This window comes from Streptomyces sp. NPDC046977 (genome assembly GCF_040644455.1).
Classification (GTDB): domain Bacteria; phylum Actinomycetota; class Actinomycetes; order Streptomycetales; family Streptomycetaceae; genus Actinacidiphila.
Genome location: NZ_JBEYWO010000012.1, coordinates 1 through 114,610 on the forward strand (window position 1 = coordinate 1; position 114,610 = coordinate 114,610).

At 72.2% G+C, this 114,610-nt stretch carries 96 protein-coding genes and 1 riboswitch (1 of these 97 cut by a window edge); of the genes, 50 read left to right on the plus strand and 46 right to left on the minus strand.

Annotated elements, in window-relative coordinates; all coding sequences use genetic code 11:
- Positions 1–116: 116 nt before the first annotated feature.
- From ABZ883_RS19420 to ABZ883_RS19480, 13 genes are all read left to right on the plus strand, one after another.
- Positions 117–1,286: an inositol-3-phosphate synthase gene (locus tag ABZ883_RS19420; protein ID WP_360907454.1), complete on the plus strand. Its 1,170-nt coding sequence runs from the start codon at positions 117–119 to the stop codon at positions 1,284–1,286.
- A 188-nt stretch (positions 1,287–1,474) separates the two neighbouring features.
- The gene (locus ABZ883_RS19425; RefSeq protein ID WP_360907847.1) at positions 1,475–2,446 is read left to right on the plus strand and encodes an SCO3242 family prenyltransferase; all 972 of its coding nucleotides are present in this window, start codon (positions 1,475–1,477) and stop codon (positions 2,444–2,446) included.
- Positions 2,443–3,300 carry a sugar phosphate isomerase/epimerase family protein gene (locus ABZ883_RS19430; RefSeq protein WP_360907456.1) on the plus strand — a complete coding sequence of 286 codons (858 nt, stop codon included), beginning with the start codon at positions 2,443–2,445 and terminating at the stop codon, positions 3,298–3,300. Before ABZ883_RS19425 ends, ABZ883_RS19430 begins: the two co-directional genes overlap by 4 nt.
- Entirely contained in the window at positions 3,297–3,926 is a 630-nt protein-coding gene (locus tag ABZ883_RS19435) for an EboA domain-containing protein (protein ID WP_360907458.1), read from the plus strand. The genes ABZ883_RS19430 and ABZ883_RS19435 overlap by 4 nt, the downstream gene beginning before the upstream one ends.
- Complete coding sequence (locus ABZ883_RS19440; RefSeq protein WP_360907460.1) at positions 3,926–4,774, plus strand: TatD family hydrolase; 849 nt, start codon at positions 3,926–3,928, stop codon at positions 4,772–4,774. The genes ABZ883_RS19435 and ABZ883_RS19440 overlap by 1 nt, the downstream gene beginning before the upstream one ends.
- A 13-nt stretch (positions 4,775–4,787) precedes the next feature.
- Positions 4,788–5,957, plus strand: a complete 1,170-nt coding sequence (gene eboE, locus ABZ883_RS19445) for a metabolite traffic protein EboE (RefSeq protein WP_360907463.1) — start codon at positions 4,788–4,790, stop codon at positions 5,955–5,957.
- Entirely contained in the window at positions 5,954–7,342 is a 1,389-nt protein-coding gene (locus ABZ883_RS19450; RefSeq protein ID WP_360907465.1) for a nucleotide pyrophosphatase/phosphodiesterase family protein, read from the plus strand. The genes eboE and ABZ883_RS19450 overlap by 4 nt, the downstream gene beginning before the upstream one ends.
- 34 nt (positions 7,343–7,376) lie before the next feature.
- On the plus strand, positions 7,377–8,471 hold the full coding sequence (locus tag ABZ883_RS19455) for a sugar phosphate isomerase/epimerase (RefSeq protein ID WP_360907467.1): 1,095 nt from the start codon (positions 7,377–7,379) through the stop codon (positions 8,469–8,471).
- A 300-nt stretch (positions 8,472–8,771) separates the two neighbouring features.
- The gene (locus tag ABZ883_RS19460; RefSeq protein ID WP_360907469.1) at positions 8,772–9,350 is read left to right on the plus strand and encodes an RNA polymerase sigma factor; all 579 of its coding nucleotides are present in this window, start codon (positions 8,772–8,774) and stop codon (positions 9,348–9,350) included.
- A complete protein-coding gene (locus ABZ883_RS19465) occupies positions 9,347–10,300 on the plus strand; it encodes a zf-HC2 domain-containing protein (protein WP_360907471.1) in 954 nt (317 codons plus the stop codon). The genes ABZ883_RS19460 and ABZ883_RS19465 overlap by 4 nt, the downstream gene beginning before the upstream one ends.
- A 29-nt stretch (positions 10,301–10,329) precedes the next feature.
- Positions 10,330–11,121: an ABC transporter ATP-binding protein gene (locus tag ABZ883_RS19470; RefSeq protein WP_360907473.1), complete on the plus strand. Its 792-nt coding sequence runs from the start codon at positions 10,330–10,332 to the stop codon at positions 11,119–11,121.
- Entirely contained in the window at positions 11,118–12,467 is a 1,350-nt protein-coding gene (locus tag ABZ883_RS19475; RefSeq protein ID WP_360907475.1) for a hypothetical protein, read from the plus strand. Before ABZ883_RS19470 ends, ABZ883_RS19475 begins: the two co-directional genes overlap by 4 nt.
- Complete coding sequence (locus ABZ883_RS19480; protein WP_360907477.1) at positions 12,464–13,105, plus strand: hypothetical protein; 642 nt, start codon at positions 12,464–12,466, stop codon at positions 13,103–13,105. Before ABZ883_RS19475 ends, ABZ883_RS19480 begins: the two co-directional genes overlap by 4 nt.
- Positions 13,106–13,195: 90 nt before the next feature.
- Here the strand turns inward: ABZ883_RS19480 and ABZ883_RS19485 are convergent, their stop codons facing one another.
- Positions 13,196–13,633, minus strand: coding sequence for a universal stress protein (locus tag ABZ883_RS19485; protein WP_360907479.1), 438 nt, complete (start codon positions 13,631–13,633; stop codon positions 13,196–13,198).
- Positions 13,634–13,983: 350 nt separating this feature from the next.
- Between ABZ883_RS19485 and ABZ883_RS19490 the strand changes: the two genes are divergently transcribed.
- A complete protein-coding gene (locus tag ABZ883_RS19490; protein WP_360907481.1) occupies positions 13,984–14,562 on the plus strand; it encodes an MEKHLA domain-containing protein in 579 nt (192 codons plus the stop codon).
- 64 nt (positions 14,563–14,626) lie between these two features.
- On the plus strand, positions 14,627–14,977 hold the full coding sequence (locus ABZ883_RS19495; protein ID WP_360907484.1) for a helix-turn-helix domain-containing protein: 351 nt from the start codon (positions 14,627–14,629) through the stop codon (positions 14,975–14,977).
- 11 nt (positions 14,978–14,988) lie between these two features.
- On the opposite strand, the gene ABZ883_RS19500 is transcribed toward ABZ883_RS19495, so the two are convergent.
- Complete coding sequence (locus tag ABZ883_RS19500; RefSeq protein WP_360907486.1) at positions 14,989–15,708, minus strand: hypothetical protein; 720 nt, start codon at positions 15,706–15,708, stop codon at positions 14,989–14,991.
- Positions 15,709–15,937: 229 nt separating this feature from the next.
- Here ABZ883_RS19500 and ABZ883_RS19505 point away from each other — a divergent pair, with 229 nt between their 5' ends.
- Positions 15,938–16,837 carry an LLM class flavin-dependent oxidoreductase gene (locus tag ABZ883_RS19505; RefSeq protein ID WP_360907488.1) on the plus strand — a complete coding sequence of 300 codons (900 nt, stop codon included), beginning with the start codon at positions 15,938–15,940 and terminating at the stop codon, positions 16,835–16,837.
- The gene (locus tag ABZ883_RS19510; RefSeq protein ID WP_360907490.1) at positions 16,834–18,141 is read left to right on the plus strand and encodes an FAD-binding protein; all 1,308 of its coding nucleotides are present in this window, start codon (positions 16,834–16,836) and stop codon (positions 18,139–18,141) included. The genes ABZ883_RS19505 and ABZ883_RS19510 overlap by 4 nt, the downstream gene beginning before the upstream one ends.
- 72 nt (positions 18,142–18,213) lie before the next feature.
- Here ABZ883_RS19510 and ABZ883_RS19515 read toward each other — a convergent pair whose 3' ends face one another.
- Positions 18,214–18,867, minus strand: coding sequence for an NAD(P)H-dependent oxidoreductase (locus ABZ883_RS19515; RefSeq protein ID WP_360907492.1), 654 nt, complete (start codon positions 18,865–18,867; stop codon positions 18,214–18,216).
- Positions 18,868–19,072: 205 nt separating this feature from the next.
- On the opposite strand from ABZ883_RS19515, the gene ABZ883_RS19520 reads away from it, so the two are divergent.
- Positions 19,073–19,519 carry a helix-turn-helix domain-containing protein gene (locus tag ABZ883_RS19520; protein WP_360907494.1) on the plus strand — a complete coding sequence of 149 codons (447 nt, stop codon included), beginning with the start codon at positions 19,073–19,075 and terminating at the stop codon, positions 19,517–19,519.
- Between the two features lie 211 nt (positions 19,520–19,730).
- Entirely contained in the window at positions 19,731–20,687 is a 957-nt protein-coding gene (locus ABZ883_RS19525; RefSeq protein WP_360907497.1) for a hypothetical protein, read from the plus strand.
- A gap of 58 nt (positions 20,688–20,745) precedes the next feature.
- On the opposite strand, the gene ABZ883_RS19530 is transcribed toward ABZ883_RS19525, so the two are convergent.
- The 5 genes from ABZ883_RS19530 to ABZ883_RS19550 all read right to left on the minus strand — a co-directional run bounded on the left by ABZ883_RS19530 (position 20,746) and on the right by ABZ883_RS19550 (position 26,835).
- On the minus strand, positions 20,746–21,087 hold the full coding sequence (locus ABZ883_RS19530; RefSeq protein ID WP_360907499.1) for a nitrile hydratase accessory protein: 342 nt from the start codon (positions 21,085–21,087) through the stop codon (positions 20,746–20,748).
- Entirely contained in the window at positions 21,084–21,680 is a 597-nt protein-coding gene (nthA, locus tag ABZ883_RS19535) for a nitrile hydratase subunit alpha (protein WP_360907501.1), read from the minus strand. The genes ABZ883_RS19530 and nthA overlap by 4 nt, the downstream gene beginning before the upstream one ends.
- Positions 21,677–22,348, minus strand: coding sequence for a nitrile hydratase subunit beta (nthB, locus tag ABZ883_RS19540; protein ID WP_360907503.1), 672 nt, complete (start codon positions 22,346–22,348; stop codon positions 21,677–21,679). Before nthB ends, nthA begins: the two co-directional genes overlap by 4 nt.
- A 71-nt stretch (positions 22,349–22,419) precedes the next feature.
- Positions 22,420–25,296, minus strand: coding sequence for a SpoIIE family protein phosphatase (locus tag ABZ883_RS19545; RefSeq protein ID WP_360907505.1), 2,877 nt, complete (start codon positions 25,294–25,296; stop codon positions 22,420–22,422).
- 93 nt (positions 25,297–25,389) lie between these two features.
- Positions 25,390–26,835: a WGR domain-containing protein gene (locus tag ABZ883_RS19550; protein ID WP_360907507.1), complete on the minus strand. Its 1,446-nt coding sequence runs from the start codon at positions 26,833–26,835 to the stop codon at positions 25,390–25,392.
- A 305-nt stretch (positions 26,836–27,140) separates the two neighbouring features.
- On the opposite strand from ABZ883_RS19550, the gene ABZ883_RS19555 reads away from it, so the two are divergent.
- From ABZ883_RS19555 to ABZ883_RS19580, 6 genes are all read left to right on the plus strand, one after another.
- A complete protein-coding gene (locus tag ABZ883_RS19555; RefSeq protein ID WP_360907509.1) occupies positions 27,141–28,496 on the plus strand; it encodes an APC family permease in 1,356 nt (451 codons plus the stop codon).
- Positions 28,493–29,512: an acetamidase/formamidase family protein gene (locus ABZ883_RS19560; protein WP_360907511.1), complete on the plus strand. Its 1,020-nt coding sequence runs from the start codon at positions 28,493–28,495 to the stop codon at positions 29,510–29,512. Before ABZ883_RS19555 ends, ABZ883_RS19560 begins: the two co-directional genes overlap by 4 nt.
- 109 nt (positions 29,513–29,621) lie before the next feature.
- Entirely contained in the window at positions 29,622–30,716 is a 1,095-nt protein-coding gene (locus ABZ883_RS19565; protein WP_360907513.1) for a PP2C family protein-serine/threonine phosphatase, read from the plus strand.
- Positions 30,717–30,866: 150 nt separating this feature from the next.
- Positions 30,867–31,691, plus strand: coding sequence for an LLM class F420-dependent oxidoreductase (locus ABZ883_RS19570; protein WP_360907515.1), 825 nt, complete (start codon positions 30,867–30,869; stop codon positions 31,689–31,691).
- Between the two features lie 7 nt (positions 31,692–31,698).
- Complete coding sequence (locus ABZ883_RS19575) at positions 31,699–32,127, plus strand: TIGR03668 family PPOX class F420-dependent oxidoreductase (protein WP_360907516.1); 429 nt, start codon at positions 31,699–31,701, stop codon at positions 32,125–32,127.
- A gap of 95 nt (positions 32,128–32,222) precedes the next feature.
- Entirely contained in the window at positions 32,223–32,681 is a 459-nt protein-coding gene (locus ABZ883_RS19580; RefSeq protein ID WP_360907518.1) for a GNAT family N-acetyltransferase, read from the plus strand.
- A 31-nt stretch (positions 32,682–32,712) separates the two neighbouring features.
- On the opposite strand, the gene ABZ883_RS19585 is transcribed toward ABZ883_RS19580, so the two are convergent.
- Positions 32,713–33,222 carry a helix-turn-helix domain-containing protein gene (locus ABZ883_RS19585; RefSeq protein ID WP_360907520.1) on the minus strand — a complete coding sequence of 170 codons (510 nt, stop codon included), beginning with the start codon at positions 33,220–33,222 and terminating at the stop codon, positions 32,713–32,715.
- Between the two features lie 123 nt (positions 33,223–33,345).
- On the opposite strand from ABZ883_RS19585, the gene ABZ883_RS19590 reads away from it, so the two are divergent.
- Positions 33,346–34,188: an SDR family NAD(P)-dependent oxidoreductase gene (locus tag ABZ883_RS19590; protein ID WP_360907522.1), complete on the plus strand. Its 843-nt coding sequence runs from the start codon at positions 33,346–33,348 to the stop codon at positions 34,186–34,188.
- 7 nt (positions 34,189–34,195) lie between these two features.
- On the opposite strand, the gene ABZ883_RS19595 is transcribed toward ABZ883_RS19590, so the two are convergent.
- The 8 genes from ABZ883_RS19595 to ABZ883_RS19630 all read right to left on the minus strand — a co-directional run bounded on the left by ABZ883_RS19595 (position 34,196) and on the right by ABZ883_RS19630 (position 47,510).
- Positions 34,196–35,209: a LacI family DNA-binding transcriptional regulator gene (locus tag ABZ883_RS19595; protein WP_360907524.1), complete on the minus strand. Its 1,014-nt coding sequence runs from the start codon at positions 35,207–35,209 to the stop codon at positions 34,196–34,198.
- A 63-nt stretch (positions 35,210–35,272) separates the two neighbouring features.
- The gene (locus ABZ883_RS19600; RefSeq protein ID WP_360907526.1) at positions 35,273–36,301 is read right to left on the minus strand and encodes an ABC transporter permease; all 1,029 of its coding nucleotides are present in this window, start codon (positions 36,299–36,301) and stop codon (positions 35,273–35,275) included.
- Entirely contained in the window at positions 36,298–37,266 is a 969-nt protein-coding gene (locus ABZ883_RS19605) for an ABC transporter permease (RefSeq protein ID WP_360907528.1), read from the minus strand. The genes ABZ883_RS19600 and ABZ883_RS19605 overlap by 4 nt, the downstream gene beginning before the upstream one ends.
- Positions 37,259–38,875: a sugar ABC transporter ATP-binding protein gene (locus tag ABZ883_RS19610; RefSeq protein ID WP_360907529.1), complete on the minus strand. Its 1,617-nt coding sequence runs from the start codon at positions 38,873–38,875 to the stop codon at positions 37,259–37,261. The genes ABZ883_RS19605 and ABZ883_RS19610 overlap by 8 nt, the downstream gene beginning before the upstream one ends.
- 103 nt (positions 38,876–38,978) lie before the next feature.
- Positions 38,979–40,067 (minus strand): ABC transporter substrate-binding protein, encoded by a 1,089-nt coding sequence (locus ABZ883_RS19615; protein ID WP_360907531.1) that lies wholly within the window; start codon positions 40,065–40,067, stop codon positions 38,979–38,981.
- A 116-nt stretch (positions 40,068–40,183) separates the two neighbouring features.
- Positions 40,184–43,483, minus strand: a complete 3,300-nt coding sequence (locus tag ABZ883_RS19620; protein WP_360907533.1) for a LamG-like jellyroll fold domain-containing protein — start codon at positions 43,481–43,483, stop codon at positions 40,184–40,186.
- A 399-nt stretch (positions 43,484–43,882) separates the two neighbouring features.
- Positions 43,883–46,351, minus strand: coding sequence for a glycoside hydrolase family 32 protein (locus ABZ883_RS19625; protein ID WP_360907535.1), 2,469 nt, complete (start codon positions 46,349–46,351; stop codon positions 43,883–43,885).
- A gap of 100 nt (positions 46,352–46,451) precedes the next feature.
- Positions 46,452–47,510 carry a carbohydrate kinase gene (locus ABZ883_RS19630; protein ID WP_360907537.1) on the minus strand — a complete coding sequence of 353 codons (1,059 nt, stop codon included), beginning with the start codon at positions 47,508–47,510 and terminating at the stop codon, positions 46,452–46,454.
- Between the two features lie 263 nt (positions 47,511–47,773).
- On the opposite strand from ABZ883_RS19630, the gene ABZ883_RS19635 reads away from it, so the two are divergent.
- From ABZ883_RS19635 to ABZ883_RS19650, 4 genes are read left to right on the plus strand one after another with little or no spacing between them, the layout of a single operon-like run.
- Positions 47,774–48,775, plus strand: coding sequence for a sugar ABC transporter substrate-binding protein (locus tag ABZ883_RS19635; protein ID WP_360907539.1), 1,002 nt, complete (start codon positions 47,774–47,776; stop codon positions 48,773–48,775).
- Positions 48,776–48,780: 5 nt separating this feature from the next.
- A complete protein-coding gene (locus ABZ883_RS19640) occupies positions 48,781–49,776 on the plus strand; it encodes an ABC transporter permease (protein WP_360907541.1) in 996 nt (331 codons plus the stop codon).
- A complete protein-coding gene (locus tag ABZ883_RS19645; protein WP_360907543.1) occupies positions 49,773–50,681 on the plus strand; it encodes an ATP-binding cassette domain-containing protein in 909 nt (302 codons plus the stop codon). The genes ABZ883_RS19640 and ABZ883_RS19645 overlap by 4 nt, the downstream gene beginning before the upstream one ends.
- A 48-nt stretch (positions 50,682–50,729) precedes the next feature.
- Positions 50,730–51,758, plus strand: a complete 1,029-nt coding sequence (locus ABZ883_RS19650) for a LacI family DNA-binding transcriptional regulator (RefSeq protein WP_360907545.1) — start codon at positions 50,730–50,732, stop codon at positions 51,756–51,758.
- 105 nt (positions 51,759–51,863) lie between these two features.
- Here ABZ883_RS19650 and ABZ883_RS19655 read toward each other — a convergent pair whose 3' ends face one another.
- Complete coding sequence (locus ABZ883_RS19655) at positions 51,864–52,337, minus strand: carboxymuconolactone decarboxylase family protein (protein ID WP_360907547.1); 474 nt, start codon at positions 52,335–52,337, stop codon at positions 51,864–51,866.
- A 170-nt stretch (positions 52,338–52,507) separates the two neighbouring features.
- On the opposite strand from ABZ883_RS19655, the gene ABZ883_RS19660 reads away from it, so the two are divergent.
- The 4 genes from ABZ883_RS19660 (at position 52,508) to ABZ883_RS19675 (ending at position 56,239) form a co-directional block, all read left to right on the plus strand.
- A complete protein-coding gene (locus ABZ883_RS19660) occupies positions 52,508–52,960 on the plus strand; it encodes a MarR family winged helix-turn-helix transcriptional regulator (RefSeq protein ID WP_360907549.1) in 453 nt (150 codons plus the stop codon).
- A gap of 317 nt (positions 52,961–53,277) precedes the next feature.
- A complete protein-coding gene (locus tag ABZ883_RS19665; RefSeq protein ID WP_360907551.1) occupies positions 53,278–54,060 on the plus strand; it encodes a hypothetical protein in 783 nt (260 codons plus the stop codon).
- A gap of 204 nt (positions 54,061–54,264) precedes the next feature.
- Positions 54,265–55,059 carry an SDR family oxidoreductase gene (locus tag ABZ883_RS19670; RefSeq protein WP_360907553.1) on the plus strand — a complete coding sequence of 265 codons (795 nt, stop codon included), beginning with the start codon at positions 54,265–54,267 and terminating at the stop codon, positions 55,057–55,059.
- A 124-nt stretch (positions 55,060–55,183) separates the two neighbouring features.
- A complete protein-coding gene (locus ABZ883_RS19675; protein WP_360907555.1) occupies positions 55,184–56,239 on the plus strand; it encodes an alpha/beta hydrolase in 1,056 nt (351 codons plus the stop codon).
- A 19-nt stretch (positions 56,240–56,258) separates the two neighbouring features.
- On the opposite strand, the gene ABZ883_RS19680 is transcribed toward ABZ883_RS19675, so the two are convergent.
- Positions 56,259–57,233: an alpha/beta hydrolase gene (locus ABZ883_RS19680; protein WP_360907557.1), complete on the minus strand. Its 975-nt coding sequence runs from the start codon at positions 57,231–57,233 to the stop codon at positions 56,259–56,261.
- Between the two features lie 34 nt (positions 57,234–57,267).
- A complete protein-coding gene (locus ABZ883_RS19685; protein WP_360907559.1) occupies positions 57,268–57,585 on the minus strand; it encodes an antibiotic biosynthesis monooxygenase in 318 nt (105 codons plus the stop codon).
- 218 nt (positions 57,586–57,803) lie between these two features.
- Here ABZ883_RS19685 and ABZ883_RS19690 point away from each other — a divergent pair, with 218 nt between their 5' ends.
- The gene (locus ABZ883_RS19690; RefSeq protein ID WP_360907561.1) at positions 57,804–58,709 is read left to right on the plus strand and encodes an AraC family transcriptional regulator; all 906 of its coding nucleotides are present in this window, start codon (positions 57,804–57,806) and stop codon (positions 58,707–58,709) included.
- 90 nt (positions 58,710–58,799) lie between these two features.
- Here ABZ883_RS19690 and ABZ883_RS19695 read toward each other — a convergent pair whose 3' ends face one another.
- The gene (locus tag ABZ883_RS19695; protein ID WP_360907563.1) at positions 58,800–62,204 is read right to left on the minus strand and encodes a S8 family serine peptidase; all 3,405 of its coding nucleotides are present in this window, start codon (positions 62,202–62,204) and stop codon (positions 58,800–58,802) included.
- A gap of 556 nt (positions 62,205–62,760) precedes the next feature.
- The gene (locus ABZ883_RS19700; protein WP_360907565.1) at positions 62,761–64,071 is read right to left on the minus strand and encodes an epoxide hydrolase family protein; all 1,311 of its coding nucleotides are present in this window, start codon (positions 64,069–64,071) and stop codon (positions 62,761–62,763) included.
- Between the two features lie 319 nt (positions 64,072–64,390).
- Between ABZ883_RS19700 and ABZ883_RS19705 the strand changes: the two genes are divergently transcribed.
- The 3 genes from ABZ883_RS19705 to ABZ883_RS19715 all read left to right on the plus strand — a co-directional run bounded on the left by ABZ883_RS19705 (position 64,391) and on the right by ABZ883_RS19715 (position 70,276).
- On the plus strand, positions 64,391–65,527 hold the full coding sequence (locus tag ABZ883_RS19705; RefSeq protein ID WP_360907567.1) for an FAD-dependent monooxygenase: 1,137 nt from the start codon (positions 64,391–64,393) through the stop codon (positions 65,525–65,527).
- A gap of 229 nt (positions 65,528–65,756) precedes the next feature.
- Complete coding sequence (locus tag ABZ883_RS19710; RefSeq protein WP_360907569.1) at positions 65,757–66,608, plus strand: formate/nitrite transporter family protein; 852 nt, start codon at positions 65,757–65,759, stop codon at positions 66,606–66,608.
- A gap of 221 nt (positions 66,609–66,829) precedes the next feature.
- Complete coding sequence (locus tag ABZ883_RS19715; RefSeq protein ID WP_360907571.1) at positions 66,830–70,276, plus strand: phosphocholine-specific phospholipase C; 3,447 nt, start codon at positions 66,830–66,832, stop codon at positions 70,274–70,276.
- Between the two features lie 66 nt (positions 70,277–70,342).
- Here ABZ883_RS19715 and ABZ883_RS19720 read toward each other — a convergent pair whose 3' ends face one another.
- From ABZ883_RS19720 to ABZ883_RS19735, 4 genes are all read right to left on the minus strand, one after another.
- The gene (locus tag ABZ883_RS19720; protein ID WP_360907573.1) at positions 70,343–70,699 is read right to left on the minus strand and encodes a VOC family protein; all 357 of its coding nucleotides are present in this window, start codon (positions 70,697–70,699) and stop codon (positions 70,343–70,345) included.
- 72 nt (positions 70,700–70,771) lie between these two features.
- Positions 70,772–71,260 (minus strand): hypothetical protein, encoded by a 489-nt coding sequence (locus ABZ883_RS19725; RefSeq protein ID WP_360907575.1) that lies wholly within the window; start codon positions 71,258–71,260, stop codon positions 70,772–70,774.
- Positions 71,261–71,262: 2 nt separating this feature from the next.
- A complete protein-coding gene (locus tag ABZ883_RS19730) occupies positions 71,263–72,678 on the minus strand; it encodes a molybdopterin-dependent oxidoreductase (RefSeq protein WP_360907577.1) in 1,416 nt (471 codons plus the stop codon).
- 207 nt (positions 72,679–72,885) lie between these two features.
- Positions 72,886–73,377, minus strand: a complete 492-nt coding sequence (locus tag ABZ883_RS19735) for a MarR family transcriptional regulator (RefSeq protein WP_360907579.1) — start codon at positions 73,375–73,377, stop codon at positions 72,886–72,888.
- Between the two features lie 239 nt (positions 73,378–73,616).
- Here ABZ883_RS19735 and ABZ883_RS19740 point away from each other — a divergent pair, with 239 nt between their 5' ends.
- Positions 73,617–74,351, plus strand: coding sequence for a DUF4142 domain-containing protein (locus tag ABZ883_RS19740; protein WP_360907581.1), 735 nt, complete (start codon positions 73,617–73,619; stop codon positions 74,349–74,351).
- Positions 74,352–74,412: 61 nt separating this feature from the next.
- Here ABZ883_RS19740 and gap read toward each other — a convergent pair whose 3' ends face one another.
- Together gap and ABZ883_RS19750 are read right to left on the minus strand one after the other, a co-directional pair.
- On the minus strand, positions 74,413–75,411 hold the full coding sequence (gene gap / locus ABZ883_RS19745; RefSeq protein ID WP_360907583.1) for a type I glyceraldehyde-3-phosphate dehydrogenase: 999 nt from the start codon (positions 75,409–75,411) through the stop codon (positions 74,413–74,415).
- A 130-nt stretch (positions 75,412–75,541) separates the two neighbouring features.
- The gene (locus ABZ883_RS19750) at positions 75,542–76,489 is read right to left on the minus strand and encodes a DJ-1/PfpI family protein (RefSeq protein WP_360907585.1); all 948 of its coding nucleotides are present in this window, start codon (positions 76,487–76,489) and stop codon (positions 75,542–75,544) included.
- Positions 76,490–76,818: 329 nt separating this feature from the next.
- On the opposite strand from ABZ883_RS19750, the gene ABZ883_RS19755 reads away from it, so the two are divergent.
- Entirely contained in the window at positions 76,819–77,715 is an 897-nt protein-coding gene (locus ABZ883_RS19755; RefSeq protein ID WP_360907849.1) for an RNA polymerase sigma-70 factor, read from the plus strand.
- A 120-nt stretch (positions 77,716–77,835) separates the two neighbouring features.
- Here the strand turns inward: ABZ883_RS19755 and ABZ883_RS19760 are convergent, their stop codons facing one another.
- Positions 77,836–79,191 carry a lamin tail domain-containing protein gene (locus ABZ883_RS19760; protein WP_360907851.1) on the minus strand — a complete coding sequence of 452 codons (1,356 nt, stop codon included), beginning with the start codon at positions 79,189–79,191 and terminating at the stop codon, positions 77,836–77,838.
- Positions 79,192–79,622: 431 nt separating this feature from the next.
- Here ABZ883_RS19760 and ABZ883_RS19765 point away from each other — a divergent pair, with 431 nt between their 5' ends.
- A complete protein-coding gene (locus tag ABZ883_RS19765; RefSeq protein WP_360907587.1) occupies positions 79,623–80,642 on the plus strand; it encodes a hypothetical protein in 1,020 nt (339 codons plus the stop codon).
- A 128-nt stretch (positions 80,643–80,770) separates the two neighbouring features.
- Here the strand turns inward: ABZ883_RS19765 and ABZ883_RS19770 are convergent, their stop codons facing one another.
- From ABZ883_RS19770 to ABZ883_RS19795, 6 genes are all read right to left on the minus strand, one after another.
- The gene (locus tag ABZ883_RS19770) at positions 80,771–81,586 is read right to left on the minus strand and encodes a siderophore-interacting protein (protein ID WP_360907589.1); all 816 of its coding nucleotides are present in this window, start codon (positions 81,584–81,586) and stop codon (positions 80,771–80,773) included.
- A 113-nt stretch (positions 81,587–81,699) separates the two neighbouring features.
- Entirely contained in the window at positions 81,700–83,133 is a 1,434-nt protein-coding gene (locus ABZ883_RS19775; RefSeq protein ID WP_360907591.1) for an aldehyde dehydrogenase family protein, read from the minus strand.
- An 87-nt stretch (positions 83,134–83,220) separates the two neighbouring features.
- A complete protein-coding gene (locus tag ABZ883_RS19780; protein WP_360907594.1) occupies positions 83,221–83,793 on the minus strand; it encodes a dihydrofolate reductase family protein in 573 nt (190 codons plus the stop codon).
- A 213-nt stretch (positions 83,794–84,006) separates the two neighbouring features.
- A complete protein-coding gene (locus ABZ883_RS19785) occupies positions 84,007–84,384 on the minus strand; it encodes a hypothetical protein (protein WP_360907596.1) in 378 nt (125 codons plus the stop codon).
- A gap of 228 nt (positions 84,385–84,612) precedes the next feature.
- Positions 84,613–84,831, minus strand: a complete 219-nt coding sequence (locus ABZ883_RS19790; RefSeq protein ID WP_360907598.1) for a hypothetical protein — start codon at positions 84,829–84,831, stop codon at positions 84,613–84,615.
- 158 nt (positions 84,832–84,989) lie between these two features.
- Positions 84,990–85,685: an ABC transporter ATP-binding protein gene (locus tag ABZ883_RS19795; RefSeq protein ID WP_360907853.1), complete on the minus strand. Its 696-nt coding sequence runs from the start codon at positions 85,683–85,685 to the stop codon at positions 84,990–84,992.
- Between the two features lie 342 nt (positions 85,686–86,027).
- Between ABZ883_RS19795 and ABZ883_RS19800 the strand changes: the two genes are divergently transcribed.
- From ABZ883_RS19800 to ABZ883_RS19815, 4 genes are all read left to right on the plus strand, one after another.
- The gene (locus ABZ883_RS19800) at positions 86,028–89,360 is read left to right on the plus strand and encodes an FtsX-like permease family protein (RefSeq protein WP_360907599.1); all 3,333 of its coding nucleotides are present in this window, start codon (positions 86,028–86,030) and stop codon (positions 89,358–89,360) included.
- A gap of 1 nt (position 89,361) precedes the next feature.
- The gene (locus tag ABZ883_RS19805) at positions 89,362–92,145 is read left to right on the plus strand and encodes an FtsX-like permease family protein (RefSeq protein ID WP_360907600.1); all 2,784 of its coding nucleotides are present in this window, start codon (positions 89,362–89,364) and stop codon (positions 92,143–92,145) included.
- Positions 92,142–93,143, plus strand: a complete 1,002-nt coding sequence (locus ABZ883_RS19810; RefSeq protein WP_360907601.1) for an ABC transporter ATP-binding protein — start codon at positions 92,142–92,144, stop codon at positions 93,141–93,143. Before ABZ883_RS19805 ends, ABZ883_RS19810 begins: the two co-directional genes overlap by 4 nt.
- Before the next feature lie 72 nt (positions 93,144–93,215).
- On the plus strand, positions 93,216–94,571 hold the full coding sequence (locus ABZ883_RS19815; protein WP_360907602.1) for an NAD(P)/FAD-dependent oxidoreductase: 1,356 nt from the start codon (positions 93,216–93,218) through the stop codon (positions 94,569–94,571).
- Positions 94,572–94,658: 87 nt separating this feature from the next.
- Here the strand turns inward: ABZ883_RS19815 and ABZ883_RS19820 are convergent, their stop codons facing one another.
- Positions 94,659–95,441 (minus strand): RNA polymerase subunit sigma, encoded by a 783-nt coding sequence (locus ABZ883_RS19820; protein WP_360907604.1) that lies wholly within the window; start codon positions 95,439–95,441, stop codon positions 94,659–94,661.
- Positions 95,442–95,685: 244 nt separating this feature from the next.
- Between ABZ883_RS19820 and ABZ883_RS19825 the strand changes: the two genes are divergently transcribed.
- Positions 95,686–97,287 (plus strand): ubiquinol-cytochrome c reductase cytochrome b subunit, encoded by a 1,602-nt coding sequence (locus ABZ883_RS19825; protein ID WP_360907606.1) that lies wholly within the window; start codon positions 95,686–95,688, stop codon positions 97,285–97,287.
- On the opposite strand, the gene thiE is transcribed toward ABZ883_RS19825, so the two are convergent.
- The 7 genes from thiE to ABZ883_RS19860 all read right to left on the minus strand — a co-directional run bounded on the left by thiE (position 97,284) and on the right by ABZ883_RS19860 (position 105,151).
- Positions 97,284–97,949 carry a thiamine phosphate synthase gene (thiE, locus tag ABZ883_RS19830; RefSeq protein WP_360907608.1) on the minus strand — a complete coding sequence of 222 codons (666 nt, stop codon included), beginning with the start codon at positions 97,947–97,949 and terminating at the stop codon, positions 97,284–97,286. The two genes, ABZ883_RS19825 and thiE, sit on opposite strands and share 4 nt — an antisense overlap.
- Positions 97,946–98,755 (minus strand): hydroxyethylthiazole kinase, encoded by an 810-nt coding sequence (thiM, locus tag ABZ883_RS19835; protein ID WP_360907610.1) that lies wholly within the window; start codon positions 98,753–98,755, stop codon positions 97,946–97,948. The genes thiE and thiM overlap by 4 nt, the downstream gene beginning before the upstream one ends.
- A gap of 38 nt (positions 98,756–98,793) precedes the next feature.
- Complete coding sequence (locus tag ABZ883_RS19840) at positions 98,794–100,200, minus strand: cytosine permease (protein WP_360907612.1); 1,407 nt, start codon at positions 100,198–100,200, stop codon at positions 98,794–98,796.
- Positions 100,192–100,285: riboswitch (TPP riboswitch) on the minus strand. Its footprint overlaps the gene before it by 9 nt.
- A 247-nt stretch (positions 100,286–100,532) precedes the next feature.
- Complete coding sequence (locus tag ABZ883_RS19845; RefSeq protein ID WP_360907614.1) at positions 100,533–101,279, minus strand: SDR family oxidoreductase; 747 nt, start codon at positions 101,277–101,279, stop codon at positions 100,533–100,535.
- 110 nt (positions 101,280–101,389) lie between these two features.
- A complete protein-coding gene (locus ABZ883_RS19850; protein WP_360907855.1) occupies positions 101,390–103,090 on the minus strand; it encodes an FAD-binding protein in 1,701 nt (566 codons plus the stop codon).
- Positions 103,091–103,238: 148 nt separating this feature from the next.
- The gene (locus tag ABZ883_RS19855; protein WP_360907616.1) at positions 103,239–104,471 is read right to left on the minus strand and encodes an FAD-dependent oxidoreductase; all 1,233 of its coding nucleotides are present in this window, start codon (positions 104,469–104,471) and stop codon (positions 103,239–103,241) included.
- 197 nt (positions 104,472–104,668) lie between these two features.
- Entirely contained in the window at positions 104,669–105,151 is a 483-nt protein-coding gene (locus tag ABZ883_RS19860) for a cupin domain-containing protein (RefSeq protein WP_360907618.1), read from the minus strand.
- Between the two features lie 373 nt (positions 105,152–105,524).
- Between ABZ883_RS19860 and ABZ883_RS19865 the strand changes: the two genes are divergently transcribed.
- The 3 genes from ABZ883_RS19865 (at position 105,525) to ABZ883_RS19875 (ending at position 107,826) form a co-directional block, all read left to right on the plus strand.
- Positions 105,525–105,899, plus strand: coding sequence for a cupin domain-containing protein (locus ABZ883_RS19865; protein ID WP_360907857.1), 375 nt, complete (start codon positions 105,525–105,527; stop codon positions 105,897–105,899).
- 195 nt (positions 105,900–106,094) lie between these two features.
- Entirely contained in the window at positions 106,095–106,832 is a 738-nt protein-coding gene (locus ABZ883_RS19870; RefSeq protein ID WP_360907859.1) for an NAD(P)H-binding protein, read from the plus strand.
- 97 nt (positions 106,833–106,929) lie between these two features.
- Entirely contained in the window at positions 106,930–107,826 is an 897-nt protein-coding gene (locus tag ABZ883_RS19875; RefSeq protein ID WP_360907620.1) for an RNA polymerase sigma-70 factor, read from the plus strand.
- An 88-nt stretch (positions 107,827–107,914) separates the two neighbouring features.
- Here ABZ883_RS19875 and ABZ883_RS19880 read toward each other — a convergent pair whose 3' ends face one another.
- Complete coding sequence (locus ABZ883_RS19880; protein ID WP_360907622.1) at positions 107,915–112,012, minus strand: carboxypeptidase regulatory-like domain-containing protein; 4,098 nt, start codon at positions 112,010–112,012, stop codon at positions 107,915–107,917.
- Positions 112,013–112,584: 572 nt separating this feature from the next.
- On the opposite strand from ABZ883_RS19880, the gene ABZ883_RS19885 reads away from it, so the two are divergent.
- Positions 112,585–113,262 carry a hypothetical protein gene (locus ABZ883_RS19885; RefSeq protein WP_360907624.1) on the plus strand — a complete coding sequence of 226 codons (678 nt, stop codon included), beginning with the start codon at positions 112,585–112,587 and terminating at the stop codon, positions 113,260–113,262.
- Between the two features lie 41 nt (positions 113,263–113,303).
- On the opposite strand, the gene ABZ883_RS19890 is transcribed toward ABZ883_RS19885, so the two are convergent.
- Positions 113,304–114,011 carry a class I SAM-dependent methyltransferase gene (locus ABZ883_RS19890; RefSeq protein ID WP_360907626.1) on the minus strand — a complete coding sequence of 236 codons (708 nt, stop codon included), beginning with the start codon at positions 114,009–114,011 and terminating at the stop codon, positions 113,304–113,306.
- Between the two features lie 100 nt (positions 114,012–114,111).
- Positions 114,112–114,610: the 3' end of a PP2C family protein-serine/threonine phosphatase gene (locus tag ABZ883_RS19895; RefSeq protein ID WP_360907628.1), read on the minus strand. The gene runs 548 nt beyond the window's last position; the window shows 499 of its 1,047 coding nt (coding positions 549–1,047); its start codon lies off the right edge, out of view; its stop codon occupies positions 114,112–114,114.

Here is a 114,610-nt window from a genome sequence, read left to right on the forward strand (position 1 = left end):
CCTCACCCACACAAAACTACAGTCTTCCCCAGTCGCGGGGCGCCCCCCCCGCCCCCCCCCGCGCGGGGGGGGGGGGGGGGGGCCCGGGCGCCCCCCCCCCCCCCCGCCCCCACCCCATGCAGCAGGGAGAGGCAGCCGTGAGGAATCCGCAGGCCCAGGCACCGGACCGCCCGTCGCCCGACCGCACCGGAGTGTGGCTCGTCGGAGCCCGCGGCTCCGTCGCCACCACCGCCGTCACCGGATGCGCGGCGGTCACCGCCGGGCTCCACCCGGCGACCGGCATGGTGACCGAGACCCCATCCTTCGCCGACGCCGGGCTGCCGGCGCTGTCCTCCCTGGTCTTCGGCGGACACGACACGGCTGCCTGCCCTCTGGGCAAGCGGGCCGAACTCCTCGCGGAGGCCGGCGTCCTCCCGCACGGCCTGCCGTCCGCACTCCACACCGAACTGGCCGCCGCCGACGGCGAGATCCGCACCGGCGGCCCCCTGCCCGGCGACACCCGCGGCGACGACGAACTGATCGCGGCGTTCGCGGCGGACATCACCGTCTTCACCCGCCGCCACGCCCTCGCCCGGACGGTCGTCGTCAACGTGGCCTCCACCGAGCCCGTGCCCGAACCCGGCAGCACCCGCATGCCTGCGAGCTCCCTGTACGCCGCCGCGGCGATCGAAGCGGGATGCTCCTACGTCAACTTCACCCCCTCCACCGGGATACGGACCGCCGCCCTCACCGACGCGGCCGGCGCACGCGGGCTTCCGCACGCCGGACGGGACGGGAAGACCGGGCAGACCCTGCTCCGCTCCGTCCTCGCCCCGATGTTCGTCCAGCGCGCGCTCTCGGTACGGTCCTGGTCGGGCACCAACCTGCTCGGGGGCGGCGACGGGGCCGCGCTCGCGGACCCCGCGGCCGCCGCGGCCAAGAACGCGGGGAAGGAACGCGTCCTCGCCGACATCCTCGGCGGCGCCCCCGAGGGCGAGGTGCACATCGACGACGTCCCGGCCCTCGGCGACTGGAAGACCGCCTGGGACCACGTCGCCTTCGACGGCTTCCTCGGCACCCGCATGGTGCTGCAGACCACATGGCAGGGGTGCGACTCCGCCCTCGCGGCGCCTCTCGTCCTCGACCTCGCACGGCTGGTCGCGCGCGCCCACGAGGCCGGACTGAGCGGCCCACTGCCGGAACTCGCCTTCTACTTCAAGGACCCGGACCCGGGTGCCCCCGCCGCTCTCGCCGACCAGTACGCCGCGCTCCTCACCCTCGCCGGACGGCTGGGGGAGTCACGGTGACGCCCCCACCCGGCAGGCGGGCCTTCGCCGTCGTCGACGGCGGGGCCCCGACGACGGGCGAGCCGCGCGCCCCGCAGGCGCACGCCGAAGCGCGCGACAACGGCCGGCCGGGCCCCGGCGCCGCACCGCCGGCCGCACCGGCAAGCGGTGCCCCGGCGCGAGCCGCGCGGCTCTGGGCCTGGGCAGAACTGCTGCGCATCTCGGCCCTGTTCACCGTGCCCGGCGACGCCCTCGCGGGCGCGGCCGCCGCCGGGACGCGCCCGCACCGCGGTACCTTCCTCGCCATCGGCACCTCGCTGTGCCTGTACCACGCGGGCATGGCCCTCAACGACTACGCCGACCGCGACGAGGACGCCGTCGACCGCCCCCACCGCCCCATCCCGTCCGGCCGGATCACACCTGCCGCCGCCCTGACGGCGGCCGGCGTGCTCACCGTGGCCGGGCTGGCACTCGCCCGCCGCGCGGGGCGCGCCCCGCTGGCCGCCGCCACGGCCCTGGCGGCGACGGTCTGGTCGTACGACCTGGGGCTCAAGCACACTCCGGCAGGCCCGGCCGCCATGGCGTCGGCCCGCGCCCTGGACCTGCTGCTCGGCGCGACGGCGACCCGGCCCCGCGCGTTCGCCGCCGCCCTGCCCCACGCGGGAATCCTCGGCGCCCACACCTACGCCGTCACCTCGGTGTCCCGGCACGAGGCGCACGGCGGTTCCACCGCGGCGCCGATGGCGGCGGTGGCCGTGACGGCGGGCATCGCCGGTGTGACCGCCGGCGGTGCCGGGGCGCTCCGTTCACTGCGCGCGCACCGGCGGTCCGCGCACGACGCGGTCCTCCCCGCGTCAATGGGCCGGCGCCGTCCCGATGCCGGTGCGGCGCGGGCCCTCCCGCCCGACCGACCCGTGACCGGACGACCGGAGCCCGGGCCCCGGGCCGTCGCCGCCCTGGCGGCGGCCTCGTACGCCCGCACCGCCCTCACCCCTCTCGTCCACGCCGCGCTCAATCCCTCCCCGCAGCTCACCCAGCGGGGAGTCGGCGCCGGAATCCGCGCCATGATCCCGCTGCAGGCGGCCCTAGCGGCACGGGCGGGCGCGGGAACCACCGCGCTGGCCGTCCTCGCGCTCGGTCCGCTGGCCCGGCGGCTGGCCCGGAAGGTGAGCCCCACATGACCCTGCGTTTCGGTTACGGGACCAACGGCCTCACCGACCTCCGCCTCGACGACGCCCTCACCCTCCTTGCCGACCTCGGCTATGACGGCCTCGGACTCACCCTCGACCACATGCACCTGGACCCCCTCGCGCCCGATCTCGCCGGACGCACGCGCCGTCTGGCGGGGCGTCTGGACCGGCTCGGCCTCCAGGTCACCGTCGAGACCGGGGCCCGCTACGTCCTGGACCCGCGGCGCAAGCACGGCCCCTCCCTCCTCGACCCCGACCCCGACGCCCGTGCCGCCCGCACCCGGCTGCTCGTGCGGGCCGTCCAGGTCGCGGCGGACCTCGGCGCCCACGCCGTGCACTGCTTCAGCGGCATCACCCCCGACGGCACCCCGTCCCCCGTCGCCTGGGACCGGCTCCGATCCGCCCTCACCCCCGTCCTGGACGCCGCAGCCACCGCGGACGTCCCGCTCGCCGTCGAACCCGAGCCGGGCCATCTCCTGTCGTGCCTCGACGACTTCCACCACCTGCGCGCCCTCCTCGGCGACCCCGGACCACTCGGCCTCACGCTCGACATCGGCCACTGCCAGTGCCTGGAACCGGCGACCCCGGCCGACTGCGTGACACAGGCCGCACCCTGGCTGCGGCACGTCCAGATCGAGGACATGCGCCGCGGCGTCCACGAACACCTCCCCTTCGGTGACGGCGAGATCGACTTCCCGCCCGTCCTGCAAGCCCTCGCCGCCACCGGCTACCAGGGCCTGACCGTGGTCGAACTGCCCCGCCACTCCCACGCGGGGCCCGAACTCGCGCGCACCTCCCTCGACTTCCTGCGCTCCCACGCCCCCACGATCGGAGCAACGGCATGACCGCACCCACCCGCGAGAACCTCCGCAACCGGCTCGACGACGACGCCCGGACCTGGCTCGACACGGCCCTCGCCGACGCCGCACTCAGTGCCGCCACGTCCCGGGACGCCCCCGGCCCTAGGCGCACCGCGGCCCCCTGGGAACTGCGCTTCGCCTCCGCCGGCCGCCACTGCGGCCAGGACCAGGCCGACGCCGTGCGCGTCCTCCTGCTGCGCGAGGCACGCCCCGACGCCCGGACCCTGACCCGGCTGTACCAGCAGGGCGCCGCCGCGGAACGGCGTGCGGTCCTCCTGGCGCTGCCCCACCTGGCACCCGCCCCCGCGGACGGACTGCCCCTCGTCCAGGACGCGCTGCGCACCAACGACACCCGGCTGGTCGCCGCTGCCGTCGGCCCCTACGCCGCCGAGCACCTCGACCCGCCCGCCTGGCGTCAGGCCCTCCTGAAGTGCCTGTTCACCGGGGTGCCCGTGGACGCGGCCGACCGGCTCGCGGAACGCGCCAGAGGCGACGCCGAACTGGCCCGCATGCTCGGCGACTACGCCGCCGAGCGCACCGCCGCCGGCCGGCCCGTCCCCGCCGACCTGCACCGCCTCCTCGCCCTGACGTCCCCCACGGAGGAGTCCTGATGCGCATCTTCGACCCCCACATCCACATGACCTCCCGCACCACGGACGACTACCAGGCCATGTACGACGCCGGTGTCCGCGCCCTGGTCGAACCCTCCTTCTGGCTCGGACAGCCCCGTACCTCGCCCGAGTCCTTCTTCGACTACTTCGACTCCCTCCTCGGCTGGGAACCCTTCAGGGCCGCGCAGTACGGCATCGCCCACCACTGCACCATCGCCCTGAACCCCAAGGAGGCCAACGACCCGCGCTGCACCCCCGTCCTGGACGCCCTGCCCCGCTACCTCGTCAAGGACAACGTCGTCGCCGTCGGGGAGATCGGCTACGACTCCATGACCCCGGCGGAGGACACGGCACTGGCCGCCCAGCTCCAGCTCGCCGCGGACCACGGACTGCCCGCGCTCGTGCACACCCCGCACCGCGACAAGCTCGCCGGGATGCGACGCACCATCGACGTCGTCCGCGAGTCCTCGCTCGACCCCGAGCACGTCCTCCTGGACCACCTCAACGAGACCACCGTCAAGGAGGCCGCCGACAGCGGCTGCTGGCTCGGGTTCTCCGTCTACCCCGACACCAAGATGGACGAGGACCGCATGGTCGCCGTGCTGAAGGCCCACGGCACGGAGAAGGTGCTCGTCAACTCCGCGGCCGACTGGGGAAAGAGCGACCCCCTCAAGACCCGCCGCACCGCCGACGCCATGCTCGCGGCCGGCTTCGGGGAGGACGACGTCGACCAGGTCCTGTGGCGCAATCCGGTGGCCTTCTACGGCCGCAGCGGCAGGCTCCATCTGGACGCCCCCGCCACCGGGGACCTGCACGAGGGCAACTCCCTGCTCCGCGGCGGGGAATGAGGGGACGGCCACCATGCGCTTCCGCCACCCGGACGGTTCCGTCGTCCACCTGTCCTACTGCACCAATGTGCACCCCGCCGAGACGCTCGACGGCGTCCTCGCCCAGCTCCGCGACCACTGCGAACCCGTGCGCAAGCGCCTCGGCCGCGACCGCCTCGGCATCGGCCTGTGGCTCGCCAAGGACGCCGCGCGCGCCCTGCACACCGATCCGGCGTCGCTGCGCGGACTGCGCGCCGCCCTGGAGAGCCGGGGTCTCGAGGTCGTCACCCTCAACGGCTTCCCGTACGAGGGGTTCGGCGCCCAGGAGGTGAAGTACCGGGTCTACCGGCCGGACTGGACCGAACCCGAGCGCCTCGCCTACACCAGCGTCCTGGCCGACCTGCTCGCCGCCCTGCTCCCGGACGACGTCACCGAGGGTTCCGTCTCCACCCTCCCGCTCGCCTGGCGCACCCTCTTCGACGAGCGCGCCGCCGCGACCGCCCGCGCCGCCCTCACCACCCTCGCCCAGCGTCTCGACGCGCTCGCCGAACTCACCGGGAAATCCATCAGGATCGCCCTGGAACCCGAGCCGGGCTGCACCATCGAGACCACCGCCGACGCGATCGGCCCTCTCACGGACCTCGCACAGCCCCGCATCGGCATCTGCGTCGACACCTGCCATCTCGCCACCTCCTTCGAAGAACCCGTCGCGGCACTGAACGCACTCACCGCCGCCGGCATCGCCATTCCCAAGGTCCAGCTCTCCGCCGCACTGCACGCCGAACACCCCGAACTCCCCGGCGTGCGCGACGCACTCGCCGCCTTCGCCGAACCCCGCTTCCTGCACCAGACACGCACCCGCACCGCCGACGGCCTCCTCAGCACCGACGACCTCCACGAGGCCCTCACCCCGGACGCCCTCCCCACCGGCGCACCGTGGCGCTCGCACTTCCACGTGCCCCTGCACGCACCACCGGCACCACCCCTCACCTCCACCCTCGGCGTTCTGAAGGACGCCCTCGGCCGCCTCGTCGGGGGTCCCGTACCGCTCACCCACCACCTGGAGGTCGAGACCTACACCTGGCAGGCGCTCCCCGCCGAACTGCGGCCGCGCACCCGCGCCCAGCTCGCCGACGGGATCGCCGCCGAACTCGGCCTCGCCCGCGACCTCCTGCACGACCTCGGCCTCAAGGAACTGCCATGAACGCGACCGCCGGGCCGACCCCGCTCCTCGTCCTGGACGTCGTCGGCCTCACACCGCGGCTGCTGGAGCACATGCCGCACCTGGCGCGATTCGCCGACGGCGGCTCCCGGGCCCCGCTCGGCACCGTGCTGCCGGCCGTCACCTGCGCCGCGCAGTCCACCTTCCTCACCGGCTCACCTCCCTCCGAACACGGCATCGTCGGCAACGGCTGGTACTTCCGCGAACTCGGCGACGTGCTGCTGTGGCGCCAGCACAACGGCCTGGTCGCCGGCGACAAGCTGTGGGACGCCGCCCGCCGCGCCCACCCTGGCTACACCGTCGCCAATATCTGCTGGTGGTACGCGATGGGCGCCGACACCGACATCACGGTCACCCCGCGCCCCGTCTACTACGCCGACGGCCGCAAGGAACCCGACTGCTACACCCGCCCGCCGGGCCTCCACGACGAACTCACCAGGGAGTTCGGCACCTTCCCCCTCTTCCGCTTCTGGGGCCCGGGCGCCGACATCGTCTCCAGCCGCTGGATCATCGACGCCACCCGGCACATCCTGCGCACCCGCACTCCCGACCTCGCCCTCTGCTACCTCCCGCACCTCGACTACGACCTCCAGCGCTACGGCCCGGACGACCCGCGCTCCCGCCGGGCCGCCACCGACCTGGACACGGTGTTGGCCCCGCTCCTCGACGACGCCCGGCGCGAAGGCCGGACCGTGGTCGTCCTGTCCGAGTACGGCATCACGCCGGTGAGCCGTCCGGTCGACATCAACCGGGCACTGCGCCGCGCCGGTCTGCTCGAGGTCCACACCCAGGACGGGATGGAGTACCTCGACCCGATGGCCTCCCGCGCCTTCGCGGTCGCCGACCACCAGATCGCCCATGTGTACGTGCGGCGCCCCGAGGACCTGGAAGCCACCCGCGCGGCCCTGGCCGACCTGCCCGGCATCGCCGAACTCCTCGACGACGAGGGCAAGAAGCGCCACGGCCTCGACCACCACCGCTCCGGCGAACTCGTCGCCGTCGCCGAACCCGACGCGTGGTTCACGTACTACTACTGGCTCGACGACGACCGGGCGCCCGACTTCGCGCAGCTCGTCGAGATCCACCGCAAGCCCGGCTACGACCCCGTCGAGCTGTTCATGGATCCCGCCGACCCCTATGTCCGCGTCAAGGCGGCGACGGCGCTCGCCCGCAAGAAGCTCGGCATGCGCTACCGCATGGCGGTCGTACCGCTCGATCCCTCGCCTATTCGCGGCAGCCATGGCCGCCTCCCGGCGAGCGACGACGAAGGTCCCCTCATCCTCTGCTCCGTCCCCCGTGCCCTCAGCGGTCGCGTCGCGGCCACCGATGTGAAGTCCCTGCTCCTGCGCCTCGCAGGACTTCACTGAACCACACGCCACCGACAACAGGGAGTTATCCACAATGCGCGGCAATAGTCGTACAAGCGGCACCCCCGACCCGGAGCTCAGCAGCAGGCTCAGCGGGCCCAGCAGGCGCCGCATGCTCGGTGTGGCCGCCGGCGCCACCGCGGCAGCCCTCCTCGGCGCCACCACCCCCACCGCCGCCGCCCACGGCAAGGACCACCACAAGGACCACCACAAGGACAAGGACCACGGCAAGGGCGGCCACGGACGTCCCGTACTGCCCCCCGGCCGCCTCGGCATCCAGCTCTACTCGCTGCGCGACAAGGTCTCCACCCTCGGCTTCGCCCCGGTCTTCGCCGAACTCGCGAAGTACGGCTACGACGAGGTCGAGTACGCCGGCTACACCCAGGGCTCCGCCGGTGCCATCACCCTCGCCCAGCTGCGCGGGCTCGCCCGGGACCACGGGCTCACGGCCATCGGCAGCCACGTCGGCTACTACGACGACGGCAACCCCGGCGCCTACACCTTCGCCCAGAACCTCACCAAGGTCCTCGACGAGGCCGAGGCCCTGGGCCTGAAGCACATCGGCACGGCCTCCGGCCCCTGGCGCTACGGCAGCACCGTCGACGGATGGAAGCGCTGCGCCGAGGAGTTCAACGTCTTCGGCGCCGCCGCCAAGGCCCGCGGCATGAAGTTCTACCAGCACAACCACGCCGAGGAGTTCTCCTTCGCCACCGACCGCCCCGACGTGCGGCTGTACGACGTGCTCCTCGCCGAGACCGATCCGCGCCTGGTGTACCTGGAGATGGACATCTACTGGGCGTTCGTCGGGCAGCACCGCTTCTCCCGGCGCGTCGACGGCACCCCCGCCCCCTTCGACCCGCTGCGCTACGTCCTGCGGCAGCCGGACCGCTACCCCCTCTTCCACGTCAAGGACGGGGAGCGCAACGACGCCGCGAGCGACGGCTACGACATGGTCGACGTCGGCGACGGCGACATCGACTACGAGCGTTTCATCTCGGCCGTCACGCGCACCCACGGCGGCCGGCAGTCCCACCACTGGCAGACCGAGCACGACTTCCCGGCGGACTCCCTGTCCTTCGCCCGCCGGTCGAGCGCCTACCTGCACTCGCTGCGCGAGAAGGACTGCTGACGGCGCTTCCTCCCGCGCCCGCGGGAACACCGGTGCCGCCGCCCCCGCCGACCGGGGCGCGGCGGGGGTGGCGGCACCGGTGCTCCGGCGGGCGGCGGCAGTCCTGACATCGTTGTCACCCACGCCCCGGTCCGGACCTCGCCCCCCATTCGGACATCGTTCGATTTGTGCGCTTTCCCGCCCCTTCGCCGACCGGTCCTTTGCGAGGATGGGAGCCGGCAGACCGGCCGCCGCCCCGCGCACCGCGGCCCGCCGGCCCCGCCGTGAACCGTTGGCGCGCGGCGGAGCGACAGAGGGAACGTGAGAGTTTTCCGCCCCCCAGGGGCCCATCAGGACGACGCCGCGCTGCTGCGCGCCGTGGCCGCCGGCGACGAGGGGGCACTGGCCGAGCTGTTCGAGCGGCACGCCGGATGGCTGTACGCACGGCTGCTCCGGCGGTGCCCCGACCCCGAGACCGCGCGTGATGTGCTGCAGGACACATTCGTGAGCGTGTGGCAGTCGGCGGCGACCCATCACGGCGGCCCGGCGGGCGGCTGGCTGTGGGTGATCGCGGCCCGGCGTCTGGTGGACGCCGAGCGGGCGCGGGCGCGCTCGGAGCGCGTACCGCACCAGCTGCCCGGCGTCACCCCCTCCGCCGAGGAGCACGTGCTCTCGGGCCTGGAGTTCGGCGACGTCGGCGCGGCACTCGACCGCATCTCCCCTGAGCTGCGCGCCGTCCTGCGCGCCACCGTCGTGGACGGGCTCACCACCCGGGAGACCGCACGACTGCTCGGCATCCCGGAAGGCACGGTCAAGACCCGCGCCATGCGGGCCCGCAGGGAGCTGCGGCTGCTGCTGGGCGACATCGGCCCGCTGGGCGGACTGGAGGGAACGGCATGAACGCATGGCACGTGAGCGGTGCGCTCGCCGCCCGGTACGCCTCCGGGGCCGTCCCGGACTCCGACGCCTGGTCGGTGGAGAAGCACGTCGAGGTCTGCGAGGCGTGTGCCGGCCTGGTGTCGGCCGCCGTACGGTCCGGACCGGCCGGTCCGGTGCTGACGGCCGTCCTGGCCGACGTACGGTCCGTGACGGCGGGGCGGCAGCCCGCGGAAGCCGCCGGTCCCCGCGTCGCCGCGCGGTCGGAGGCCGGAGCGCCGACGGTGGCGGCGCCGACGGTGGCGGCGGCGGGGGCGCCGCGTCCCGGCCCGGTCGCCCGCCTGGTCAGGGCCGGGGGACCGGCTCTGCGCGGGCCCTGGACCGTGGCGCTGCTGCTGGTGATCGCGGTCGCGTTCGGGCTGGCTCTCGGGGGCGCGTCCGACGTGAGCCGTCCGCTGCTGCTGGCACTGGCTCCCTTCCTGCCGGTGGCGGGGGTGGCGCTGTCGTACGGGCGGCACGCGGACCCGATGCACGAGATCAACGCCTCCACTCCCGGCGGCGGGCTGCGTCTGCTGCTGACCAGGACCGCGGTCGTGCTGGCCGTCAGCATGCCCGCGCTGACCCTGGCCGGGGCGCTGCTGCCCTCCGGGGCGCCGGGTCCGGGAGCCGCGGCGTGGCTGCTGCCGGGTTTCGCGCTGACGCTGGCGGTCCCTGCCCTCGGCTCGTTCCTGGACGGCCGGACGGCCGCCGGGATCGTCTCGGCCGGCTGGGCGCTGGCGGTGCTCACGCCCGTACTCCGGTTGTCCCGGGGCCTCACCGTGTCGGCCGACGCGCTGGCACACCATCTGACACTGCTGTCCGCCCCTGCCGCCCAGAGCGGCTGGGCGGCCGGAGCCGCCGTGTGCGCGGGACTGCTCGTCCTGCGCCGGCGCTCCTTCGACGTCGCCCATTCAGGCCGACGGGGGCACATGTGAACGCGAACGGAACCATCGAGGGGAACGACATGAGAGCGACCGGCACGGGCGTGGAGGTGACCGGACTGACGGTCCGTCACCGCAAGAGGATCGCGCTCGACGCGGTCGACCTCAGTCTGCGGCCCGGTGTGCACGGCCTGCTGGGACCCAACGGCGCGGGCAAGACCTCGCTGATCCGCGTGCTGGCGACGGTGGCCGCCCCGGCGGCCGGCCGGGTGGAACTGCTCGGGCGTGATCTGTCCGCGCACCGGGAACGCGCGGAGATCCGGCGCAGCCTCGGCTATCTGCCGCAGGAGTTCGGCTACTACCCGGGTTTCACCGTGCGCGAGTTCGTGGCGTACGTGGCCTGGCTTAAGGAGATGCCCGCGGCGGACGTGCCGCGGGCCGTGGCGCGGGCGGTCGACCGGGTGGGGCTGTCCGACCGGATCGACGCGAAGGTGAAGACGCTGTCCGGCGGCATGGTCCGGCGGGTCGGCGTCGCTCAGGCGATCGTGAACGAGCCCCGGCTGCTGCTCCTCGACGAGCCGACGGCGGGCCTCGACCCGGAGCAGCGCGTGGAGTTCCGCTCGCTTCTGCGGGAGCTGGGTGCGACGTCGACGGTGGTCGTGTCGACCCACCTTGTCGAGGACGTCGCCGCCGCCTGCTCCGAGGTGACCCTCCTGGAGTCGGGCCGTGTCACCTATCGGGGTACCACCGCCGAACTCATCCGCCTGGGAGAGAGCGACGGCGACGGGCAGGGTGACGTCAGTCCGGTCGAACGCGGCTACGCCGCCGCACTGCGCGCCCACCGCGCGGGTCTGGCCACCGGGGGGCAGCGATGAGCGCCGTCGACATGCGGACCGGGAGTTCCGGTGCGCAGGGAACGTCCGGCGGACCGGCGCGGCCGCGCCCCCGGTCGGGACGCGTCCTGCGCACCGAGCTGATCCGCGGGATCGGGCCGGCCACCGGGGCGGTGATCGCGGCCGTCGTCTGCATCGCGATGTTCGCCAAGGCGCCCGCCTGGCAGAGCCGGTGGACGGACACCACCGACCTGCTGCGGATCGCGGGCCTGCTGCTGGGCGGCCCGCTGGCCGCGGCGGCCGGCTGCCGTCAGGGCAGCCGGGATCGCCGGCCGGCCCTGCGGGACCTGCTGGCGACCACGCCCCGCCCCGCACTGCGCAGGACGCTGCTCGCCGCCGCCCCCGCGGTCGTGTGGCCGGTCGCCGGGTACCTCCTGGCCGCGGTGGTCAGCCTGCTCGCCACCTTGCCGTTCGCCGGGTACGGGCATCCGTTCGGCACACTCCTGCTCGCCGACGCGGTCGCGCTCGGCGCGATCGGGCTGCTCGGCTTCGTCGTCGGGCGCCTGGCCTCGTGGCGTCTCCTGCCGCTGCTCGTCGCCGTCATCACCTACGTCGTGCTCGGCCTCCCGTCGTACCTGACCGGGGACGCGCGCTGGCTCGGCCCTGTCCAGGAGCACACCTTCGCGTGGGACCGGCCTCAGTGGTGGTTCGGTCCCGCGAGCGCGGTGTGGACCGCGGGACTCGCGGCGGCCGCGCTGCTCGCCCTGGCCGCACGGCGCCGCGCCACCGCGGTGATCCCCCTGGCGCTCGCGGTCGCCGCCGCGGTGCCCGTCGCGCGGACGGGCGACGGACTGTGGCGGCCCGATCCGGGCGCCGCCCGTCCGGTGTGCGACACCGAGGTCCCGAAGGTGTGCGTCAGCGCCGCCGACAGCAGGGCACTCGCCGCCGTCTCACGGGCGCTGGCCGGAGCCCGCGGCCAACTGCGCGGGGTGCCGGGTGCTCCCACCCGCTGGGTCGAAGGGCCGGCGCCGCTCGGGCCGCACGACGCCCGGCTGGCGGACCTCGGGGACGAGATGCGCCACGGCGCATTGCGGGACCCGGCCCGCTACGCCCACAACGCGGTCGCGAACCTCTTCGTCAGGGACTGCCCCGCCGACACCGGTGGCGACGACGCCGCTGCCGCGGCAGCCGCGAGCCGTGCCTACGACGTGGACGGTGCCGTGGTGCAGTGGCTCGCGCCGCAACCGGGCTTCGACGACATGAACGGGGAGGGGGCCAGGACGGTGCTGCGTCACCTGCGGGCGATGGATGCCGCCGAGGGACGCGCGTACCTCACCCGCTACCTCGGCGCCGACCGGTGCGACCTGAAGGCGGTACCGGTTCCGTGAGCACCGTGATGCCGCGGCTCGCCCACCGCGGGCCCGTCCTCTACCTGCGCTCCCGTGCGCTGCCCGCGGGTGTCGCCGCGCTGATCGGGACCGCCGCCGTGACCTACTGGTCGGCGCGCCGGCTCCTCGACCTGCCGTCCCTCGGCGCGAACGCGCTGGTGCCGGTGGTGGTACTGGCCCCGCTGCTCGCGGCGGGGGCGATCGGGACCGGTCTGCACGCGTACAGCGACGACCTCGACCGGACCGCGGTACGCGCCTGGTGGCCCCGGCGGCTGGTCCACCTGGTCACGCTCACCGCGTGCGCGGCCGCGCTGCTGGCCCTCGCCCTGCCCGGCCACTCCCCGGACTTCGGGTGGTCCGCGGCGGTGCGCAATGTGCTGGGGGCCACGGGGATCTGCGCCGCGGGCGCGGCGCTGCTCGGGGCACGGCTGAGCTGGCTGCCGACCACCGTGTACCTGAGCGCCGTCTATCTCGCCGGGGCGCCGAGGGAACCGGGCGGCACCAGGGTGGTGTGGGCCTGGCCGCTGCAGCCGGGGCCGGTCACCGGTGCGTGGACCACGGCCGCGGCGCTGTTCGTCCTCGGGTCCGCGCTGTACGCCTGGCTCGGGTCGCGCCCCGAGCACGAGCGGCCTGTGTGACCGCGGGAGGAGGAGCGGCCCGGTCCCGTGTGCGGGACCGGGCCTGCTGCCTTCACGGCTGGTTCACCGACCGGCCCGTGCGTCGCACGATCAGCCGGCGTCGGCCTCGGCGTCCTCGGGGGCGAGGAGCACGGCTATGTCGACGCGGTGCGCGATCGCGTCGCTGACACGGGGGTTGAACAGCGCCGCCAGGGAGTTGCGGTGGTGCGGGCTGAGCACCAGCAGGTCGGCCCCGAACTTCTCGGCCTCCTCGGCGATGGTGTCGGGGACCTGCTGGACCAGGCCGGTCGCGAGCGCGCCGTCGGCCTCGATGCCGTCCTCGCGGAACCCGGCGAGCGCCTCGGCCAGGATCGCCTTGGCCTCGTCGTCGTCCTCCAGCGGCAGGACCGTGTTGTACGTGACGGCGGAGGTGGCGACGTGCACGACGTGGACCTGGGCGCCGGAGAGCCGCGCGAGACCGTGGGCCATGCGCAGGGCGGAGTGGCGGGCGGGGGTGGGGTCGATGGCGACCATGATGCGCTGGAACATTGCGTCTTCATCTCCGTATCGAGCTTTGTGGAAAAGCGGCCGATCACGCGAATACCGGCCCAGTACATCTATCACCTCCGCTTTTCCCAAGAATCCCCGGTTAACGGGATGGGGGGTCCATGCCACGTCTTGGCGCTCCGTCACCTGCCACCGCTGCCCTCGTGGCGACGCGGATGACGGCCCGGATGCGACGACGTGAACGCGGAGCGGCCGGTACCCGGCAGGGGCGAGGCGAGGTCCGTCCACCCCTCGCACGCCTGCTCGCCCCCGGATCCGGCGACCTAGAATCACTGCGGGCCGCGTCACGACCACGTGCCCGTGCCGTGCCGCCGATCCAGTGGAGGATGTCCGTGACCGAGCCGAACAGCAGCGCGGGGAACGACCTGCCCGGGCGCGCACCGGCACCTTCGCCCGCGGCCGCGCCGGTGTCCACCGACGCGGTGCGGAGTTCCCGGTTCGCGTCCCTGCTCCTGGACAGCCACCGCAGCCTGGTGGGGGTGGGACTGTGCCCGCCGGTCTGGTCCTCGGAGGACGAGGCCGCGGCATGGCTGTACGAGGACGCGCCGTTCGGGCTGCTCGTGCACGACACCTCCGCCGACCCGCGGTTCGTCTACGCCAACCGCACGGCGCAGGAGTGCTTCGGCTACTCCTGGGAGGAATTCGTCGGCCTGCCCTCGCGTCTGTCGGCCGGTCCCGGCGGCCAGGAGGACCGGGAGGCACTCCTCGCGGCCGTCAACGACCGCGGTTGGGCCGACGGTTACCGGGGTCTGCGGCTGGCCAAGGACGGCAGCAGCTTCTGGATCGAGGACGTCTGCATGTGGAACCTCGTGGACGCCGACGGCCAACGGCACGGCCAGGCCGCGGTCTTCGGCTCGTGGTCGCCCGTTTCTCCCGCCCAGGTCCCAGTCCCTGGCGATCCGGTCGCATGAGGGACGTCGCCCTGCTGCCGGCCGCGGCTCGCGCACTCCCGCCCCCGGTATTCCCGGTACCGGGATGAGCGGGGGGCCGGGACCGGCCGAACCCGAGGAGCCGTACCGTGAAGTGGACGCCACCCTGGCACGCGTCTTCGGGCTGCTCGGCAAGCGCTGGACCGGCCTCGTCCTGGCCGTGCTGACCGGGTCGCCGACCTACTTCGCCCAACTGCGCCGCGCGGTCCCCGGGATCAGCGAGCGCATGCTCTCCGAGCGGCTGACCGAGCTGGTGGAGGCGGGACTCGTCGTCAGGGACGTCGACCCCGGGCCCCCGCTGCGGGTCCGCTACGAGGTGACCGATGCGGGCGCCGCGCTGCGTCCCGCCCTCACCGCGCTGAGCCGCTGGGCCGAGGAGCACTATCCGGGGACGTAGTGCCATCCGCCTCAGCTGTAGTGCAGGTCGCTGATGTCGATCGCGACCATCAACTCGTCCGGCAGGGGCCTGCCGTCGTCGCCGCAGCGGTAGGCACGGCGCTTCGAGGGCATGCGCAGTCCCTGGGCCTCGATGTAGTGGTGGACGTACTGGACCGCGGGGAACCCGCCCGCCACGTCGACGCGGTAGTCGTGGCGACGCAGCAGCAGGTCGTCCCCGAACCAGAACTCCTGCTCGCGGCTGTGACTGGCGATGTCCTCGGGGAAGGCGGCCCGCAGCCCGTGCCACTGTTCGCCGTTCTCGTGCAGGTCCGGGAGGGGGGTGACCGTCACCCCCGGCATGGCGAGCAGGAAGGGGGTCGTCAGGTAGGTCCACATCGCGTAGCCGTTGAAGTAGGCCCTCTGCAGGCCGTCCCAGGGCGTGGCGAGTTCGTGTCCCGCGAAGGACGCGCGCGGGTCCGGGCGCTCCGCGACCACGGTCCCGTCCGTACGCTCGATCGCGACGCGGCCGGGGGTGAACGCGGTCCGCTGGTCGGGCGCCCCGAAGGGCCGCACCGACGCCCATTCCTCGTGGAGCCGGACGGTCATCTCCCGAGGGTCGGGATCCTGCGGCACCCCTTTGATCGCCCACAGCCCGCCGCCGGTGACGATTGTCGCGCGGATCTGGGAGAACCGCGCGTAGCGGTCACTGCCGCCGTGCGCCTGGAGGATCTTGGCCAGTAACTGGTCCACAGCTCGGTGTCCCGTCGCCGGTCCCCGGCGACCCGGCGGGGTCGCTCCGGGTGGGGGTGGTGCCGGTCCGGGCTCCCGCCCGGAACAGGTCTTTCCGACGATTTTCCCAGCACCGCGCCCGGCCCGCGAAGCGAGCGACGCGCCTGCCTCCGCCCGCGCGGCCACTTACTTCGGATAAGTAACTCACCTTCGACTTTGTGCCGCGGGGCGCGGTGCGCAGCGTGGAGGCATGAATGACTACGGACACCCCCTCTCGTTCGGGCTCAGCCTCGACCCCGACGTCGACATGCTGCCCGGCACCAGGGCGCTCGCGCACGAAGCCGAGGCGCGCGGCCTGGACTATCTCGCCGTCCAGGACCACCCGTATCAGCCCGGCCATCTCGACGCCTGGACCCTGATCGGGCACCTCTCCGGGACGACCCGCCGGATCTCGTTCCTCACCGACGTCGCGGATCTCCAACTGCGACCACCGACCATGCTGGCGAAGGCCGCCGCGTCGCTGGGCGTGCTCACCGGCGGACGGGTCCAGCTCGGTGTCGGCGGCGGAGCCTTCCCTGAGGCCATCGCCTCCATGGGCGGCCTGCCCCGCAGCGGCGCGGCGATGGTCGACTTCACCGAGGGGGCGCTGGGCCTGCTGCGCGGCGCCCTCGACGGCGGGCCGGTGCGGCTGCGCGACGCGCACCACACCGTCGAGGGCTACCGGGCCGGACCGGTGCCCCCCGCGCCGGTCGGTGTGTGGCTCGGCGCGCAGAAGCCGAGGATGCTCGCCCTGACCGGCCGTGCCGCCGACGGCTGGATCTCCCCGCTGAACATCTACGTGCCGCCCGAGCGGGTGCCCGGCGCGCAGCGGCTCATCGACGAGGCGGCCGAGGCGGCGGGGCGCGCCCCGGCGTCGATCCGCCGCGTCTACAACGTCATCGGGACGATCGGCGACCGGCGCGGGCTGCCCGGGCTCACCGGCGATGCCGGGCACTGGGCGGACACCCTGAGCGAATGGGCCGTCGGCCTCGGGTTCGACACCTTCGTCTTCTGGCCGGCCGCCGAACCGGACAAGCAGCTCGCCGTGTTCGCCGAAGAGGTCGTCCCGGCGGTCCGCGAGCGTGTCGCACGCCTGCGGAGCGCCCGATGAACGCCGTCCCGCACCCGCTGCCCGCCGGACTCGCGGGCAAACTCGTCGCGCCGGGGGACCGCCGCTACGGCGCGCTCCGGTCGACGTACACCCGGACCGGCAGCCCGGCCCTGGTCGCGCTGCCGGAGTCCCCGCGCGACGTGGCGCGCGCCCTGGCCTTCGCCGCCGACCAGCGGCTGCACGTGGCGGTCCGCAGCGGCGGTCACGGGCTGTCGGGCGCCGCGACCAACGACGGGGGACTGGTCGTCGACCTGAGCACGATGCGCGGCGTACGGGTCCTCGACCGCGGGGCGCGCCTGGTGCGGGTGGAGGCCGGTGCCCGCTGGGCCGAGGTCGCCCGGGCACTGGCCCCGCACGGGCTCGCCATCAGCTCCGGCGACCACGGCAACGTCGGCGTGGGCGGGCTGGCCACCGGCGGGGGCATCGGCTGGCTGGTGCGCTCGTACGGGCTGACCATCGACCACGTGCGCGCCGTCGAGGTGGTGCTCGCCGACGGCTCAGTGGTCCGCGCCGACGCCGAGCACGAGCCCGATCTGCTGTGGGTCATGCGCGGGGCCGGAGCGGGCACGGCGATCGCGACCGCCTTCGAGATCGAGGCGGTCGAGCTCGGCAGGATCGGCTATGCCGAGGCGACCGTCGTGGTGGACCCCGCCGGTACGGCCTTGCGCCGCTGGGCAGCCATGATGGCCGCGGCGCCCCGGGAGCTGTCCACCGCGGTGAACCTCTCCGGCCAGGGGTCCTTCGCGGTCGCCTCCGTCACCGCGATCGTGGCCTCCGACAGCGAGTCCGTCGTCCGGCGCGCGCTGGAACCGCTTGCCGGCCTGGGCGACACCGTTCTGCAGCAGGCCTACGTCCTCCCGTACCCGCAGTTGCTCTCCACCGCCCAACTGCACGGACACAGCGGTCAGATGCCCGTGGTCACCACCAACGGCCTGCTCACGCGGATGACGCCGGAAGCCGCACGCGGTCTGGTCGCGGCGGTCACCGCCCCGGAGCCCGTGCTGATCCAGATGCGGTCGCTGGGCGGCGCGGTCAACGACATGGACCCCGCCGCGACGGCCTACCCGCACCGTCACCAGCGGACCCTTGTCACCGCCACGGCCTTTCCTCCCGGCGACCGGGCGACGCTGTCGGCGGCGTGGAAGCCGCTGCTTCCGCACACCGACGGTGCCTACGTCAACTTCGAGAGCGACCCCGACGAGGAGACCTTCGCCCGTACCTACCCCGGGGAGACGGGTGCGCGCGTGGCCGCACTGCGGCGGCGCTACGACCCCGACGGTGTGCTGCGGCCCCGTGATCGTTGAGCACGACGACGGCGCTCGCGTCCGGAATCCTGTTCCGGACGCGAGCGCCGTCGTCGCCTGCGCGCCGCGGCGTCAGCTCGCGGCGACGCGCAGCGCGATGTCCTTGCCCTTGACCGCGGCGTCCTCCAGCGCCCTGGCCCAGGACGCCTCGGCGAGAGGGACGAGCTCGCTCATGGCCGGGTTGGACGCCGCCGCGGTCAGCTCGGGGACGATGAAGTCGACGTCGAAGCCCATGTACTCGCCGAGGATGGAACGCAGGTAGTTCTGCACGTACTCGGACGAGGCCCGGGGCGTGCCCGGCGCGTAGGAGCCGCCGCGGCTGGCGACGACGGTGACCGGGAGGTCCTTGACGGTGGAGTCCTCGCCGGTGGTGCGGCCGACCAGGAGCACCTGGTCGATCCAGCTCTTGAGCGTCGAGGGGATCGTGAAGTTGTACATCGGGGCGCCGAGGAGCACCGCGTCGGCGCGCTCCAGTTCCTCGATCAGCGCCAGGCGCCCGGCGAAGGCCGCGGCCTGGTCGGGGGTGCGGGCATCGGCGTCCACCAGGGCCGCGGAGAAGGCGGGCAGAGCGAAGTGGGGCAGCGGGTCGGCGGCGAGGTCGCGGTAGAGCACGGTGCCGTCGGGATGCTGGGCCTGCCAGGCGTCGCGGAACGTCCGGGCCACGGTGCGGGAGGCGGAGTCCGTGCCGGCGTGGAGGGAGGAGTCGATGTGGAGCAGGGTTGCCATGGTCTCTTCCGGGGTGGAGGGCGGTTCTGTGCGCGCCGCCGGCATCGGCTGCCGGCAGGCGGCGTCCAGGGCCTCTGATCAGCGGATTCCGCCCCTGAGCGGTACACGCTCCGGGAAGGCGGGGGTCCGTGACCGGCCATGTGTCCACGGTCGGTCAGACAGCCGCTCCGAAACAAAGAAAGTATTAGGTGCTAATCTTGGGTAAGTGGAAGCGAGTACCCCGTCACCCCGGCCGCGCCAGGTCCGCGGCATCGACGACAGCAGTTGCCCGAACCTGCAGGGCGCCCTGGAGCTGGTCGGGCGCCGCTGGACGGGCGGGATCCTGGAGGCCGCGTCGCACGGGGCCCGCCGCTTCGGCGAGTACCGGGCCATGGTCACCGGCATCTCCGACCGCCTGCTCGCTCAGCGGCTGAAGGAGCTGGAGGCCGAGGGGCTCATCGAGCGCACGGTGGTGCCCAGCACTCCCGTGCAGATCCGCTACAGCCTCGCCCCCGACGGCCGGACGCTCGTGCAGGCCCTGCAACCGCTGGCCATGTGGAGCGCGCGGCGCCTCGGCCCGGTGGACCAGGCGCCCGTGCGGCGCCGCAGGACGGCCGCGGGCGGTGGACGCGGCCGCGGCGGCGAGGAAGCAAGCGGCACCGCGGAAGGCTGAGGCCTCCCAGGCCTCCCAGGCCTCCCGCCGACCCGGTCGGCCCGCCGTACGGGGACATCTGACGGTACGTCCCCTGCGCCGGGCCGCCGCCGCCCACATCGTCCCGCCGACGTTAACGCGCGGGCCAACAGGCAACGTACAAAGCGTCATTGGGTGCCAGGAGAGTAACGCCGCCTCGTTGCGCGTCCCTCCTCCTGACTCGGAGCCCTCCATGAAGCCCTGGCGAGCCTTCGGCGCCGCTGCGATGACGCTCTTCCTCTCCGTCGCCTCCCTCGTGGCGGCCGGCCCGGCGCGGGCCGCCGTGCCGACCGACGCGGACCTTGCCTACCGCTGGGCCCCCCTCCACTACCAGGACACGTCGTCGGCGTACTACACCGCCGACTACCTCTCGCCCGTCGACTACGACGGCGACTGGAACACCCGTAACAACTGGGAGAACCTCGACGCCGACACCCAGCGGCTGACCGGCACCGCGTACTACTCGGTGGTGGAGACCTCCACCCACTGGTTCATCACGTACGCGTTCTTCCACCCCCGCGACTGGAAGGACTACCCGCTCAACCTGACGGGCCACGAGAACGACATGGAGGGCGTGCTGGAGGTCGTCCGCAAGGACGGCAGCACCTACGGCAGCCTTCAGGCGGCCGTCACCCAGGCCCACGACAACTACTACTCCTACGTCCCGGCCGGCAGCCCCTTCACCGGCAACCGCGAGACGGTCGACGGCACCCTGTTCACGCAGGCGTACGACGGTGCGCAGCACCCGCTGGTGTTCCAGGAGGCCCGCGGCCACGGCATGTACAACTGGGACGGCGTCGACTTCGCGGGCGGCGACGGCATCGTCTACCGCCCCAGCCGCACCGGCGGCACCGTGCCCAGGAGCGGCAACGACCAGGCCGCGAGCTACCAGCTCGTCGACATCTTCGGCGCGGGCGGCCTGTGGGAGCGCCGCAACACCAACCCGCCGTACGCCTCATGGGGCACCTTCGCCGGTGACAACGGCAAGGACAACGCGGCGCACACGCCGTGGGGCTGGGACGACACCAACGACGGCAGCGACCTCCAGCGAGGTTCCATCGCGCCGGACCCGGCGTACCTGGTCTCGGCGTACTTCGGCAACACGGCCCCGCTGAGCCTGGCCTACACCCGCAACACCTACCGCTCCTGACGAGCCCCTGGAGCCCTCGGGCCGGCGGCAAGCACGGCCGCCGGCCCGGAGGCAAGGGTCAGTGCGGGTGGTCGTGGCCCGCGGGACGCCGGTCCAGGGCCCGGACGCGGGCGGTGACCTCGGCGTCGGACACCGTGCCCTGGCCGGCGAGCACGTCCTCCAGGGCGCCGAGCCAGTGCTGGTAGTAGTTCCAGGGCTCGCCGTCCTGGTCGTGTTCTGCCTCCCAGACCGCGATCCGGGTGATCAGCGCGGCCTGGAACCGCGGCCAGGTGAACGCGCCGGCCTCGTAGAGGGCGACGGCCATGCCGAAGGCGCGGCTCTCCCACGGCTCGGCGAACATCAACTCCCCGTTGGAGCGCGGCGGGGCCGCCGGCCCCTCGGTGTCGAGCGGGGCGGTCACGGGGTCCTCGCCTTGGCCACGCCGACCATGGCGTCCCGGGTGACCAGCGGCACGAGCTGCTCCTCGGTCAGGTGCTCGGTGCCGGGCGGCCGTTCGGGCAGCACCAGCCAGCGCACCTCGCTGGTGGAGTCGCGCACGACGATCCGCACGTCGTCGTCGAGGTCCAGGCCCATCTCGGACAGTACGGCGCGCGGCTCCTTGACCACGCGGGCGCGGTAGGCCGGGTCCTTGTACCAGCCCGGCGGCAGCCCGAGCACCGGCCACGGGTAGCACGAACACAGCGTGCACACGACGACGTTGTGGACGGCCGGGGTGTTCTCCACGACGACGATGTGCTCGCCCTGCGGCCCCGTGAAGCCCAGTTCCGCGATGGCGGCGGTCCCGTCGTCGAGCAGCCGGCGCCGGTACTCCGCGTCGGTCCACGCCCTCGCGACGACCTTGGCGCCGTTCAGGGGTCCGACGGTGGTCTCGTACTCGGTGATGAGCCCGTCCATCACCTTCGGGTCGATCAGGCCCCGCTCGGTGAGCAGTTGCTCCAGGGCCTCGGCGCGCAGCGCCACGGGCGGGCGCACGCCCGGTCCGGCGGTGGTCATGAAAGTGTCTCCAGGTAGCTCTCGTACAACTCGGCGGTGACCTCGAAGGGTTCCGACCCGGTGCCCCACAACTCCCGTGAGTCGAAGCGCACCGAGTAGACGTGCTGCGGATGCTCGCCCTTGAAGTGGGCATTGGTGTCCGGCAGTACGGCGGCGGGCTGGATCGCCTCGACGACGCCGGCGTGCCCCCGTACATAGCCCGGCATCCGGGTGTGACCGGGCGGCGAGATGTCCTTGGCGCGGACACGCTCGCCGACGGCGAAAGCGGGCGGGCTGTCCACGGCGCGCATCCAGCCGTCCTGGGCCGGTGCGGGCGCGGGCCTGGGGTGCTCGGGCGCCGGCGGCTCGGCCGTGTGCTCGCCGAGCAGGTTGCGGGCGCGGGCGTCGATCGCGCCCGGCGCGAGGAAGTCGGTCTCGGTGAGCATCAGCTCCGCGCCGTTGAGCCAGCGCCCGTAGTAGCCGTCGTCCAGGTAGGCCGCCCGGTCCAGCCGCTCGACCGTGTGGCGGAAGGCGTCCGCGTTGAGGCCGCCGCAGGCGAGCCGGATGGAGGCCATCCCCAGCGCGAAGGCGCGCCCCTGCCAGGGTTCCGCGAAGACCGGTTCGTCGCCGCGCGGCGGACGGACACGGCCCCAGCCGTCCGTGCCGCCCATGTCGGCGATTCCCTCCATGGCACCACCTCTCGCACCTCGCCAGTAACGGACATATGCGTACAGAGTCCATTCTGTGGGGTCCCGGGTACTCAGGCGAGGGGCGGCACGGCGTCCACGTCGAATTCCTCCAGCGGCGGGACGGGCGCGCCGTTGCCGGGCACCTGCTGTGCCGTCCAGATGCACTTGCCGTTCGAGGTGTAGCGGGTGCCCCAGCGCTGGGAGAGCGAGGCGACGAGCTGCAGCCCCCGGCCGCCCTCGTCCGTCTCGGAAGGATGCCGGATACGGGGCATCGTCAGGCTGCCGTCGGCCACCTCGCAGATCAGCTCGGTGTCCCGCAGCAGCCGCAGCCGCATCGGCCCCTTCGCGTGCCGGACGACATTGCCGATCAGCTCGCTGGCCAGCAGTTCCGTCGTCGGCGTCAGCTCGTCCAGCTCCCAGTCCGACAACTGGTCCCGGACGAGCCCGCGGGCGAGCGCGGCCGCCTGCGGGTCCTGGGGGAGCGGCCAGGAGGCCATCCGGTCCGCGGGGAGGGCGTGCATGCGGGCGATCAGGAGCGCGATGTCGTCGGTGGTGGTGCGCCCGGCGGGCAGCAGATTGGTGATGACGGTGTCGCAGAGCCGGTCCAGGTCCTCGCCGTCCGAGCTGCGCAGCAGGTGCGCGAGGTCCGACAGGCCCTGGTCGATCTCCCGCTCGGACGACTCGACCAGCCCGTCGGTGAAGAGCACCAGCAGGCTCTCCCGCGGGATCTCCATCTCGACGGTCTCGAACGGCGGCTCCGCCGCGCCCAGCGGAGGATTCGGGGCCGCCTCGGGGAAGTGGACCGTGCCGTCCGGATGGACGACGGCCGGCGGCGGATGCCCGGCGCGGGTGATGCTGCACGAACCGGTGGTGGAGTCGTACAGCGCGTACAGGCAGGTGGCGTAGGAGTCCTCGCCGAGGCCGCTGACGATGTCGTTGAGGTGGCTCATGATCTCGTCGGGGGGCAGTTCCAGGCCGGCGAGCGTGTGGACGGCGGTGCGCAGCCGGCCCATGGTCACGGCCTCGGACAGGCCGTGGCCCATCACGTCGCCGATCACGAGCGCGACCCGGCCGGCCGACAGCGGGATGACGTCGTACCAGTCGCCCCCGACGTCCGCGCCCTGTTCCGTCGGCAGGTAGCGGGCGGCGAGCGAGCACGACTGCAGGGCGGGCAGCTGCTGGGGGAGCAGGGCGCTCTGCAGCTCCCGGGACCGGGTGTGCTCGGCGTCGTACAGCCGCGCGCGTTCCAGGGCGTGGGCCACCAGGGCGCTGATGGTGCTCAGCAGGGTGCGTTCCTCGTCGGTGAGGCGGCGGGGCCCGTCGAAGGCGACCACGCAGATCCCGAAGGTGAGACCGGAGGCGATCAGCGGCAGGAAGGCCCACGACTGCTTCCCGATCATGCGCGGACGGTCGGCCATGGTGGGGTACCGCTCCGCGTACTCCTCGGCGGAGGAGACGAACAGCGGCTCACTGGTGGACAGCGACTGCCAGCCCGGGTCCTCCACGGCCCGCGGACGGCCCTCGAGGCCGTCCAGGAAGGCCTGTGGATAGCCGACGGAGCCCACGGTGTAGACGCGGTCGCCCTCGATCGCCTGCACCAGCAGACCGGAGGCGCCGAACGGCGGCAGCACCCGCTGGGCGACCGCGTCCACCACGTCGCGCGACGTGGTCGCCGCGGCGAGGGCCGCGGTGAGTTCGGCGATCCGGGCCGAGCGCTCGGTGGAGGCCCGCTCGGAGGCGACCCGTTCGGCCTCGCGCCGCCGCCGGTCGGTGACATCGGTGAAGTACAGAGTGACGCCGTCGGGGACCGGCACGAGCCGCAGATGGAAGCAGGCCCCCCGGTCCGGCAGCCCCACGTCGAAGCTCGTGGGCACCGCCTTGGCGGCGGCCTCGCGGCAGCGCGCCTCCAGGCCGGGTATCTGCCGCAACGACGGCAGCGTCCACAGCACGCGGTCGAAGAGCTCCTCCTCGGGGGAGCCCAGCATGGTCTCCGCCATGAGGTTGACGAAGGTGATGCGCCAGTCGTCGTCCACGGACAGGAAGCCGTCGCTCATGTGCCGCAGGGCGCGGCTGAGCGCGGCACGGGCAGAGCGGGAGTCGCTGCTCTCCCACGCCGTGCCGATCATCCGGTAGGGCTCGCCGGTGTCGTCGAGCACCACCTTGGCGCGGGTCTCGGTCCACGCGTAACCGCCGTCCGGACGCCGCACGCGGTACTCGGCCTCGAACACCCCCCGGTTGCGGATGGCCTTCTCGGCGGCGGCGAGTGTCCACGGCAGGTCGTCGGGGTGGACCACCTTCATCCAGCTCTCGACCCGGGGCACGAAGTCGGCGGGGTCGGTGCCGTAGACGGCCATGGCGGCGTCGTCCCAGGCCAGGTCGCCGGTGCGGATGTTCCAGTCCCAGGTGCCCACCTCGACGGCCTTGAGGGCCTGACGCAGACCGGTGCCGCTGGGGTCCTCGTGGAGGGGGCGGGCGGGGGGCGGGGACTGGCCCATGCGCTCCTGCGTCCACGCGGCCACCGCCGTCAAGAACTCCCACTGCTCCCGCGTCGGCTCTCCACCGGAACCGGTGACGACGGTGAGCGATCCGACCGGGATCTCCCCGTCCGACAGGGGCACCGCCGCCAGACCCGTGCCGGGCCACGCCCGCGTTCCGGGCGGCTGCGCGCTCCCGGCGGCCCCGTGCGGGGCCCACAGCCCGTCGTCCCGGTCCAGCACGCGCGCCGGTACGGCCGCGCTGTCCTGATCGATGATCTCCCAGTGCCGCACGAGGGCCGGGGACAGCCCCACGGTCGACACCAGGCGCAGCGCGGACATGGGCCCGCACAGGTGGACCGTTCCGCCCAGCCCGCCCAATCCGGCCACCGCCTGCTGGATCGCGAGCCGGAGCACCTCGCCTTCCGTGATGCCCTTCTCGACGGCGGAGAGCAGTGCCAATCGGTCGTTCACCATGTAAATGTACATTTGTGGAGGAAACCTGGCAGGTGACGCCGTACGACCTCGCCGGACGCGCGCGGGCGGCCGCGGGCCCGGGAGGGCCGTTCACAGGAGGCGCTTGATGTCCCCGCGGGCCCGGTAGAAGCCGCCGCGCGTGGAGGCCAGGACCTCGGAGACCACGTAGCGGGCGCCCACGACACGGATGTCCTTGGGGAACTGCACGTGCCAGGACGGGTCGTAGCCCGGCGAGACCACGCGTATACGGGTGCGGGAGCCCTCCCCCAGACACTCGACAATGATGCCGTCCGCGGGGGCGGCCGGCGCGACGTGGACCGTGGCGAGCTCCCGCGCGGGTGTGACCCGCTCCCATCCGGTGGCCTTGACGTCCGCGGTCCGCGGCAGCCGGCCGCCCTCCGCCTCGCGCACCGCGCTCTCGCTCGCGTCGATGCAGGCCAGCGAGCCGTCCGTGGTGACGATGTAGAGACGCTCGTCGCGGTACTGCATGGAGTAGGCCGAGCCGCAGCCGGTACCGAGCTTCCACAGCCGCGTGCCGTCGGCGGCGAAGCAGTAGATGGACGAGGTGTTGTCGCCGGCGAAGACGTAGCGGCCGTCGGGCGAGGTGGCGCAGGAGAAGACGGCGGAGTCGCAGCGGTACCGGGCGCGCTCGGCGCCGTCGACCTTGGCGAGCCGGTGGACCCAGCCGCGGGCGGTACCGGCGAACACCTCGTCCGCCTCCTGCCACCCGAACAGCACCGGGCCCTGGGTGGCGACCGACCAGAGCGGCACGCCGTCGCGGGCTCCGTACATCGCCACGCCGCGCGAGTCGCCGTGGAAGACGCCCCGGTCGTCGCAGCGGACCATCCAGGCGCTGTCCCCCGCACCCGAACGCCGCCACTGGAACTCGTCCTCGTGGTCGACGGTGGTGACACCGCCCTGGGCGTCGGACACCCCGAGGACCCCGTCGTGGATGTCGAGCCAGTAGATGTCGACGTCCTCGGCGATCTCGTAGGCGACGTGCGGCACCTTGCCGCTCAGGTCGTAGACGCGGCCGTCGTCGCAGCCCGCGTAGATCCAGAAGTCGTCGGCGACGATGCACTTCACGCCGTCGGGCAGGCCGAAGCGGCCGGTCACCTGCCCGTCGTGGGCGAGGGTGAAGACGTCGCCGCGCTGATTGCCGATCCAGACGTGGTCCTCGCCGACGAAGATGCCGAAAGCCGGGGCTCCGGAGGAGAAGCGCCACAGGACGGGGGCCTGACGCGCCGTCGAACGGCTGCTGGTGATCTCGCGCCGGGTGACCGCGCGTCGCTGACGGACGCCCCGCACCGCCGGCGCGTACCCCTTGCGGACCTTCTCGCCGACCTTGCGCGCCGCGGCGGCCGACGCCTTCTCCACAGTCGGGTAGCCGGCCGAACGCGTCTGGCCCTGTTCGCCGATCCGCCCGAAGGTGATGGTCACCTCGGTGCCCGAGTGCCGCACCTCGTAGTACTTGTGGGCGCCGCTGCCCTCCTCGGAGAGTTCGAGGTAGGTGGTGGATCCGGTGGTCGCGGGCATGGCTGACCCTTCTTCGTGCGGAGCGCAAGGAAGCCTTGGAAAACAGGACCTGAGTGCCTGTCAGGCAGGCACGGCCCTCTCGATACGCATGACTCTAGGGCGGGGCACTGACATCGCCCCCGACGCGGCTCGTCCCGCCGGCACCGCACGGTCGCCCGAAACCTTCTGTCGCAGGCGTTCCCCTGTCCCCGGCACGCCCCCTAAGATCACCCCGCCAGTCACGGGACCGCGGCCGCCGGGGAGGCGACGTGAGCGACAGCGCACGGGGTGGGGAAAGACTCGAGACATACGGCTACACACAGCAGTTGGCGAGGTCGCTCGGCTTCTGGGACCTGGTGGTCTACGGCCTGGTCTTCATGGTGCCGATCGCGCCGTTCGGCATCTTCGGCGGCGTCTTCCAGGGCGCGGGCGGCATGGTCGCCCTCGCGTACGCCGTCGGCATGCTGGCGATGATGTTCACCGCGCACTCGTACGCGCAGATGTCGCGGGCCTTCCCGATGGCCGGGTCGGTGTACTCCTACGCGGGACGGGGCATCGGCGCGCCCTTCGGTTTCCTGTCCGGCTGGATGATCCTGCTCGACTACATCCTGGTGCCCGCGCTGCTCTACCTGGTCGCCGCCGTCGCGATGAACTCGCTGGTCGCCTCGGTGCCGGTGTGGCTCTGGCTGATCGGCTTCGTGGTGCTCAACACCGTCGTGAACTGGTTCGGCATCGAGATGACGGCCAGGATCAACAAGATCATGCTCGCCGCCGAACTGGTCGTGCTGGCGATCTTCCTGGTGGTGGGTGTCGTCGCGGTCGCGCAGGGCAAGGGCAACGGCTTCAGCTTCCACGCCTTCTACGACGCCCACACCTTCTCGTGGTCCCTGGTCTTCGGGGCGGTGTCGATCGCGGTCCTCAGCTTCCTCGGCTTCGACGGGATCTCGACCCTGGCCGAGGAGAACCGCGACTCCGCCAAGGCGATCGGCCGGTCGATGGTCGCCGCGCTGCTGCTCGCCGGCGTGCTGTTCATCGTGCAGACCTGGGTGGCGGCCATGCTCGTGCCCCATCCGCAGACGCTCGTCAGCGACGGCGACCCGGACGGCACCGCGTTCTACGACGCCGCCCGCGTGGCCGGGGGCGCCTGGCTGGGGACGCTGAGCGCCCTGGCCACCGCCATCGCCTGGGGCTTCGCCAACTCCCTGGTCGCCCAGGCGGCCACCTCCCGGCTGCTCTTCGCGATGGCCCGCGACCGCCAACTGCCCGGATTCCTCGCCAGGATCGACGCCCGCCGCCGGGTCCCGGTCAACGCGACCTTCCTCGTCGCGGTGGTCTCGCTGGGGCTGGGCCTGTACATGAACTCCCGCTCGGACGGCATCACACTGCTCGGCTCCCTGGTCAACTTCGGTGCGATGACGGCCTTCCTGGTGCTCCATGTCTCCGTTGTCGTCCACTACGTCGTCCGCCGCGGCAGCCGGGACTGGTGGCGCCACCTGGTCGCACCGGCGATCGGCTTCGCGATCCTCACCTACGTGGTGATCAACGCCAAGGTCGCCGCCCAGCGCCTCGGCTTCCTCTGGCTGGCGATCGGCGTGGTCCTGCTGGTGGGCCTGCTGCTCGCGGGCCGCCGTCCCGAACTGCCCAACGAGAACTCCGCGGCCGAGGAGGCCGGAAACGCATGAGTGACATCGACGTCGTGACGCTCCACCCGTCCCCCGAGCAGTACGCCTACACCTTCGGCGGCCGCGAGCCGCTGCTGCGGGTGCGCCCCGGAACGATCGTGGAGCTCTTCACCGAGGACTGCTTCGGCGGCCGGGTCAAGGGGGCGGACGACCTCCCGAGCAGGGTGTGCGAGTTCCCCTACCTCAACCCCGTCACGGGTCCGGTCCACGTCGAGGGCGCGGAGCCGGGCGACACCCTCGCCGTGCACTTCGTCGACATCGCGCCGGCGCGGGACTGGGCGGTGTCCACCACCTTCCCGCACTTCGGCGCGCTGACCACGACCCACTCCACGGCGATGCTCCACGACCCGCTGCAGGAGGTGGTCTGGCGGTACGGCATCGACCGCGACCGCAACAGCTGCCGCTTCCAGGCCCGGTTCTCCGACCACACCGTCGACCTGCCGCTGGACCCGATGCACGGCACCGTCGGTGTCGCGCCGGCGGCCGGCGAGGTCATCATGAGCATCACCCCCGGCGCGCACGGCGGGAACATGGACACCCCCGAGATGCGCGCGGGCACCACCCTCTACCTGGGCGTCAACGTCCCCGGTGCCCTGCTGTCGATCGGCGACGGCCACGCCCGGCAGGGCGAGGGCGAGGTCTGCGGCACCGCCGTGGAGGCCGCGATGCACACCGTGGTCGTGATCGACCTGATCAAGGGCGGCGCGCCGGCCTGGCCGCGCCTGGAGGACGACCGCTACCTCATGTCGACCGGGTCGGTGCGCCCGCTGGAGGACGCCTACCGGATCAGTCAGCACGATCTCATCGGCTGGACGGCGTCCCTCACCGGACTGCACCAGCTCGACGCGTACCAGCTGGTCAGCCAGGCCGGGCTGGCGCCGATCGGCAACGTGGTGGACACCAACTACACCGTGGTCGCCAAGCTCGCCAAGTCCGTCCTGGACGGTGCGCCCGCCTACGACGGGCTGCACCGCGCCCTGCGCGAGAAGGGGCTGGAGTACCTCCGCCGCCGCTGAGCACCCTCCGGAGGTGGGCGATTCACCCCGGAGAGGGCCCGGGGTGGCCGGCGGTGCCGCGTTTGGGGAGTCTGGGGTGACAGTCGTGGGACGGACCCCGGGAGGACGCGTGGGGAGGGCGGACACATGGGGCCCGGACGGCCACAAGGACGTGGCCTGGTACATCCGTGCGCTCCCGATGACGCTCCTGGCCTGCGGCGCCGCGGTGGACTACCTCACCCCCGCCCAGTACACCGGTACGGCGTTCTATTCCGTCGCCCCGATGCTCGCCGCCCTGGTGCTGTCGATGAACGGGACCATGCTGGTGGGTCTCGGGGCGATCGCCGCCGACCTGGCGATCATCGCCCGCTACCGGTACCTGCCCACGCTCGCCGGAATGAGCGAGCTGCTGTCCGTCGCGGTGGTCGCGGTGGTGGCCGTGTGGATCAACCGGGTGCTCCACGCCCGCGAGGTGCGCCTGCGGTCGGCCCGGTCCATCTCCGCGACCGTCCAGCGGGCGGTGCTGCCCGAACCGCCCACACGCGCGGGCCCGTTGCGGATCGCCGCGCGTTACGAGGCGGCGGACGAGGAGGCCGGGATCGGTGGGGACCTGTACGCGGTGCAGGACACCCCCCGAGGGCTGCGGTGTGTTGTGGGGGACGTCCGCGGCAAGGGCATGGAGGCCGTCGAGGCGGCGACGCTGGTGCTCGGCATCTTCCGGATGGCCGCGGGGGAGGAGGCGACACTCGCCGCGGTGGCCGCGCAGATGCACCGTGCCCTGTGCCGGGAGATCGTGCGGCGTGGACGGCTGGACGCGCTGGAGTGGTTCGCCACGGTGGTGCTGGCCGAGTTCCCCCGCGGCGCGCGGGAGGTGCTGCTCGTCAACCTCGGCCATCCGGCGCCCCTGCTGCTCACGGAGGGCGGGGTGCGGTCCGCCGATCCCTCGCGGTTCGCCATGCCGCTCGGCGTGGGCCTGGACAAGGGGTCCGTGGTGGTCGACAGGGTGCCGTTCCCGGCGGGCTCGACGCTGCTGCTGTGCACGGACGGCGTCACCGAGGCCCGCGACACCCGCGGCAGCTTCTACGACCCGGTGACCCGCCTGTCCGGGGTCGGCTTCGGCGAGCCGGCGGAGCTGCTGGGGGCACTGGTCACCGATGTCCACCGGCACGTGGGCGGACCGCGCAACGACGACATGGCGCTGCTCGCCGTCACCTCCGACCGATGACGGCACCGGCCTCCGCGCGATGCCCGCCGTCCTGACGGCCGGCGGCCGATGCTCCTGTCGGGTGGTGCGGCGCTCGTTGGCCGCCCCCGCGGGTAGGCAGCACGTTCGGTGGCAGCCGTCACCCGTTCCCTTCCATCCGACGGAGCCGTCGTGAAATTCGGAGTGTCGACGTTCATCACCGACCAGGGCATCCGCCCCGCCCCGCTGGGGGCCGCGCTGGAGGAGCGCGCGTTCGACTCGCTGTTCATCGCGGAGCACAGCCACATCCCGGTGAAGCGGGAGTCCCCGTACCCGCGCGGCGGTGAACTGCCGGAGATGTACTACCGGACGCTCGACCCCTTCGTCGCCCTCGCCGTGATCGCGACCGTCACCGAGCGTCTGCTGCTGGGCACCGGCATCGCCCTGATCCCGCAGCGCGACCCGTTCCACACGGCGAAGGAGGTCGCCACGCTGGACCTGGTGTCCGGCGGCAGGGCGGTCCTCGGCGTCGGCGTCGGGTGGAACCGCGAGGAGATGCGGGACCACGGCGCCGATCCCCGGACGCGGGGCCGGCTCACCGACGAACGGCTCGGCGCCATCCTGCGGTTGTGGACCGCGGAGAAAGCCGAGTTCCACGGCGATTTCGTGGACTTCGACCCCGCCTTCGCCTGGCCCAAGCCGGTACAGCGCCCGCATCCGCCGATCTACGTGGGCGGTGGCGAGGGCGGCTTCCACCGGGTCGCCCGGTTCGGCGACGCCTGGCTGGCCAACGACACGACCCCGGAGAAGCTGTCCGCGTCCCTGGAGAAGCTGCACTCCGTCGCGGGGCGGCAGGTGCCGGTGACGGTCTACGGGGTGCCCCACGACGCCGCGCAGGTCGAGGGCTACATCGCGCTCGGTGTGGAACGGGTGCTGTTCAACCTGCCGACGCTGCCCGAGCGGGACGCGCTCACGCACCTGGACTGGCTGGCCGACCTCGCCGGCCGGTACCGGTGAGTGCCCCGTGCCCGAACTGACGGCAGCGCAGGTGCGGGAGCGGTTCACCGCGGCACGCGTGGCCCGTCTGGCGACGGCCGACGCGGCGGGCCGCCCGCACCTGGTGCCGGTGGTCTTCGCCCTCGACGGCGACTCGGTGACCCTGGCGGTGGACCACAAGCCCAAGCGGACGACGCGCCTGAAGCGCCTGGCCAACATCGCCGCCAACCCGGCGGTCTGCCTGCTCGTCGACCACTACGACGAGAACTGGGATCTGCTGTGGTGGGCCCGCGCCGACGGCGAGGCCCGCGTCCTCCCGCCACCCGCGGATTCGCCCGAGGTGGCTCGGCGGGTCGCCCTGCTGACCGCCCGGTACGAGCAGTACACCGACCACCCGCCCGCCGGGCCGGTCGTCGTGATCTCGGTGCACCGCTGGACGGGCTGGCGCGCGGTCTGAGGGACGGTCGTACGCCGTTCGCCCGCCATGATCACGGCTTCGCGCCCCGTGGTAGCGTGCGGCGAATCGATCCCTCTGAGCGCAGGCGGCTGTCCATGGACCACGGTTCCGAACCCGCGGTGGAACTCCGTGCCGCCCGCCCGGCCGACCTGCCGCGCGTCTTCCTGTGGGAACGGCTGTACATGCGCACCGTCGAGCCCGCCAACGAGGCACGCTGGACCGAGGCGATCGACCGCCAACTGGAACTGTGGATCTCCTGCCTCGACAGGACCCTGATCCTGGAGGCGGAAGGCGAGGCCTGCGGTTCGATGATGTGGATGCCCTCGGGCACGGGCGCGGTCCTGGTGGGCATCCACGTCGCGCCGGAACACCGGCGCCGCGGGTTCGGCGGCCTGCTGCTCGACGCCTTCGCCGGGCAGGCGCGGGAAGCCGGCTGCGACGTGCTGAGCCTCGGGGTCTTCGTCGGCAATCCCGCCGTGCACCTGTACGAGAGCCGCGGCTACCGGCCAACCGGCCGTGACGGCGACTATCTCCTGTTCGAGCGCCCGGTATGACGCGACGTCTGTCCACGCCCCGTCAGCGCGCTCAGGTGCCCGTGCCGCGCTGACGCTCCAGTTCGGTGTACCGGGCGCGCATCTGGTCGCCCGCGGCCGGGCCGGCGGTGAACACGAAGGCCTCGCTGTCGTCGAGCCTGCGGCCGGTCCGGGCGTCGACCACCACCGGGTCGGCCTCCTCGCCCGTCTCGGCGTCGACCAATATCATGCTGCGCTCCTCCGGCGCGAGGTGCTGGTTGCCCCACGCGGCCAGGGCGACGACCACGGGCCGCAGGGTCCGGCCGCGCTCGGTCAGCACGTACTCGTGGCGCACGGGATTGGTCTGGTAGGGGCGCCGCTCCAGCAGTCCGTCGGCGACGAGGGTCTTCAGCCGCGTGGTGAGCATGCTGGTGGAGATGTTCATGCTCTTCTGGAACTGGTCGAAGCGCGTGTAGCCGTCGAAGGCGTCGTGGAGGATCAGCAGCGTCCACCACTCCCCGACGTGCTGCACGGTCGTCGACAGCGGACACTCGCGGTCCTCCAGCCGGATCCGGCTCGCCATGGCGCCACACTCTCCCGAGTCACTGCTAAAGTCAAAGTTACGTGCTTCCATTTTAGCAGTGACTGGGGGCGGGCTGTGCCCTGCGCGGAATGAGGCCCGCCCCCTCGTGCGAGAGGAACGACCTTGAGGACCTGGTTCATCACCGGCGGTACCCCCGGCGGTTTCGGGATGGCCTACGCGGAGGTCGCCCTGGAGGACGGCGACAACGTCGTCCTCACCGCCCGCCGCCCCGGGCTGCTGGAGGAGTGGGCCCGCGAGCACGGCGACCGGGTGCTCGTCCTGCCGCTCGACGTCACCGACTCCCGGCAGATCCACGACGCCGTCGCGGCCGCCGAGGAACGCTTCGGGGGGATCGACGTCCTGGTCAACAACGCCGGCAGGGGCTGGTACGGATCGGTGGAGGGAATGCCGGACGCGGACGTCAGGAAGACCTTCGAGCTGAACTTCTTCGCCGTCGCCGAGGTCCTGCGCGCCGTGCTCCCCGGAATGCGCGCGCGCCGCACCGGAGCGGTCGTCAACATGTCCTCGATCGCGGGCCTGCGCGGCGCGACCGGATTCGGCTACTACAGTGCCGTCAAGTTCGCCCTCGAGGGACTCACGGAGGCACTGCGCGAGGAAGTGGCTCCGTTCGGCATCAAGGTGCTCGCGGTCGAACCCGGCGCGTTCCGCACCCGCGCCTACACCGGATTCGCCGGCGAGCCCGTCGACGAGACGGTCGACGCCTACGTCCCCCTCATCGAGTCGGTGCGCACGTTCATGATCGACCAGGACGGCCGGCAGGCCGGCGACCCCCACCGGGGAGTGCGCGCCGTCGTCGCCGCGCTCGACGAGGACGCCCCTCCGCGCCGCCTGGTCCTCGGAGCCGCCGGCTACGAGGCCGTGACCTCCCACTGGGAGGGCACGCTCGGCGAGCTCCGCGCCCGTGAAGCCGTCTCCCGCGGCGCGGACTTCCCCGCCGGACAGTGAGCGGGCCTCAGCGCCGGCCGAGGGTGGACTCGCGGACGACCAGGTCGAAGCCGGGCCGGACGCGGCGGGGCGGCGTGTCCGGAGTTCCGGTGAGGCGCTCGACGAGGCATTCGACGGCCTGGCGCGCGATGGCCTTCTTGTCGGGGGAGACCGTGGTCAGGGTGACGCCGCTGTAGCGGCCCTCCTCGATGTCGTCGAAGCCGACCAGGGCGATGTCCTCCGGCACCCGCAACCCCCGTGTGGTCAGCACCCGCAGGGCGCCGATGGCCTGGAGGTCGTTGTACGCGAAGACCGCGTCCGGACGCGAACCGCGGTCCAGCAGGTCGGCCATCGCCTGCGCGCCGTCCTCCCGTCCGTAGCCCGAGGCGGTGGCCACCAGGTCGTCGCCGTGCGGGAGCCCGGAGTCGGCCAGTTCCTCGCGCCAGCCGCGCTGCCGCAGGTGGGCGGGCTGCCGCGCGCTCTCACGGCGGGCGCCGAGGAAGGCGATCCGCTGCCGGCCCATGCCGGTCAGATGGCGCACCGCGCTGCGGGCGGCTGCCACGTTGTCGATGACGATGTGGTCGTGCGGCGCGTCGTACTCCCGCTCGCCGAGCAGCACCAGGGGAGCGGTGTCGGTGCGGGCCAGCAGGTCCGCGGCCTCCAGCTCGATCGGCGAGAGGATCAGGCCGTCGATGACATGGGCGCGGAACCCCTGGCTGACCAGGATCTCCTTCCTGCGCTCGCCGGAGGTGTGGTCCAGCAGCACGGTGTAGTCGTGGCGGGCGGCGGCGTCGATCACGGCACCGGCCAGCTCGGCGAAGTACGGGTTGCCGAGCTCCGGAAGGGCCAGGGCGATGATGCCCGTGCGGCCCTTGCGGAGATGCCGCGCGGTGAGGTTGGGCCGGTATCCGAGTTCGTCGATCGCCTGCTGGACCCGCGCCCGCATCGCGGGGGTGACATGGGCATAGCCGTTCACGACGTTGGACACGGTCTTGATGGACACGCCGGCGCGCTGCGCGACGTCCTTGAGGCTGACGCCCACGGCGTTCCCTCCGGTTGGGGCCGGTGCCGCCGGGCCGCGTCCGGCCCCGCGGCACCGGCGCGGTCATGTGGTGCGCGGTCCCCGCGCGAGGTAGCGCTGGGCCACGACGACCACGATCAGGAACCCGCCGCTGACCACCGATTGGTAGGAAGAGTTGAGGGAGCCGATCTGGTTGATCAGATTCTGGATCACCGCCAGCATGAGCACACCCCACAGGGTGCCGCTGACCGAACCGGAGCCGCCGATCAGCAGGGTGCCGCCGATGACCACCGCGGCGATCGCGTCCAGTTCCATGCCGACGCCGATGATGGTCACCCCCGAGGACAGGCGGGCGGCGTTCAGCGCCCCGGCGAAGCCCGCCAGCAGCCCGCTGACGGCGTAGACCAGCACCCGGGTCCTGGCCACCGGCAGTCCCATCAGCGTCGCCGCGTCCGGGCTGCCGCCCACGGCGAACAGCGACTGGCCGAACGACGTGCGCTGCAGGACCAGTCCGCCGGCGGCGAAGAGCACCAGCGCGATGAGCACCGGACAACCGAAGCCGCCCACGGTGCCCTGCCCGAGTTCGGCGAAGACCGAGTCGCGCGGCACCAGATAGGTGGTGGCGCCCTCGTCGGTCAGGGCCAGCAGCAGCCCGCGCGCGGCCAGCAGCCCGGCCAGCGTGACGATGAACGGCGCCATGCCGGCCCGGGCGATCAGCAGGCCGTGCACCGTGCCGAGCAGTCCGCACACGACCAGCGGCACCAGCAGCGCCGGGAGCAGCCCGTACTGCGACGCCCAGGCGGCCAGGACGCCGCCGAGCGCGAACACCGACCCGACCGACAGGTCGATGCCGCCGGTGATGATGACCAGCGTCATGCCGAGCGCCACGATCGCGAGGAAGGACGCCTGCACGGTGATGTTCTGCGCGTTGGCGAGCGTGCCGAACGACGGGAAGACGAAGGAGGAGACGATCACGACGGCCAGCAGGACGGCCAGGACGCCCTGCCGTTGGACGACCGCGGCGAGCCGCCGCCGGTCGACGGAGCGGGCCGCCGCCGGCCCGGGTGCTTCGGGGAGTGCCCCGGCGGAGCGGGGCGTGGCGAGTGACTTCATCGGGATCGGCGCTCCCGGGCGATGTAGACGGCGACGAGGATGATGACGGCCTGGGCCATCTGCGCGGTGGAGTCGGGAAGATCGTGCTTGACGAGCGTGGCCCGCAGCAGCTGCATCAGCAGCGCGCCGAAGACGGTGCCCAGGACCCGCACGGAACCGCCGGTCAGCGGCGTGCCGCCCACCACCACCGCGGTGATCGCGGACAGCTCCATCAAGGTGCCCAGGGTGGACGGGTCACTGGCCGTCAGCCGCGCGGTGGCGAGCACCCCGGCCAGTGCCGCCAGGATGCCGCAGAGGACGTAGACGCCGATCAGGACGCGCTTGACCGGCAGACCGGCCAGGCCCGCGGCGGCCCGGTTGCCGCCGACGGCGACCAACTGGCGGCCGAAGGTGGTGCGGTGGACGAGGCCGGCGACGACCAGCGCCAGCACGCCGGCGATCAGCACGACCACGGGGACTCCGAGCACGTCGTCGGTGCCCAGGCCCAGCAGGGCGGGATTGGCGATCTGCTTCAACTGCCCGTCGGCGAGGACCAGGGCGAGCCCGCGGCCGCCCACGAACAGCGCCAGGGTGGCCACGATGGGTTGCAGCCCCACCGCCGCCACCAGCGTGCCGTTGACCACGCCCACCGCGGCACCGGCCGCCAGCGCCACCAGCAGCGCCGGCAGCAGTCCGTACCCCAGGTACAGCGGCAGCAGCGCCGTGGCCAGGGCCATCACCGAGCCCACCGACAGGTCGACGCCCTCGGTCCCGATCACCAGCGCCATGCCCAGTGCCACGATCACCACCGGTGCCACCTGGACCAGTTGGGTGCGCAGGTTGCCCGCGGTCAGGAAGTGGTCGGTGAAGACGGCGTTGAACAGCACGAGCACCGCCACCGCCGCGTACACCCCGTACGTCTGGAACCAGGCCGGGGCGGGGAGCCGGAGCGCGCCCCGCCGCACGGCCGGGGAGAGCTCAGTCATCGCGCTCCTCCTCCTCGCCGGTCCCGGAGGTCTCCTTCGCGGCCGTACCGTGGGCCGCGAGCACCTCCAGCAGTTCTCCCTCGCCGACCTGCTCCCCCGTCAGTTCCCCGGCCACCGCGCCGCTGCGCAGCACCACCAGGCGGTCGGCGCCCTCCACCAGCTCCTCGATGTCGGAGGAGATCAGCAGCACCGCGAGCCCCTCCTGCGCCAGTTCGTCCACCAGCGCCTGCACCTCGGCCTTGGCGCCGACGTCGATGCCCCGGGTGGGCTCGTCCAGCAGCAGCACCTTCGGTTCCAGGCACAGCCAACGGGCCAGCAGCACCTTCTGCTGGTTGCCGCCGGAGAGTTCGCCGACCTTCTGCTCGGGGCTCGACGCCTTGATCCGCAGCCGTTTCATGAAGACGTCGACGACGCGGTCCTGCCGGGCCCGGGACACCATCCCGCCCCGCGACAGCCGCGGCATGGCGGCCAGCACGATGTTCTCCCGCACCGACAGGCCGGGGATCACGCCTTCTGCCTTGCGGTCCTCCGGCAGCAGACCGACACCCGCCCGGATCGCGGCGGCGGGGGAGGGCCGGCCCAACCGCCGGCCGGCGACCGTCACGGAGCCGGAGTCCAGGGGCAGCGCCCCGGCCAGCGCCTTGGCGGTCTCGCTGCGCCCGGAGCCGAGCAGGCCGCCCAGGCCGAGCACCTCGCCGGGGTGCAGTTCCAGGGACACGTCGTCCAGTACATGACGGCGACTCAGTCCCTCGGCCGTCAGCACCGGCTTGCGGTCGGGCCGGTGGGCCTCGCCGAAGCCGGTCCTGCCGTGCCGGCGCACCTCGGCGACCTCGCGGCCGAGCATCATCGCGACCAGCTGCATCCGCTCCAGCCCGGCGAGGTCGCCGGTGTGCACAAGCCGCCCGTCCCGCAGGACGGTGACCCGGTCGCAGATCCGGTACAGCTCCTCGATCCGGTGGCTGACATAGAGGATGGCGATGTCGCGGCTGTGCAGTTCCTCGACGACCCGGAAGAGCGTCTCCACCTCGCGCGGTTCCAGCGCGGAGGTCGGCTCGTCCATCACCACGACCTTGGCCCGCACCGACACCGCGCGCGCCAGCGCCACCATCTGCTGGGTGCCGACGCCGAGGCTGTCGAGCGACCTGTGGACGTCGGCGGTGACACCGAAGCCCGCCATGAGGGCGGCCGCCTCGCGGTGCATACGGGGGAAGTCGATCAGGCCGAAGCGGTTCTTCGGCTCACGGCCCAGGAAGATGTTGCGGGCCACGCTCATCAGCGGGACGAGGTTGACCTCCTGGTAGATCGTCGTGACGCCGGCCTGCTGGGCGTCGACGGGCCGGGCGAACGCGACGGGGCGCCCGTCGAGCCGCAGTTCGCCGCTGTCGGGGCGGTGCACGCCGGTGAGCACCTTGATCAGAGTGGACTTGCCGGCGCCGTTCTCGCCGACCAGCGCGTGGATCTCGCCGCGCCGCAGGGTGAGGGAGACGTCGTCGAGCGCCACCACGCCGGGGAAGCGCTTGCCGACACCGAGCGCCTCCAGCACCGCGGGGGCGCTGGGACTGCCCGGCTCCGGGGGCGGTGCGGCGGCTGCCGCTTCGGGGGGTGCCATAGGGGGCCTTCCAGGGATTCGTGATGCGGTGGGTCGGGCCTCGGGGGGAGTGGTGAGGGGCACGGCCGCCCTGCCGGTCCGGCCGGGCGGCCCGATGGCGGACTCAGTACGCCCCGGCCAGTGACTCCTTCGCGTTGGAGGCGTCGTAGGACCGGTCGGAGATGATCACGTCCTCCGGGATGGCCTCGCCGCCGAAGAACTTCTGCGCCGTGGCGAAGGCGAGCGGCCCGAAGCGCGGGTTGGACTCGATCACGCCGTTGTACTGCCCGTTGGCCAGCGCCTGCACCGCGTTGCGCGTGCCGTCGATGGACACGATCTTGACGTCCTTGCCGGGCTTCTTCCCGGCCGCCTTGAGCGCGGTGACCGCGCCGAGGCCCATCTCGTCGTTCTCCGCGTAGACCGCGGTGATGTCGGGGTTGGACTGGATCAGCTGCTCCATCACCTGCTGTCCCTTGTCGCGGGCGAACTCGCCGGTCTGCTGGGCCACGATCTTCAGACCGGGTGCCTTGGCGGCGAGTTGGTCGACGAAGCCCTTGGTGCGGTCCGTGGTGACGTTGTTGCCGGAGGCGCCGAGCAGGATCGCCACCTTGCCCTTGCCGCCGGTGACGTCGATCATCTGGTCGGCCGCGCGCTTGCCCTGCTCCACGAAGTCCGAGCCGAGGAAGGCCACGTAGTCCTTGCACGCGGTGGCGTTGATCTTGCGGTCGATGGTGATCACGGGGACGTGCTTGGCGGCCGCGGCCTGCAGTGCGGGCTCCAGTCCGTCCGAGTTGAGCGGGGCGACGATCAGCAGCTGCGCGCCCTGGGCGAGCATGTCCTGGATGTCGCTGATCTGCTTGGGCAGCTGGGACTGGGCGTTGGTGGTGAGGAGCTTCTTCACGCCGAGCTTGGCCGCCTCGTCCTTGATGGACTGCGTCTCCGCGATGCGGAAGGGGTTCGCCTCCTTCTCGGACTGCGAGAAGCCGACGACCGTGTTCTTCAGGTCGAGCTCGGTCGCGCCGTAGGCCTGGAGCGTGCAGCCGTCACCGGCGGCCGCGGTCGCGGTCGGGGACTGGACGACCTGGGCGCCCTCGGAGGAGCTGGGGGAGGCGGCGCCGGAGTCCTCCTGCTTGGCGCAGGACGTGGCGGTCAGGGCGGCCGCGGCGGTGAGGCACACGACGGCCATCATGCGGGTGGTACGGGAGGTGCTCATGTACGTTCAACTCCTCGTAGAGCGGTGTGCGACCTGATCAGGGGAGTGCGGGGCCCATGAGGAGCCCGGGGGAGGCGGCCCGCCCCGCCCCCGTGAGCGGGGCGGGCCGCCGGTGCTCAGCGGCTCGTCGCCGGCGCCGCGGGTTCGCCGGCCGCCAGCGTCGCGACCTCGGCCGCGCTCAGGGCGCGGTCGTAGGCGTGGACGTCGGCGATCGCGCCGCCCCAGTAGTCGACGAGGTTGCCGCCGTACTTGCCGCGGCCGATCACCAGGTGGCCCGAGGGCCCCTCGGCGTTGCAGGCCCGCGCCGAACCGGCCTGGCTGCCGTCGACGTAGACCCGCAGCTGGCCGTCACCGTGGCTGTAACTGCCCACCAGGTGGTACCAGCGGCCGGCCAGCGGCTCGCCGATGGTGTTCGCCAGCGCCCGGCTGCCCGCGAAGCTGAACGCGAACCGCCGGTCGGCCTGCGAGTACTGCAGGTAGAAGGCGCTGTTGGAGGTGCCGTCCAGGGACACCGCGGTGCTGAAGTGCCCCTTGTCGTCCAGCCGGACCCAGGCAGCGACGGAGTAGTCGGCCCCGTCGGTGTCCAGCACCGGGGCTCCGGTGTCGACGAAGCCGGTGCGCCCGTCCAGTTGCAGGGCGCCGCCGTTGGGGCCGGTCGTCCAGCTCGCGCCGCCGTTCAGGGTCCCGTCGTGGGCACCGGCGACGTCCTTCGCCACCGTGCCGGACCCCTCGTGCAGCGGCCACCAGGAGACACCTTGCTGCCCGGGCGTGCCCGGCGGGACCTGGGTCCCGCCGGCGGCGGCGCCCGCCGCGATGACCTGGCGGTTGATGTCCCGCACCTGCTCCGGGTCCACCTTCACCACCGCGCGGTCGTAGGTGACCAGGCCGTTGAGTTCGCCCTCCACGTCGGTGATCTCCGTGTAGACCGATCCGGACAGGCCGCACGCGGCCGGGCGGAGCAGTCTGCGGGTGTTCTCCACGTAGGCCGCGGTCAGCTCCTCCTTGCTGTGCGCGGCGTCGCCGTAGTCCTGGCCGCCCGCGACACCCAGGACGTGCCCGGGCACCAGGTACGAGTAGCCGCCGTGCTCGCCGTCGACCGCGGCGCGGCCTGCGTCGGGCGCGGGGGTGGCCGGGCCGTGGTAGTCGTGGAAGTCGATCAGATCGCCACGGCCTGAATCACCCTTGGAGGCGCAGCAGTTGACACCGGAGTGGGCGTCGACCAGACGTGAGGGGTCCTGCTGCTTCACCGAGTCGGCGAGTTGGCCGGTCGCCTCCTTGCTCCACTCGCCCCAGCCCTCGTTCATCAGCGTCCACATCACCACGGACGGGGCGCTGATGTGCTGGTCGACGATCTGGTGGACCTGGTCGACGAAGGCCTCGGTCTCGGGGGTCCCCGCGGCGGCCGTGCCCCGGCTGGGCATGTCCTGCCACACCATCAGGCCCAGCCGGTCCGCCCAGTAGTACCAGCGGGCGGGCTCGACCTTGATGTGCTTGCGCACCGCGTTGAAGCCGAGCTTCTTGTGCTGCACGAGGTCGTACTTGAGGGCGTCGTCGGTCGGCGCGGTGTAGAGGCCGTCCGGCCAGAACCCCTGGTCGAGGGTGGCGAGGACGAAGACGGGCTTGCCGTTGAGCTTGATGCGGTTCGTGCCGCCGGCCGGAGCGACCTCGATCGACCGCATCCCGAAGTAGGAGCCGACCCGGTCCTTGCTGCGGCCGTCGGTGAGCGTGACGTCGAGGTCGTACAGGTACGGGTCGTCCGGGCTCCACAGCCGGGCGTGCGCGATCGGCAGCCGCAGCGCGGTGCCCGCCGTGCCGGTGACCGAGCCGGCCTTGCGGCCGTCGCGGGTGTAAGCGGTGGCGGTGACCTGGGCCCCGGGCGAGGTGCCTGCTCCCGGCCGTACCGTGACGGCGAGGGAGGAGTCCGCGAGGTTCGGGGTCAGCACCAGCGAGCCGACGGCGGCCTCGGGGACGGGCTCCATCCACACCGTCTGCCAGATGCCCGAACTCGGCGTGTACCAGATGCCGCTGGGGTTGCGGGACTGCTTGCCCAGCGCGTAGCGGTCGTCGGTGGTGTCGCGGACCTTGACCGTCAGCTCCTGCGTCCCGTGCCCGGCCAGGGCGTCGGTGACGTCGACGGTGAACGCCTGGTAGCCGCCGGTGTGGTGGGCGACCTGCCGGCCGTTGACGTACACCCAGGCCTCGTAGTCCACCGCACCGAAGTTGAGGTGCAGCCGGTTGCCCGAGCGGACCCGCCAGTCGTCGGGCACGGTGAAGGTGCGCTGGTACAGCGACCAGTCGTGGTGCCGGGCGACGCCGGACAGGCCCGACTCCATCGGGTAGGGGACCACGATGGTGTCGCTGAGCGGGCCCTGGGGGAGCGCCGCGTCCTGCTCCGTCGGCTGGAACTGCCAGGTCCCGTTGAGGTTCTTCCACTGCTTGCGGGTCAACTGGGGCCGCGGGTAGTCCGGCAGCGGGTGGGACCGGGACACGTCCTTGGCCCACTTCGTGGCGAAGTACCAGGTGGAGTCGTTCCGCGCCAGGACGGAGAAGGGGCCGGTGGCGCCGTCCGCGGTGGTGATGCCGCCCTTGCCGTCGTAGCTGATCCGCACGTCGGCCTTCAGGGCGACCGGGGTGTCGGACTTCCCGGGACGCAGCAGCAGTCGCGAGGGGTGCTCGGGGTCCTTGGTGACCGTGGCCGACCAGCGGGTGCCGCCGGACAGCAGCGCCAAGTGGGAGGCGGCGTCGGCGGGCAGCGCGGTCACGCGGGAGCCGAGGTCGACGGTGGCGACGCGGCCGGTCTTGTCGACGGACGCCTCGGCGTCGGCCGGGGCGAAGCCGGTGGGCAGGTGCAGGGCCGTGTCGGGCACGGGCCGGCGGTCGAAGCCGGGGCCGGACCACTCGGTGTGCAGGTAGGCGCCGCCGTTGCCCTGGTTGTAGTCCATCGCGAGGTCGTGCAGGCCGGCGGTGAGGGTGATCGGCTGCGAGGTGGTCTGCACGTCCCAGTCGGTCGTCCAGTGGTCGATCACGCTCGTACCGTCGAGGGACAGGCGGAAGCCGTTGTCGCCCTTGATGTAGAAGGTGTACGTGCCGTCGGCGGGCACGTCCAGCCGGCCCGTCCAGTGGACCGCGACGTTGTCGGTGGTGCCCGCGTAGGCGCGCAGGGTGGGCAGCAGGTCGTCGACGTGGAGCGAACTGTCGATCCGCGTGCCCGTGTACTGCGCGAAGTCCAGCGCGGTGCCGCTGGTCATGCGGTAGTAGTCGCCGCGCAGGCCGGTGTCGGCCGCGGCGGGCGGGGCGTCCGTGACGGTGGGGCGGGCCGCGGCGGGGGGCGGCGCCATCAGCGCCGCGCCGAGGAGGAGCGGGAGCAGGGCGGCAAAGCGCCCGAGCCAAGTGGTACGTCGTCTGCCAGGACTCACGCTTGCACCTTCCGTGAGGGGCGTCGTCCACGCCTGGAGGGAAGTGCTGGTCAAGGGGGTGTGGCGCCTGGTGCGAAGAAGGGTGTACGCCGGAAACGCGCTTGTACAACGTTGGAAATCTGGACGCGGTGAGAATGAAAGCAGTGCCGTGCCGCCGTGTCCAGACCTCGCGTCGAGGTGGTGCCGGAGAGGCTCCTGAGGCCACTGGAACCGTCAACTCGCCTTGCGTGACGGCGAATCCGCAGATCGGAGCGGTGCACCCGCGTCGTCCCCCGCGCCGGGTGCCGGTTTTCCCGCGGCATTTTCCAACGTGGGAAAGTCGTGTGCCCGCGGCCGGGCATGGGAAACCCGGGGCCGGCCCGCCGGCCGGCCCCGGGTTCCGCGCGACCTGACCTGCCGTCAGCTGACGGCGAGGTTCTGCGTGACGCTGTTCGCCGCGAAGGTGTTCACCCCGAACAGACCGCTGGTGTAGGCGTCGTCCGTGGCGTCGATGACGGGATCGGCCTTGTTGCCGAACCACACGCGGATACGGTTGCCGTCCGTGCGCACCTTCAGGTGGTAGGTGCGGCCCTCGGTGATCGCCGTGGCGTACGTCGCGATGTCCCGGCCCGGGCGCCACAGTTTGACCACACCGGCACTGGTGTCGATGTTCGCCGTGTATCCGGTGCCGTCGCTCCCGGCGCGGAAGGTCAGGCCGGTCGCCGTGCCGTTGGTGACGGACAGGTCGCCCTCGTAGGTGAAGTCGCCCCCCGTGCGGTCGCTGAGGTAGAAGCCGTTCTGCGGTGCGCTGCCGTTCAGGCCGGCCGGGGTGACCGTCCAGGTGCCGCCGCGCGGGGTCCACCGGCCGGCGGGGAAGGCGGTGAAGCCGCCCGGTCCGGTGTTCAGGTTCTGCACGGTCGCGTTGCCGTTGTAGACGTTCACCCCGAACAGGCCGGAGGCGTACGTGGCGTCGGTCGCGTCGATGACCGGGTCCGCGCCGTTGTCGACCCAGACGCGGATGCGGGGGCCGTCCGTCCGCACCGTCAGGTGGTAGGTGCGGCCCGGGCTGACCGGCAGGGCCTTGACGGCGATGTCCTTGCCGGGTCGCCACAGTTTGAGCACGCCGCTGGTGTCGAGCGTCGCCGTGTAGCCGGCGCCCGCGGCGTTCGCGCGGAAGGTCAGGCCGCCGGCGCGCGCGGTGTCCAGGGTGATGTCGCCCTGGTAGACGGCGTCGCCGCCGCTGCTCGCGCTCAGGTAGAAGCCGTCGCCGCTGGTGGAGGCGCGCTTGCCGGCGCTGACGTCGGTCCAGGCGCCGCCGGCGGCGTGCCAGGGGCCCTTCAGGTTGCTCTCCAGGGTGGACTGCGCCGTCCCCCAGCTGGTGTTGAGGCGGGTGAAGGTCGCGTTGTCGAGCTTCACCTTGCCGCCGGTGGCGAAGAGCCGGATGCCCTGGCTGTCGGCCGCGGAGTCGAAGTCGACGTTGTCGGACAGCGAGTACAGCCCGCCGTCGGCGAAGATCTCCAACTGGCCGCGGTCCACCAGCAGTCGCATGGTGACCTTGCCGTCCCTGGGCTTGAGGGGCTTGCCCTGCAGCGTCTGTGCCGCGGTGTCGTAGACCACGCTGCGGTCGGCGGTCCCGTCACTGCGGCTGTGCAGGTCGAAGCCGAACCGGGTCGCGGTCGAGTTCTTCACGTCGAACTGGGCGGTGATCTCGTAGGTGTCGGCCTTGATGCCCTCGAAGGGGTTGTCGGCCGCCTTGGGCTCCTTGCCCGCCTTGGGCTCCTTGCCCGGCTTGGGCTCCTTGGCTGCCTTGACGGTGTCGTTCTTCCAGGTCTCGGTCTGCGAGGCGAGCGAGGAGAGCTCGGCCACCGGAGTGCGGGTGATCCGCGGTCCGTCCGGGGTGCTGACCAGGGCCAGGGTCACCGGGAAGGTCGCGTTGCCGGTCCAGGTGCTGCCGCGGTTGCCGCCCTGCCAGGCCATCTGCACCGTGCGGCCGTCGGGGGTGTTGGTGAACGTCTCGGCGGCGTAGAAGCTGCCGCCCGCGTACGTGGTGCCCAGGTCCATCTGCTGGGGCTGGGTCCAGTCGGTGCGGAAGGTCGTGCCGTCGAAGCTGCCGACGACGTACTGGCTGGAGGCGGAGGTCAGCACCCACTTCTGCTGGTTGCTCCTGCCGTCCAGGGGCAGCGGGTAGAAGTCGGGGCACTCGAAGAGCCAGGGCGCCTGGTAGCGGCTGGCGAGGGTCCAGTCCAGGAGGTTCGGCGAAGTGTAGAGGTTCACGCCGTTCCCGCCCTGGTTGGACCAGACGACCATGGTCCAGCGGTGGCGTGCCGCGTCCCAGATGACCTTCGGGTCGCGGCTCTCGTCGGGGATCTCGATCTGCTTGCGGCCCTTGTCGTACGCCTGGAAGGTCCGGCCGTTGTCGTTGCTGTAGAAGATGCTCACGCCGTCGGTGTTGGAGAACACCACGATGGGGTCGAGCGATCCGGTCTTCAGCCCCGAGGTGTTGTCCTTGTCGACGACGCCGCCGCCGGAGAAGAGCGTCCCGGGGTGCACGCCCGGTTCCAGGGCGATCGGCTTCTGCGTCCAGTGCACCAGGTCGGGGCTGGTGGCGTGGCCCCAGTGCATGGTGTCCCAGGCCAGGCCGTGCGGATTGTGCTGGTAGAAGAAGTGGTAGAGGCCGTTCGCGTAGACCAGGCCGTTGGGGTCGTTCATCCAGCCCGACTGCGAGCTGAAGTGGAACTGGCCGCGGAACGGCTCGCTGTACGTGGTCGCCGGATAGGGGAACTCGGGGTAGTCCGAGACGGTCCCGGCGACCGCGGGCGTGTTCGGCAGGAGGAGTGCGGCCAGGCCCGCGATCAGGGCGGCCAGCAGGGCCCCGACTCTTCGACGCATGTGAACCAGCTCTCTTGACGTCGCTGTGAGTGTCATCGTTGACACATGTCATCGCTGACATCCGATCGATGACCGATGATGGGCCCCGGCTGAGGGCCCGTCAACGCCTCGGACGCGATGCGTTGCGGTGCCCGGTGCCGTCGGCGGGTGTGCTCATCCCCCCGTGGATCGACGCCACTTGATGGGCCCACGGCGGGTTGGGGCCGGCCACGGCGCAGGTCAGCGCCGCCACGTGCACCGCGAACGCGCAGGCCGCCGCGACGTCGGACAGCCGCAGGCTCTCCAGCCGGCCGCCCAGCAGATCCCGCTCGCCGAGGAAGTGCAGCAGCCCCGCGGTGAACGAGTCCCCCGCCCCGACGGTGTCGACGACGCGTGTGGGCACCCCGGGTACGGAGACGGTCCGCCCGTCGAGCGAGGCGAAGGCCCCGTGCGCGCCGCGCGTGATCACCACCAGCCGTGCCCCCGCCGCATGCAGGCTCGCGCAGGCCTCCTCCACTCCGGTGCCGGGGGCCAGGACCCGCAGGTCGTCCTCGCTCAGCCGCAGGATGTCCGCCACCGCGCACCAGCCCGGCAGCCGGCGCCGGTAGACCGCCGGAGCGACCAGGGCGGGGCGGACGTTGGGATCGATACTCACCGTCGCCCGCGGTCTCGCGGTGGCCAGGAACTCCTCCAGCAGCGGGCCTCCCGGTTCGCGGGCCAGCGCGAGCGAACCGGAGTGCACACAGACCGCGTCGCCCAGGCCGGCCCGGTCCAGTTCGGCCCTCGTCCACTGCCAGTCCGCGGTCCCCTCGGCGTGGAAGCTGTACGTGGCCTGACCGGCGGCGTCGATGTCGGCGACCGCCAGCGTGCTGGGCTCCGCCGCGGGCGGGGCGTCCGTCAGATCGACCCCCGAAGCCAGGAGATGGGCGCGGAACAACCGGCCGAAGACATCGCCGGACAACCGCGCCAGCAACCGGGTGGGTGTGCCGAGCCGGGCCAGTCCGGCCGCGGTGTTGGCCGGCCCGCCGCCGGGCAGGGCGTGCAGGCGCAGCCCTTGGGCGGGGTCCCCGGCGACAGCGCCCGCCGGGTCCTGACCGCCGGGGTGCGGTGGCCCGGACCGGGCGTCCGCGAAGACATCGGCGACGCACTCTCCCAGCACGGTGACCTGACGCGACTGCATGCGGAATTCCTCCAGGTGGGGTGCGGAACCTGCGGCCGGAGCGCCCCCGGGTGCCGGGCGGCGACCCGGTCGCGGCGCTCCGGCCGTTGCCAACTCGTGTTCTGCAGAGGGCATTGACGTTGCCGGAGCGGGAGTCCATCATCCTCCGCAGGCAGTGTCAACGATGACATATGTCAACGATGGCATTGCCTCCGGCGTCGCGTTCCCCCGACGCCCGGCACCGCTCGGACGTCCCCGCTCACTGCTTCCCCCAGGAGTCGCACATGTCCCGTAGAGCCCGTCCGGTCCTCGTCATCGGCGCCGCCGGCCTCGCCCTGTCCCTCGCGGCGTGCGGGTCCGGTTCCGGCGGCAGCTCCCCGTCCGGGGGCAAGGTGAAGGTCGGCCTCATCACCAAGACCGACACCAACCCGTACTTCGTGAAGATGAAGCAGGGCGCCGAGGAGGCCGCCAAGAGCGAGAACATCGAACTGTCCACCGCGGCGGGCAAGTTCGACGGCGACAACGCGAGCCAGGTCACCGCGCTGGAGAACATGGTCGCCGCCGGGGTCAAGGGCGTGCTCATCACCCCCAACGACTCCAAGGCCATCGTCCCCGCGATCGCGAAGGCGCGCGCCAAGGGCGTGCTGGTCATCGCGCTCGACACCCCGCCCGAGCCGCAGGACGCCGCCGACGCGCTGTTCGCCACCGACAACGTGAAGGCCGGCGAGCTGATCGGCGCGTACGCCAAGGCCGCGATGTCCGGCAAGCCGGTGAAGATCGCCACCCTGGACCTCGCCCCCGGTGTGTCCGTCGGTGTGCAGCGCCACGACGGGTTCGTGAAGGGCTTCGGCATCGACGCCTCCGACCCCTCGATCGTCTGCTCCCAGGACACCGGCGGCGACCAGGCCAAGGGCCAGACCGCCATGGAGACCTGCCTGCAGAAGGCGCCGGACATCAACCTCGTCTACGCGATCAACGAGCCCGCCGCGCTCGGCGCGTACACGGCCATCAAGGCCAAGGGCCGCGAGAAGGACGTGATGATCGTCGCGATCGACGGCGGCTGCACCGGCGTCCAGGCCGTGAAGGACGGCAAGATCGCCGCCACGTCGCAGCAGTACCCGCTGAAGATGGCCGCCGACGGCGTCAAGGCGGTCGCCGCGTTCGCCAAGGACGGCAAGAAGAGCAGCGGTTACACCGACACCGGCGTCACCCTGATCACCGACAAGCCCCAGGCCGGCGCCGACGCCAAGGACACCGCCTTCGGCCTCGAGAACTGCTGGGGCTGAGCACGTTGACCACTTCCACCACGCTCCCCGTGGGCGCCGGCGAGCCGACCGCACTGCGCAGGTTGCTCACGGCGCCCGCGGCGGGCCCCTTCGCGGCCCTCGTCATCGCGTCCGTGTTCTTCTCGGTGTCCACCGACCAGTTCCTGTCCGGCGGGAACTTCTCGTTGATCCTCCAGCAGGTCATGGTGGTGGGCACGCTCGCCATCGGCCAGACGCTCATCATCCTCACCGCGGGCATCGACCTGTCCTGCGGCGCGGTGATGGCCTTTGGCGGCATCCTGATCGCCAAGCTCGCCGTCCAGGGGCCGCTGCCGCCGGTGCTCGCCATCGTGATCGGCATCCTGGCCTGCGGTGTCTTCGGACTCGTCAACGGAACTCTGGTGCGGGCGGTGCCGCTGCCGCCGTTCATCGTGACGCTCGGCATGCTCAACGTCGCCTTCGCCCTGACCCACATCTACTCCGCCGAGCAGACGGTCACGGGCCTGCCCGGACCGCTGACCGTGCTCGGCAGGACCTTCCCCCTCGGCCGGACCGACGTCACCTACGGGTCGCTGGTCACCGTCGCGCTGTTCCTCGGATTCGCCTACGCGCTCAGCAGCACCGCGTGGGGCCGCCACGTCTACGCCGTCGGCAACAGCGCCGAGAGCGCCCGCCTCAGCGGTATCCGCGTGTCCCGCCTCACCGTCGGCGTCTACGCGGTGGCCGGCCTGGTCTACGGCATCGCGGCCCTGCTCCTGGTGTCGCGGACCGGCGTCGGCGACCCGCAGGCGGGCCAGACCGACAACCTCGACAGCATCACCGCGGTCGTGCTCGGCGGCACCAGCCTGTTCGGCGGGCGCGGCACGGTGCTCGGCACCTTCGTCGGCGTCCTCATCGTCGGTGTCTTCCGCAACGGCCTCCAGTTGATGGGCGTCTCGTCCGTCTACCAGACGCTGGTCACCGGCGTCCTCGTCATCCTCGCGGTGACCGTCGACCAGCTCTCGCGAAAGGGGACCCGATGACCGGCCCGGCCTCCTCCCACGACCCGGCGCCGGGCGCGCCCGGCAGCGCCGCCTCCCCGGCGGCGAAGCCCGCACCGGTCGGCGCCCCCGAACCCGTCCTCAGCGCGCGCGGCCTGGTCAAGCGCTACGGGCACGTCACGGCGATCGACGAGGCCGACTTCGACCTGATGCCCGGCGAGGTGCTGGCCGTCATCGGCGACAACGGCGCCGGGAAGACCAGCCTGATCAAGGCACTCACCGGTGCCCTCGTGCCGGACGCCGGCGAGATCCGGCTGCACGGAGTGCCCATCAGGTTCGGCGGGCCGCAGGACGCGCGGGCCCACGGGATCGAGACGGTCTACCAGGACCTCGCCGTCGCGGCGTCCATGGACATCGCCTCCAACATGTTCCTCGGCCGCGAGATCCGTCGCCCCGGTGTGCTCGGCTCGGTGTTCCGCATGCTCGACAAGAAGGCCATGCGCCGGGAGGCGGCGGCCCACATGGCCGCGCTCAAGGTCGGCGTCGGTTCGCTCGCGCAGCCGGTGGAGACCCTCTCCGGCGGTCAGCGGCAGGCCGTCGCGGTGGCCCGCGCCGCCGCCTGGGCGCGCAGCGTCGTGGTGATGGACGAGCCCACCGCCGCGCTGGGCGTGAAGGAGTCGGGGCAGGTCCTCGACCTCATCCGCCGGGTCCGGGACAAGGGCATCCCGGTGATCCTCATCAGCCACAACATGCCGCACGTCTTCGAGATCGCCGACCGCGTCCACGTGCACCGGCTCGGCAGGCGCGAGGCGGTGATCAGGCCGTCGGACTACTCCATGGCTGAAGTGGTGGCCATCATGACCGGCGCGCTGAGTGTGCGGGCCGACGGGGGTACGGTCGTGACGGACAGCGACGCGGCCTCGGCAGCCGGGGTGCGGGGGAGCTGACCGCGGTTCCGGCATCCACGGGACCGACGTCCACGAAGAAGGTGGTTTATGGCAGCGACCCGCAGACCGACCCTCGCCGATGTGGCCCGCGAGGTGGGCGTGAGCGCCAAGACGGTCTCCCGGGTCCTCAACGAGGACGGCCCCAGTTCCCCGGAGACCAGGAAGCGGGTACTGGAGGCCGTCGCCAAACTCGGCTTCCAGCCCAACCTGATGGCCCGGAGCATCCGGGTCGGCGGACCGGACACCACCGTGGGCCTGGTGGTGCCGGACCTCGGCAACCCGTTCTTCGGCGCGGTGGCCGGCGGCATCGAGGACGCCGTGCACACCCGCGGGCTGACCCTGCTCATGGGGTCCTCCGACGACGACCCGGAACGCGAACTCGCCCTGATCCGGACCTTCCTGGCCCGCAGGGTGAGCGTGCTCATGGTGGCGCCCGCCGTCGGGGCCGACCACACGTACCTCAAGGCGCAGCGGTCCGGCGGCATGCCCGTCGTCTTCCTCGACCGGCCCGGCAGCGGCCTCACCGCCGACACGGTCGTCAGCTCCAACCGCTCGGGCACGCACGAGGGCGTGACCCACCTGATCACCCGCGGCCACCGCAGGATCGGCTTCATCGGCGACCTGCCGGCCCGGCTGTACACCCGTCGTGAACGCCTCGCCGGCTACCGCGCGGCGATCGCCGAGGCCGGCCTGCCGTACGACCGCGCCCTGGTCGCCGATGCCCACGACCCGTCCGGTGCGGCCGAGGCGACCGCGCGGCTGCTCGCGCTGCCCGATCCGCCCACCGCGCTGCTCTCCGGCAACAACGTCATGACGATCGGGGTCATGGCCGAACTCTCGCGCAGCCGCCGGAAGGACGTGGCCGTCGTCGCCTTCGACGACGTGCCGATGGCCGCGATCCTCGAACCCGCGCTCACCGTCGTGGCGCAGAACCCCGCGGCGATGGGGGAGGTGGCGGGCGCCACCGCGGTGGAACGCCTGGAGGGCGACCGCTCCCGCGCCCGCACGATCATGGTCGAGACCCGTTTGGTCGCCCGCGGGTCCGGCGAACTCCCCGCACCGCGCCGCCCGGAGTGACCACGGGGCGGGACCGGGGGCACGGGTGTCCGCCCGTCTCCGGGCCATGGTCGGGGACATGGCCCGGAGACGGACACCCGTCCCGTGGGGCGGGGGGCTCGTCGATCAGCCGAACATGCCGGGCTGGTAGTCGCCGGCGGGCTGCTGGTTGATCACGTTGATGCGGTTGTAGGCGTTGATGACCGCGATGAGGGAGATCAGGGCGATCAGCTGGTCCTCGTCGTAGTGCTTGGCGGCGGCGGCCCACGCCTCGTCGGAGACGCCTCCGGCCGCGTCGGCGATGCGGGTGGCCTGCTCGGTGACTTCCAGGGCCGCGCGCTCGGCGTCGGTGAAGACCGTGGCCTCGCGCCAGGCGGCGACGAGGTTGAGGCGCACCGGGGTCTCACCCGCGCGGGTGGCCTCCTTGGTGTGCATGTCGGTGCAGAAGCCGCAGCCGTTGATCTGGCTGGCGCGGATCTTCACCAGTTCCTGCGTCGCGTGCGGCAGGGTCGACTCGGCCGCGACCATGCCCGCAGAGTTGATGTGCTTGAGGAACTTGCCCGCGGTCGGGTTACCGAAGAAGTTGAGGCGCGCGTTCATCGTGCTCTCCTGTGCCGTAGGAACGGTTACGCAGCTCTGACCGCGCAGTCGAGCGGAATGTGACAGCGGCGCGAAAGTGACGCACGTCTCATCGGCTTCTCCGTACCGCCACCCGGTGCGCACACATGCGAGCACGTGCGCGTATCGTGGGATCCGGAAGGGGAGGTGCCGTGACCCCCGCATTGAAGAACCTCGACGACCCGTGCAACAACCTGGCACTGCGCAAGGCGTCCCGGTACCTCGGCGCGACGTACGACAAGGCCCTGGCGCCGGTCGGTCTCCGCGCCACCCAACTCACCATCCTGCAGAAGCTCGGCGCGCACGGGGAGACGACGATCACCCGCCTCGCCGACATGATCGCCATGGACCGCACGACGATGGCCTCCAACCTCAAGCCGCTCGCCCGGGAGGGGCTGGTGACCGTCGAGACCTCGGAGGCCGACCGCCGCGCCCGCGTCGTCGCGATCACGGCGGTGGGCCGGGCCCGCCTGAAGGCGGCGCTGCCCCTGTGGCGGGCGGTGCAGGAGCGGTTCGAGGAGTCGTTCGGCGTCGAGGAGGCCGCCCGGTTGCGTGCGTCCCTCGAAGCCGTGCTGGACACCGGTTTCCGGCCCTGGGCCGAGTAGGCGGTCGGCAGGTCGCCCGTACGCGGTGCCCCGGGCCACGAACCTCACGTCCGGAATGCGACGCCCGGCACCGCGTGCCACGGTGATCAGGTGAATTTCCCGACCGGCACATGCCAGGGGAATGCAGGGTGGCCCTGCCGGGAGTGCACTCCCGAGGGCCTACTGGGACGCATCCCGGTGAACGACAAGGACTGACCCAGGATCTGGGGACGTCGCGGAGAGCCATGCCCGAACAGCCGCCTCACCGCGGCGGCGTGCCCCACGCCGCCCGGCGGCCCGGGTGCGTCCGGCTCTCCCACCGACTGGAAGGAGCGGACGTGAAGGCTCGTTTGGGCGGAAGCCGGGGAAGGGCACGCGCGGTCATATCGGTGGCCGCCGTTCTCGTCTCGATGCTGTCGGGATCGGTGTCGGCCGTCGCGGACGGAAACGGAAACGGAGGCGGCAACGGGCCGGGCGCGTCGGATCATTGGGGACTGATCACGCGCAACACGATCGGTTCCGCCGTGGCCCAACTGCGGGACGGTCCGTTCGTCCCGGTCACCACGCCGGCGGGGTCGACTTCCATCTCCAGGCCCCCCTACGGAACCGGCAGCCTGGGCATCCAGGTGGCACCCGGCGAGAAGGTCGACTTCGGCAACGAGGTCGACTTCCGAGGTGACCCGCTGCTGGGCCTGGACAAGATCGGGTTCCATGTCTTCCAGACCAGTGAGAACGTCTCCTACGGTGGCACCCTCGTCAATATGCCGAGCATCCGGATCGAGATCGATCCGAACATGACCGGGCCCGACAACTACTCGACCCTGGTGTGGAACCCGCCCGCCTCCCCGACGGTGAACAGCTGGAGCCCGTTCATCAACGCCGCCGAGTCGGGTACGTGGTACCTCAGCGGTGGCGAGACGCACTGCACGCAGTCCGCCCAGTGCACGTTCGCCCAGCTGAAGGCATCGTTCACCGGCGGCGTCGCGCAGCCCACCATCCTCAGCATCGCGGTGGGCAAGGGCCGGGACTTCATGTGGATCGGCGCCGTCGACGGCCTCCGGATCAACCGGTACGTCTACGACTTCGAGCCGGGTGGCGTCAGGGCCCATCGCGTCGGCTGACCCCCGGAGGGCCTGCCCCTCACGTTCCGCGAGAAGCCCGGCCGGCGGCCCGCCGGCCGGGTCTCTCGCGCAAGGTGCTGCCGCTCGGTGTCCCTCTTAGGATGCCGATGTGGCGTATGAGGCTGTTATTGCCATTAGTGACGATTCTGCCGGAACACCCGCGAACTCGGCCGCGCGGCCGCAGGTCTCGACAGGGAGTCGCACATGCGTATCGATCTCACCGGACGGACCGCGCTGGTGACAGCGTCGACGCAGGGCATCGGGGCCGCCATCGCTGCCGGCCTCGCGGGGGCGGGCGCGCGGGTGGGGGTCAACGGCCGCGACGCGGGGAGGGTCGACGAGGCGGTCCTGCGGCTGCGGGCGGAGGTGCCGGACGGCGACTTCGTCTCCGTCGTCGCCGATGTCGTGTCCGAGGAGGGGGCGGCGAGCGTCCTGGCGGCGATGCCCGACGTCGATGTCCTGGTCAACAATCTGGGTGTCTACCGCTCCCAGGACCCGCTCGACATCACCGACGCGGACTGGCGCCGGTACTTCGAGGTCAATGTGCTGGCCGCCGTGCGGCTGACCCGCGGCTACCTCCCGCGGATGCTCGAACGCGACTGGGGCCGCGTCCAGTACATCGCCAGTGAATCCGCGGTGGCCATCCCCGCCGAGATGATCCACTACGGCACGACGAAGACCGCCATGCTGGCTCTCGGGCGCGGCTTCGCGAAGAAGGCGGCCGGCACCGGCGTCACGGTCAACTCGGTCCTGGCCGGCCCGACGCGCACCGCCGGCGTGGAGGACTTCGTCCGCGACCTGGTCGGCCGCGATCTGCCGTGGGAGGAAGCGGAGCGGATCTTCATGCGCGACCATCGCCCGCAGTCCCTGCTGCGACGTCTGATCGCCCCCGAGGAGATCGCCAACATGGTGGTCTACCTCGCCTCCGACCAGGCCTCCGCCACCACGGGCGGTGCGCTGCGGGTGGACGGCGGCTGCGTCGACGCCGTCATCCCCTGAGCGCCGCGCCGCCCGCGCCGTTGCGCCGACGGGCTGACAATCCGGCACTCCGCGCCGCGGGCGCCGCCGTAGCGGGCAAGAACCCCGCGTGGTTCCACCGCCCGCACCCCGGGGAGGGCCGAGGATGATCGACAGGCGCAGCTTCGGCAGGATCGTCGGCTCGGGAGCGGCCGGGGCCGTCCTGGCCGGCCTCTCCACGGCGTGCTCGACGGCGCCGTCCGCCGTGAGTGGGCCCGCGCCCGCCGTGCCGGCAGGCGGCAAGGAGAGCCCGGACGCCGCGGCCTCCTTCGGTCCGGTGAAGCAGATCACGGCGGGTGTCCTGAACGTCGGCTATGTGGAGGCAGGCCCGGCCGACGGCCCGGCCGTGGTCCTCCTGCACGGCTGGCCGTACGACATCCACAGCTTCGAAGGAGTCGCGCCCCTGCTGGCCGCCAAGGGCTACCGCGTCGTCGTGCCCTACCTGCGGGGCTACGGAACGACCCGGTTCCTGGATTCCTCGACCCCCCGGGACGGCGAGCAGTCGGTGTTCGCCCAGGACATCGTCGCGCTGATGGACGCGCTGGGTATCAGGAAGGCGATCCTCGCCGGTTTCGACTGGGGCGCCCGGGCCGCCGATATCATTGCCGCGCTGTGGCCCGACCGGGTCAAGGGCCTGGTCTCCGTGGGCGGTTACCTGATCGTGGACCGCAAGGCGAACCTGCAGCCGCTGCCGCCGAAACGCGAATGGCCCTGGTGGTACCAGTACTACTTCGCCACCGACCGGGGCCGGCTCGGACTGGAGCGCTACCGCGGCGACCTGGCCCGGCTGGTCTGGACGACCAACTCCCCGACCTGGGCCTTCGGCAACGCCACCTTCGAGCGCACCGCGGCGGCTTTCGCCAACCCGGACTACGTCGCCATCGTGATCAGCAACTACCGCTGGCGGCTCAGTCTGGTCGAGGGCGACCCGCGGTACGAGGCCCTCGAAGCGCGTCTGGCGCGCGGACCCGTGATCACGGTCCCCACCGTCACTCTGGACGGTGCGGAGGATCCCTTCACGCCCCCGGGCAACGGCGCCTCCTACCGCGCGAAGTTCACCGGGCCCTACGCGCACCGGACGCTGGACGGTATCGGCCACAACCTCCCGCAGGAGGCCCCCGCGGCCTTCGCGCGGGCGGTCATGGACGTCGCCGGCATGTGACGCCCCCGCCCGCCGGAGGCTACGACGTCTCGGGCGCCGGGGTCAGGACCCGGCGCAGCCAGTCGGTGCGGGTGCGGCGCGCGGTGGCCGAGAGGTGCGCCTCGGGGAAGAGCGCGTCGAAGCCGTGGAAGCCGCCGGCCCAGATGTGCAGTTCCGCCTGGCCGCCGGCCGCCCAGATGCGGGAGGCGTGGCCGACGGCCTCGTCGCGGAAGACCTCGGCCGAGCCCGCGTCGATGTAGGTGGTCGGCAGGGCGGACAGGTCGTCGGCCAGGGCGGGGGAGACGCAGGCGGGGACCTCGTCCTCCCCGGTGAGGTCGCCGAGGACGGACTGCCAGGCGAACGCGTTGGTCTCACGCGTCCACACGCCGGGTCCGCCGGAGTACTGGCGGCTCGAGACGGTGCTGTTGCGGTGGTCGAGCATGGGGCAGATGAGGATCTGGGCGGCGACGGCGGGGGTGCCGCGGTCGCGTGCCACGAGGGCGAGACCGGCGGTGAGCCCGCCCCCGGCGCTGGCGCCCGCGATGACGATGCGGTCGGGGTCGATGCCGAGTTCGGCGGCGTGTTCGGCCACCCACAGCAGTCCGCGGTAGCAGTCCTCGACCGCGGTGGTGCCGGTGGCCTCCGGCGCGAGCCGGTAGTCGACGGTGACCACGACGGCCCCGAACAGGCCGAGCCACTCCAGCGGGATGTCGATCTGCGAGAACCGGTCGCCCATGATCATTCCGCCGCCGTGCATCCAGTACACGCACGGTGCGGGCGTGGCGCGGTCGGCCGCGGCCGGGGTGAGGACGGACAGCGGGATCCGCGCGCCGTCCGGGCCGGGGACCAGGACGTCGCGCCGGGTGGCCGCGTGGTCGTGGAGGAGGGGTTCGACCGGAGCCGACGGCATCCGGCGCAGCTGCGCGAGGAGTTCCGGTGTCAGCCGCGTGGTGAGCGGCATCGGGGCGAGAAGGGTGCGGAGTTCGGGGTCGAGGCCGGGGCGTGCGGAGGACATGGCCGATCCTTTCCGTGGGTGGGGTGATGGGGGGTCAGAGGACGGCCTTGCCGCCCACCGGGACGTGGTCGGTGTACGGCGAACTCGCCGCCACCAGTTCCTGGACCCGCGCCACGATCGCCTGCGCGGCGGCGCCGGCGAAGACCCGGTGGTGGTCCTCCTCGCTCGTCCAGCCCTCGGCGACGTGCACGATGTCGCGGTCGGCGGCCGAACGGGAGACGAGGTAGACCAGGCAGTGTTCGCTCGCGGCGGGGTTGCCCTCGTCCAGTGCGGTCAGCAGCAGGTCGGCCAGCCGGTCGCCCATCGCGGGCCTGGCGGTGAGTGTGGCGCTGAATCCGTAGCCGGCGGTCATGGCGGTGCTCCTCTGTCGACGGGGATCCGGGGATCCGGGAATGTCCGTTCCTCCCCGAGCCGCAGGTCGTGTCCGCTGCCGCCGGGGTGTCACGGATCCCATTTCACCGTGCTGACGTGCGGCAACGGTAGAACGAAGCTCGCCGGTGCTTGCACGATCGTCCCGTCCTGGCGTCCCGAACGGGAATTCCGGCCGGGCCGCTGTGCTGCAATGGAGCCATGGGATTCGACGAGCTCCGCACCCTGCTGGCCCGGCATGTGCGCGATGACGCCACCACGGACATCGGCGGTCTGCACATCGCGCGGGTCGACCGCCCGGGCCCGCCCTCGACGTCGATGTCCGGCACGGTGCTCGCGGTCCTGGCGCAGGGGGCGAAACGCCTGGCGCTGGGGGAGCGGCTGTACGAGTACCGTCCCGGCACGTACTTCGTCGCCTCCGTCGACCTGCCCGTCACCGGCCACTTCACCGAGATCGGCCCGGACCGGCCGGCCTTGGGGCTCGCCCTCGTCCTGGAACCGTCCGCCATCGCCGAACTCCTGCTGCGCGCCGGACCGGGAGACCTCCCGCGCCCCGCCCCGGGCGCCCCGCCCGGCATCGCCGTCGGGGACATGTCGCCCGAACTGCTCGACGCCCTGGTCCGGTTGGTACGGCTGCTCGACCGGCCGCGGGACCGCGGGGTGCTGGCCCCGCTCGTCGTCCGCGAGATCCTGTGGCGGCTGATCACCGGCGACCAGGGGGCCGTGGTGCGCCAACTCGGCCTGGCGGACAGTAGCCTCAGCCACATCGCGCGCGCCGTGCGGTGGATCCGCGAGCACTACGCGGAGCCGTTCCGTGTCGAGGACCTCGCCCGGCGGACGGGGATGAGCACGTCGGCGTTCTACCGCAACTTCCAGGCGGTGGCCGCGATGAGCCCCATCCAGTTCCAGAAGCGGATCCGACTCCAGGAGGCCCGTCTCCTGCTGGCCGCCCACCCCCACGACATCACGGGGGTGGGCCACCGCGTCGGCTACGACAGCCCGTCGCAGTTCAGCCGCGAGTACCGCCGCCAGTTCGGCGTACCGCCCAGCCAGGACGCGGCCGACCTGCGCGGTCTCATCCGGAGCGCGGCCCCGGCCCTGCCCTGAACGCCCGGACGTGCGCCACGGGAAGCGGCCCCCGCCGGCGGCCGGTGAGCCGTCGGCGGGGGCCGCTGTCCTGCCTGGTGCGGAGCTGTCCTACTTCTTGGGGGTCACCCGGAAGGAGCGGATGACCGTCTGGTCGACCGCGTTGCCCGCCGCGTCCTTGGCCGTGAGCCGGACGGAGGCGTAGCCACCGGCCTTGGGGGTGGTCACGGTGACCAGGCCGAGGTCGCCCCAGCGGATGACCCGCAGGGTCTTCCAGGTCCTGCCGTCGTCGAAGGAGAGCCGCATGCCCAGCGCCGTGGTCGCCGCCTTGCCGCCGCGCTCTGCGTTGACGACGAAGGTGTACGTACGGCCGCCGGGGACAGCACTGGCGGAGTCCAGCGGGCCGCCGAGCCGGACGTTCATCAGCTGCTGCTGGGTCATCGTCGTGGTGCTCGGCCGCTGGGAGGTGAAGGTCCAGGTGGCGGAGGCCTTGCTGCCCAGCGTCGACCAGCCCACCGAGCGGGTGCCGGAGGACTTCAGGGTGTACGTGGCCTTCTCGTACGGGACGGGGGTCTGCAACTGGCCCAGGGAGTCCAGCGACGCGATCTTCACCCCGTTGCGGTACAGGGTCGAGGAGCCCGTGGTGCCCCGGGCCTGGCCCGAGTACGACGCCGTGTTCGCGGCGGCCGTGGAGAACAGGCCCGGGGTGAGGTAGAGCTGGTCCTCCAGACGCAGCGCGTCCAACGAGCGGGCGCGCAGCGGGGCCTGGTTCCACAGCCGGGTGGAGGCCGTGTTCGGCCGGAACCGCGTGGTGTCGGCGAACTGGATCTCGTCGAAGCCGGCGGTGTTCTGGGCGCGCATGCCGAGCGTGCGGTCCCAGACGATCGCCGCGTCGTCGGTGTAGTAGCGGGTCTGCCTGCCCGGGACCGGGATCTGGCTGCCGTCCACGAAGGCGACCGCGCCGTACGTCGGGACCGGGGTGTCGATCCGGACGCCGAGCGGCTTGCCGCCCTGGCCGGCGTAGGTCTCCTCAACCCGGGCGAGCGAGCGGTCGGGGAGCCTGCGGGTGAGGGTGGACGGGATGCCGCCCTTGGCGTTGACGGCCAGGTTGTAGGCGTAGCTCGACGCCGGGCTGGTGGCGGTCACGGGCTTGGTGCCGGTCCACCGCTGGGCGGTGAGGAACCAGAACGGGTGGCCGGTGACCTGGGCGGTCGGGGTGGCGTAGATGCGGTCGCCGGGGAAGCCCATCACGAACTTCTGCGTGCCGTAGTGCCCGTCGGTGCTGATGGACGTCACGCTGGCGAAGATGCCCTCGTTCGTCGCCTGGCTCTTGTCGACCGTCAGGTTGACCTCCTTGGCCGTGCGGCCGTCGAGGCTGAGCGAGGTGTCGCCGGTGAGGTGGACGCCCGGCGTGGAGAACAGGACCGAGGTGTGCCCGACGGGGTCGAACTTGTTCGCCGAGATGTCGTACTCGCTCTCGGGCAGCTGCATCGACGCCTTGCCGTCGGCGTCGGTGGTGACGCTGTACTGCAGACCGGTGCTGACGTCGAAGGCGTTGACGTACGTGCCCTCGCCCACCGGCTTGCCGTCGAGGCCGAGGACCGTGAACGACAGCGCGTGGGTGAGGGGTTCGGCGTAGACGCCGAAGGCGTCGCGGACCGTGGTGGCGCCGTCGTCCGTGGTGGCGACGATCGAACCGCCGTAGGCGCCGGTCATCGTGGCGTCGACCGTGGCGGTGAGGCCGGCCGAGGCGGTGCCGCCGGCCGGGACGGTCACGGTGTCCGCGGACAGGGTGAAGGCGCCGGCGGGTGCCTTCGTGCCGCGGGGCCCGTTGGCGTCGACGGACAGGTGCAGCGTGACGTCGGCGGCGCCGTCGTTGGCGTACGTGACGGTGCCGGTCCGGGTGACGTTCTCGTGCGGGAAGTCGGCCTTGCCGAGGCTGATGCTGCCGGAGGTGGCGCGCACGGTCTGCACGGCGGCGCGGGCCACGTCCAGGCGTCCCGTGCCCTGGTCGTAGGCGGTGAGTCCGGGCAGGCCCTTGGCGGCGCTGGTGAGGGCGGACTTGAAGTCGGCCGCCTTCCAGTCCGGGTGCTCCTGGGCGAGCAGCGCGACGGCGCCCGTGACGTGCGGGGTGGCCATCGAGGTGCCGGACGCGGTGACGTACGAGGCGCCGACCGGGTCGCCCATCGTGGTGCCGGCGGCGCGGGCCGCGGTGATGTCCGAGCCGGGCGCGACGATGTCGGGCTTCACGGCGAAGTCGCCGATGCGCGGGCCGCGGCTGGAGAAGTCGCTGAGAGTGTCCTGCTTGGTGGTGCTGCCCACGGTGAGCGCGGAGTCGGCGATGCCCGGGCTGCCCACGGTGCCGCCGAAGTAGTCGGCGGCGGGGGCGCCCTCGTTGCCCGCCGCGATCACGAACAGCGTGCCGTGCTCGGCGGTCAGCTTCTCGACCGTCTCGGTGAGCGGGTCCGTCTGTGCGTACGGGGCCGAGCCCAGGCTGAGGTTGACGGCCTTCGCGCCGGCCTCCGACGCCCAGGTCATGCCGTTGATGACCGCGTCGTCGGGGCAGAAGCCGTCGTTGTCGCAGACCTTGCCGACGAGCAGTTCGGCGTCGGGGGCGACGCCCTTGTACTTGCCCGCGGAGGCGGCGCCGGTGCCCGCGATGATGGACGCGGTGTGGGTGCCGTGGCCGTGCCCGTCCACCACGGTGCCGGACCCCGTGAAGTCCATGGTCCGGCCGGCGGCCGCCTTGTCCTTGAGGTCCGGGTGGGTGGGGTCGTAGCCGGTGTCGAGGTCGGCCACGACGACGCCCTTGCCGGTGATGTGCACACCGTTGGCGTCGACACTGTCCCAGACCTTGGGGGCGCCGATGATGCCGGTGCTCTCGGCGAGGGCGACCCGGCTGCGGCCGTTGAGCCACAGTTCGTCCAGCGGGCCGCGCAGCCCCTGTGCCCCGGTGACGAACTTCCAGAACGAGGCGGCGTCGTGCTTGGCCGGGGCGAAGCTGCCGCCGTCCAGCACGTCCAGGGTGCGGGAGATCCGCACGCCGTGCTGCTGGATCGCGGCGCGTGCCGTGGCGGACTTGCCGCTGCGGCTCGAGTAGATCAGGGGGAGCGTGGTGGTCGAGGCGTCGTCGTAGCCCGCGTCGAGCTGCTCGGTGACGTCGAACAGGCGGGCGTCGAGCCGTCCGGAGGTCAGCAGGGCCTGCGCGTCCGACGGCACCACCGAGATGTGGTGGTCGGAGCCGTGCCACTGGTGCGACACCTCGAAGGCGATGCCGGCGCGGCCGGGGCCACGCTGCACGCTCACCGCGGGTACACCGCTGGTGCCCTGGACGACCGTCACCTTGTCACCGGTGATCAACGTGACGGTCCGGACCGACGCGGACCCGGTCGGAGCGGTGCCCACGGGGGACGCCCCCGTGACGGGGCTCTGGGATGCCAGCGCGGCGCCGGGTACGGCGCCCGCCAGGAGGCCTGCCAGGGCGGGGATCAGGGCCCATCGGGCTTGTATTCGCATCTACGACTACCCTTGGCCGCCCGGGAGACCGGTAACACGGGCGGCGGACGGTGGGGCACCCGGCGGTTTCCGGGCACCCTGGAGCACGGCCGGAGCAGCCTCGTGGAAGGGACGTCGGACGCCCCGCCCACTCAGTTGGAAGTTCCGACCGAGTCCTTGGTCACGAGGGATGAGAAAACCACACCCGAACAAGGTTGCATAGGGATGTGGGTTTCCCGTCCAGGAGATTGCGGCCCCGGCCCTTCGGGGGCGTTCTGCAATACATCGGAAAAGAAGGCGGTCTTTGTCCGTATTCGGCTGCGGGTGCCGTGCCGGCGACCGCGCGCCGGGTCCGGATATCGCGCGGCGACCGCGAGTTGTGGACACCGGCGCGGGGCGGCAGCGGAATCCATTCCGCCGCTTCAGTCAACAAGGCCTATTTACAGGCGAGTTCACACATCGCCGCGGTCGTGGAAGGGCTCCGGCGCAGGCGAACTCAGGGAGTCGGAGCGGATGTTGCCGGCGGCGACGACCGACATGCGTCACGTGTGCCCCGGGGAGACCGGGTCGTCCGGTCTCACTTGCCGGCGGCTCCGGGACGACGCAGGGTCGCGAATGCGGCGCGCAGTTCCCTGGTGAAGATGTCCGGCACTTCCCAGGCCGCGAAGTGACCGCCCTTGCGGGCCTTGTTGTAGTAAATGAGGTCGTGGTACGCCTGCTTGGCCCAGCTCAGCGGCGCCTGGTAGATCTCGCCCGGGAACACCGTGATGGCCGCGGGGAGGGAGACCGACACCGCGTTGAAGTTGTTGGCGTTGTTCTCCCAGTACAGGCGGGCGGAGGAGACCGCGGTATTGGTGACCCAGTAGAGCGTGATGTCGTCGAGCATCTCGTCGTTGGTCAGCACGCGCTCGGGGTGGCCCCCGCTGTCCGTCCACGCGGCGAACTTGTCGTACATCCAGGCGGCCAGCCCGGCAGGGGAGTCCGTCAGCCCGTATCCCACGGTCTGCGGGCGGGTGACCATCATGGCGGAGTAGCCGGATCCCCTCGTGTAGAAGTCGGCGAGTTTGTCGTACGCTGCCCTCTCGTCCACGGACAGGCCGGCCGGGGCCGGGTCACCGCAGGCGAGTTTCTTCGCGATGTCCGGCGGCACCGTGGCCGGGAAGTTCACATGGATGCCGAGCAGTCCCGGGGGGCGCTGCACCGCCATCCGGTCCGAGATCACCGCTCCCCAGTCGCCGCCCTGGGACACGTAGTGCTCGTATCCCAGGCGCTCCATCAGCACGGCCCAGGCCCGGCCGATGCGGTCGGGCCCCCAGCCCGTGGTGGTCGGCCTCTCCGAGAAGCCGTATCCGGGCATGGAGGGGATGACGAGATGGAAGGCGTCCTCCGCGCTTCCCCCGTGCGCCGTCGGGTTGGTGAGCGGGTCGATCACCTTGAGGAATTCCAGGATGGATCCCGGCCAGCCGTGGGTGAGAATCATCGGCAGGGCGTTCGCGTGCCGGGAGCGGATGTGCAGGAAGTGGATGTCGAGCCCGTCGATCTCGGTCATGAACTGGGGCAGGGAATTGAGCTTCGCCTCGATCCTCCGCCAGTTGTAGGACGTCGCCCAGTAGAGCGAGAGTTCCCGCATCGTCGCCAGCTGCACGCCCTGGGACTGGTCGGGGACCGTTTCCCGGTCGGGCCACCGCGTTGCCACGATGCGCCGGTGCAGCTCGTCGAGATCCCCCTGCGGAATGTCGATGCGGAAGGGGCGGACGGCCGTGCCCGCCTTCGCCGCGACCGGTTTCCGGGAGAGCAGGCCGAAGGCCCCCGTGGTTGCCGCGGTCATGGCGGCGGCCGAGGTGAGGAGCACCTTCCGGCGGGAATGCCAATGAGGGAACTCGGGCACGGCGGATCTCCTTGGGGGTGATTCCCTGCGATTCCTGCGACGGCCCTGGGAACGCCTGACGGGAAGGCCGGCAACCGGCGGAAAAGCGCTCGGTATTCATCGCCTGAACGGTGTGACCGCACGTCACGCTAATTGGCGGGGTAGGGGCCCGCAACCTGGCTCCCGCGAACGGCTGACGCGGTGAATCCCGGTGGACACGCGCGTGTTGCGGGTGTCCGGAGGGTGTGTTTAGGCTCCCTCGCCGAGCGGGTGACGTGCGGGAGCGGCCGCGCGGCAGTGGAGGTGCGCCATTTCGGGGACGAACGGCTTCGCGGCGACGGTGATCGGCGGATCGCTCGGCGGTCTGGCGGCCGCGCACGAACTACGGGCTGCCGGGGCCGATGTCGCCGTCTACGAACGGTCGGCGCCGCGGACACCGGCACACGGCGCCGGCATCGTCGTGCGGCCGGACATCGAGGCGCTGCTGCATCGCCTGGGCGTGCCCGTCGAGGCGGTGGGCGTCGAGCTGTACGAGAGCCAGCGACTCGACGCGGACGGGAGGGCCGTGCGCGAGGAGGCCCCGCAGTCGATGACCGCCTGGGACGTCCTCCACCACGTGCTGCGGGAACCCCTCGCCGAAGTGTGCCACCGCCTGGACGGCGCGCTGCGGCGCGTGCGGGTGGAGGGCCACGAGGTCACCGCCGAGTTCTCGGACGGGTTCACCGCGCACGGCAATTTCCTCGTGGGGGCGGACGGCATCGGTTCGGCGACGCGCAGACTCCTCGACCCGTCCTTCCGTCCCACGTACGCGGGGTACGTCGGATGGCGCGGACTGGAACCCGAATCCCGGCTTCCGGGTGAGCTGCTGGGGCTTCTCTCCGGTCGTCTCACGCACTTCACCTCCGACGGGATGCAGATGCTCTGCTCCTTGGTCCCGGGAGCCGGCGGCGAGCTGGAGAAGGGCGCGCGGCGCGTCAACTGGGTCTGGTACGTCAACGTGGCCGAGCGGGATCTGCCGGGGCTCCTGACGGGCCGCTCCGCGCGGCGTTCCGCGTACTTCCTTCCGCCCGGCGACGTGCCGCCGGAGACCGCCGAGCGGGTGGTGCGCCAGGCAGAGGTGTCGCTCCCGCCGGCCCTCGCCGAGCTGGTGGGGCTTTCGGACCCCTTCGCGCAACCGGTGCTGGACGTCCCCCCGTGGCGCATGGTGGCCGACCACGCGGCGCTCATCGGCGACGCGGCGGGGACGGTCCGCCCCCACACCTCGGCGGCGGCGTCCAAGGCCTTCGGCGACGCCGCGGGCCTGGCGACGGCCCTGCTCGGGTGGACCCCGGCGCAGCCGCTGCCGGCCGTCGCCCTGGAGCACTGGGAGGTGCTGCGCCTCGACCGTCTGGTCACGCTGGCCGGAACGGGCCGGGAGCTGGCGGCGGCCTCGGGGCTGGGGGTCGGGGCGGGGAGCACGTTCTTCACCGGCGACTGACCCGACGACGGGACATATACCGCGATTTTACCGATACCGGAATGAGTCATGGCCGCGATTTGTGACGGTATTGGCATTCATGTCGCACGTCCTCGCTCCGGCTGTGTGATGTAGGACTCCTTTTCCTTCGAGCTGTCCTTTTCGGCCTAGCATCGAGAAAAGTGCGGGGTTATTCCCTGCATTACCTGTATTCCCTGTATGTCCGTCGTGCGACCTATGAGGTGACAGCATGCCCATCCCCGTTTCGCAGGCCCTCGAAGACCAGGGGCAGGTGGCCGCCGACAAGGCCGCCGACCTCCGCAGGCCGGGCCGGTTCCTGGTCAGTTCCATGCTGGCCGGGGCGTTCATCGGGGTTGCGGCGGTCCTGCTGCTCGCGGTCGCGGGGCCGCTGCTGGTCGCCTCGTCGCCGTACACGAAACTCGTCGAGGGCCTGGTCTTCGGGGTCGGGCTCACGCTGGCCGTGTTCGCCGGCGCCGAACTGTCCACCGGCAACATGATGACCGCGGTGCAAGGGGCGATCGTCCGGCGCATCACCGCGGCCGACGCGGGAGCGCTGATCGTCGGATCGTTCGTCGGCAACCTCGTCGGGTCGGTTGCCTTCGCCTGGCTCGTGCACGGCAGCGGTGTGATCACCTCCGGTGGGGCCCCCGGGCACACCGCCCCGGCGCTCGCCCTGCTGGCGAGCCTGGTGAAGGCGAAGGCGGCCGAGTCGGGGGCCGCGCTGTTCTTCCGCGGGGTGCTCTGCAACTTCCTGGTCTGCCTGGCCGTGTGGATGGCGGCGCGGACCCGGTCCGAGGGTGCCAAGCTGACCGTGATCTTCTGGTGCCTGCTGGCGTTCGTCGGCTCGGGGTTCGAGCACGTCGTGGCGAACATGACCTACTACACGCTGGGCATGTTCGAGCACATACCCGGCGCGAACGCGGCCGCCTTCGGGCGCAACCTCCTGCTGGTGGGCCTGGGCAATCTCGTCGGCGGTGGTCTGCTCGTGGGCGCGGCCTACGCCTTCGTGGGACGCGGCCCGCGGACGAAGACCGCAGGCGAGTCGGCCGACAGCGAGACGCCCGCGACGGTCTCCGCCTGAGAAGGAGAGGCCCGGGCCTCCCGACTCCGGGCAATGGCAGGGGAGTTGCGGTGAACCGGGCCATCGCCGTTGCGGGAATTGACGTCGCGTCAGGCAACACCGTGTGCCGCGCCCCCGTGTGACGCGAACAGTTGAACGCCCGGCGCTCCCTCGTGAACGGCGGACGAAGCTCTGTCGCGGAGGGTTACCGGCTGCTCGGCCCGCAACTTAGCCTCCCCACTATGTCCGACATCTCCCGCCGCAAGCTCCTCGGCGCTCTCGCCGGTGGTACCGCGCTCTCCTTCCTGCCCCCGTCGCTCCTCCAGGCCATGGCCGCGCCGATGGCGCCCGGTGGCATGGACGCGATCGAGCACGTGATCGTGCTGATGCAGGAGAACCGTTCCTTCGACAACTACTACGGCGCCCTCAAGGGTGTTCGCGGCTTCGGCGACCGTACGCCGCTGCGGCTGCCCGACGGCGCGACGGTCTTCGAGCAGCCGCGGGCCGCCGGCGGCGCCGTCCTGCCCTTCTCCGCCCGGCAGGCCGCGCGCGACGCCGGCCGCCCCGAGAGCGACATCCAGTACCTGGGCTCGCTCCCGCACGGCTTCTCCGACGCCAACCAGGCCCGGGCGAACGGCTGGTGGAACGACTGGGTGGCCGCCAAGGGCCAGAGCACCATGGCCCACTACGACCGGCGGGACATCCCCCTCCAGTACGAGCTGGCCGACCGCTTCACCATCTGCGACTCCTACTTCTGCTCCGTGTACGGCTCGACCAACCCCAACCGCAACTACCTGTGGACCGGCACCACGGGCTACGAGCCGGACGGAGTCAACAGGGCCGTCACCAACGCCGCCTACGACTACAACCACGGCGGCTACAACTGGACGACCTACCCCGAGCGCCTGGAGGCGGCCGGGATCTCCTGGCAGATCTACCAGGAGTGGGACAACTTCACTGACAACGCTGTCGAGTACTTCCGCCCCTGGAAGGAGATCGGCCGCAAGATCCTCTCCAAGGTGAGCGGTCAGTTCGCCACCACCGAGCAGTTCTACGACAGCCTCTGGGACCGGACCGAAGCGGACCGCCGGGCGGCGCTCGCCCAGTTCCAGCAGGGCGTCGACGCGCTGGACGAGGCCGAGCGCGGGCTCTTCATGCGCGGCGCGTACCGCTCCGAGCCGGACACCCTGATCACCCGGATGAAGCAGGACATCCGCAACGGCACGCTGCCCAAGGTGAGCTGGATCGTGCCCACGGCGGCGCTCTCCGAGCACCCCGGCTCCTCCACCCCGGTCGGCAGCGCCAACCTCATCTACGACCTGCTCGACGCCATCGCGAGCGACCGCGAGACCTGGTCGAAGACGGCGGTGTTCATCAACTTCGACGAGAACGACGGCTACTTCGACCACGTGCCCGCGCCGGTCGCGCCGAAGCCGGAGTCCGGCAACAGCGACGACTGGTTCGGCGGCCGACCGGTCGGCCCCGGCCCGCGCGTGCCGATGACCGTCGTCTCGCCGTGGACGCTGGGCGGCTTCGTCTGCTCCGAGGCGTTCGACCACACCTCCGTGATCCGCTTCCTGGAGCGCTGGACGGGGGTGCAGGAGCCCAACATCAGCGCCTGGCGCCGCAGCGTCTTCGGCGACCTCACCTCCGCCTTCGACTTCAGCCACGGACGCAACCAGCCCGACGTGGAGCAGCCCGGCCCGGTGCCGGCGCCGATCGGCCGCTGGAACCCCGTCCCGCCGAAGGAGCAGGCGCTCCCGGAGCAGGAGGAGGGCACCCGGCCCACCCGTCCGTCGCCGTACCGCCTGTCGCTGCGCGCCGAGGTCGCCGGGTCCCCGGCGAACGGCGTCCGGCTGACCCTGGGGAACACCGGCAGCACGGCCGCCACGATCACCGCGTACTCCGGTGACGGAACGGCCCCGCAGACCTGGACCGTGGGCAGCGGCGCGACGGCCACCGGCACGGTCGCCTACGACACCGACGGCTACGACCTCCAGGTGCGCGGCCCCGGCTGGGCGCTGTGGGAGCTGCGCGGCGCGGGCGTGGGCGCCGAGGCCTTCCTCGTCGACGAGAGCGGCACCGGCCCGGTCCGCATCCAGTGCAGCAACCCCTCCTCCACGACGCGCACACTGCTCGTGGGCGAGTCGGTCTACCCGCGCAACGCCAACGACGAGATCAGCACCGTCACCCTTGCGCCCGGCCAGACGCGGACGGTCTCGGTCCACCCCTCGCACCACGGCTGGTACGACATCGTGGTCGTCGACCTGGACGACCCGCGCTTCCTGCGCCGCATGACGGGCCGTCAGGCGGACGGCAAGGAAGGCGTCACCGACCCGGCCACCGGAACGGTCCCGGCGCTGAGCGCGGCGATCGCCCTCCCCGCCCCGCTGCCCTCCCTGGACGCCCCGCTCGCGCAGGGCAGCCCGGCCGAGGTCGTCGTCACCGTGACGAACCAGGGCACGGACACGCTGGTCGCCCTCGCGGTGTCCCTGCTCGCGCCCACCGACTGGACGCTCGAACAGGCCGGCTCCGCGCCGAAGTCGCTCGCTCCGGGAGCCTCCGCCGAGGTCCGCTTCACCGTCACCCCCGCCGCGGACGCCACAGCGGGCAGCCTCGCCGTCGCCGCGCACGCCGACGGCAAGGGACTGCTGAAGGTCGCCGACGCGCGGGTGCGGACCAAGGTCGCGCCCGCGATGAGCGTGGCCCTGACCGCTCCCGCCACGTCGCCGAAGACCGACGGCACCGTGCTGTCCCCGGACAGGCCGCTGACCGTCACCGCGACCGTCACCAACGCCGGCAGCGCCCCGCTGACCGGCCTGGCGGCCTCGCTCGCGCTGCCCGCCGGCTGGAAGGCCACCGCGGCGGCGGGCACGCCGGCCTCGGTGCCGGCCCGCTCGTCGGTCGCGCTCACCTGGGACGTCGTGGCCCCGGCCGCGGCGGCGCGGTCCTCCGCGACCCTTCAGGCGACCGTCACCGCTGTCCTGGCCGGCCGCACCAAGGAGCAGACCGCGTCGCTGCCCGCCAAGGTCGGTCCCGTCATGACCGGTCTGCTGCTGGCCGAGGACTTCGAGTCCGTCGCCCCCGCCTTGGCCCCGGCCGCCGACCTCAGCCGGCCCGGCCTGGTGGGCTGGACGCGGACCACCCCCGCGGGCTGGACGATCACCAACGCGAGCGGCATGCCCCAGGGCACGCGGGAGCTCCAGGGCTGGACGTTCCTGTCCAAGCAGTTCTGGTTCCCGGCCGCGCAGGACCGCACGAACTTCACCCGCGGTCTGGGAATCGTTGCGGTCGCCGACCCCGACGACTGGGACGACACCGGCAGCCCGTCCGGCCGCGGCCGGTTCGACTCGACGCTGACGACCCCCGCGGTCGCCGTCCCGGCGGGGACGTCGACGCTGCACCTCGGCTTCGACTCGCACTACCGCCAGGAGAGCCCGCAGGAGGCCGAGGTCACCGTCGAGTTCGACACCGGCGAGAAGTCCCGCGTGCTGTACTACTCCAGCGCCACCTCCGGGAACACCAACCGCGGCCAGGACCAGCAGAACCGCCTGGTCGACCTGCCCGTCACCGTCCCGTCGGGGGCGACGTCGGTCAAGGTGAACTTCCGGATCTTCAACGCCGGCAACAACTGGTTCTGGGCGATCGACAACGTCCGCCTGGGCACCGGCCCGATCGCCGACGCCTGATGCCGTCCGCCTGCGCGGGGACCCGTCCGTCCCCGCGCGGGCGCGACCGCGGCCGCCCCCGGCCCGTCAGCTCCTGGCCAGGCAGAAGGGATGCCCGGCCGGGTCGAGAAGGACCCGCCACTTGTCCCCGCCCGGCTGCTGTTGCGGCTTCGTCGCGCCCGACTCCAGGAGCAGGGCCTCGGCTTCGTCGAGGTCGTCGACCGCGAAGTCGAAGTGGGCCTGCTGGGGGACGGCTTGGCCGGGCCAGTCCGGCGCCCGGTAGCCGTCGACCCGCTGGAAGCCGAGGAAGAAGCCGTCCTCGCGGGTGAGTCCGGCGAAGTCGCCGTCGGAATCCGGGTGGAGCGCGAGCCCGGTGGCCCGCTGGTAGAACGCGGCCAGGGCCTCGGGATCCGCGCAGTCGAGTGTGACCGCCGTCAGTCTCATGTGCGGGGGCACGGCACCTCCGTTCGAGCCGTCATGCGCGTGTGCGCACCTGATCGGCCCATACGGTAGCGATCACCTCCCCGAACCGGCGACCCGCTTTTCGGCGCGTTCGGCCTTGCGGATGCGACGCAGCCTGAGCGCGTAGGCCAGTGCCGAGACGCCGAACAGGACGGCGGTGACGATCAGCCAGCGGGGGAGGTAGACGTCGATGGCGAGCGCGGTGGCGGCCGGGTAGGGGCGCGAGATGCCGAGGATCAGGGGGAACCACACCAGGAGCAGCAGGCCTGACAGGAAGGCCGGTACGCGCAGGTGGTTGATCCACGGCGCCTTCGGAACCACGCGCTCGCGCCGCAGGACCGCGAGGGCCGACAGGTCGGCGAGGGAGTACAGGGGCAGCAGGATCAGGTCGTGCAGGACCGCCGCTCCCACGAACCAGACCGCGACTTCGACCGGCCGCACGGCGAACAGCCGCAGGCAGGCGTACGCGCTGAGCGCGAAGGAGCAGAGCAGCACGAGCAGGTGCAGGGGATTGGCGCCGTACCAGCGCGGGGTGCGTGCCATGGTCACGTCCTGAAGGTGAGCCGGTGCACCCACTTGGTGTTGTTCACACCGGGGTTGGCAGGGACGATGATGCGCGCCGGGTAGCCGTGGTCGAGCGAGAGGTCCGCGCCGTTGACGCGCAGGGCGAGCAGGGCACGCGGGTCGTGGATCTGGTTGCCGCGCAACATGACCGAGCTGTAGGGGCCCGGTGGCTGTACGGACTCCACGAGCACACTCCCGGCGGCGGGAAGGCCCGCCATGGCGGCGAGCCCGGCGAGCGGGAGGCCGCTCCACTGCTGGTCCTCGGTGGACCAGCCTTCGACACAGGCGATCGGCAGGGCGGCCGTGCGCTGGCCCATGGCGAGGAGCTGTTCACGGGTGAGGACCAGGGCCGGTCCCCTGCCGTGGACCTCCAGCCGCCAGGCGGGGCCGGTCAGGCCGGGGGTGACACCGACGGAGGCGGCCGTCTTGTTGATCTGGAAGCCGTTCGGACCGCTTCCCGGGTTGCGGTTGTGTGGCGCCAGCAGGGCGGTGTTGCGCAGCGCGCCGCCGATGCTCTGGCCCGCGGTGACCACGAGCAGCGCCAGCGACCCGGCTCCCACCATCCCCACGGCCCCGCGCCGCGACATGGTGGGGGCCGCCGGGGCGACCGGCACCAGACCGTCGGCGTCGGGCGGCTCGGGACGGGTACGGGCCCGATCGGTGCGCAGTTCCGCGAGCAGCCCGCGGGAGCGCAGCGCGCGTCTCATGCGGCCGAGCTTCAGGCAGACATGAACGGCGAACGCGGCGACGAACACCCATGCGCCGTAGAAGTGCAGGGTGTAGAAGGAGCCGGGAAAGATGTAGAAGAGCTGGACGTTGAGGATCCCGGTGACGAACTCGAAGACGGCCCCGCCCACCAGGAGGAGCAGGGACAGCCGTTCGAGGCCGTGCGCGAGGGACCGCAGGGGCGGCCACGAGAACAGCCTCGGGATGACCGACCACAGCTTGGCCAGCAGGACGGGCAGCAGGACCACCCCGAGGGTGACATGGACGCCCTGGGTCAGCCGGTAGAGCCAGTAGGGCTGGGTGGGCCAGTCGAAGAGGTAGAAGCCGAGCAGGCCCTTGTCGGGGGTCTGGTCGTTGAGCGGCCCCAGGTCCGGGTTGTACGCGGCGTAGGACAGGGCGCCGGTGACGAACAGCACGGGAATGCCGAACAGCAGCACCAGGCCGAACACCGATGTCAGCCACGGCCCGCGGATCGGGCTGCGCCAGAAGTCCGGCCGGAACGGCCCAGGGGGCGGGGGTGACTCCCGCACCCGCCGTGCCGTCGCCCGGGCACCGGCGCTCACCTCGGCGACGACCCGCCGAAGGCGCCGCCACGCGCGCCGTACGCGGCGCTTGGAAGGCTGCGCCCCCTTGGCCGGACCGGGGTCCGGGGCCCGTCCGTCACCGCTCATCCGACCGTCTCCTCCGCCTCCGGGCCGCGCCCTGGCAGGGAGAGGGCGGCCTCGATCACGCTGCCCTACACATAGATCACGGCGGCCGGTCGCGGGGGTCACCACCACCGCGGATCGCCTCGTGTCCCGCGAACACAGCACACGACCGCACTCATGCGGCGTATCCGCCGCGGGCGGCCGCGGGCGTTCCCGTGCGCGTGGGCCGCCTCACCAGCCCACGTGCAGCGGCGTCTCCTCGCCGACGGCGGGCTCGCCCCCGGCCTCGGTGAAGGCCTGCAGGGCCTGGACGAGACCGCGGCGGTGACCGGGCGTCATGGACGCGACGATGCCCGTGATCTCGGCCCTGCGCCGCTCGGTGACGTCACGCACCGTCCGTCGCCCCGGCGCGGTGAGCGAGACGACGCTGACGCGCCGGTCGGTGGAGGACGCGCCCCGGGTCACCATGCCGGCGGACTCCAGTCGGTCCAGCATCCGCATGGCGGTCGACGGCTGCACGCCCAGTTCCGCGGCGAGTTGGGACAGGCTCAGCGGTCCGCGGGTGTCGAGGACGACCAGCATCCGGAACTGGGGCAGGGTCAGGGCCTCCTCGACCGCGGCGAGCGAGCGGGCGGAGACGGCGACGAGGAGGCGCGACGCGGTCAGCAGAGCGCCGACCATCGCCTCGGCGTCGGAGTCGTCGGCGGGGATGCGGGCGGCCATGGGTCATTTGTACCGCCCGGCACCGTCGTGGCGCCGACGGTTCCCGGGTCGCGGTCGGCGCCGACCTGTCCGGAGAGCCGCCGAGGCCGTGCGACCTTTGCACAGGCGAAAGTTTGCACGCTACCAACACCGATGGTGTGGCGTCCCGGGAATCGCTCAGGCCCCTCCAATCCCGCTGTTCCCACGGCAAGGAGCGTTAACGTCCGGATGCGCGTACGAGATTCCGCACAGGAGGCGTCATGTTCCCCAACCGGTTCACGGCCGGCACCGCTCTGGTCGCCGGAGCGCTGGTCTGCACCGCTGCCGCGCTCGTCTACCCGGCGATGTCCGGGGTGAACGCGGCGGCGTCCTCGCCGTACGTGGGTGCGGTCTCCACCCCGTACGGGCCCATGACCGCGCTCGACCGGGAGTTCGTCGTCAAGGTGCGCCTGGCGGGCCTCTGGGAGTTCCCGGCCGGGCAGATAGCGCTCCAGAAGGGCACGACGCAGGCGGTCAAGACGGCAGGTCAGCACCTGATAGACGGCCACACCGCGCTGGACAGCGCCGACCGCACCGTCGCCACCCAGCTCGGCATCGTGCTTCCGAACCAGCCCACCCCGCAGCAGCAGGGGTTCCTCGCCACGCTCTCGGGCGCCAACGGGACCGCGTTCGACGCGACGTTCGCCAACCTGCTGCGACTGACCCACGGCCAGATCTTCAACACGATCGCCAAGGTCCGCTCGACCACCATGAACAGCCTGGTCCGGCAGCTGGCCGACCAGGCCAACAACACGGTGCTCGACCACATCACGGTGATGGAGAAGACCGGACTGGTGAACTTCCCGCAGGTCGTGGACCAGACGACCGCCAGCCCGACCACCAATCCGGCCGACACCGTGGCCCCTTCGCCCGCCCCGGGCGAGCCCACGCTCATCGTCAACCCGCAGGGCTCGGGCTCCCTTGCCCCCGCGGTGTCGGCGCCGCCGCAGCAGTAGTACGCCGGACGGCGGGCTGCCAGGGACGAGCAAAAACCCCTGACAGCCCGTCAGGCCGTGCTCAGGCGCGGGCGAGCAGTTCGAGCGTGTCGACGACACGGTTCGAGAAGCCCCACTCGTTGTCGTACCAGGCCACCACCTTGACGTGCTTGCCGTCCACGCGCGTGAGGGCGGAGTCGAAGATCGCCGACGCCGGCTGGCCGGTGATGTCGCTGGAGACCAGCGGCTTGTCGGTGTAGTCGAGGATGCCCTTGAGCCGGCCGTCGGCGGCCTCGCGGTAGGCCGCGAGCACCTCGTCGCGGCTGACCTCGCGCGAGACCGTGGTGTTCAGCTCCACGATCGACCCCACCGGGACGGGCACGCGGATCGAGTCGCCCGACAGCTTGCCCGCGAGGTTCGGCAGCACCAGGCCGATGGCCTTGGCGGCCCCGGTGGTCGTGGGCACGATGTTCACGCCGGCGGCGCGGGAGCGGCGCAGGTCGCGGTGGGGGCCGTCCTGGAGGTTCTGCTCCTGGGTGTAGGCGTGCACCGTGGTCATGAAGCCGTGCTCGATGCCCGCCAGGTCGTCCAGCACGGAGGCCAGGGGGGCCAGCGCGTTGGTCGTGCACGAGGCGTTCGAGACGATGACGTGCGCGGCGGGGTCGTAGACGTCGGTGTTCACGCCGTAGGCGAGCGTGACGTCGGCGCCGTCGGAGGGGGCGCTCACCAGCACGCGCTTCGCCCCCGCGTCGATGTGGGCGCGGGCGGCCTCCGCCGCGGTGAAGCGGCCCGTGGCCTCGAGCACGATGTCCACGCCGAGTTCGGCCCACGGCAGCTTGGCGGGCTCGCGCTCGGCGAGCACCTTGATGCGGCGGCCGTCGACCACGAGGTCGGTCCCGTCGACCTCGACCGAGCGGCCGAAACGGCCGAGCGAGCTGTCGAACGCGAGCAGGTGCGCGAGCGTGTCGGGGGCGGTGAGGTCGTTGATGGCGACGACCTCGAGGTCGGTCCCGCGCTCCAGCAGCGCGCGGAGGGTGTTGCGTCCGATGCGGCCGAAGCCGTTGACGGCGATGCGGGTCATGAAGGTGCCTTTCGTGTCGTCCTGTCGCGTCCATCCTCGGCATCCGGATGCCGCGCCGACAGTGGCCCGAATGACACCGTGCGCAAGGATCCCGCCACATGTCCGAGAGGCGTGCGCGACCCGGGGAGGGTCAGGCCGAGAAGGTGTGCCGGTACTCCGTCGGGGAGGTGCCCAGAATGCGCTGGAAGTGCAGCCGCAGGTTCGCGCCGGTGCCCAGCCCCACCCGGCCGGCGATCTGCTCCACGCCCAGATCGGTGCGTTCCAGTAGCTCGCGTGCCAGGTCGACGCGCGCCCGGAGCACCCACTGCATCGGCGTGTAGCCCGTGTCCTCCACGAACCGGCGCGAGAAGGTGCGCGCCGACACCCGAGCGTTGCGGGCGAGCGTCTCGATGGTCAGCGGTTCCGCGAGATGCCCGAGAGCCCACTCCCGGGTGCTCGCGAAGAGGTCGCCGAGCGGCTCGGGCACGCTCCGGGGAACGTACTGCGCCTGCCCGCCGCTCCGGTAGGGCGCCGCCACCAGCCGCCGGGCCACATGGTTGGACAGGGCCACCCCGTGGTCGCGCCGCACCAGGTGCAGGCACAGGTCGATGCCGGACGCCGCACCCGCAGACGTGAGCACGTCGCCCTCGTCCACGAACAGCACGTTCTCGTCGACCAGCACCCGCGGATGCCGTTCCGCGAGGGCTTTCGTGTAGTGCCAGTGCGTCGTGGCCCGCTTGCCGTCGAGCAGGCCCGTGGCCGCCAGGGCGAAGGCCCCCGTCGAGATGGCCGCGAGCCGCGTTCCCCGATCGTGGGCGGCCGTGAGCGCTTCGACGACCGCCGCCGGCGGCCGGGTGGTCGCGGGCTCCCGGTAGCCCGGGATGAAGACGGTGTCGGCGTGCCGCAGCGCGTCGAGGCCCTCGGCCACGTGGTAGGACAGCCCGTCCCCACCGGTCACCGGCCCCGGCGCCGCGCCGCACACGCGCACCTCGTACGGCATGCTCGGCCGGTTGGAGAACACCTGCGCGGGGATGCCGACGTCCAGTGGCTTCGCCCCGTCGAGCACGAGCACGGCGACGTGGTGGTTCCTACGGCTCATCGGGCCTCCTGCGACGGTTCCCGTCCATGAGCGGCACTGCCCGCTCCGCGACGCGAATGACCTCTGTCGCAAGCATCCTGCCATCCGCAGGGCATATCCAGGCGCGGTCCGTCGCGCCGCTCCGGGCACCCTGTTCACGCGACTCGCTGTCGCGCCACGGACGCCGAGAGTTCTCATCGGCTGTCGATGTCACACATCGGCGGGCTGTGCGGTCGACGGAAAGGCCCGGACGGAGATGCTTGAAGGTGGGGGTGGGTGATCCGTACGTCACGGGCGCGCGTACAGCTGTGACGATCAAGAGCAGGGTGATTCAAAGGTGGAGGCCACCGATGTGTGCCGGTAGTGACGCAGACCCCCTTGAACAGGCGACGAAGGAATTCGTGGCGTTGCGTCCTCAGCTGTTCGGAATCGCGTACCGCGTGCTCGGCAGTTGCGTGGAGGCTGAAGACATTGTTCAGGACTCCTGGCTGCGGTGGCAGACCGTCGATCACGCCGATATCCAGAATCCGGCGGCGTTCCTCACCACGGTCACCACCCGCCTCGCGATCAACGCGGCCCAGTCTGCGAGGATGCGGCGTGAATCGTATGTCGGGCCGTGGCTTCCCGAGCCTGTCGACACCGGCTCGGATCCGCAGCTGGGTGCGGAACGGGCCGAGGTGCTCGATCTGGCAGTTCTCTTCCTCCTGGAGAAGCTGAACCCCGTGGAAAGGGCGGCCTACGTTCTGAGGGAAGCCTTCGATTACCCCTACAAGGAGATCGCGGACATCCTGGAGACGAGCGAAAGCAATGCACGTCAACTGGTGAGCCGCTCGAGGAAGTATCTGACGGGGGAACGCAGGGAACCGGTCAGTTCCGGTGCTCACCAGCGACTGCTCAAGGCGTTCATCACTGCCGCGCAAAGTGGCGACATGGCCGCGCTCGAGGAGGTTCTCTCGGCCGATGTGGTCAGCTATGCCGACGGCAGCGGGGCGCGGGGCGCATCCAGGATTCCGATCGTCGGACGTCAACACGTTGCCAAGACCTTTGTGGCGTATGCCCCGCGGTTCTGGCCCGGTACGGACATCCGCTGGGTCGAGGCGAACGGCCGGCCGGCCGCCCTTGTCTCGATGGACGGAGCCGTGGTGGCTCTGGTGACCGCCGACGTGTCCGCGCAGGGCATCGAACGCGTCATGTGGGTCGTGACCCCGGCCAAACTGGCTCCGTATGTGGCCTCACTGAGCAAGTGAACCCGCTCGGCTGATCTCCGGGCCCGCGCCGGCGCGTGACGTACCCGCGCGCGACGCGGGGTGGGCGGGCCCCGTCCGGGGTGGACAGGGCCCGCGATCCTGCGGTGTGGTGAGCGGCCGTCAGCAGGTGGTGGTGCCCCTGCGGAGGGCGTGACCGCCGGTGTTGCTGTCGTCGGCCCAGTAAACGGGCTTGGAACCGGAGACGCACTCCGCGGCCGGGGCCACCGAGAAGCCCTCGTTGTTGATGTTGGCCATGCCGCTGGGCCGGTTGTAGACCGCCGTGGTGGCGAGGACCCCGGACGTGTTGACGCGCATGGTCCGGTGCTGGCCGGAGCAGGTGTCGTCGCAGACGACCCACAGGCGGGAGGCCTGCGGCTCCCACTGCAGGTCCATGACGCCGGCCATCCCGCTGCTGACGGACGCCACGCGCGTGAAGGTGCCCGCGTCCTGGAGGACGTAGCCGTAGATCATGCCGGTGCCCTCGACGCCGACGAAGAACACCCCGCCCGAGTGCGCGGCGTAGCGGTTCGGGTCGTAGGCCGCGCCGGTCGACTCGTCCTTGAAGCCGGCCGAGGTCAACGACGCGTCCGGGACCCAGGTGACCGCCTCGAGGCCGAGGTTGGAACCGACGGAGGGCAGGCCGGAGGTGAGGTTCCACTCCTTGGTGGCGGTCAGCGTGGTGGCGGTGCCGCTGACGTCGTACCGGAGGACGGACAGCCGGCTCGTGCCGGAAGAGTCGCCGTTGCGCTCGCTCGCGACGAACACGCCGCCCGCGGAGCCCGCGCCGGTGACCGTGACGCCCTCGCTGTCGGGGCTGCCGGAGCCGCCCGGGAAGCGCAGCGTCTTGCCGGAGGTCCAGCCGTTCGCGGTGTCGGGCTTCCAGCCGCCGGAGCCGTTCGGGAGCAGCCGCCACAGCTTCCCGGAGTTCTGGGCGCCCCACATCACGCCCCCCTCCTGGTAGAGGCCGCTGAGGTCCGAACCGAAGACGTTCGAGGCGTCGGCGGTCGCGACCGTGCCGCTGCCCGGCCAGGCCACCGGGGAGGTGCCGCCGCCCCCGCCGGTGCCGCAGTCGTTCGCGGCGCCGAGGGTCAGTTCGGCCTCGCCGAAGGCGCCGGTGCCGTCGGGGCAGCGCGACCAGGACGGATCGGAGTGGTCGTCCCAGCTGAAGCTGTCGACCAGGGTGCTGCCGTCGGCGAGGTAGAGGCGGGCCTGGTCGTCGGAGCCCAGGCCGAACGCGTCGTGCACGTCGAAGGCCCGGAACCCGCCGGGGGCCAGCACGGTCCCGGACGCGATCTTGTACTTCGAGCTCTTGTTGTCGTCCTTGAGGATCCAGCCCGAGATGTCGACGGTGCCGGTGCCCTTGTTGTACAGCTCGATCGAGTCGTTCACGTCTCCGGTGGTCACGACCTCGTTGATCCTGATGTCGTCGGCCGCGGCCGCGTGGGCCGGGGCGGCGACCAGAGTCCCGGCCACCATCGCCGGGCCGGCGAGGGCAACGAGGAGGCGGCGCAGGTCGCGGCGTCGCCGGGGCGTACGTGATGCGATCACGAAGTCCGTCCTGGGGTCGTTCTGACAGGGCGGAGTGAGACTTCCGACGGGGACCGAACGGGTGGGGACCGGCAGACGTGTGCCTTGTGAACGATGGGCCAACTGGGGTGAGCGGTGGCGAGATTGAGGTCCGCGCACCGGGCGTGACCGGTACGCGGCAGGCGGCGGCGCGTCAGAGGGGTCAGGTGTGAACCGGCTCCACTCCCCGTCAGGCCCGGGCCGCGGGCGCCGGGTCCGGTGCGCCGGTTGGCTCATCCGAGTGGCCCGGAATCGCCCTGCTCCCAAGACTGATCGCAGCAGGGGGCAGGAACCCGGTCCGCCTCCGTGGGCACCCGCTCATCGAACGTCAGGGAGAACTCATGGGCCTCAAGCGTCCGAAGGGCGGCCTGGGCGCGGGCCCGTTCGCCGTCATCGGGGCCTGTGCCCTCGTCCTCGCGACCGCGCCCGGCGCCTTGCCGGAATCCCGGTCCGCGGGAGCGGGGGCCCCGCCCGGCTGTATCGCCACGCCGGCCGAGTACAAGGCCGCATGGGACGCCCGGCAGGTCCGATGCGTTTCGCCGTCACTGTTCGCCACCACCCACGCCCGCGGCAGCACCACGCTGTACCCTCCTGGCTTCCGCTACGCGTGGGCGGGCTCCCAAACGAATCTGGAACGCTATCTGAGACTGCGCAGCCTCTACGGGAACCGTCCGGAGAAGGTCGGCATCGGCATCCTGTCGTACGTTGGCTACCCGGGCCTGGAGACCTGGTCCACCGACACCGACCTGGAGGTCTACACGCTGCCGCCCGGGGTCCGGGCCCAGGTGCCGGCCTTCGAGACCTGGTTCCGACTGCTCGACGAGGAGTTCGGCGACACGGGCGCCTACCCGCTCCGGGGCCAGGTCCAGCTCGCGTACGGCTACTCACGGCTCGCCCCTCGCGAAGACGTCGTCGGCGCGTTCCGGACCGTGACCGGCTGCAGCAGGTCCGCACTGCTCAAGGGCGAGGAGTTCTCGGCAAGGATCGGATGCAACCGCTCCTTCCTCGACGCCATCGAGGCTGCGGGACCCTCCCCGTACGACACCGGTGACTCCGCGTCCTGCTTCCGGAACTTCGCGGAGCGGTACCGCGGCCCCAGGAACGCCGCCGCGCTGCGCGGCGTGCTCTACCAGTGCCAGGACGCGGGAATCCTCAATACCGGGGTCGGGATCGGCTACAACACCTACGCGAACCCCTTCGTCTGCAAGCCCGCGTGGAAGCAGTCGGTACCGCAGAAGTACACCGGCAGGGAGTTCATCCTCCCGAACGCGAAATTCGATCAGTTGCCGAGCGCTGTCGAGATCACGCTGGACATCGGACGGCCCTCCCAGCGGGGCTTCCTGCACAACGGATACTGCTGAGCATGCCGTACCGCGGCAGGTCCTACGGCGGCGGGCTGCACGCCCTCCGCAACGACTCCGGCACCCTGGCCGGGATGCTGCTCTTCACGCCCGGGCGCACACGGGCCTTGCGTCGCTGAAGTCCCTGCTCAGGCCGATGGGCTGGCCTCGTGCTTCCAGAAGCCGGTGAAGGTGATGCGGTCCTTGGGCAGGCCGGCGCGGTGGAGGTGCCTGCGGCCCTTGGTGGAGAGGCCGGATTCGCCGACGACGAAGGCGTAGGCGTCGGTGTCGACGGTGGTGTGCCGGCGGAGTTCGCCGAGCGCGGCCTGACCGGGGACGGCGCCCGCGTCGCGGACCACCCAGGTGACGGTCATGGCGCCGGGGGCGTCGAGTTCGCGGCGGTCGCCTTCGGTGGGGACCTCCTGGATGAGCCGGCCGACGGTGTCGCGGGGGAGCGAGCGCAGGATGCCGGTGACGGCGGGCAGACCGCTCTCGTCGGCCACCACGATGACCTCGGAGGCGTCGGGCGGGCAGTCGAATGTGATGCCCTGGTCCAGCACGGCCAGTTCGTCGCCGGGGCGGGCCGCGCAGGCCCAGATGGCCGCCCGGCCCTCGATCTCGCCGGTCGGGAGGCGGTGGACGACGAAGTCGATGTCCATCTCGGCGGCCTCGGGGCGGTGGCCGGCCACGGTGTAGTTGGCGCAGTGCGGCCGTTCGGCCTCGGGGATGGCCAGGTAGGGGAACCACCACCGGGCCCCGGTGAACTCCGGGAGCCGCAGGGCGGATTGGTGGGGCAGCGTGATGAAGAGGCGGAACCAGTGGTCGTAGCCCAGCCACGGGAACTCGGCGAGGTCCGGGCCGGTGGCGGTCACGCGGTGGATGGAGGGGGAGACCCGCTCGGTGCGCACGACCTCGGCGCGGAACAGCCGGGGGTTCTTGGGTGGGAGCCGCGGGATCTTCGCCATGAGGGAAGGCTAGCCTAAGTTCGTTGCTGCGCCCATCACCCCGCGTACCGAACGAGGGCGGCCCCGCACCGCGCTGCGGGACAGCGCGGTGCGGGGCGGGAACCGCTCGGCGGTCAGCGGGTGATGGCCTTGGTCTCCAGGAACTCCTCCAGTCCGGCCCGGCCCATCTCCCGGCCGTTGCCCGACTGCTTGTAACCCCCGAAGGGCGCCAGGAAGTTGTGCTGGGCCCCGTTGACGTCCACCTGGCCCGCGCGGAGCCGGCGGGCGACGGCCAGGGCGTGCCCGGGCTCGCCCGCAACCGAGGCGTTGAGACCGTAGACGGTGCCGTTGGCGATCGCCACGGCGTGGTCGTCGTCGGTGTACGGGATGAGGACGAGGACCGGGCCGAAGATCTCCTCCTGCGCCACGACCGAGTCCGGGTCGACGTTCCCGAAGACGGTCGGCCGGACATAGGCGCCGGTCGTCAGGCCCTCCGGGCGCCCCGGGCCGCCGTACACCAGCGTGGCGCCGTCGGCGATGCCCCGCTCGATGTAGGCGTCCACGCGCTGCCGCTGGCGTTCGGAGGCCAGCGGGCCGATCCGGGTCGCGTCGTCGGCGGGGTCGCCCACGGTGTACGCGGCGGCGGCCTCGCGCAGCATGCCGGCCACCTCGTCGTGCCGTTCGGCCGGCACCAGCATGCGCGTCCAGGCGCCGCACGCCTGCCCGGCGTTGCTCCAGGCGTAGCCGAGGCCGCGCAGGACGGCGGCCTCCACGTCGGCGTCCCGGAGGATGATGTGGGCGGACTTCCCGCCGAGTTCCAGGGCGACGCGCTTGACGGTTCCGGAGGCGACGGCCGACACGCGCTTGCCGGCGGCCGTCGACCCGGTGAAGGACACCATGTCGACATCGCTGTGCGCGGCGATGGCCTCACCGACGACGGGCCCCGTGCCGTGCACGACGTTCAGCACACCCGGCGGAAGGCCGGCCCCGGCGGCGATCTCCGCGAAGACCATGGCCGTCAGCGGCGCGATCTCGGAGGGCTTGAGCACCACGCTGTTGCCCGCCAGCAGCGCGGGGACCACCTTGGTGACCAGTTGCTGGAGCGGGAAGTTCCAGGGCGTGATGGCGCCCACGACACCGATCGGCTCGCGCACGATCAGGGAGTTGGCGACCTCCTCCGTCCACGGGAAGTCCTCCGCGACGGAGATGCTCGCGGTGGTGGAGAGGACCGGGAACGCGGCCTGCGCCATGCGCGAGAACGAGATCGGCACGCCGATCTCGGCCGTGATCGTCGTGGCGATCTCCTCCGAGCGCGCCCGCATGCCCTCCGCCACGCGCCCCAGCACGGCCGCGCGTTCCGCGGGCGGCGTGGCCGCCCAGCCGGGGAAGGCCGCCGTGGCCGCCTCCACCGCGCGGTCGACGTCCTCGGGGGTGCCCTGCGGGACCTTCGCGACGACGGTGCCGGTGGCCGGGTTGACCACGTCGAGGTACGGGCCGTCCGTGGGCACGGCACGTCCGTCGATCCAGTGGGCGGGAGCGGGGAAGGGGGGTGGGGTCGAGTTGTTCATGCACCCCAGGGAACAGGGACGCGTGGGCGGCAACCAGGGACGGACTGTCCCGTGACGGCCGCCACACCGCGGGGGCCGGGGCCGCCGTCAGCGGACGACGTCGAAGACCTGCTTCTGCACGCCGTTGCCGTAGACCTCGTGCTCCACCGTCTTCAGCTTGCGGGTGTCCATGTCCGCGGTGCTGAACAGGCGCTTGCCGGCGCCGAGGAGCAGCGGGAAGACCAGCAGGTGGTAGCGGTCGATCAGGCCGGCGTCCGAGAGGCCGTGGTTCAGCGAGGCGCTGCCGTGGACGATGATCGGTCCGCCGTCGGTCTCCTTGAGCGCGGCGACCTCGTCCAGGGAGCGCAGGATCGTGGTCTCACCCCAGTCGGTGGCGAGCTTGTCCTCGGTCAGGGTCGTGGAGACGACGTACTTCGGCAGCGCGTTGTAGCGCGCGAACTCCGCCATGCCCGGCCACACGGGGCTGAACGCCTCGTAGCTGACCCGGCCCAGCAGGACGGCGCCGGCCTCCTGCTGTTCCCTGCCCTTGAGCTCGACCGCATCGAGGGAGAACTCGACGTCCTTGAAGACCCATCCGGAGTTGCGGTAGCCGGGTTCGCCGCCCGGGGCCTCCACTACGCCGTCGAGCGAGATGAAGGCGGAGCTGATGAGGGTGCGCATGTGAGGTCTTCCTCCGTGTCCTGGACGGGTGCGGGGCGGGGCCCGGGGGCTGTTCCAGGATGCGACCGACAAAAATAATTGTCAAGGGGAATGGAATTGTCGGTGATGGAGTGCGACAGGCGGTGCGGCGGGGAGCGCGACAGCCCCCGGCGCTCGGCGGCGCGGGGCCGCGGGGTGCCGGGGGCTGTGGAGGGGGCGCACGGAGGGCGGGGGTCAGATGCGCCGCACCAGGGAGAGCCGCCCCAGGTGGTCCCGGTGGATCTGGTGCACCTCCGCGCGGCCGCCCTTGATGAACGCCCCGTCCCGCGCGGCACGCTCCGCCGCGCTGTTGGCGCGGACCAGTGCCTGGTGCACGGCGTGGCCGGCGTCGCATGCCTGGTTCACGATGTAGAACAGCCAGAGCCTGCGGCCGTCCGTGGTCCGGGTCTCCAGGCCCACGAGCCACTTGTCGTGGCCGGGGGCGGCTGCGTGGGGCGAGGTGCGGTCCGCGGGGGAGCGGCGGTCGTGGCCGGGGGCGTGGTGCGGGGCGTGAGGGCCCGGCTCGGCATCAGCGCTGTCCGTGGCGGACTCCCGGGAATCGCGTCCGGTCATTTCGAGCAGCATGGCCTCTCAGCTCCCTTCTCGGTCTCGATTCCGGTGGCCGCACCGGGGTGGTGAACTCCCCTCCGGGCGCGCCTGGATTGTCCGGTTTGTCGTTCCACTGGGTAGACCGGACGACGCGCCCGTCCGTGACATCGCGCAGCGATTTCCGGGGAGAGATTTCACACGTTCCGCAAGGCGTGTCATGACCGCACCACCGAGGGCCGGACCGCCGGCGGCTCAGCGACGAGGCGTGCCCCGGGTCCCTGCGCCGGGGCCGTACGGGCGCACCGGGGCCGGCAGGCCGCGAAGAGCGGCACTGATCGCGTCGAGCCGCGTGTCGATCGCGGAGATCTCCTCGCGCAGATGACGGACGCGCACTTCGAGGAACTCGGCTTCCGAGGTCAGTGACATCGCGGCCACCCGCGCGCGGGGGGCGTCGTCGCTCGTACGGAACATGGTTGCCCTTCCTGGCAGTTGAGCGGGGGACGTGCCCCCTTCCCGAAGAAGCGGAGCGGGGACACGAACCCAGGACAGGACAGGCGGGGAGAGTGTGACAGCAGGTGCCCGTGAGGCATCGGCGGTGCGGCGCCCCGACCGGGGCTGCCGCCGCACGATCAGGCGGACAGGTCCTCGCCGGCCGGCTCGTCGTCCAGGAGGGAGCCGTCGCGCAGTTCGATCACGCGGTCGGCGAGAGCGAGGAGTTGGGGGTCGTGGGTGGCGACGAGGGCGGTGACGCCCTCGCTGTGCACGACCGCGCGCAGGAGCTCCATCACGGCGCGCCCGGTGTCGGCGTCGAGCTGGCCCGTCGGTTCGTCGGCGATGATCAGGGCCGGACGGTTGGCCAGGGCACGGGCGATGGCCACCCGCTGCTGCTGGCCGCCGGACAGTTCGCCGGGCCGCTGGGCGGCGTGCCCGTCCAGGCCGACGAGGGTGAGCAGGAGGCTGACACGCTCCTCGCGCTCGGCCCGGTCCGCCTTGCGCAGCCGCAGCGGGACGCCGACGTTCTCGGCGGCGGTGAGGATCGGCAGCAGGCCGAAGGACTGGAAGACGAAGCCGATGCGGTCCCGGCGCAGCGCGAGCAGTTCGCGTTCACCGAGCCCGGCGAGCTCGGTGCCGTCGACACGGACGCTGCCGGAGTCGGGCCGGTCCAACCCCCCGATCAGGTTGAGCAGCGTCGTCTTCCCCGAACCCGAACGCCCCTTCAGGGCCACGAGTTCGCCGCGCGCCACGCTGAAGGACACACCCCGCACCGCGTGCACGGCCGTGTCCCCGCTCCCGTAGGTACGCACCAGGTCCTCGACGACGACCATGGCGTCGGCAACCGCGCCGCCCCCGGCCGGCTCCCCCTGTCGGTCCAACACTCCGTTGCTCATGGCGGCCACCCTAAGGAGGAGCGAGCGGGGCAAGCTACGGCGTACGTGCACAGGGCAACGTGATGATGGGCACAGTGGGATTCCGCGGCAGTCATTGGCAAGAATGCGTTCCGATGAGAAGATCACCCCGCGTTCGGACGGACTGCGGCGGTGCCATGCGCTCCTCGCACGGTGACTCGTGGCTGCACCGTCCGGAACTCCGCAGCAACCACACTGCCGGCGCAGTGAACGGAGCCGATGTCGCTTCCGCGGTTGCGGAAGAACGAGGGTTGGGGACAGTTGCCGAGGTTTCTACTGCTGCGGCTGCGCGCCCACCGGCTGCTCCTGGGCGCCGCCCTGCTGTCGATCGTGCTCACCACGTGCACGGTGGCGGCACTCGCGGCCTTCGGCGCGTCGGTGGGGGACGCGGGACTGCGGCGCGCGCTCCAGGACCCCGCGTCCGGCCGGACACTCGTCGAGGTGACCGCGGACGCCGACGGCGGCGACCGTGCGGACACGGACCGCGCGGTGCGCAAGGCCGTCGCCGGAGCGTTCGACGGGCTGCCGGTGACCGTGGCCACGAGCACCCGCTCCGGCGCGTACGGTCTGCCGCCGGGCCTGCGGCCGGCCGGCGCGGCGGACTCGGGCAACCCGGATCTGACCGTGCTCGCCACGCTCGACCCCACACGGGTCACGGTGGCCGCCGGAGCCCTTCCCGGACCGCCCCCGGGCCGGGGGCCGGTACCGGCGGCCCTGCCCGATACGGCGGCGAACGCGCTCAAGCTGCGCCCGGGCGACGAGGTCACGCTGGCCGACCGGCTCGGCGGCGGGACCCTGAAGGTGCGGCTCACCGGTACCTACCGGCCCGCCGACCCCGCCTCGTCCTACTGGCGGCTGGACCCGCTGGGCGGCCGGGGGACACAGACCCTGTCGTTCACCACGTACGGCCCGATGCTCGTCGATCCCGCCGCCTTCGCGCCCGGCCGCGTCCCGGCGGCCGAGTACCTCTGGCAGGGGCGCGCCGACTTCGCCGGTGTCACCACGGACCGCATGGACGGCCTCGGCCGGGCCGCCCGGCAGGCCGTGGCCCGGCTCGGCCACTCGGCGCCGGACGGCGAGATCACGGCGAGCAGTGAACTGCCCGATCTGCTGGACGAACTGCGCCAGACCCTGTTCGTGTCCCGCTCCACCCTGCTCGTCGTCGCCCTGCAACTCGGACTGCTGGCCGCGCTCGCGCTGTTCCTGGTCGCCGGGCTGCTGGCGGCCGACCGTTCCGGGGAGACCGCCCTGCTGCGCGCCCGCGGCGCCTCCCGTGCCCGCGTGGCCGGTCTCGCCGCGACGGAGGCGCTGCTCCTCGCGGTGCCCGCCGCCGTGGCGGCGCCCCTGCTGGCCGGACCGCTGGTGCACCGGCTGGCCGTGCACGGCGCGTTGGCCCGCGCCGGGGTGGCACTCGACGTGCCCGCGTCCGACGCCTTGTGGCCGGCCGCCCTGACCGCGGCGGTGTGCGCCCTCATCGTGCTGGCGCCGTCGGTGCGGCGCCCCGGGACGTACGCGGGTGAGCATGCGGCGGGCGACGGGCGGCGGGCGCTGCCCGGCCCCGTGCGCGCCGGTGCCGACATCGGACTGCTGGTCGTGGCCGCCCTGGCCTTCTGGCAGCTCTCCCGCCGCGCCGGCGGATCGGGCGTGCTCACGGCCGACAGCGGCGGCGCCCTGGGCCTGGATCCCGTGCTGGTGATCGCACCGGCGCTCTGCCTGCTCGCGGGGGCTGTGCTCACCCTGCGCCTGCTGCCGCTGGCCGCCCGGATCGGCGAACGGCGCGCGGCACGGGTCCGGGGCCTGGCGGCGGCGCTGGCCGGCTGGCAGCTCTCCCGGCGGGCCGGACGCGGGACCACCCCCGCGCTGCTGCTGGTCTTCGCCATGGCGATCAGCGTCTTCGCGATCGGGGAGAGCGCGAGCTGGACGCGTTCACAGAACGACCAGGCGGACTTCGCCGTCGGTGCGGACGTCCGTGTGACCGGGACGTCGACCCCGCCCTTCGGGCAGGGCGGCGTGTACGACGGCATGCGCGGTGTCACCGCCGTCACACCGGTGGGCCGTTCGGCGGTGCCCCTTCCGGCGGAGCGGGAGGCGACCGTGCTCGCCGTCGACTCCACGACCGCGGGCGGGGTGATGCGGCTGCGCGAGGACCTGGCGGACAAGCCCCTGGCGGACCTGCTGCGGAGCCTGCGGCCCCGGCGGGACTCCGCAGGTGCCGAGGGGTTCGTGCTGCCGGAGCACGTGGCCCGACTGCGGATGACCATGAGCCTGGAGGCCGTGGACCTCCATGACCGGGCGGCCGCGGGCACCGTCACCGACCGGGTGTCGGCGACGTTCACCGACCGCTACGGAACGCCCTTCACGCTTGTGCTGGGCGACCTTCCCGCGGACGGGCGAACGCACGTGCTGGTGGCGGACCTCGCCGCCGAAGCGGGCCGGGCACGCGGCGCCGGACCGGCCGGGCCCCTGCGCCTGACCGGTCTCAAGACCGGCTTCCGGATACCCGGGGAGAACGAGCACCACCGGCTCTCCCTCACGGCGCTGGCCGCCGTCGGTCCGGACGGAGCCACGCAGGCCGTGTCCGTGCCCGACGGAGCCACGTGGACCGTGCGCACCCGGACCGACGCGCCCGACACCGGTACCCCGGCGAGCGGCCCCACGACCAGCGCGCGGACGCCGCGCAGCGACCACCGCACCCCCTTGACCGTGCGCTACGACACCGGCGCGCTGCCCAACGCGGACGACCTCTGGAACGGCTCCAACGGCGCCGCGGTGGAACTGGCCGCCGGCAAGCCGTTCACCGGGGACGTGCCCGCGGTGGTCACCGAAGCGTTCCTGCGGGCCGTCGACGCGCACGTGGGCGACGCGGTGAGCGTCGATGTGCGGGGTGCGAAACTGACCGTCCGCATCGCCGGAGCGGTACGGGCGCTGCCCACCACCGGTGCGTCGTCGGCCGACACCGACGGCGGTGCGCTCCTGCTGGACCTGCGGACGGTGAACCGCGCACTGGCCGGGCTGGACCAGGGCGGGTGGCAGCCGGGTGAGTGGTGGATCGCCACCGACCCGGGGGCCGGTGGGCGGGTCGCGTCCGAGCTGAGGGCCCGTGGCGACATCACCTCGGTCCTGTCCCGTGACGAGGAAAAGGCGGACCTGCGGAGCGATCCGCTCGGCGCCGGCCCGCTGTCGGCGTTGCCCGCCGCCGTGGTGACGGCGACGGTGCTGGCGGCCGTCGGCTTCGCGGTCGCGGCGATCGGCGCGATGCGGGAGCGGGCGCAGGAGACCGCCATCCTGGCCGCGCTGGGCGCGCCGCGGCGTTCGCTGGCGCGTGTGGTGGCCGTCGAGCAGGGCCTGCTGGTGGTGGTCGCGGTCGCGGTGGGGACGGTGCTGGGCGCCGTGCTGACCCGGCTGGTCGTGCCGCTGGTCGTCCTGACCGCCGGTGCGGACAGCCCGGTGCCGGCGGTACGTGTGGAGTTGCCGTCCGGGTCGCTCCTTCTACTGATGGTCGTCGTGGCGGTGTTGCCGCTGCTGGTCGTGGCACTGATGGCGCTGCGGTCGACCGACCCGGTCCAGGCGCTGCGTCGTCAAGGAGGTGAGTGACATGACCGAACCGCTGAGTGCTCGCGGTCACGGCGACGTGTCCTGGATCCGTGCCCGGCTGCGGGCCGCCCCCGGCGGGACCGTGGCCCTGGCCGCACTGGTGCTGGTGACGGCGCTCCTGGCGGCAGCGCTGCCCCGGGCCGTGGACGGATACGAGAACGACGCGTTGCGGGACATGCTGCGGCAGGCGCCGCTGGCCGGCCGCAGCGTCACGATGTCGCTGGACGTGTCGCGGCTGTCCGTCCCGAACGGCGCCGAGAAACTGCTCACCCCGGAGTCCGTCGCGCGGACCGAGGGAGCGTTCCAGCAGGTCGTCCGGGCTCCGCTGGCCCTGGACGAGAGCCAGACCGTCTACGGCGTGCGCAGCGCCGATGCCACCCCGGCCGTCGACCCCGGCCTGCCACGCCCCTCCAAGAGCCGGGATCCGCAGACCACGCTGCTCGCCCAGAAGGACCTCGCGGGCCGCACCCGAATCGTGTCAGGACGGCTGCCTCGTCCCGGCAAGGACAGAGGTGTCGTCGAAGCGGTGGTCACCGACCGCACGGCCAAGGTCATGCGGCTGCACGCGGGTTCGGCGATCCACCTCCTGGACACGGTCGGCTCGAAGCTGACCGTACGGATCACCGGAATCGTGTCGCCCCGGTCTCCGGGAATCGCCTACTGGAACGCCGAACCCGACCTGCGCGCGCCGACGTTGATCACCGTGCAGCCGTCGCCCGCCGTCGATCCGACGTACTACTGGCACTTCACCGCGCTCATCGACCCGGAGGCCACGTCCGCCCTGCTCAGCCTCCACGACGGCGCGGAGGTGTACTGGCACCATCCGGCCGACATCGGCGCGCTCACCGCGCGTGATGCCCACGCGGCCGGAGACCGGATCTCGGCGCTCAACGCGGGGGCGGACGCCGCCAAGTTGCACTCACTGACCAACCAGCTCGGCCTGACCGTCGAGAAGGAGGGGCTGGCCGACCTGCTCATGCCCTTCCAGCGCGAGCGTGCCGCTGCCCAGCCGCTGATCCTGATCGCCGCGGTCGGTGTCGGCACGGTCGCCGCCGTCGTGCTCCTGATGGCCGCCGGCCTCCAGGTGGCAAGGCGCCGGGCGGAGTTGACGCTCCTGCGGGCCCGGGGCATCGCCCTGCCCGGCCTGGCCGCCCGGCTGATCGGCGAGAGTGCGCTGGTCGCGGTGGTGTCGGCGGCCCTCGGACTGGAACTCGCGCTGTTGCTCTTCCCCGCCGACCGATCCACTCCGTCGGTGGTCGCGGCAGCCTTCGTCGCTGCCGTGTCCTCCTTCGCCCTGCCCCTGCGGGCTCTGGCCGCGGCCCGCAGGCCGCGGCTGGAGCAGCGTGAGGACCTGGTCGCGGTGCGGCCGTCGCGGCGCCGGACCGTGGCCGAACTGACAGTCGCCGTCATCGTGACCGGCTCGGTGGTCGCTCTGCGCCAGCGGGGCACCGCGGACGGCGGCGCGGACCTGCTCACGGCCGCGGCCCCGGTCCTGGTGGCCGTGATCGCCGCGCTGGTGCTGCTGCGCGTGTACCCGCTGCCGCTACGGCTCTTGGGCCGCCCTGCCGCACGCCTGAGGGGCGCTGTGCTGCAGATCGGTACGGCCCGTGCGGGCCGTGCCCCCTCGACCGCGGCACTGCCGCTGCTGGCCGTGCTGATCGCCCTGACCGTGACGTCCTTCGGAGGCTCCGTCCTCGCCGGCGTCGAGAGCGGACGCGACCACGCGGCAGTCGTCAAGGTGGGAGCGGACGCGCGGGTGCAGTCCTCCATGGGACTCGCCCTCCCGAAGGGGCTGGACGCCCGCGTCCGCGAGGTCCCGGGCGTGCGCGACGTCCTGGGCGTCCGTGTCGAGACGGGGAAGATTCTGCAGTCGACACGCACCAGGTACGACACGGTGATCGTGGATCCCGAACGCTACGCACGTCTGGCCCGGTACACCGGTGTGGGGACCTCGTTCCCGGCCGCGGCACTGGCCGACCCGGGCCGGGGCCCGGCCCCGGTCATCGCCTCACCACGACTCGCACGGCAGATCGGCCACGGAACCACGACTCTCTACACTTCCGCGAGCGCCTTCGACGCCCATGTGGTGGCCACCGTGACGGCGACACCGGCCGTCGCGGGTCGTGAGTTCGTCATCGTCTCCGAGGCGTCCGTCCACCGTGCACACCCGGGCGCGGTGGCCGCGGCCACTCGCCCGCTGACGCTCCTGATCAGCGGCGAGGACATCGACGGCAGGGCATTGCGCGCGGCCGTCCACGCTGCCGGCGCACGCGACGTCCAGGTCCTGCTCCGCTCGGAGGAGCGGGCCGCGTACGGGAGCACGACGGCGTTGCAGTCCGGTGCGCGCGGTGTGTATCTGGCAGCGGTCGCGGCCGGTGCCGGTTACAGCGCGCTGGCATTGCTGCTGTCGTTGCTGCACAACGCACCGCAGCGGCGGGCCCTGCTGGCCCGCCTGCGCACCATGGGAATGAGTAGCCGCCAGCGGCAGAGCCTGGCCGTCCTGGAGATGCTGCCGCAGGTCCTGCTGGGCGCGGTCGGCGGCATCCTGGTCAGCCTCGCCACCGTGCCGCTGCTGCGGCCCGGCGTCGACCTGACGGCACTGGCGTTCAGCACGACCACACCCGCCACCGACGTGTCGGCGGCGGTACTGCGCACCGACCCCGCCTCCCTGCTCCTGCCGTCGGCCGCGCTCGTCGCGCTGGCCTGCGCGGTGCTGGCGGTACAGGCATGGGTCACCGGACGGCGCGGCGAAGGAACGGAACTGCGGATCGGGGACCGATCATGACCGACAACACGACCCAGACCAGTACCACCACCGAGGCCGGGGGCGGCGCTCCTGGCGTCTCCCTGGCGGAGCTCGAACGGCGCGCCACCGCGCACCGCGAGCGTCCCGCCTACGGACAGGACGCGCTCATCGCCTGCGACCGCCTGGTGCGCATCTTCACCGCCCAGGGCGTCGAGGTCCAGGCCCTGCAAGGACTGGACCTGCTCGTCGAACGGGGTGAACTCATGGCCCTGGTCGGCGCGTCCGGCTCAGGCAAGTCCACCCTGCTGAACATCCTGGCCGGACTGGACACCCCCACCGCGGGAGCGGCGACCGTCGCCGGCTTCGACCTGCTCGCCCTGGACGGCAAGGCCCGGCTGCGCTACCAGCGTGAAGTCGTCGGCTTCGTCTGGCAGCAGACGAGCCGCAACCTGCTGCCCTACCTCACCGCCCTGCAGAACGTCGTCCTCCCCATGCGCCTGGCCGGCGGCGTGAAGGGCCGTGCGGCACGCGCCGCCCGCGCCGCCGAACTCCTCGACCTGGTCGGCGTCTCCCACTGCGCCGACCGCCGCCCCCAGCAGATGTCCGGCGGCGAGCAGCAACGCACGGCCATCGCCGTGGCCCTGGCCAACCACCCCGCCCTCGTCCTGGCCGACGAGCCCACGGGACAGCTCGACTCCGCCACCGCGGACCAGGTCTTCGGCGCTTTCCGCGCCGTCAACCAGGAGCTGGGCACCACCGTCGTCATCGTCACCCACGACCAGGCCGTCGCCCAGGCCGTCGACCGCACCGTCGCCATCCGCGACGGCCGCACCGCCTCCGAGGTCCTGCGCCACACCACCGTCGACGACGAGGGCAACACCACCACCCACGCCCGCGAGTACGCCACCGTCGACCGGGCCGGCCGGCTCCAGCTGCCCCGCGACTTCACCACCGCACTCGACATCCGCCAGCGCGTCCTGCTCGACCTCGAACCCGACCACATCGAAGTGCGACCCGACCACCACGACAACCCCTGACGGGGTGCCCGCATGTCACACCACGCGGCTCTGCACGGTCTTCTTCGTGACGAACCGAAAACAGAGGGAACCATGCGTGAGATCCTGATCGTCGGTGGTGGCTACGCGGGCTTTTACACCGCCTGGGGCCTTGAGAAGAAGGTGCGGGCCGGGGAAGCGAGGATCACGGTCGTCGACCCGCGCCCGTACATGACCTACCAGCCCTTCCTGCCGGAGGTCACCGCCGGCTCGGTCGAGGCCCGGCACGCCGCCGTGTCGCTGCGCCGGCACCTGCGCAAGAGCCGGCTGATCGCCGGGAGCGTGACCGAGATCCGCAGCGCGGACCGGACGGTCACCGTCCGGCCGGTGAACGGAGACGAGTTCGAGCTGCGCTACGACGTCCTCGTGGTCACCGCCGGCGCCGTGACCCGCACCTTCCCCGTACCGGGCCTGACGGAGCACGCGATCGGGCTGAAGCACGTCGAGGAAGCGGTGGCCATCCGCGACCGGCTGCTGACCGCGTTCGACCAGGCCGCGTCCCTGCCGCCGGGTCCCGAGCGGCGCAAGCTGCTGACCGTCACTGTGGTGGGTGGCGGGTTCTCCGGGGTCGAGGGCTTCGGTGAACTGCTGTCCCTGGCGACGGCGATGCTCAAGGTGTACCCGGAACTCGCCTTCGACGAGCTGTCCTTCCACCTGGTCGAGGCGCGCGACCGCATCCTGCCCGAGGTGACCGACAAGCCCGGTGCCTGGGTCGTGCGCTCCCTGGAGCGCCGCGGCGCGCACGTCCACCTGAACACGCAGCTCACCTCCGCCCAGGGCGGCCACGTCGTGCTGTCCAGCGGGGAGGAGTTCGACTCGGGACTGATCGTCTGGACCGCCGGCAACGCCTCCAACCCCGTGGTGCACAACCACACCGACCTGCCGATCGACGAGCGCGGCCTGATCGTCGTCCGCCCCGATCTGCGGGTGGGCACCGACAGCGACCCGCTGCCCGACGTGTGGGCGGCGGGGGACGACGCGGCCGTGCCCGACCTGGCGTCGCCCGTGCCGGGTGCCCGTACGGTGCCCAACGCCCAGCACGCGGTGCGGCAGGGCAGGCGCCTGGCGAAGAACATCCTCGCCGACCTGCGCGGCGGCACCGTCCGGGACTACCGGCACAGCAGCCTCGGGGTGGTGGCCACGCTCGGCCTGGGCCGGGGCATCTTCCAGTACAAGGGGATCGTCATCAAGGGACTCCTCGCCTGGCTGATGCACCGCGGCTATCACGTGCTGGCGGTGCCCACCTGGGAGCGGAAGGTCCGGGTGCTCGCCGTCTGGCTCACCGCGGCGGCCTTCGGCCGGGACCTCGTCTCGCTGGCCTCCGTGCAGCATCCGCGGGACGAGTTCGTCACCGGCAGCGATCCCCGGCGCGCCGGTGAGCGCCCGGCGGGCGACCGCACCACCGTCTGAGCAGCTCGCTGCCCGGCATCCCCGCGCACGTACCTGCCGGCCGTCCTGACGGCCGGCAGGTACGTGCCGTCGTGCGTGGCACGGCCGTCAGAGGGCGGGGGACTCGTTCCAGGGGCGGAGCTTGTCGGGATTGAGGACGACCCACACTTGACCGACGCGGTCGCCGGTGAGACCGAGACTGATGACCGCGGCGACCTGGTGGTCGCAGCGCACCACGAGGCCGGTCCGCCCGCTCACGGGCTGGGCGCGCAGAGTGGTGCGCGGCCGTCTCGCCAGGAGCACCAGCAGGCTGCGCGCGACCTGCTCGCTCCCGTGCACCGGCCTCACCAGCGCCCTGACCTTGCCGCCGCCGTCGAAGACCGCCGTTGCGTCGGCGGACATCAATGACGCGAGCAGTCCGGCGTCCTCCGCCGCGCAGGCTTCCCGCACAGCGGTGACGAGCGCGTCGTGGCGCACGGGTGACGCCGTGCGCGCACGCCACGACCGGAGCCACCGGCATGCGCGGGTGGCGGGCGCGAGGGACCCCGGACGCCCCCTTCCCACGACGTCCGCCACCGGGGCGGGCGCAGGCCCGAAGGCGTTGCCGCCCGCGAAGTCCGCCCGCTCGGGGTCCTGGGGAGCGCCGTCACTCGGGCCGGGCAGGTCCGGCCGGGCCCGGCAGATGCCGCCCGCGGTCGCCGCGAGCCAGGACCGCGGCGTCGCGATCTGCGCACGTGCGATGTCTGACAGTGCGTACCACCGGCGGTAGGTCTCCACGACGACGCCTTCCGCCTCGCCGTCGCTGCCCACCATCCGGTACGCGACGTCCAGCAGATGCCGGCGCTCGTCGAGCAGCTCGGCGAGCGACACCGCCTCACCGGCAAAGTCCATTCCGCATCCTCCCTCGAGCACGGCACCACACAGCGCGGCCGCAGGCTCGACCTCGTCGAAGCACAGGAGGTCTGCGCACGAGTGCACGCTGCACCCGCTCGCACTCTTCGGCTCTGAACATGAGACCGGGCAGGCCCGGATCTTGTGACGCGCCGCCCGCGCTCCGCTGTCCGATGTCACATTTACGCGGCTGTTTCGGTCCTAGTGGTGACGGCATGGGTGATCCACGAATGGCGGTACGAAAATGGACAGCGACAGCCGGCCGGACGCAGCGGGACGAGATACCAGGGGGAACGCCTTCGCCGCATGGGCGAGGGGGCGGCTGGGGGTCAGCGGCCTCTTCCGTGAGACCAGACGCAAGGTGTTCCCGGACCACTGGTCCTTCATGCTGGGGGAGATATCCCTGTACAGCTTCGTGGTGCTCGTCCTTACGGGCGTGTACCTGATGCTGTACTTCCACCCGTCGATGGAGCAGGTGCCGTACCAGGGGAGCTACGCGCCGCTGCGGGGGCAGACGGTGTCGGAGGCGTACAACTCGACCCTGCACATCTCCTTCGACGTCCGCGGCGGACTGCTGATCCGCCAGGCCCACCACTGGGCGGCGCTGATCTTCGTCGCCAGTCTCTTCGCGCACCTGATGCGGATGTTCTTCACCGGCGCCTTCCGCAAGCCGCGGGAGCTCACCTGGGTGCTCTCCTTCCTGCTGCTGGTGCTCGGCATGTTCGAGGGACTGACGGGATACGACCTCCCGGACGACCTGCTCTCCGGGACCGGCCTGATGGTCGTGAACGGCACGATCCTCTCAATCCCGGTCGTCGGCACCTACCTGTCGATGTTCCTGTTCGGGGGCGAGTTTCCCGGGACGGAGCTGATCGCCCGCTTCCACACGCTCCACGTGGTGGTGCTGCCCGCGATCATGGTGGCACTGTTCGCCGGCCTGATTTTCCTGACGATCCGTCACAATCGTGCGCAGTTCCCGGGACCAGGGCGCACGGAGCGGAATGTCGTCGGCATCCCCTTCAAATCGCTGGCCGTGCGGGCCGGCGGCTACTTCTTCCTGGTCACCGGGATCATCCTCGTCATCGCGTCGATCGCGCAGATCAACCCCGTCTGGCTGTACGGCCCGTACCGCCCCGACCAGGTCACCGCGGGGTCCCAGCCCGACTGGTACATGGGCGTGGCCGACGGGCTCCTGCGGGTCATGCCCGGCTGGGAGGTCGTCGTGTGGGGCCACACCCTCGCCCTGGACAACCTGATCCCGCTGGCGGTGGGCGCCGGTCTCTTCCTGGCCATGGGGGCGTACCCCTTCATCGAGGCCTGGGTCACCGACGACGACCGGGACCACCACCTCCTCGACCGGCCGCGGAACCGGCCGGTGCGGACGGCGCTGGGCGCGGCATGGATCAGCGTGTACGCCGTGGCCCTGCTCGGTGCGGCCAACGACGTGATGGCCACCCGCTTCCACGTCTCGGTCAACGCGGTGACATGGGCCGTGCGGATCGGGCTCTTCGTCGTCCCGTTCGCGGTCTACGCGGTGACGAAGCGCTGGGCGCTCGGCCTCCAACTCCGCGACCGCGACAAGGTGTTGCACGGACGTGAGACCGGAGTCATCAAGCGCATGCCCAACGGCGAGTACGTCGAGGTCCACGAGCCGCTCGACCCGGAACGGCTCCACACCCTGACCGACTACGAGCAGTACCGCCCGATCCCCGCCGGCGCGGGCGGCCCGGCCGGGCGGCTGCGGGCCAGGCTGAGCCGCGGTCTGTACGGCGAGGGCACGCAGATCCCCAAGCCCGTTGTCCACGAGGCCCACGAGGAGCACGAGCACCACGAGATCAGCGGTTAGACCGGCAGTGCGCCCCAGGCGAGGGCGTACGCGCGGGCCGAGGCGAGGGGGTCCTCGGCCGCGCAGATGCCGGACACGACCGCCGCTCCCGCCGCCCCGGCCTTACGCAGGCCCGGCAGGTCCGCCGGGGTCACGCCGCCGATGGCGACCGCGGGCAGCGGGCTGAGCCCGACGAGCCGGGCGAAGCCGTCGAGGCCGAGCGAAGGGGGAGCGTCCGCCTTGGTGCGGGTCGCGTGGAGCGCGCCGATGCCGACGTGGTCGACACCCGCCGGATCCTGGGCGGCGGCACGCAACTCGCCGGGGGTGGCGGCGCTGAGGCCCAGAACCGCGTGCTCCCCGATGAGCCGGCGGACCGCGGCCGGGGGCAGGTCCGACTGGCCGACGTGGACGCCCGTCACCCGCACGCCGGCGAGGCGGGCGGCCAGGAACACGTCCACCCGGTCGTTGACGATCAGCGCCACACGCTCAGGAAGGACCGCCGCGACCTCCGTGACCGTTCGCAGGAAGTCCCCGCCGTCCGCGTGCTTCTCACGGATCTGCACCGCGGTGACGCCTCCCGCCACCGCGGCGGCGACGGTCTCGGCCACAGTGCGGCCACGAGCCGCGCACTGGGCCGCGTCCGTGACCAGGTAGACCGACAGGTCGACCGGCGCCGGCGTCACGACAGCGCCGCCCGCTCGACGATGTCGGACTCCCGCAGGGCGGCGAGCGCGTCCAGGAATTCCACGGCGAAGCTGCCGGGCCCGGAGGCGGCCTTCGCGGCCGGCTCCGCGGCGACCGTGTACGCGGTGACCGCGGCCACCGTCGAGGCGAACGGGTCCTCGCCCACCCCCGCGAAAGCCGCCATCACGGCGCCCAGCGCACAGCCGCCGCCGGTCACACGGGTCAGCAGGGCGTCGCCGTTGGCGACGCGGACCGTGCGCACGCCGTCGGTGACGAGGTCCACCGGCCCCGAGACGGCGACCACGCCGCCGGTCGTTGCGGCCAGGCGCCGCGCCGGCTCCTCCGCGGCCTCGACACCGTCGGAGGAGTCCACCCCGCGGCCGCCGCCGCCCGCGCCCGCCAGCGCGATGATCTCCGAGGCGTTGCCCCGTACGATCGTCGGCCGCAGTTCCAGGAGTTCACGCGCCAGCGCCGTGCGCACCGGCAGCGCGCCGACGGCCACCGGGTCGAGCACCCACGGGGTGCCGGCCGAGGCCGCCGCCCGCGCGGCCTCGGTCATGGCGGCGCGCTGCTCGGCGTGCGGGGTGCCGAGGTTGATCAGGACCCCCGAGGCGATCCCGGCGAACGGCCCGGCCTCCCCGGGGATGTCGGCCATGGCGGGCGAGGCGCCCAGCGCCAGCAGGACATTGGCGGTGAAGCCCGTCACCACCGCGTTGGTCAGGCACTGGACCAGCGGGGACTGCTCCCGGACGCGGGTGAGCGCCTGCGCGGCGAAGGCGATGTGATCGGCGGACGTCGGGACCATGGGGTCGCTCCTTCGGGGACGGACGGGGGCGTGGCGGCTCAGACCTGCGCTCGGTGGCGCAGCCGCAGCGGCGCGTACACCGCGAGCGCCACCAGGAACGCCACGTAGTACGAGAGGTCGGCGCCGTGCAGGGCGTCCGCCACCGGGCCGACGTACAGGCTGGTGTCCATGAACGGCACGGCCGCGGCGAAGGCGGCGGCGAACGCGAGCACGGCCGGCAGCCAGGGCTGCGGGCGGGCGGTCTCCGCGGCGAGGTCGATCTCCTCGCCGCCCCGCGCCCGCGCCCGGGCCAGCCAGTCGACGACGACGATCGCTACGAACCCCGGGATCCAGTAGCCCACGAACAGCAGGACGTTCTGGAAGCGGGCCGTGGTGTCGGCGGCGTGCATCCACAGCACGAGGGGGAAGCCGAGGGCGGCGGCGAAGGCGGCCGCCGCCGGGCGGGGTATGCGCACGCCGGCGGTCTGGAGGGCCAGCGATCCGCTGTAGTCGTTCATGGCGTTGCTGCACAGGGCCGCCAACGCCACGGCGAGCAGCCCGAACGCGCCCACCGGCCCGCCGCCCAGCAGATCGGCAACACCGGCCGCGGTCTGGTCGGTCAGCACCGACGCGCCCCACAGCCCGAGGGCCTGGACGGCCACGAAGGACACCACCAGGCCCGCGACGGTGTACCAGAACATGCGCGGGCGGGAGGTGGTGCGCGGCAGGTAGCGGCTGAAGTCGCTGGCGTACGGGGCCCAGGACAGCGCCAGACTCAGCGCGATGGTGCTGGTCAGGACGAACGCGCCGCCCCGGTCGGCGCCGTGGGCGGAGCCGGTGGCCGCGGGGTGGACACCGTCGAGCAGCCTCCAGGCGATCAGCGCGAACGCCGCGGCGAGCACGAAGGTCATGACGATCTGGAGCCGGTGGATGGCCTCGTAGCCGAGGACGCCGAGAGCGCCCTGGGCGAGCATCATCACCAGGACGCCGAGCCAGAACGGCAGCCCGCACAGCCGGGCCAGCGCGTCCCCGCCGAAGAGCCCGATCAGCGCGTCCCAGGCGACCGAGGACAGCCACTGCAGGATGCCGGGGAGCGCGACGGCCCGGCCGAAGGCGAGCCGGGCCAGCGGCAACTGCCCGGCGCCGGTCCGGCTTCCCCAGGTGCCGAGGTAGGCGGTGGGGATCGCGCCGATCACGGTGCCGAGCACGACGGCCGCGAGCGCGGTGGCGAAGTCCAGCCCGAGGGCGATGCCGATGGTGCCGGTGAACACGCCGGTCATGGTGAGGTTGGGGGCGAACCACACGGTGAACAGCCGACCCGGGCCGCCGTAGCGGTTGCCCTCGGGGACCGGCTGAATGCCGTGCGCCTCGATGCGGAGATCGCCCGCCGACGCAGGCATGCGCCCGTCGAAGACGGTCTGCCGGCCGTCGGCGGGCAGACCGCCGGAAACATGCGTCAAAGGCATGGAAGACATCCCTCCGCCAGTGCGAACTGGTTCAGGTTCGACGGGTGTGATCTCAGCCCTCGGCGGGGCACCCCGTGTCCGGTACGACGGACAGACTAACCCGATCCCGCTGCTCAGCGCGTCGACAGGAGGGCACGGCACCAAAACGGCCCGCGGGCAACACGGTCAAATGCTGCCAAACGCGGGCCGGATGGATCTTCCTCAAGGGGCGTGGGACGGCTCGGGCCGCACCGCGCGGATGTCGAGCAGGTACCGCCGGGTCGTGTGCGCCCGGTCGCGGCCCCCCTGGCGGTGGCCCCTGCCCCCCGGCGGGCAGGGGCCGTCCGCGAACGTCACTTCTGCTGCGCCAGCCAGTCGGCGAACCGGGTCGCGCCGAGCTGCGCGCTCCCGAGCGGCACCAGCGAGTCCTCCTCCAGCTCGGACCCCCAGTAGGGGGCGCGCGGGTCCGCGACGACCGTACGGGGGTCGTTCTGGACGGCGAGCGCGTCCCGGATCAGCTCGTCGAACCGGAAGGCGTCGGGGCCGGCGATCTCGACCGTTCCGTCGAGGGGCGCGCCGGCCGCGGTGCGGGCGACGGCGAGGGCCACGTCGTCGGAGTGGATGGGCTGGAACTTGACGGGAGCGATGCGCACCGTGTCGCCCTCGGTCGCGGAGTCCGCGATCCCGTTCGTGAACTCGAAGAACTGCGTGGCGTGGACGATGGAGTACGGCAGCCCCGACGCCTTGATCAGCTCCTCCTGGGCCAGCTTGGCGCTGAAGTAGCCGTTCTCCGGGAGCCGGTCCGTGCCGACGATGGAGAGCGCGACGTAGTGGGTGGCACCGGCCTCCGCGGCCGCCTTGAGCAGGTTGGTCGTGCCGGTGCGGAAGAAGTGCATCACGGCCTCGTTCTCGAACGAGGGCGAGTTGGAGACGTCGACGACGACCTGCGCGTCCTGCAGCACCTCGGCGACGCCCTCTCCCGTCAGGGTGTTGACGCCCGTGTTGGGCGAGGCGGCGACGGCCTCGTGCCCGTGGTCGCTGAGGTTGCGGACGACCTTCGAGCCGATGAGCCCGGTTCCGCCGATGACGACGACCTTCATGGGAGCTTCCTCTCGGAGAATTTCGTGCGTACGGAGAAAATGACCGGGCGGGGACCCCGCCTGTGACAGGCGCCCGGCGGGCTCGCGCGCCAATGCGCGCGAGCCGGGCGTCACTCGGCGAGCTTCCCCTCGGTGGAGACGTCCTCCATCAGGGCGGAGATCTCCTCGGGGATGGGCGGAATGCTCTCGCGGGTGATCCCCGTCGTCGGGGACCAGACGAGGTTCACCTGGAACGCGGGGTCCAGGTCCGGGTAGTCGCTGCGGTTGTGGCAGCCGCGGGTCTCGCGGCGTTCGAGCGCCGATTCGAGCGTGGCCCGCGCCGCCAGCGCCGCGGCCTTCAGGTCGAAGGCGTGCGCCAGGTCCTGGAAGCCGGCGATGTCGGGGTGGACGCCGATGTCCGCCATCCGCTTCTCGATCGCGGTGAGTTCGCCCAGGCCCGTCAGCAGCCCCTGTTCGTCGCGGACGACTCCCGCGTGCTCGGTCATGGTGTTGCGGATGGCGCGCTGGAGGGCGCGGACGTTCTCGTGGCCGTCGGCCGCGAGGAGGTCGTCGACCTCGGCCCGGGCGTGCGCCACGGCGGACGCCGACCGCGGCTGCGAGGTCAGCGCCTGGGAGTAGGCGGCGGCCGCCTGTCCGGTGAGACGGCCGAAGACCAGCAGCTCGATGAGGCTGTTGCCGCCCAGCCGGTTGGCGCCGTGCAGGCCGCTGGAGGCCTCGCCGATGGCGTACAGACCGCGGACGTCCGTGCTGTGGTCCTCGGGCCGGACCCAGACACCGCCCATCGAGTAGTGGGCGGTGGGCGCGATCTCGATGGGCTCGCGGGTGATGTCCAGCATCTGCAGGTCCAGCAGGGTCTGGTAGACCCGGGGGAGCCGCGTCATGATCGTCTGCCGCGGCAGGTGCGAGACGTCCAGCCACACGCCGCCCTTGGGCGTGCCGCGCCCTTCCTTGATCTCCGTGTAGGAGGCCAGCGCCACCCGGTCGCGCGTGGACAGCTCCATGCGCTCGGGGTCGTAGCGGCTCATGAAGCGCTCGCCGAGCGCGTTGCGGAGGATGCCGCCCTCGCCGCGGGCCGCCTCGCTGACCAGCGTGCCGGCCGCGTTCTCCGGTTCGATGATGCCGGAGGGGTGGAACTGCACCAGCTCGGCGTCGCGGAGGCGGGCACCGGCCTCCACGGCCAGGCGGAACGAGTCGCCGGTGTTCTCGTCGCGCCGCGAGGACGTACGCCGCCAGATACGCGTGTGGCCGCCCGCCGCGAGGATGACGGCGTCGGCGTGGATGAGGTAGCGCTTCCCGGTGGCGACGTCGAAGCCGTAGGCGCCGAAGACGGCGCCCTCGTGCACCAGGAGCCGGGTGATGTAGACACCGTCGAGCACCGGTATGCCGAGCTGGTCCGCGCGCCTGATCAGCGTGCGCTGGATCTCCAGACCGGTGTAGTCCCCGGCGAACGCGGTGCGCCGGAACTTGTGCGCGCCGAAGAAGCGCTGCGAGATCCGGCCGTCCTCCTCGCGGGCGAACGCCATGCCGTACCGCTCGAGGTCGTCGATGCCCAGGGCGGCACCGTGGGTAACGGTGCGCACGGTGCGGGGATCGGCGAGCAGATAGCTCTCCTTGAGGGTGTCGGCGGCGTGCTGCTGCCAGCTGTCCTCGGGGTCCATCGTGGCGAGCGCCGCGTTGATGCCGCCGGCGGCGAGCGCCGTGTGGGCGTCCTCCTTGGGTCGTTTGCCGACGGCGAGGACGTCGACACCGGCCTCGGCCAGTTCGATCGCCGCCCGCAGTCCCGCTCCTCCGGTGCCGATCACCAGCACCATGGTGGAGATGCGCTGTTCAGTGAGTGCCACGGTCCGCTCCGATCGCCTTGGTTGTCACTCATTACGACCGGGCGCTTCGGGCAGGTGTGACACGGCAGCGCGGTGGGCGGGGGACGGCCGGCGCCGTCCCCCGCCCACGTGCCGGACGTCAGGAAGCGACGCTGTCCAGCGGCACGTCCGGGTCGGCCAGGCGCGCGGCGTCGACGTCGGAGCGGGAGGTGATCAGGGCCTTGATCGGCTCGACCACGTCCCACACGTTGACGTTCATGCCCGCCAGCACCCGGTTCCCGGACATCCAGAAGGCGATGAACTCCCGCGCGGCGCGGTCCCCCCGGAAGACGACGCGGTCGTAGCCGCCGGGCTCGGTCCAGCCGGTGTACTCCATGCCGAGGTCGTACTGGTCGGTGTAGAAGTACGGCAGCCGGTCGTAGACGGCGTCCTTGCCGAGCATGCCCTGCGCGGCGGTGTCCGGCTGGTTCAGCGCGTTGGCCCAGTGCTCGACGCGGATGTGGCGGTCGAGGAACGGGTGGTGGGCGTTGGCGACGTCGCCCGCGGCGTACACGTCGGCCACCGAGGTCCGCAGGTGCGCGTCGGTGACGACACCGTTCCGCACGTCCAGCCCGGCCTCCTCGGCGAGCCGGACGTTGGGCGCGGCGCCGACACCGACGACCACCGCGTCGGCGGGCAGGTGGGTGCCGTCGGCGAGCAGGACGCCGTCGGCACGGCCGTCCGCCCCGGTGATGCGCTCCACCTGCGCGTTGGCGTGCAGCACCACGCCGTGCTCGGTGTGGAGCGCGGCGAACACCTCCGCGGCCTCACGGCCCAGGACGTTGAGCAGGGGCAGCTCCGAGTGCTCCACCACCGTCACCTCCGCGCCGGCCAGCCGGGCCGCCGCCGCGGTCTCCATGCCGATCCACCCCGCGCCGATGACAACGATCCTGGCTCCCGCGGTGAACGCGGCCTTGAGCCGGTCGCTGTCCCCCACGCGGCGCAGGTAGAGCACGTTGTCCTGCTCGGCTCCGGGAACCGGCAGGCGGCGCGGGGACGAGCCGGTGGCCAGCAGCAGCTTGGTGTACGGCAGGCGCCGCCCGCCGTCGAGTTCCACCTCGCGGCCCGCCGGGTCGAGCGCGCGTGCCGTGGTGCCCAGGAGCAGTTCGACGTCGTGCTCCGCGTACCAGCCGTCGGGGTGCACGTACAGGGAGTCGCGTGCCTCCTTGCCGAGCAGGTAGCCCTTGGAGAGCGGCGGACGGATGTAGGGCTTCTCCGGCTCGTCGGCGACGACCACGAGCCGGCCGTCGTAGCCGTGCTGCCGGAGGGCCTCCACCGCCTTGCCGGCGGCGAGGCCGCCGCCGACGACCACGAAAGTGTTCTCAGGGGACACGATGCGCCTCATCTCGGGAATCTCGGAATCTCGGAATCTCGTGTGTCGCGTGGTGCACGCCGCGCGCCACCCCGGTCATACCACCGGCGGTGGGGGGGACGCGCGATGACGTACGGGCGGCACCGCCCGACGTCAGCCGGCCTGCCGGGGACGGGAGCTGATCGCCCGTCCGCCGCCGGCCGGCGGGACCGGCCCGGTCACTCCACGAAGTACGAATCGTGCTCGTCGAGGAACCGGGCGCGCTCCTCGTCCGTGGCGTGGGCCAGGTGGGACAGCCCCTCGAAGTACTTCTCACGAGGTGCGCCCGGTGCGAAGAGCAGCAGCATCTGGGCCGGCGCGTCGGAGTCGTTGCGGTACGCGTGCAGTCCGCCCTGCGGCACGTACAGGAAGTCGCCCTGCCGGGCCTCGACCCACTCCTCGCCGTTGAACAGGCGCACGGTCCCGTCGAGGATGAAGAACGACTCCGAGATGGACCGGTGGAAATGCGTCTTGGGGCCGCCGGCCCGCGGACTCATCTCGACCCGGTAGAGCCCGAACTCGCCCCGTGTCGTGGCCGTGGTCGCCAGGTAGTGGAAGGCGTCCTTGCCCGCCTCGCCGAGGTCCGGTCCGGTGCTCTCCGGACGGAAGCGCGCGCTGACCTCGCCGCCCTCACCGAAGTACACCTGCTGCGGGTACGACATGCAGACCATCCCCTCTGTGTGTGGCACAACGTCGCGTCGAAAGGCATGTCCGAGCCTCCCGACGCACGACAGACCGGGTGCGACCGCGGTGTGTGACACGTCGCGCCGTCGTGGAGCGGGTTTCTCGCCGGGACCTGTCACAAATGCGGTTTTTCCCCGGTCGTACCTCTGCAGCAGTCATGCAAGCCTGGGACGGACGAGTACGGCCACCGCGGAAGGCGGCCGTCGGCGCTCCCGCTCGACGGGCGGGCGGTCCGACGTCATTCGGCCGATCCGGGCCGGTCTACGGAGGTGCAGCGCAATGTCGGACAAGGAAGCAGCGGGCACGGTCGGCGAGCAGCCGCAGTCCGGAACGTGGCGGACAGCGATCACGATGCTCCAGGACGTCACCCCGCCCCACATCCCGGAGGGGGCCTCGGGGATGACCATCCTGGTCGAGTGGCCGCCCGGGGACCCGGGGACCCCGCCGCACCGCCACACGGGCCCGGCCTTCGGGTACGTGATCGAGGGCGCGGTGCGCTTCGAGCTGGAAGGCGAGCCGGAACGCGTCGTCAGGGCCGGTGAGACCTTCTGGGAGCCGGGCGGGGACGTGATCCACTACCAGGACGGCAATGCCCTCACGGACGCGCGGACCCGCTTCGTGGTGACCATGCTCTGCGAGCCTGGCCGCCCGATGCTGACGCTGGTCGAGCCGGAGGAGCTGGCACAGCGGACGCACCTGCGGGCGCCACGTCCCGCCGGGAGCTGACCCGCGCTCCGGCGGCGCGGCGGGCACCCCTCGGGTGGCGCGGATACGCCGCATGTATCTTTGACATCGAACATCCAGGATATGTAACGTCCTGAATTGCTCAGCGCATGCTGCCCAGGCGAGCCGACTTCCCCGGGGGTAACTTCGGTGCCGTAGGGGCATAACGGACATAAGTATCGAGAGATGGGTCGTGCCATGAAGGTCGCGGTCGTCGGTGGTACCGGGCTGATCGGGTCGCAGGTCGTCGAGAAGCTCAACGGTGCAGGTCACGAAGCGGTCCCGCACTCCCTGTCGACGGGTGTGGACCTCCTGACCGGCAAGGGCGTCGACGAGGCGGTGGCAGCCGCCGACGTCGTGGTCAACCTGACGAACTCGCCGACCTTCGACGAGGCCTCGGAGGCCTTCTTCCGGACGTCGATGGACAACCTCGTCGGCGCGAGCGAGCGGGCCGGCGTCGGCCACTTCGTCATCCTGTCCATCGTCGGTGTGGACCGGGTGCCCGACCTGGACTACTACCGGGCCAAGGTGCTCCAGGAGGAGATCCTCAAGGCCGGCTCCGTCCCGTTCTCCATCGTGCGTGCCACGCAGTTCATGGAGTTCATGGAGGCGACCATGTCGTGGACGACCGACGGCGACACCGTCCGCCTGCCGGAGACGCCGATCCAGCCGATCGCCGCCGCGGACGTCGCCACCGCCGTCGCCGATGTCGCCGTCGGCAGTCCGCTCGGCGGCGTCCTCAACGTCGTGGGCCCCGATGTCTACCCCCTCACCGAGATCGGCCGGATGACCATCGCCGCCAAGGGCGACGGGCGTGGCGTCGTGCCCGACGACACCGCCGGCATGTTCGCCGTCGTCCGCGGCGACGCCCTCACCGCCCGGGAGGGTGCCCGCGTCGCCCCCACGCACTACACCGACTGGCTGTCCCGGGCCTGAGGAGGCCCGGCGCGGTACGCGGCAGGGATCCGTACGGATCGGTGAGCTGCCACCGGCCCTCGGTGGCACCTTGCCGAGCAGGGAGAACAGGCAAGGAATGCCGTCGAAGAACAAACCAGCGGAAGACTCCGACACTCTCCAGGAGGCGGAGGAGGCCTTTCGTGACGCCCGCGGCACCATGTTCGGTATCGCCTATCGGATCCTCGGCAGCGCCAGCGAGGCGGAGGACGTCATCCAGGAAGCCTGGATCCGCTGGCAGACCTACGACCGTTCGAAGGTGAAGAACGCGCAGGCGTTCCTCGCGACCACCGTGACCCGGCTCGCGATCAACGTGCTGCAGTCGGCCCGAGTCCGCCGCGAGACCTATGTCGGCCCCTGGCTGCCGGAGCCGGTCGACACCGAGAGCGACCCCGCGCTGGGGGCCGTCAACGGGGAGGCGCTCGAAGTCGCGGTCCTCATGCTGCTGGAGAGGCTCACGCCGACCGAGCGCGCGGCCTATGTGCTGCGCGAGGCGTTCGACTACCCGTACCAGCAGATCGCGGAGATCATCGACCAGACGCAGGCCAACGCCCGGCAGTTGGTGAGCCGGGCGCGCAAGCACCTGGCCACGGAGAAGCGCGCACGGGTGGCGACGGCCGAGCACCGCCGGTTCCTGACGGCGTTCGTCGCGGCCGCGCAGTCGGGGAACATCACCGCGCTGGAGAAACTGTTCGCCGCCGACGTCATCTCGTACTCCGACGGCGGAGGCGTCGTCCGGGCCTCGAAGTTCCCCGTCGTGGGCCGTCAGCGTGTGGCGAAGTACTACCACGCCTTCGCCGAGCGCTTCTGGATCGGTGTCACGGTGGAACCGGCCGAGATCAACGGCCTGCCCGCGGTCCGGCTCTCCCACGAGGGGGCCGTGTTCGCCGTCCTGTCGCTGCGCGTCACCCCGGACGGCATCGACCGGCTGCTGTGGTCGATGAACCCGTCGAAGCTGGCCGCCGTGGCCGCCTGAGCCGGCCGGACCCCGGGCGCGGGGCACGGGAGGGCGGGCCGGTCCCGGAGGACCGGCCCGCCCCGTACTGCCGTCCGCCGAACGGCGGTTACTGCTTCTTGAGTGTGAAGTCGCCGGTGACGGTCGTCCCCTTCTTGACCTTCACGGTGGTCGCCACCGGCCGGTAGCCGTCCTTGGCGACGATGACGCCGAGCGGGTTGTTCCGGGAGTCGAGCCACAGGGAGTACGTGCCGTCGGCGGCCGTCCTCAGGGAGTAGCTCGCCGCCCAGCTGTCGATCTCGACCGTCGCACCGGCCAGCGGCCTGGTCGTGCCGTCGCTCTGGACGCCCCGGACGGTTCCGGTGATCTTGCCCCAGGTCTTCGGCGGGTCGACGTGCAGGGACACCGCGACCTTCCGCATCCCGTACGGGGTGTCGTTGTCCAGCGCCAGTTGCGCCGTGAAGTCACCCGGCTGCGTGATCCCGGGCACCGAGGCGTCCAGTGTGACGGTGACGGTCGTGCTCGCCCCGGGCTGCAGCGTGAAGTGCTGCGTGCTCGTGCTCAGCCAGGTGACGTCGGTCGAGCCGCCCTGGTCGTACCCGGGCAGCAGTTCCACGGTGCGGCTCGGGGTGTACGGCTCGCTTCCGCCGCCGACCTTGTAGAGGCCGAGGGCGGCGCCGCCCCGGTACGTCGCCACATCGGCGTTGGGCAGCGCGGTCCATGCCCCCGCCTGCGGATCGTAGGCGAAGCCCTGGTTGGTGATGGCCTCGTGGCTGATGCCGCTGGAGATCACGAGCCGGTCGTTCGCCGCGGTGGACGAGGAACTCCACAGCGGGATCGGCAGGTCGGGCAGCGCCGACCAGGCGTCGGCCGCGGGGTCGTAGACGTAGGCGTGCTTGCTCTCGCCGAGGGAGTCGGCGTTGCCGCCGGCGCAGTACAGCTTGCCGTTCACACCGCCGCAGGACTCCCAGGCGACCCTCTCCGGGTAGTCGGCGATCCGGGACCACGCGTCGGTGTCCGGGTCGTAGGCGTACGACTCGACGGTGCCGCAGCGTTCGTCGCAGCCGCCGACCGTGTAGAGCTTGCCGTCGACCGCGGCGTTGCCCTGGCCCGCGTAGGCGGCCGGCGCCGGGGCCCCGGTGCTCCAGCGGTCGGTGACGGGGTCGTAGATCTCCAGCTTGGGGTCGGTGGTGTTGTCCGGGAGCCAGCCGCCGACGGCGTAGAACCTGCCGTCGACGAACTGGCCCGAGGGCGCCTCGCGGCGGTCCGCCGCGCCGGTCACCTGGCTCCAGCCGCCGACGACGGGGTCGAGGACGTACATCGCGTTGGTGACGTCGAAGCCGGTCCAGCCGAAGGCGGAGTAGACCTTGCCCTGGTAGGCGCCGACCACGTTGCCGAGCACCGTCTCGGGGAGCTCGGGGGCGGACTGCCAGGCCTCACCCGAGGGCGCGGCGGCCTGCTTCGCACCCGACGGGGCCTGGCCGGTCTTGCTCGCGTGCGGGGAGAAGTGCCCCTTGACGGTCTGGAGGGGAGCGCCGCTGCCGAGGGCCTGGGACCGGAAGCCGCCGGCCCGTTCGCCCACCGCCACGGTGACGGGCGCTCCGCCGGTGTTCCTGACCGTCAGATTCCGCGTGGCCGACCCGCCCCAGCCGACGCCGGCGGTCACGGAGTCCGGGGTCACGGTCAGCTGCCCGGCCTTCAGCTTGTAGGAGGCGGAGACCGCGCTGTCGGCCGCGATGCGGACGGTCTTGGTCAGCTCCGTGTAGCGGGGACTGGCCGCGCCGACCTCATGCCTGCCGAGACCGGGCGAGAACATCAGGTAGAGCCCGTCACCGAGAGCGGGGTCCTCGGGTGTGGCGACGGTGGTCGCGGCCGCCCCGGGCACGTCCGTGACGGTGACCTCGGAACCGACCAGTCCCTGGCCGGTGTTGGCGTCGGAAACCGTCCCGGTCACGAGGCCACCGGGGGTCGCCGTGTAGTCGCGGTTGCCGATGAACACGTCGTCGACACCCCACCACCAGGCGAACTGCGTGACGAAGTGGAACCGCACCCGGACGTCCCGGTCGCCGGCGAATCCGGTCAGCGGGATCTCCGCCCTCGCATGCTCCGTGAAGCCCGCGGGCGCGATCCACAGGGACGTCCATGTGGCGCCGTTGTCGGAACTGGCGTCGACCGAGATCGCCTTGCTGTCGGAGACCCAGTACATCGTGTCGAAGGCGAGTTCCGGATCGGAGGCGTCGGTCAGGTCGAAGGCCGGGCTGATCAGCTGCGTGTCGTACGGCGAGCCGATCGTGGGGTTGTCGGCGACGGCGAACGCCCCGTCGCCGCCGGTCTGATTGCCGCGCCCCTGCGGGTCGTCGAAGGTCCAGCCGCCGGCGGTGCCGTCCGCGTTGACCACGCGCCAGCCCTCCGGCGCCGCGTCGGGGGAGGCGAAGTGCTCGGTGGCGCCGGACAGATGCACGGCGTAGCCGGGCGCGGTCGCCTTCCAGGGGTCGGCCGGCAACGACAGCTTCAGCGACTGCGGAGCGTCGGCGACGGTGACCGCGGTGGTGGCGGGGGTGTATCCGGGCAGCGCGGCCTCGGCGCGCAAGGTGTAGCCGTGGCCCTGCGGGAGGGAGAGGGTGAAGGCACCGGTGGCCGGATCGGTCCAGACAGGGCCGCCGGGGACACCGTCCACGGTGATCCTGGCGTACAGCGGCCAGCCGTGGCCGGAGCCGTCCGTGACCTTGCCGGAGACGGTCTGACTGGGGACCGGGTTCAGCGCGAAGTCCCTTGTCAGGGAGCCGCCTTCGGTGACGTCGACGTCCTCGGCGGTGCCGGTGGCGTAGCCGTACGCGTCGACGGTGACGTCGTAGGTGTCCACTGGGAGACCGATGGTGTAGCGGCCGTCGGCGCCGCTGCGCGTGACGTTGCCGCTTCCCGCGCTGATCGTGGCGCCCGCGAGGGGCTTGCCGGTCGACCTGTCGGTGACGGTGCCGGACAGCGTCCCGTGCGGACCGGTGCGGAAGGCGCGCAGGCCGTCGGGGGTGCCCAGACCGGTCGGGCCGTCGTAGCCTTCCGTGCCGGTGCACAGGTAGGCCGGGGCGCAGGTGCCGTTGCTGCCGGCGGTCACGTCGTGGAGGCCCCCGCCCGCTTCGTACGGGTAGGAGTTGGGGTAGGTGCCCGCGACGGGCGCGCCGGCACTGGCGTAGACCGCGGCGATGATGGGCGATCCGGCACTGGTGCCGCCGAACTGCCCCCAGCCGCTGCCGCCGTACGTCTGGTACACGGCGACCGGGGTGGCGGGGTCGGCCACGGCGGCGACATCGGCGACGGACCGGTTCGCGCAGCCGGTGTCCGTCTGGAAGGCGGGCTTGGGCTCGTAGAGCGAGCATCCCGAACCGGCCCCGTCCCAGGCGGACTCGGACCAGCCGCGGTCCGTGCCGCCGTCTGCGGTCAGCGAGGTGCCGCCCACCGCGGTCACGTACGGAGAGGCGGCCGGGTAGGACACGCCGTACCCGAAGTCACCGGAGGAGGCGACCATTGCGACACCGGGGTGGTTGTAGTGGACGTCCAGTCCCACGGTCCCGGAGGGGTCCTCGCCGCTGCCGAAGCGGTAGTCCGTGCCGTAGGAGTTGGAGACGAACTTGGCACCCATCGCGACCGCCCGGTCGACGGCCGCGCCCAGGTCGTCGAAGGCGGGGCTGTCGGCCTCGACGAGAAGGATGTGCGCGTCGGGCGCGACCGCGGAGACCATGTCGAGGTCGAGGGAGATCTCCCCGGCCCAACCGGGGTCGGGCTGCGGGTAGTCGGTGCCGCCGCGCTGGTCGACCTTGCGGAAGCAGCCGTTGTCCGTGGTGCAGGCCGGCAGACCGTACTGGGCGCGGTAGACCGCGAGGTCCGCCTCCGCCGTCGGGTCGTCGAAGGCGTCCACGATCGCGATGGTCTGCCCCGCGCCGCCGCCTTCGGGGAGGTTGTACGCCGAACGCAGGTCGCCCGGCCCGAACCCGCCCGGCGCCGCCGCGGTCCGCAGGCCCTTGGCCGCGGTGACATCGGTGCGGCGCAGGGCGTAGCAGGTGGCCTCACCCCTCTTGGGGGTACCGCAGGCGGCCTCGTAGGGCACATCGCCCTTCGCCGCGGCGGCGGTGGGCGCCGCGGCCTGCGACGGCGTCTGGACCCCCATGACGGCCATGGCGGCCGCGCCGAGCACCGCCAGCAGGGTCGACACCGGCCGCCGGAGTGGTGGACCGGATATGTGTGGTACGCGCAACGTCCGACTCCCCAGTCATCACATGAAACGCCGACACGTGAAGGCTCGACGGGCGAACTTCCGTGATCGCCGGGAGTCCATTAGTGGAGAGATCTTGTGTCCATGTCAACGCTGAAAAGACGCAAAGAAGCCGCCGATTCGCATTCTCCGGTGCACCCGCCGCAGATGTGTCCGGAATCCGGAGAGGCGCCGTGCATGTATGGGCCCCAGCTGTGACAGGTCCCCCCATCAGGCTTGTTGCCCCGCACATCACCCGATGTCCGGGCTCACGCCCAAGAGCGCGTCGAGCCGTTGCCCCGCCATTTCCTGTGACGGGACGTTACGGGCATTACCGCCTTGGCCATTTGTTGCGGGCGCCAGCATGTCAAAGATTACGGTAGGGGAGAATCCGGGATCGATTCTCCGTGCGCCGGACGGGAATTCCCCATTCGCTCATTGCGTGTGCGACATGCCCCTTCGCGAGTCGGTCGGCGTGAAGGACGGCCCGCTCGCTGTCGGCCGGGCAAGGCCCCCGTACTACGCTGCCGCCCATGACGGTGCCCGAGCGGCCGCGGCCGATCACCAGCTGCTGGCTGTCCTGGCTGGCGGTTCCGACGTGGGACCGGGAGGCGGTGGCCGACCAGATCGGCCTTACGGGGGTCACCGAGACGACGTGGTCCGCCGGCGTGGAGCTGATCGACCGTATAGCCCACGATCTCGCCGAACGCCTCTCTCACGTCCTGGTCACCCCGGCCCTCAACGGCTGGGTACTGGTCGTCGGCCCGTGGTGCGGCCTGCCCGACCTGAACCGCACAGCCGATGTCACCCGCCTCTGCTTGGAACTGAGCACGCGCCACCATCAGGCGCACGCCTACTTCTACGGCGAACGAGGCGACGGAGACGCCTGGCTGATCGCCGAGAACGGTTCGATCACCAGGCGCTGGATCAGTGAGTACCCCGAACTCGCCCTGGGCCGGCCGGTCGAAGCGGAACGCCGCAGCCTCGACGCGATCGGTGTCGTGGGACGCCCCGAGGACTTCGATCCGGAGGAGGCTGTCGACGTCCTCGCCGACTGGGAGTGCCCGGCCCTGGCCATCGCACAGGCTCTCAGCTTGAACCCGACCGCTCTCGCAGCGACATCCGGGCCGGCTGGCACTCTCCTCGTTGCCACGCCGCCCGCGGCACGGCTCACCGACCCGTTCGCCCACAGCGGCACCTTGCCCGGCTGACCACAGGCTGTTCCTGTGGGGCAGATCGAGGCGCCCGGTGTTCAGCATCTGGGCGCTGGGCTCGCGTCCCGGTGGATCCGGAGGAGCGAGCAGGTGAGCGGGTTGTCGTCCTCCGGGGCCCTGAGAATGTCCACCTGGTCGATGACCAGTCCGTGAGGGGCGAACAGGCTTGCCCAGAGGGCGGGGGTGAGCACCCACATCCGGACGGTGAGACGGCCGCCGCCGGCCAGCGGCAGGATCTCCTGCCGCGGGGCGAGGGCCGTCGAGGGGCCGTGCCCCTGGGAGTTGGTGTGCAGGACGGAGAGGATCAGGCGTCCGCCGGGTGCGAGCGCCGCGGCGAGGGCGGGCGCGAGCCGGAGGGGGTCGATGTAGGCGGCCCCGTGGACGGAGTAGATGACGTCGTACGGATCGGCTTGCCCGAGGTGCTCGACGGCGTCGGAGAGGATCAGGTTCAGCCCCGGTCGGTGGCCGTACCGCTCAATGGCGCGCCGGTGCTGCGAAGGGGAGGCGTCAACGGCGTCGACCAGGGCGCCGCGTTCTCGGGCGAGGTAGGCCGCGTACTTTCCGGTGCCCGAGCCGAGGTCCAGGACGCGGCGGCCGGTGAGGTCCTCGCCCAGGATCTCGGCGCCGGGCCCGGCCGGCCAGAATCCCCATGTCAGGCGGTCGGGTTCGGGGACATCGGTCCTTCGGTCGAGGTGGTGGTCGCCGTAGGCCGTCCATGCGGCGATGTTGGTCTGCTCGGGATGCACCAGGAGCCTCCGATCGGCCGAAGGTGAGCGGGCCGGACCCGTCCATCGTCCGTGGTCCTCCAGCGGTCCGTCCATCAGCCCACGTACGGCTGCGGCACGTTCAGGACATCCGGAGCGGTGCGTTGCGGATGGCGACGCAGGCGATGTCGTCGTTGAGGTTGCCGCCGCTGTGGTGGAGGAGGGCGCCGTGGAGCAGGTCGAGGAGCGCGGTGGGCGAGGTGGTGTCCGTGTCGCGGGTCCAGGTGGCGAGGGGGAAGAAGGCGCCCTTGTCGTCCCGGGTTTCCGTGACGCCGTCGGTGTAGAGGAGCAGCAGGTCGCCGGGGGTGAAGGGGACGTGTTCGACGTGGTAGCCGGAGCCGATGAGTGCGGCGAGGTTGATGGGTGGTGACGGGGTGCGGGACTCGACGCTGCGGGTGTCGCCCCCGTCGAGCAGCAGGGCCGGCGGGTGTCCGCAGCTGAGTACGGAGGCCTCGGAGCCGGTGGGCGGGATCTCGACGAGGACGGCCGTGGCGAAGCGCTCCGCGCCGTCGGGGGCGGGCACGTCGACGTTGTAGCGCGTGACGGAGGTGTCCAGCCGGTGCGCGAGCCGGCACAGGTCG

What these genes read in the sequence shown, in the direction of transcription:
- ABZ883_RS19420 (WP_360907454.1), top strand. Translation starts at nt 117, where the DNA reads ATGCAGCAGGGAGAGGCAGCCGTGAGGAATCCGCAGGCCCAGGCACCG.
- ABZ883_RS19430 (WP_360907456.1), top strand. Translation starts at nt 2,443, where the DNA reads ATGACCCTGCGTTTCGGTTACGGGACCAACGGCCTCACCGACCTCCGC.
- ABZ883_RS19435 (WP_360907458.1), top strand. Translation starts at nt 3,297, where the DNA reads ATGACCGCACCCACCCGCGAGAACCTCCGCAACCGGCTCGACGACGAC.
- ABZ883_RS19440 (WP_360907460.1), top strand. Translation starts at nt 3,926, where the DNA reads ATGCGCATCTTCGACCCCCACATCCACATGACCTCCCGCACCACGGAC.
- eboE (WP_360907463.1), top strand. Translation starts at nt 4,788, where the DNA reads ATGCGCTTCCGCCACCCGGACGGTTCCGTCGTCCACCTGTCCTACTGC.
- ABZ883_RS19450 (WP_360907465.1), top strand. Translation starts at nt 5,954, where the DNA reads ATGAACGCGACCGCCGGGCCGACCCCGCTCCTCGTCCTGGACGTCGTC.
- ABZ883_RS19455 (WP_360907467.1), top strand. Translation starts at nt 7,377, where the DNA reads ATGCGCGGCAATAGTCGTACAAGCGGCACCCCCGACCCGGAGCTCAGC.
- ABZ883_RS19465 (WP_360907471.1), top strand. Translation starts at nt 9,347, where the DNA reads ATGAACGCATGGCACGTGAGCGGTGCGCTCGCCGCCCGGTACGCCTCC.
- ABZ883_RS19470 (WP_360907473.1), top strand. Translation starts at nt 10,330, where the DNA reads ATGAGAGCGACCGGCACGGGCGTGGAGGTGACCGGACTGACGGTCCGT.
- ABZ883_RS19475 (WP_360907475.1), top strand. Translation starts at nt 11,118, where the DNA reads ATGAGCGCCGTCGACATGCGGACCGGGAGTTCCGGTGCGCAGGGAACG.
- ABZ883_RS19485 (WP_360907479.1), bottom strand. Translation starts at nt 13,633, where the DNA reads ATGTTCCAGCGCATCATGGTCGCCATCGACCCCACCCCCGCCCGCCAC.
- ABZ883_RS19495 (WP_360907484.1), top strand. Translation starts at nt 14,627, where the DNA reads ATGAGCGGGGGGCCGGGACCGGCCGAACCCGAGGAGCCGTACCGTGAA.
- ABZ883_RS19505 (WP_360907488.1), top strand. Translation starts at nt 15,938, where the DNA reads ATGAATGACTACGGACACCCCCTCTCGTTCGGGCTCAGCCTCGACCCC.
- ABZ883_RS19510 (WP_360907490.1), top strand. Translation starts at nt 16,834, where the DNA reads ATGAACGCCGTCCCGCACCCGCTGCCCGCCGGACTCGCGGGCAAACTC.
- ABZ883_RS19515 (WP_360907492.1), bottom strand. Translation starts at nt 18,867, where the DNA reads ATGGCAACCCTGCTCCACATCGACTCCTCCCTCCACGCCGGCACGGAC.
- ABZ883_RS19525 (WP_360907497.1), top strand. Translation starts at nt 19,731, where the DNA reads ATGAAGCCCTGGCGAGCCTTCGGCGCCGCTGCGATGACGCTCTTCCTC.
- nthA (WP_360907501.1), bottom strand. Translation starts at nt 21,680, where the DNA reads ATGACCACCGCCGGACCGGGCGTGCGCCCGCCCGTGGCGCTGCGCGCC.
- nthB (WP_360907503.1), bottom strand. Translation starts at nt 22,348, where the DNA reads ATGGAGGGAATCGCCGACATGGGCGGCACGGACGGCTGGGGCCGTGTC.
- ABZ883_RS19550 (WP_360907507.1), bottom strand. Translation starts at nt 26,835, where the DNA reads ATGCCCGCGACCACCGGATCCACCACCTACCTCGAACTCTCCGAGGAG.
- ABZ883_RS19560 (WP_360907511.1), top strand. Translation starts at nt 28,493, where the DNA reads ATGAGTGACATCGACGTCGTGACGCTCCACCCGTCCCCCGAGCAGTAC.
- ABZ883_RS19580 (WP_360907518.1), top strand. Translation starts at nt 32,223, where the DNA reads ATGGACCACGGTTCCGAACCCGCGGTGGAACTCCGTGCCGCCCGCCCG.
- ABZ883_RS19585 (WP_360907520.1), bottom strand. Translation starts at nt 33,222, where the DNA reads ATGGCGAGCCGGATCCGGCTGGAGGACCGCGAGTGTCCGCTGTCGACG.
- ABZ883_RS19600 (WP_360907526.1), bottom strand. Translation starts at nt 36,301, where the DNA reads ATGAAGTCACTCGCCACGCCCCGCTCCGCCGGGGCACTCCCCGAAGCA.
- ABZ883_RS19605 (WP_360907528.1), bottom strand. Translation starts at nt 37,266, where the DNA reads ATGACTGAGCTCTCCCCGGCCGTGCGGCGGGGCGCGCTCCGGCTCCCC.
- ABZ883_RS19610 (WP_360907529.1), bottom strand. Translation starts at nt 38,875, where the DNA reads ATGGCACCCCCCGAAGCGGCAGCCGCCGCACCGCCCCCGGAGCCGGGC.
- ABZ883_RS19615 (WP_360907531.1), bottom strand. Translation starts at nt 40,067, where the DNA reads ATGAGCACCTCCCGTACCACCCGCATGATGGCCGTCGTGTGCCTCACC.
- ABZ883_RS19625 (WP_360907535.1), bottom strand. Translation starts at nt 46,351, where the DNA reads ATGCGTCGAAGAGTCGGGGCCCTGCTGGCCGCCCTGATCGCGGGCCTG.
- ABZ883_RS19630 (WP_360907537.1), bottom strand. Translation starts at nt 47,510, where the DNA reads ATGCAGTCGCGTCAGGTCACCGTGCTGGGAGAGTGCGTCGCCGATGTC.
- ABZ883_RS19635 (WP_360907539.1), top strand. Translation starts at nt 47,774, where the DNA reads ATGTCCCGTAGAGCCCGTCCGGTCCTCGTCATCGGCGCCGCCGGCCTC.
- ABZ883_RS19645 (WP_360907543.1), top strand. Translation starts at nt 49,773, where the DNA reads ATGACCGGCCCGGCCTCCTCCCACGACCCGGCGCCGGGCGCGCCCGGC.
- ABZ883_RS19650 (WP_360907545.1), top strand. Translation starts at nt 50,730, where the DNA reads ATGGCAGCGACCCGCAGACCGACCCTCGCCGATGTGGCCCGCGAGGTG.
- ABZ883_RS19655 (WP_360907547.1), bottom strand. Translation starts at nt 52,337, where the DNA reads ATGAACGCGCGCCTCAACTTCTTCGGTAACCCGACCGCGGGCAAGTTC.
- ABZ883_RS19670 (WP_360907553.1), top strand. Translation starts at nt 54,265, where the DNA reads ATGCGTATCGATCTCACCGGACGGACCGCGCTGGTGACAGCGTCGACG.
- ABZ883_RS19675 (WP_360907555.1), top strand. Translation starts at nt 55,184, where the DNA reads ATGATCGACAGGCGCAGCTTCGGCAGGATCGTCGGCTCGGGAGCGGCC.
- ABZ883_RS19680 (WP_360907557.1), bottom strand. Translation starts at nt 57,233, where the DNA reads ATGTCCTCCGCACGCCCCGGCCTCGACCCCGAACTCCGCACCCTTCTC.
- ABZ883_RS19685 (WP_360907559.1), bottom strand. Translation starts at nt 57,585, where the DNA reads ATGACCGCCGGCTACGGATTCAGCGCCACACTCACCGCCAGGCCCGCG.
- ABZ883_RS19690 (WP_360907561.1), top strand. Translation starts at nt 57,804, where the DNA reads ATGGGATTCGACGAGCTCCGCACCCTGCTGGCCCGGCATGTGCGCGAT.
- ABZ883_RS19695 (WP_360907563.1), bottom strand. Translation starts at nt 62,204, where the DNA reads ATGCGAATACAAGCCCGATGGGCCCTGATCCCCGCCCTGGCAGGCCTC.
- ABZ883_RS19710 (WP_360907569.1), top strand. Translation starts at nt 65,757, where the DNA reads ATGCCCATCCCCGTTTCGCAGGCCCTCGAAGACCAGGGGCAGGTGGCC.
- ABZ883_RS19715 (WP_360907571.1), top strand. Translation starts at nt 66,830, where the DNA reads ATGTCCGACATCTCCCGCCGCAAGCTCCTCGGCGCTCTCGCCGGTGGT.
- ABZ883_RS19720 (WP_360907573.1), bottom strand. Translation starts at nt 70,699, where the DNA reads ATGAGACTGACGGCGGTCACACTCGACTGCGCGGATCCCGAGGCCCTG.
- ABZ883_RS19725 (WP_360907575.1), bottom strand. Translation starts at nt 71,260, where the DNA reads ATGGCACGCACCCCGCGCTGGTACGGCGCCAATCCCCTGCACCTGCTC.
- ABZ883_RS19730 (WP_360907577.1), bottom strand. Translation starts at nt 72,678, where the DNA reads ATGAGCGGTGACGGACGGGCCCCGGACCCCGGTCCGGCCAAGGGGGCG.
- ABZ883_RS19735 (WP_360907579.1), bottom strand. Translation starts at nt 73,377, where the DNA reads ATGGCCGCCCGCATCCCCGCCGACGACTCCGACGCCGAGGCGATGGTC.
- ABZ883_RS19740 (WP_360907581.1), top strand. Translation starts at nt 73,617, where the DNA reads ATGTTCCCCAACCGGTTCACGGCCGGCACCGCTCTGGTCGCCGGAGCG.
- gap (WP_360907583.1), bottom strand. Translation starts at nt 75,411, where the DNA reads ATGACCCGCATCGCCGTCAACGGCTTCGGCCGCATCGGACGCAACACC.
- ABZ883_RS19750 (WP_360907585.1), bottom strand. Translation starts at nt 76,489, where the DNA reads ATGAGCCGTAGGAACCACCACGTCGCCGTGCTCGTGCTCGACGGGGCG.
- ABZ883_RS19755 (WP_360907849.1), top strand. Translation starts at nt 76,819, where the DNA reads ATGTGTGCCGGTAGTGACGCAGACCCCCTTGAACAGGCGACGAAGGAA.
- ABZ883_RS19760 (WP_360907851.1), bottom strand. Translation starts at nt 79,191, where the DNA reads ATGGTGGCCGGGACTCTGGTCGCCGCCCCGGCCCACGCGGCCGCGGCC.
- ABZ883_RS19765 (WP_360907587.1), top strand. Translation starts at nt 79,623, where the DNA reads ATGGGCCTCAAGCGTCCGAAGGGCGGCCTGGGCGCGGGCCCGTTCGCC.
- ABZ883_RS19770 (WP_360907589.1), bottom strand. Translation starts at nt 81,586, where the DNA reads ATGGCGAAGATCCCGCGGCTCCCACCCAAGAACCCCCGGCTGTTCCGC.
- ABZ883_RS19775 (WP_360907591.1), bottom strand. Translation starts at nt 83,133, where the DNA reads ATGAACAACTCGACCCCACCCCCCTTCCCCGCTCCCGCCCACTGGATC.
- ABZ883_RS19780 (WP_360907594.1), bottom strand. Translation starts at nt 83,793, where the DNA reads ATGCGCACCCTCATCAGCTCCGCCTTCATCTCGCTCGACGGCGTAGTG.
- ABZ883_RS19785 (WP_360907596.1), bottom strand. Translation starts at nt 84,384, where the DNA reads ATGACCGGACGCGATTCCCGGGAGTCCGCCACGGACAGCGCTGATGCC.
- ABZ883_RS19790 (WP_360907598.1), bottom strand. Translation starts at nt 84,831, where the DNA reads ATGTTCCGTACGAGCGACGACGCCCCCCGCGCGCGGGTGGCCGCGATG.
- ABZ883_RS19795 (WP_360907853.1), bottom strand. Translation starts at nt 85,685, where the DNA reads ATGGTCGTCGTCGAGGACCTGGTGCGTACCTACGGGAGCGGGGACACG.
- ABZ883_RS19805 (WP_360907600.1), top strand. Translation starts at nt 89,362, where the DNA reads ATGACCGAACCGCTGAGTGCTCGCGGTCACGGCGACGTGTCCTGGATC.
- ABZ883_RS19810 (WP_360907601.1), top strand. Translation starts at nt 92,142, where the DNA reads ATGACCGACAACACGACCCAGACCAGTACCACCACCGAGGCCGGGGGC.
- ABZ883_RS19815 (WP_360907602.1), top strand. Translation starts at nt 93,216, where the DNA reads ATGCGTGAGATCCTGATCGTCGGTGGTGGCTACGCGGGCTTTTACACC.
- ABZ883_RS19820 (WP_360907604.1), bottom strand. Translation starts at nt 95,441, where the DNA reads ATGGACTTTGCCGGTGAGGCGGTGTCGCTCGCCGAGCTGCTCGACGAG.
- ABZ883_RS19825 (WP_360907606.1), top strand. Translation starts at nt 95,686, where the DNA reads ATGGACAGCGACAGCCGGCCGGACGCAGCGGGACGAGATACCAGGGGG.
- thiM (WP_360907610.1), bottom strand. Translation starts at nt 98,755, where the DNA reads ATGGTCCCGACGTCCGCCGATCACATCGCCTTCGCCGCGCAGGCGCTC.
- ABZ883_RS19840 (WP_360907612.1), bottom strand. Translation starts at nt 100,200, where the DNA reads ATGCCTTTGACGCATGTTTCCGGCGGTCTGCCCGCCGACGGCCGGCAG.
- ABZ883_RS19845 (WP_360907614.1), bottom strand. Translation starts at nt 101,279, where the DNA reads ATGAAGGTCGTCGTCATCGGCGGAACCGGGCTCATCGGCTCGAAGGTC.
- ABZ883_RS19850 (WP_360907855.1), bottom strand. Translation starts at nt 103,090, where the DNA reads ATGGTGCTGGTGATCGGCACCGGAGGAGCGGGACTGCGGGCGGCGATC.
- ABZ883_RS19860 (WP_360907618.1), bottom strand. Translation starts at nt 105,151, where the DNA reads ATGTCGTACCCGCAGCAGGTGTACTTCGGTGAGGGCGGCGAGGTCAGC.
- ABZ883_RS19865 (WP_360907857.1), top strand. Translation starts at nt 105,525, where the DNA reads ATGCTCCAGGACGTCACCCCGCCCCACATCCCGGAGGGGGCCTCGGGG.
- ABZ883_RS19870 (WP_360907859.1), top strand. Translation starts at nt 106,095, where the DNA reads ATGAAGGTCGCGGTCGTCGGTGGTACCGGGCTGATCGGGTCGCAGGTC.
- ABZ883_RS19875 (WP_360907620.1), top strand. Translation starts at nt 106,930, where the DNA reads ATGCCGTCGAAGAACAAACCAGCGGAAGACTCCGACACTCTCCAGGAG.
- ABZ883_RS19885 (WP_360907624.1), top strand. Translation starts at nt 112,585, where the DNA reads ATGACGGTGCCCGAGCGGCCGCGGCCGATCACCAGCTGCTGGCTGTCC.